Below are 114,043 nucleotides of genomic sequence, written 5' to 3'. Positions count from 1 at the left end.
TGTAGCCATGTGCCCTCAGTGCCTGCGCGGCAGCCTGGGTCAGCACCATCAGCACCGAAGCGACCAGCGTCATGGCGATGAATTGCCTGGCAAGCGGGGAGGAGGGTGCATGGGCGCCCAGCAGGTTGGCAAAGAAGCCCAGGCAGTACCACTGCAGTGCTGACACGCAGGCCGAGAGCAGCCCGGCGAGGACCAGCATGTGCGTGGCCAGGGCAGGCACCGCGGCGCGTGAACCCTGGCCGACCCTGCGTGAAATCAGCGTACCTGCCGCGACGACGACGCCCGCGACCAGGCTTGAATTGAAGAAGGCCAGCGTTTTGGCAATGCCGACGGCGGCAACCAGGGTTTCGTCATGCAGCATCGCGACGTAGCTGAGCGTCAGGATGTCGGTGAGAAAAAGGGCGAGCAGGCTGAGCCCGCTGGTGAATGCCATCACCCGGACGTGATGGTCCAGGGACCCCTGGGTGAAGGTGGCTGCAGGCTTGATCATCGGTGTACCGCGGTGGTCTTTGCGTGGGCGCGGTGCCGAGAGGGCGTGGGCGCAGCGTAGTTTAAATGAAAACAGCGGCGGGTTCATGGCCGCACAGCGGCTCGTGCCAGAGGTAATTCGGCCGCTATCGCCTTGCCATCCATCCACCCGCCGAGATGCGCGTGTGAACTTTGCCGGTGCCCAGGCTTCCTCTGCTAGAGCGGCCGATTTATCGGGCCGAAATCGGCTGACCACGCAAAGGGCTTGGAGAAATCATGAAACCACAAGACAAAGTGCCATCGAACACGGGTGAACAAGAGCGTGACAACGATGCGCATCGGCCGGACGGTTCGGCCGGCACGTCGCACGACTCCACTGCGCAGAAAACCGCACGCGGCAAGGGGCCGCATTCGTCTGAACATGCGAGCACCGCAGATGACCCGGGGTTCGACCCGGATTCGCCCGACCTGGACGACCCGCAGGTCGACCCACAGGGGCCGGCCAAGGCGCCTAGGGATTGAAAAGCCTTCATGAGAAGGTAATGCAGTTCACTTAAGAGTGCCGGGGCCGCGCTACGGCCCTTTCCGACCGGTCCGGCGCCCCGGCTGCTGTGTAGGAGCTGGCTTGCCTGCGATCGGCTGCTGTAGGAGCTGGCTTGCCTGCGATCGGCTGCTGTAGGAGCTGGCTTGCCTGCGATCGGCTGCGCAGCAGTCGTAAAATCGGTATCTGCGCAGTGCCAGACAGAATGCGGATACAGCATTTACGACTGCTGCGCAGCCGATCGCAGGCAAGCCAGCTCCTACACAGCAGCCGGGGCGCCGGACCGGTCGCGATGGGCCGCAAAGCGGCCCCAATACAGGCGATGCACAACTCGGAAGAACAGCATCATCATGAAAGGTGGCTGTAGCCCTGAGGTGACGAGTCACTCCATCGCCTCGGCCACCCCTTGATCTTCACCCAGGAACCCACCGCTCTGGTGCTGCCACAGCCTGGCATAGGTGCCGTTCCTGGCGAGCAATTCGCTATGCGTCCCTTGCTCGACGATGCGCCCCTCATCCATGACGATTAGCCGGTCCATCGCTGCGATCGTCGACAGCCGGTGGGCGATGGCGATCACGGTCTTGCCTTGCATCATTTCATTCAGGCTTTCCTGAATGGCGACTTCGACCTCAGAGTCCAGCGCGCTGGTGGCTTCGTCCAGCAGCAGGATGGGGGCGTTCTTGAGCATCACCCGGGCAATGGCAATGCGTTGCCGTTGGCCCCCGGACAGCTTGATGCCGCGTTCACCCACCAGGGTGTCATAGCCGCTGTGGCCTTGGCGGTCGCTGAGCTGGTTGATGAACCCGTCGGCCTGGGCATTGGCCGCAGCGCGGTGGATTTGCGCCTCGGTGGCATCCGGGCGGCCGTAGGCGATGTTGTCGCGGATGGAGCGGTGCAGCAGCGAGGTGTCTTGGGTGACCATGCCGATGGCGCTGCGCAGGCTGTCCTGGGTGACGTTGGCGATGTTCTGGCCATCGATGCGAATTTCGCCGCTGTCGACATCGTAAAAGCGCAGCAGCAAGTTGATCAGCGTCGATTTACCAGCACCCGAACGGCCCACCAGGCCGACCTTTTCGCCGGCACGGATGTTCAGGGTCAGGCCATCGAGCACCTGGCGTTCGCCGTTGTAGTTGAAGCTGACATTGTCGAAGGCCACTGCGCCGCCGCGGGTTTCCAGCACGCCGGCGTTCGGTGCATCCTGCACCTTGGGGCCACGGGTCAGGGTGTCCATGCCGTCCTGCAGGGTGCCGATGTTTTCGAACAGCGACGTCATCTGCCACATGATCCAGTGCGACATGCCGTTGATACGCAGGGCCATGGCGGTGATCGCCGCCACCGCACCGGTACCGACTTCGCCCTGATGCCACAGCCACAGGGCATAGCCGCCTGCGCCCATGATCAAGCCGACCACCAGCGCCTGGTTGACGATCTCGAACTGGCTCACCAAACGCATCTGGCGAAAGCCGGTCTGCTTGAAATCCTCCATGGCCGCGCGGGCGAAATGTGCTTCGCGCTTGGAGTGGGAGAACAGCTTGACCGTGGTGATGTTGGTGTAGGCGTCCGAAACCCGGCCGGTCATCGACGAGCGCGCATGGGCCTGCTCCTGGCCGACCTTGCCCAGGCGCGGCACGAAGTACAGCATGGCCAGCCCGAACAAGGCGACCCAGGCAATGAATGGCAGCATCAGCTTCAGGTCGAAACCGCCAGCCAGGGCGATGATCGCAATGAAATACACGCCAATGCCCGGTGCGATCTCGATGACGGTGAACAGCACCTCGCGTACCGCCAGCGCGGTTTGCATCACCTTGGTGGTGACCCGGCCGGAAAATTCGTCAGAAAAGAACGACAGGCTTTGCCGCAGCATCAGGCGGTGGAAGTCCCAGCGCAGGCGCAGCGGCAGGTTGATCGCCAGTACCTGGTGCTGGACCATCGTGCGCAGTGCCACCAGCCCGATGCTGGTCAGCAGCACGATGCCGATGCCCCACAACACCCGGCTTTCCTGGCCATCGGCAGCGCCGCCGGCTTGCCAGGCAGAGAGCAGGTCGACCACCTGGCCCAGGAACGAAAACAGCCAGGCTTCGTAGATCGACACGCCGGCGCTGAGCAGCGCAAGCGCCAGGATGTAGCCGCGGGCGCCCCGGGTGCAGGCCCACAGGAAGCGCAGCAGGCCGACGGGGGGTGGGGGCGCCTCATCGGGCGGGAAAGGGTCGAGCCGTTGTTCAAAGGCGCGAAGCATGCTGGTCTCCGAATGCAAGGGTGAGGTCGGCCCAGCTGGCCGACCGTACTGATTCACCTGGGGTTAGGCCACGGCAGGAGGATAGCCGTTCCATCCCGCGTCAGGTGAGCATTCAAAGCGCCAAGCCTGCAGCCACGGCTCAAACCAGATAATCACTCACTAGCTTGACCCAGCAATCCGCCCCCAGACCAATCAGGTCGTCATTGAAATCATAATGAGGGTTGTGCACCGAGCACCCATGAAACTCACCCTCGCCGTTACCCAGCATGAAATAGCACCCCGGCACCTCGGCCAGCATCCAGGCAAAATCTTCCGTGCCCATGACCTTCGGGCCGCGGCTGTGCAGGTGCCCGGCCGCGAACAATGGCGCCAGGCTTTGGCGCACCTGCTCTGTCTCTGCGCGATGGTTGATCAGGGCAGGGGCCAGTTGGGTGATGCTCAAGGCGATGCTCACACCGAACGCTTGCTCATGGCCGCTGACGATCTCGGCCAGCCGCTGGTTGATCTTCTGTTGGGTCTGCGGGGTGTCGGTGCGCACGCTGATCAGCATGCTGGCTTCATCCGGGATGATGTTGTACACGCTGCCGGCCTGCAGCATGCCGATGCTGACCACGGCGTATTCTTCAGGGCCAAGGTTGCGCGATTTGATGGTCTGGATGGCATTTATCAGGCTGGCCACCACCGGCAGCGGGTCCACCGCCAGTTCCGGCATGGCGCCATGGCCACCCTTGCCGGTGATGTGCAGCTGCACCCGTTCGGAGGAGGCCATGGTGGGCCCGGCTTGCACCACCGCAGTGCCCACGGGCGCGCCAGGCATGTTGTGCAAGGCAAAGATCGCATCGCACGGGAAGCGCTGGAACAGGCCGTCGTCGATCATCGCCTTGGCCCCGCACAGGCCTTCTTCGTCCGGTTGGAAGATCAGGTTCAGGGTGCCGTTGAACGCGCACGTCGCCAAGCGAGACGCCGCTGCAAGCAAGATCGCCGTGTGGCCATCGTGGCCGCAGGCATGCATGCGGCCGGGTATCTGGCTGGCATGGGCGAAGGCGTTTTTTTCTTGCATGGGCAGTGCGTCCATGTCGGCGCGCAGGCCGATACGACGCGCGCCGTGGCCCTTCTGCAACACGCCGACCAGGCCATTGCCGCCCACCCCGCGGTGCACCTGATAGCCCCATTGCTGCAGCTTGGCAGCCACCAGTTCAGCGGTGTTCGGGGTGTCGCCGCCAAGCTCCGGTGCCGCATGAATCTGGCGGCGCAGGGCCCTGAACGCAAGCAGTTCGGTGTCGCTCAAGGCATTGTGGTGTTGTCGAGTGTCCATGGTTCAGGCCCTTCCAGTGTTTTCAGGGAACAGTTTCAGGCAGACCAGGCTGATCGCCCCGCCGGCCAGCAGGTAAAAGGCGGGTGCCAGTGGGTCGTCGAGTGCCGACGTCAGCCAGGTGGCGATCAGCGGCGAGAAGCCTCCGAACAGGGTGACGCCGAAGCTGTAGCTGACCGACGTACCCAGCGCGCGCTGTGGCTTGGCGAACCCCTCCATGATCATGGCGAAGAACGCCCCCGAGCCCACACACCCTGGCAGTACCAGCAGCGCCACGATGAGCATGGCGGCGTACAGGTCTGTGGTCTGCGACAGCAGCCAGAATGCTGGCCATGCACTGATGACAGGCAACGCAACGGTCCACACCAGCAGTTTTTTGCGCAGGCGATGGCGGTCGGCGTAGCGCCCGGCAATCGGGCTGATGACCGCCAGGCACGCGGCTGCGACACAGGCGATGGCCATCGCGCTGCGCTGTGGGTAGTGCAGCGTGGTGATCAGGTACGAGGGCATGTAGAAGATGAACAGGTACATGCCGATGGTGGCGCTGGCCATCAACCCGGTGGCCAGCAGGGTGTTGCGCAGGTCGATCACAGTGCGCCAGTCAGGCTTGGCAAGGGCAGGGCCAGGCTTGCGCGGGGCTGGCTGTTCGAGGGTTTCGGGCATGCAGCGGCGGATGTACAAGCCCACCGGGCCGATCAGCAGGCCGATCAGAAACGGCACGCGCCAGCCCCAATCCTCGAGGTCCGGGGTGCTCAGTATGCTGCTCAGCAACAGGCCGATGCCAGCCCCTACCAGGGCCGCGTAGCCCTGGCTGGCGGCTTGCCAGCTGACGCTCGCGCAGCGGCTGCGTGGGGTGGTGGATTCCATCAGCAGTACCGATGCCGTGCCGATTTCACCGCCGGCGGAAAACCCTTGGGTGAGGCGCCCGATCACCAGCATCACGGTGCCGTAGACGCCGGCTTGCTGGTAGGTGGGTGCAAAGGCGATCAGCGCAGTGCCCAGGGTCATGAGCAGGATGGTCAGGGTCAGGGCCGCCTTGCGGCCTTTTCGATCGGCCAGCCGGCCTATCACCATGGCCCCCACCGGGCGCATCAGGAAGCCCACGCCGAACGCGGTCAGCGACATCAACAACGAGGCGACCGGCGATTGCGCCGGGAAGAAGTTCTTCGCGATCACCACGGCAAAAAAGCTGTAGATGGTGAAATCGTACATCTCGAGGGCGTTGCCTAACGCGCACGCCACGGTGGCGCGCCGGGAGCCGACGGCAGGTTGCTCGACGGCTATCGCGTCGTTCGCCAGTCGGGTGTCCGAGTGCAGGGTAGTCATGGGCTCTCTCCGAGTCATTCGTGTTGTGAACGAACTATCGGGTAACCCGGGCCGTGAATCACTTGCGCTTTTTGCAAGCACATTACCGTTGGTTAATAAGGTCCCCGTTTGCAGGCCGCTAGCGCACCAAGCGCGTGCGCCAACGGTGCATCTGCTTGGTCAATGCACACATTGCTGGCCCTTGGTGGACGGCAAGTTGGGCAACACACCGTGCGCGGGCGCTTGTTTGCGTCGCATTTCGCAGGCGCCTGATGTGTTTTTCCCCGATTCACGAGCAGCCAATTAACAAAAAGGCATAGCCCTATCAAATTGGCGATTTCCGGGCGTTTTTATTTTCGTGGAGGCTGCGAACCCGTACCCACTTCCACGGAGAGTCTGCAATGGGGGCGTTCGCTGCGCGTACTGGATCACTGGCCGCCATGCTCGTCGGCCTCGGGCTGCCGCTGGCAAGCGAGGCCGAGGGGTTCCCCGCGATTGGGCGGGTGGCATCGGGCTTTGGTTACTACAACGTGGACAAGGGTTACGACGACACATTCAAGCTGTATGGCACGCTCGATGCCTTCGTGAACTACCAGGATTCTGGCCATTACTCGGGCTACAAGCTTGCCGGTGGCGGTGCCTGGACCAACAAGCTGGGGCTGTACATGCGCAAGGCACTCGGCGCGGACACGGTGCTCGAAGTGGACGTGGAGGAGGGCTTCAACGTCAACGGCCAAGCGTTTTCGCAGCACTGGAAACAGATCGGCGGGTTGCGCCTGGCAGTGGTCGCACTGCGTTCGCGCGACTACGGCAAGCTGGAGTTCGGCAAGACCTACGGCATGGGGACGCCCACTTACGCCGACCCGTTCCTGGCCACCTACGGTTCGCCCTACACCTACCTGACGAGCCCACCCGCGGGCAATGGCGCGTTTTACCTGGACATGCGGCCCAAACATACCCTGGCCTACACCACCCCCAAGTTTGCAGGTTTCAGCCTGGGCAGCGCGGTTAGCTTCGGCTTCAACGACACCGCCAGCTCAGGCAAGACGGTGCGTGGCAAGGGTGTGAGCGTGCAATACGGCAATGCCCGGTGGATTCTGCTGGGGTCGTTCAATGATTACCTCAGCGACCCTTGGGGCGCTGACAATCGCCAGACCCACAACTACTTCAAGAGCGCTTCGGTGTTCCATGACTTCGGCCCGGTGGCGGGCAGCCTGACCTGGCAGCGCCAGGACGTGGGCAACCGCGCCACCCCCAGCATGCAAGCATGGACCGTGGGCTTGAGTGCGCCGGTGGGCAAAGCCGATGTTGCACGGCTGGCGCTGGTCAAGCGCGATATCGAGTTCGGCGACAAGGACGCCTACGGGATGATGCTCGGCTATGACCACTTTCTGCGCCCGCAGTGGGCGATCTACGGGCGGCTGGCACTGATCGCCAACCGCCCCGGCTCCGCAATCAGCTATGCCGGCATCCCGCTCGAACAGGTGGGCGACGACCCGCAGAACGTCGCCATCGGCATGTATTACCACTTCTAGCGCTGCAGCCGGGTTCGCAGGCTGTGGAACAGTTCTTTGGCCGGCGAGGTCAGTGCGTGCCGATCGACACAGACCAGGTAGATGGGGTATTCGGGGATGATTTCCTCGACGGCGACCCGGGTCAGCTTCGCAGCCTGCCCTGCAGTGAGGGTATTGGCTGCGGCGAAATCACTGAGGGTCATGAACGCATTGGCGCTCTCCATCAAGCCCAATGCCAGCAGCAAGGATGAGCATTCGATGACGTTCTGCGGTGGGTTGACATCATTGACCTCGAACATTTGATAGAACTGCGAGGAGCGGTCGGCCACCGCATCCAGGCTGATCCAGTTGGCGTACTGCAACTGGCGCAACGAGCGTGAATGGCGCAGCGGGTGGGTGGGGCTGCAGAACACATTGCCCTCGATACGCTGCACGGCCTCCCAGTCCAGGTTCAGCCGTTGGGTGTTCTGTTGTGACGTCAGGGCAAAGTCCAGCGAGCCATCGCGCAGCCGTTGCACGATCTGGCTTGGGCGCTGCTCGGTGAGCTTCAGTTGCACGCGCGGGTTTTTCGCCTGGAAATCACTGACGCACTGCCCAAAGCCTGGCAGCACCGCCGTCAGCGAGGTGACGCCGACGGCCACTTCACCGACAGCGGTGTCATGGATGTTGTCGGCCTCGATTTGCAGGCGGCGCATGCTTTCGACCGCCATCTGCGCGTGGCGCAGGATGCGCCGGCCTTCATCGGTCAGCGACATGCCCTTGTAAGTGCGCTGCATCAGCGTCAGCCCCAGTTCACGCTCAAGCTCCTTGATCGAGCGGCTCAGCGCCGGTTGAGTGACATGCAGCCGCTGCGACGCTTCATTGATGCTGCCACATTGATCGACCGCTACCAGCGCTTTGATTTGATGAAATTTCACGCGACCCGACTCGTTATTGTTGGTTGACCAGGGCCTGCAAGATACCCGCCAGCGAGCGGGCTGTGCCATACGTGCTAAATCAGGATGTAGTCACTGCGTTGCACGATACCCTGATGGTCACCTTCGACCAGTTGCACGTAGCGCCCGGCCACGAGGTCGATCGGCAGGCAATCGTCGACATCCAGCACCGCGTCGGTATGCGGTTTCAACCAGCCCGCGGCCATTCGCTGCTTGCCCAGTTGTTTGGCAGCGGCCTTGTCGGTGGCAGCCACCAGCAGGTAGCGGTGGGCCTCGCCGAAGACCTGGCGCTCGTACCCACCCAGGTTCAGGAAGAACAAACGCATGGCCCCGGGTTGCGGCGCGGCCTGGGTGAATTCGATGCGGTAACCGTCCACCCCATGCACCTCCAGCCAGGAGTCGATGTGCAGCCCGCTCGTGCTGCCGAACCAGGCGTTGCGCAATTGCGCATAGGTGTGTTCCAGCGCGTCGGCCTGGGCGAATACCACATCGTGGACCTCGATACTGGCGCGGGGGTGGCGCCCGCCAAGCATGACAACGTAGAGCATGGGTAATCCTTGGGTTGGGTGGGTGGGGGCTACCGGGAGCCTGGCTTGGTTCTCGCGGTGATGCATAAACCGAGCGCCGCGCGGGCGGCGCTCGATCTCATAGGCGCTGAACATACCGTGGCGAGCCCCTGTGTGAAAGTTACGAAATGCCTGAACTAAGTATTTGCCCCCAGCGATTCTTTCCACCAAGGCCCGTCACCAGAATGGCCGCCTTTGAATCAGCTACAACGCATGCAAGGAAAGGGAAGTGTCATGGGAATGACCAGGCGGAAGTTTTTGATTGGTGGCGGCGTGGTGGCTGCTGCAGGGGCCGCGGGGGTACTGACACCGTTGCTGACGCGCGAGGGCAGGCTGATACCGGGCAAACCCAGGTTTGGTTTTGTGCAAGGCACCGAAGGCGCGCTGCCCAAGCAGGCAGACGTTGTCGTTGTCGGTGCTGGTATCCTGGGGCTGATGACAGCGATCAACTTGGTCGAGCGTGGCCTCTCGGTCGTTGTCGTTGAAAAAGGTGAAATTGCCGGCGAACAGTCTTGCAGGTTCTATGGCCAGGTCATGACCTACAAGATGCCGGATGCGACTTTCCAGTTGCACCATCTTGCCAAGCAACGGTGGCGCGAAATGAACGCCAGAGTGGGTGTCGATACCAGTTACCGCACGCAAGGGCGGGTGGAAGTGCCCTTTGACGAAGAGGACCTGGAAGGCGTCAGAAAGTGGATCGATCTGAAAACCCGTGAAGTGGGTGCGGATGTTCCCTTCAAGACGCGCATCATCCAGGGCAGTGAACTTCAGCAGCGTCTGCGCGGCGCTTCATCCAGCTGGAGCGTTGCCGGCTTCGAGGAAGACTCCGGCAGCCTGGATGCCGAGCGCGCCTCCTATGTAATGGCCGACTACGCCAAGAAGATGGGCGTGCGGATCTACACCCACTGCGCCGCAAGAGGCCTGGAAACTCAGGCAGGCGCGATCTCCGATGTGGTGACCGAGAAAGGCGCCATCCGCACGGCGCGTGTGGTCGTGGCCGGCGGTGCGTGGTCCAGGTTGTTCATGCAGAACCTGGGCGTGGATGTGCCTACCTTGCCCGCTTACCAGTCCCAGCAGATCATCAGCGCGGCGCCCCATGCACCGGGCGGCAACGTTGCGCTGCCGGGCAACATCTACTTCCGCGAACAGGCCGACGGCACCTACGCCACCTCGCCACGTGTGGTGGTTGCCCCGGTGGTCAAAGAGTCCTTGATGTATGGCTACAAGTACCTGCCGCTGTTGGCGATTCCCGACTTCCCGGTGCACATCGCGCTGAACAGGCAACTGATCGACTCGTTCATGCAGCCCACACACTGGAAGCTGGATGAAGTCTCGCCCTTCGAGAAAAACCGGCTGATGACGGCGGCCCCGGATATTCCGGAGCTGGATGCCTCCCTGGCAAAACTCAAGGTCGAGTTCCCTGCCTTCGGCGAGGCCAAGTTGCTCGACCAATGGAGCGGTGCCATGGCTATCGCCCCCGATGAGAACCCGATCATTTCGCGGGTCGACGAGTACCCGGGCCTGGTCCTCAATACCGCTACAGGTTGGGGCATGACAGAAAGCCCGGTGTCGTCCGAACTGACGGCAGACCTGCTGCTGGGCAGTGCGCCGGTGCTGGACCCGAAGCCTTTCAGCCTGTATCGCTTCTAAGCCCACTTAACAATGGAATGACCCTGTGCACGCCTCGAAGATGCGTGCACACACCCTAGGCAGTTTTCAGGAGAAACGTATGAAAGTCGCAGTTGAGACCGTCGCCGCATTGGCCCTGACCCTGGCTGGCGCCGGTGCCGTCCACGCACAGGACGTCGTGCGCCACGGTGCAGGCAGCTTCCCGATTTCCTCGGCGGTGGAAGTGCCCGCAGGTAAAACGATGGTCTACCTCAGCGGTTCGGTGCCGTCGGCCATTCACCCTGATGCACCCAAGGATTCGCTGGAATCCTTTGGCGATACCAAGGCCCAAACCATCAATGTGCTTGAAAACATCCAGCAACAGCTGAAGGGCCTTGGCCTGGGGCTCAAGGATGTGGTGAAGATGCAAGTCTTCCTGGTCGGCGGCCCGGAGAACGGCGGCAAGATGGACTTCGACGGCTTCATGGCGGGCTATACGCAGTTCTTCGGGCCTGCCGCCAAGCAGCCGATCCTGCCTGCGCGTTCCGCGTTCCAGATCGCCGGCCTGGCGCACCCAGCCTGGCGAGTCGAGATCGAAGTGACCGCCGTGCGTCCCTGAGTGGGCGTCGCTGTTGGGTGCTGACAGCTTGCCGGGCTAGGCCCCGACAAGGATGTCCTCGAAAAACGCCCCGACCGGTTCTGTGGGGTGGCACAGCTGAACCTCCAGCACCCAGACCATTTCGCTCGGTACGATCTCCAGTTCGGCCAGTTTTTCCTGGCCGAACAGGGCGTGCGGAAAGTCGGTGACGCGATGCCCCGCCAGGTTGCGCTCAAGCTGCCAGCCTTTACCCAAGGCGCTGCGCTCGGCCACATCGTACAGCTGACGGCCGGTCAACCCGGTGCACCAGGCTTGGCGCGTTTCCTCGAACACTTCGTGCAGCGCCTTGACACAGGCGTGATGCAGGGGGTGCTCGCCGAAGACGAAGGTATCGCCGTAATCGCCTTCATAGCCATCCCATACCGGGCCGAGGTCGACCACCGCGATATCGCTGGCGCGCAGCCTGCGCTGCGGGTCGATGCCTTGGCGCGGTGTGCGCACGGTGTCGTCACCGAAGCGGATGTAGGTCGGGTGCCAGGTGTGCGACGCCCCCATTGCCTTTAACGTCTTATCGGCCATCTTCAGGGCCTGGGCGGTGGTCATGCCGACTTTCAACTGGCTGGCGATTGCGGCCAGGGCCCGTACCGTCTGTTCGCGGGCTGCGAGCATGCCGTCCAGTGAATAGCGCGGGCCGACTTTTTCCAGCACGGGGTCGAAGGCGTTAGCCACCGCAGTGGCCGGCGCCACTGCGCCGCTGGGCACGAAGGCCTCGGCGACAAAACGATGCGCCGGCACACCGGCTGCCAGGCACTGTTCGCGAGCCTGGCTGATCATCGCAGCATTACCGCAGGCATAGACCTGGCTGGCGGCCCAGTCGTGGGAATGGGCCAGTGCTTGCTGCTGTACGCGGGCGTGCGCCGACAATACCCGGTGCCAGCGAAAGCGCGGGTCGCGCAGGCTGGCCTGGTCAAGAAACTCTCTGTCGTAGAGGTCGCTCAGCGATGCGCCGCCCCAATACAGGGTGACCTCGGCCTGGCGCGCCAAGGCCGTCAGCAGCAACGGCTTGATGCCGGCATAGCCGGTGCCGGTGGCGAACAGCACCACGGGGCGCTGATCGTCGTGCTGCCAGGTGCAGGCACCCACCGGCCCTTCAAGCATCAGCGCATCGCCCGCTTGCAGCGCCGGCAGGATGCCTTCGGAAAACAGCCCACCGCTGACCGTGCGAATGTGAAATACCAGCCGCCCCTGGTCCTGCGCGGGCAGGTTGGCGATGGAGAAACAGCGGCTGTCGCCATTGCCGAGGCGCAACCTCACGTATTGGCCGGGCCGTACATCGACGGGCTGCGCGGGTTGCAGCACCAGTTCGACGATATCCGTACTTAGGTCGCGTTTGCTCGCCACCGTGGCCTTGATTTCAAGCGTCGGTGTATCCACTGACCAGCCGGGGATCGCCAGGCGCATGTCACTGCAGGCATGGCTCTGGCACAGCAGCATCTCGTTGCTGGCAAGCGGGTAGGAGGGCGCCGGAGTATCGCCTGAGCACTGCTTGGCGCGGTATTCGCCCGAAACCACTGTGACCTTGCACGAGCCGCAGGCGCCGCGGCGGCACGAGAAGGGCACCGACAGGCCGCTGGCGAGCATGGCGTCGAGCAGCAGTTCATCGGCGGCTTCGAACGACTTGTCTGAGGGCGACAACTGGATGACGTGGCGATTGGGCATACACACCTCGGGCTGAAATCGGGGCAGGAGAGGTGAGATTGTTGCGATAGACTAGGACCATAAGAACCTCCAGTTCTGGATAATTCACATGGTCCAGCTTCGCAAGTGGCGGCCGCTGCTCAAACTCGATGGGGCACAGCCGCAGGCTTCCTACAGAAAGATCGTCGAAGGCCTGGTGAGCGCCATCACCGAAGGGCGCCTGCGCCCCGGCACGATGCTGCCCGGCACGCGGGAAATGGCCCAGTTGCTCAACGTCAACCGCAAGACAGTGATACTCGCCTACGAAGAGGCCGTCACCAAAGGCTGGCTGGAGAGCGTGCAGCGCCGGGGCACATTCGTCAGCCATCAGCTTGCGACCGGGGCGGTGCCGGCCCGTGGTGCGCCGCCGGCGTTTGCCTTGCCGCTGCGCGAGGCGCCGGCCGTGGCCTATTTCACGCAGGGCGAACAGGCCACCGCGCTGCAGCACCAGCCGGGTGCGCTGTTTTTCGACAACGGTGCCTGTGACCATCGCCTGCTGCCACAGGCCGTGCTTCATCGCTACTACCGCAAGGCCTTGCGCCAGAGTTTTACCACCAACACCGTGCGCCACGGCTGCGAGAGCAGCAGCCAGTACCTGCGCAGCGCGCTGGCGGACATGTTGCGCCATAACCGCAGCCTCAACGTTGGGGCCGAGCACATATGCCTCACCCAAGGGGTGCAGATGTCGCTGTACCTGGCCGCCAGCGCGTTGCTCAAGCCCGGTGATGTGGTGCTGGTGGAGCGCCTGAGCTATCCGCCGGCGTGGGAGATTTTCCGCAAGCTCGGCGCGCGGCTGGTGACCGTCGAGCTGGACGAGGAGGGCTGCCGGGTCGACCAGATCGATGCACTGTGCCAGCTGCACGACGTGCGCATGATGTACCTCACCCCCCACCACCAGTTCCCGACCACGGTCAGCCTGCATGCTGCACGCAGGCAGCAGTTGCTGGAGCTGGCGCGGCTGCACGACTTTTGCGTGATCGAGGAAGACTACGACCATGAATATCACTTTGCCGGCCGGCCGTATCTGCCCCTGGCCAGTGACCGGTTGCAGCGCCATGTGATCTACATCGGTTCGCTGTCCAAGTCGCTGGGCAGTACCTTCCGCTGCAGCTTCATCGTTGCGCCGCCGAACGTGATCGAGGTGCTGGAGCGTACCGCGGTGCTGACCCTGGGGCAGGGCGATGCGGTGATGCAGCGGATGCTCGCGGACCTGATCAATGACGGCGAGCTGAAAAAGCACCTGCGCCGTGTGTCTGGCGAGTATCGTCGCCGTCGGCAAACCCTGCTGAGCTGCCTGCACGAGGCCTTTGGCGATCAGATATCGGTGCAGGAGCCGGAAGGCGGGCTGGCGCTGTGGGTGGAGTTTGCCGCGTCTATCGACGTCGAGCAGTTGGCCGCCAACGCACTGGCGCTTGGCCTGGTGGTGCGGGGCGGCCGGCAGTTCTCACCTGATGGGCACCCGGAGAATGCCTTGCGCCTGGGCTTCGCCTCGCTGGATACCGGCGAAATTCGCCATGCCATCCAGCGCCTGGCCCAGGCGGCCACAGGCCTGTCAGCCGGGTTGGGCTGCCAGGCTGTTACTGACGTTACGCCCCAGCACCAGCACGGTGACAAAGCCGCAGCCCACCAGGGCGGTGGCCAGGCTCAACAGCACCGGGCTGCCCAGCTGGTCGACGATCTGCCCGCCGAAGAACGAGCCTAAGGCAATGATCACCTGGAACATGGCGACGAATAGCGGCATACCGCGCTCGACGTCCTTGGGCGCCACCACGAACATCCAGATGCTGGCGCACGCCGGGAAGGCACCGAAGGCAAAGCCCCACAGCGCGATCAACATCACAGCGCCGGTCATGCCCGTGGCGAAGTAGGGGAACAGGGCAGTGCTGGTGGCGATCAGCAGTGCCACCAGCAACAGGGTGTGACGCACACTTTTGTTGGCGGCAAAACCGGCGAACACATTACCCATGACCCCGGCCACGCCATAAAGCAGCAGCAGCGAGCTGATGGTCGGCCCATCAAAGCCGGCGTTCTGTTTGAAGAAGGGGGCGACGTAGGTATACGCGGCAAAGTGCGCCAGGCCGATCAGCAACACGGCGATCAAGCCAACCCGGGCTTGCGGGTTGATGAACAGCGCCGGCAGGTCACTGATGCGAATGGCCTTGTCGGGGTTGAGCCGCGGCAGCAGCAGAACCTGCGCCAGCAATACCGGTACGCCCAGCAGCGCGGTAGCCAGGAAGGTCATACGCCAGCCCATCAGGCCACTCAACCAGGTGCCCACAGGCACGCCCAGCACGGTGGCCAGGGTCACCCCAACCATGATGATCGAGGTAGCCTGCGCAACGCCCACACCTTTGGGCGCCAGGCGGCCGCTGAGGGCGATCGCAGTAGCCCAGAAGCCGCCGATGCTGATGCCCAGCAGCACGCGCCCGAACAGCAGCAGGTTGAAATCGCTGGCGTAGGCCACCACCGCGTTGGCGATGATCATGATCAGCGTCAGGCTGATCAGCAGGTAGCGACGGTCCAGGGCGCCGATGCCCACCGACAGCAACGGGGCGGCGAGGGCCGCCATGATGCCGGGCAGGGTGACCATCAGGCCAGCGTGGCCGGCGCTGATGCCCAGGTCGCTGGCGACATCGTTGAGCACGCCCACCGGGAGAAACTCACTGGTCACCAGGGCGAAGGCGCCCACCGCGACCGAAAGAATCGCCAGCCACTGCTGCTTGACGCTTTGTTGATTGTGTTCGGGTGGGCCGTCATGGGCCTGGTTGGGGGTTGGCATGGGGTTGGGTTCCAAGGGGAAGGCGCCTGCGGTAGGCGGGGGAAGGGGGAAAATTGAAGGGGATTATACGAGGAGGGTTTGGTGGGCAAACAAGCAGGACGCTTGATAGTAATCATCAGCGGGATCGATGAGACGTGCTGGGTAGAGCCTTGGCCAGGGATCGGCTGGGCGTTTTCACCGTGATCGAGACCGAGATCGAGCGCTGCCCGCGCGGCGCATCGCGGGGCGCTTGCCTTGGGATCTTCAGCGCCTTTGAGATCGAGCGCCGCCCGCGCGGCGCATCGCGGGCAAGCCCGCTCCTACATTTGTTGCAACGCGCCGTTCCAGCCAGGCCATGGTTGTTCGCCTTGGCGCATGGCTGAAGACAGGTGAGGCGCCGGCAGCGCCAGCCGAAAAATCGCGTCATGCCAACAAGGCTGGCAACTATGGCCTCACAGGCCATGGCACGTTGCAACAAATGTAGGAGCGGGCTTGCCCGCGATGCGCCGCGCGGGCGGCGCTCGGTCTCAAAGGCGCTTAAGATCCCAAGGCAAGCGCTTGGCGAAGCGCCGCGCGGGCGGCGCTCGATCGCAAAGGCGCTGAAGATGCCGTGGCAAACCCAGTACCCTTGATTCAAGCAGCCCGCTGCTCGCCCTTGAGCAGTTTTTTCTGAGCTTCCATGGCGACGCCCAGCTCTTCCAACTGATCTTTACCGAGAAGCTTCTTCGCAGTAGGGAAGAGCTCGCCTTCCTCTTCCTCGATGTGATGCTCAAGCAGCTCTTTCATGACTTTCACTCGACCGGCGAATTCGAGGGTGCCGGTTTCGGTATGCAGCAGGTCAGGGAGCACCAGCGAGTCGACCGTGCGGTGTTCTTCCTTGGCCTCGTAATACATCTTGGCTTCCTCTTTACCCCCGGCTTGCTTGATCGCCGGGTAGAGAATGTCCTCCTCCAAAGCCGTATGGACCTGCAGTTCCTGCTCGATGCGGTGCAGCAGTTCAGCGCGTTTTTTTACGGCACGTTCGGTGGTCGAGGAAAGTTCTTCTAGCAGTTTCTTGACCAGCTTATGGTCTTGAATCAGCAGATCGATCGCGTTCATGGAGACACCTCTTCACGGTGGATACATTCTGGCTTCCCAGGCGCTGTACGAAGTATTGGGTGTAGGAGCTGGCTTGCCGGCGATCGGCTGCGAAGCAGTCGTAAATTCTGTATCCGCGTCCTGTCTGGCAGTGCGCGGATATCGGTTTTGCGACTGCTTCGCAGCCGATCGCCGGCAAGCCAGCTCCTACAGGGTTTCGTACAAAGCTTATGAAGTGGAGTGGGCGGCAACGTTAGGGTTCAACGAGCGTGATGATTGGTCTACGGCCAGCGTTCGCCGGCCAAGCACCTGGCTAAGAACCGCCATCAGAGAATGGGTTTGCCACCCGTGACGCCGTAGCGTGACCCCGAGATGTAGCTGGCCTCATCAGAACCCAACAATACATAAATCGGTGCGACCTCCACCGGTTGCCCTGGCCGCCCCATCGGGTAGCTCGAACCGAAGTTCCTGACGGCATCATCGGGCATGGTGGCAGGTATCAGCGGTGTCCAGATCGGGCCTGGGGCCACGCTGTTGACCCTGATGCCTTGCTTGCCCAGCAGCTGGGCGAGGCCGGCGGTGAAATTGGCAATGGCGCCTTTGGTGGCGGCGTACGCCAACAGGCTGGGTGACGGGTCGTCGGAGTTGACCGAGCTGGTGTTGATGATCGACCCGCCTTTGGGCATCGACGGCAAAGCGCGCTGGCAGATCCGGAAAATAGCGGTGATGTTGGTATCGAAGGTCTTCACCCATTCATCATCGTCAATTTCGTCCAGGCCCTCATGAGCCATCTGGAACGCGGCGTTGTTGACCAGAATATCGATACGACCGAACTGCGCCACAGTCTTGTCGACGATGTCGTAGCAGTGCTGCTTTTGCGCCAGGTCACCCGGTAGCAGCAGGCACTGCCGGCCAGCAGCTTCCACCCAACGCGCCGTTTCCTGCGCATCTTCGTGCTCATTCAGGTAGGAAATCGCAACGTCGGCGCCCTCTCGGGCGTAGGCAATGGCCACCGCGCGCCCGATGCCGCTGTCGGCGCCGGTGATCAGGGCGATTTTGCCTTCGAGCCGATTGTTGCCGCTATAGGTCTGCTCACCGCAGTCTGGATACGGCTCCATCTTGCGTTGCGAGCCTGGAACGCTTTGCGGTTGAGAGGGGAATGGGGGAGAGGGGTAGTCGCTCATGGGGGCAGCTCCTGCAGTTGAGAACGCTCATTACCGTTCGAACGGTGCAAGAGGCCGGTGTTGGGGTGAGTTCAGGGTTCGCGCGACGGGCGGTCGGTCTTGGATTTCCATTGAATTCTCAAGCGTGGGATAGCTCTACCGCTCACGCGTCTCGCGCTTCGCGTGCAAGGCTCGACCCTCAAACTGGAGCATAGAAGTGCCTAGAATCATCACGCCTACCACCCCCGAACATGAGATCGATCAGCAGAATGCAAGGATGTTCGGTACCCCAAAGGAGCGGCTGGATTTCTATCGACGCGAAATCCAGTACGAAACCACCATCCTGGCCAATCGCACCGATGCTTACCTGGCGGCTCAATCATTTCTGGTTATCGCGTTCGTCTCGTCGATGAGCAACCTGAACGACGGCTGGGGCGAGATGTTCACGTTGATAGTGCCGGCGTTCCTCGCACTGCTCGGTGTGCTCAGTTCGCTGAACGCCTGGCCAGGTATTCGCGCGGCCTTTCGGATCATCGAGCACTGGCAGCTCAAGCAAAGCCACTTGCTGCGCAGTGAGCCGATGATGGGCTTGGCGTATGACGAATCGCCTTTGTTTTGTGAAGCGGAAACCTCTCAGGCTGGGCACCGCAAATCGCTGCTGTTTTCCCTGCGCACGCCCTGGATCTTTCTCGGCTTCTGGGTCTTGCTGGGCACCTATTCGGTTTACATACAGCTGGCGTGACCCGCGCCCTCCAGGCGCGCCGAAGCACCTCCGGAGGGCGCGGTGCAGGCCGCTGAAATCAGCCTGCCAGCGCTTTGATCAACTGCTCGTTGAAGGCCGGAATATCGTCTGGTTGGCGGCTGGTGATCAGGTTGCCGTCCACCACCACCTGCTCATCCACCCACTGGCCACCCGCATTGCGTATGTCGTCCTGCAACGTCTTGTAGCTGGTCATCCGCTTGCCCTTGACCAGACCACTGGACACCAGCAGCCAGGCACCGTGGCAGATGACGGCCAACGGCTTGTCGGCCGCAGCATGGCTTTTCACCAGCTTTTGCGCGCCAGGGATGATGCGGATCGTATCGGAGTTCTGCACGCCGCCAGGCAGTACCAAGGCGTCGTAAAGGTCGAGGTCGGCGCTGTCGAACGTTGCATCCACGTCGAACGCGTCGGCGGGTTTGTCATGGTTCCAGCCGCGTACCTTGCCATCCTTCTCGCCCAGGATATCGACCACTGCGCCGCTGTTTTCCAGCGCTTCACGCGGGCCGGTCAGTTCCACCTGCTCGAAGCCATCAGTTACCAGAAAAGCCACGCGCTTGCCGTTAAGTTGTGCACTCATCAGTTATCTCCTCGTACTGTAAGCCCTCAGATAGGGCCGGGCACCGGCAGGCAAAGTTCCTGCGCGATGCTCAGCGGTTCACATCAGCGGCGCCTGCGTTGCGAGCGGGTGATGACCAGCCCCGCAATGATGCCGAGGACTGCCGCGCCCACCAGTAACGGTGTATGGCCTTTGCGGTTTCGCCAGCCGCCGTCCACGCTGCGCCGGCCACTGGGTGGTTCGAAAAGGTTGCCCGAGGAAACCCCTGCAACAGGACTGTGGTGCAAGCCCCAGCGTGTCAGCCATCCCGATATCAGCGGGAGTGCTGGCACCAGGAAGCTGGCCAGGTGGGCGAGGCGCGCGGTTGCGCCGACCGTAGTGTGTGCACGAGGGGAGATGGCGCATGCCACCATGGCCTTGGCCACCATCTCCGGATCGTATACTGGCCCGGGCGGGGTGAGCGCGTGGCCGGTGTAGTTGCCGCCATCCCTGAAGCCCGGCGTGTCCATGACCGCTGGGTAGATGTCGCAGACATGGATGTCGGGGAACTCCGTCAGCTCCCCGCGCAATGCGTCGGTCAGGCCTCGCAGGCCGAATTTGCTTGCCGAGTACGCCGCGGCATAGGGCTGGGCAACCCAGCTGCCCAGTGACAGCGTGTTGATCAGCGTGCCGCTGCGCTGCGCCTTGAAGTAGGGCAGGGCCACATGGGCGCCACGCAGGTAACCGATCAGGTCGGTTTGAATGACCTGTTCATGGGCCTCCAGTGGCGTGTCTTCGAAATTGCCGACCGCGCCGACGCCGGCGTTGTTGACCCAGATATCGATCCGACCATGGCCAAATTCGGCAGCCTGCGCGGCCAGCGCTTGCACCTGGTCGCTGCGGCTGACGTCGGTGGTGATTGCCACGGCGTCCGTGCCGCAATCGGTGCACTCATCCAACACGTCGAACAACGCTTCTTCATCGCGTGCAGCCAGCACCAGGCGCGCACCTTTGCAGGCAAAGGCATGTGCGGCGGCACGGCCTATGCCACTTGAAGCGCCGGTGATGACCACCACTTTGCCCCGCAGCGGGCCCTTTATCGGTGCTGGGCGTGGCGGTTCGGCTGGCTGTGGCGCTTGCTCGACAGCGTCCGCCGCAGGCGCGAGGAGGGCGCTGGGGTCCAGCCTCGAAAGCTCAAGGGCGGTGCCGTCCACCAGCATCAACCTCAGCCCCTCGAGGGTGCCTGCCACCCGGTCCGGGAACACCGGCTCACCTTGCGCATCCAGGCTGTCATAAATGAACGTCGTACCTTCGAGCCAGCCGACCGCCGTCAGCAGTTCGGGCCCGAGGTAATATTTGCCGTCCAGGAAGAAACCGGGAAATTGATGGGCGCGCTCGATGTTCTCCACGCGGTATCGTTCGCCTGGTTTCATGCCTGTCGCTTGATCGATCATGGTCAAACTCCTTTGGATGCATGCCGGGAACTGCTAGCCCCCTGTGCTTACCCGTGATTGGAGCCCAGGGTTCCGGACGCAGCCCCGGGAACCAGGATGACCTTGCGGCAGTTGTCCTGTTTCTGGTCGAACATCTTGTAGCCCATGGCCGCTTCTTCCAGGGCAAGGCGGTGGGTAACGATCATTTCGGGTTGCAGCCGGCCGGCCTCGATATGCTCGAGCAGCTCTGGCAGGTATTTCTGTACGTGGGTCTGGCCCATTTTGAAGGTGAGGCCTTTGTCGAACGCGTCGCCGAACATGAAGGCGTGGACGAAGCCGGCGTACACCCCCGGAACACTGACAACACCGCCCCGGCGCACAGCCGCAATGCTCTGGCGCAAGGCCTTGCCACTGCTGCCCTCGATCTTCAGCGCCGTCAAGACCGTTTCGGCAGTGCTGCCTTTGGCCTCGAAACCCACGGCATCGATGACCGCATCGACGCCACGCCTGCCTGGCGTGTGGCGGATGATGCTGTCGGCAGGGTCGTCATCCTGTTCGAAATTGATCGGGATCACACCGTAGGCGTCCTGGGCGTAGGCCAGGCGGTAGTCCTTGTCATCGACCATGAAGATGGTTTCGGCCCCAAGCATTTGCGCGCACGCGGCACTCAGCAGGCCCACTGGCCCGGCGCCATAAATGGCCACGGATGAACCCTGGCCGATTTCGGCGTTGAGAACTGCCTGCCAGGCGGTCGGCAGGATGTCGGAGAGAAACAGCACCTTGTCATCGGCCAGAGCGGTGGGCACCTTGAACGGGCCGACATTGGCTTTGGGTACCCGAACGTAATCGGCTTGCCCACCAGGGATGCCGCCATACAAGTGGCTATACCCGAACAACGCAGCGCCTGGCGGAATGCCTTTCTTGTTGATGAGCGACCCGCGACCGGTGTTGGTGGTTTCGCAGGCGGCAAACAGGTCGTGCTGGCAGAAGAAACAACTGCCGCAGGCAATGACGAAAGGGATCACCACACGGTCGCCGACCTGCAAACCGGTAACGTCACTGCCCGTGTCCTCGACGATGCCCATGAACTCATGGCCAAAAATATCGCCCGCCTCGGTCTGTGGAATCTTGCCCCGGTAAAGGTGCAGATCCGAGCCGCAAATGGCGGTCGCGGTCACCCTCAGAATGATGTCGTCCGGCGCTTGGATGATGGGGTCTGGGACGGTATCGACCCGGACATCGTTTGCGCCGTGGTAGGTCAATGCTCTCATCGAATCAGCTCCTGCAGCCGTGTGTTTGCATTTGCATTATAGGTATGCAGGGGAATCCATGAGGGACGGCAAAGTTCAGACGAGAAGCTCGATGGTAATTACAAAGAAAATGAACTTCGAATTACTCCGGCCATTCCTACAGGACTAATGCTAAAGAACTGTCTCCTGGGGGTGGCCATGCTGAAGCGCTTTGTGGTGGTTCCTGCTGTCCCTGCTGCAAAAGAATATCTTCCCAGGCGCTTAGGCTTTGCGTGTGCAGTGGAGGCGGGGTTCGATCTTTACGATACCCAGGAGAAAACACGCCTGATTCTTCGGCTGCCTACGCGTGCCGAAGCTGACTGTGAATGTATGAGTCGCAATAATGATGTTGCCGGGAATTCATGAGATCGCCTGGCAGCGCTTCGATGAGCTTACGTGGGTAAACCGTCTATCAACGCTGAATGCTGGTACGGCTGAAACTCACACAGAATGACGTTCCCCTTTCGTTCGTGGAACTGACGACCACATCGCCGCCATGGGCCTTGGCGATTTCCCGAACGATGAAAAGGCCGAGCCCTACGCTTCTCAGGTCAGTGTCCAACTCGCTCACTCGTGTCATCGGCTCAAACAGGTTACCCAGCGAAGATTCGGGTATGGCTGGACCCTCGTTATGAACCGTTAGCAAGGCCATCTCTCCCTCTAGGGAGGAAGTGACCGTTATGGGCTGGCCAAGGTCCCCATAGGCCACACTGTTGGCTACTAGATTCCCAACGAGCTGATGCATCCTGTCAGCGTCGACCTCTGCCAGCCCTGCGCCCACCTGTTCATGGACCAGCCTTGCCTGGGGGAAGGCGACACGCAGCTCGTTTACGCTTCGCTCAATGACCTGGTGCAGGTCAACTGCCCTCGGTGTGATGCCGATGCCACGCCCTACCCTGGCCAATGCGAGGTCCAGAAGGTCTGCGATCATCCGTTGAGCGCGCTCGGAGGACTGACGGATGTGGCCGAGCAATTCTGTATCTCGCGATGAGCGTTCGCCTCGTGCCAGCAGGTCTGTCGCCATCTTGATCGCGGTGAGCGGATTCTTCAGGTCATGGCTTGCGATTGCGACCATTTGCTCCGCAAAAAACGCCCGCTGTTGGGATTTTTCATAGGCGAGGTCGAGCTCCACTTTTGCCTGCTGTAAGGCGGCCTCGGCGCTTGTCTTCTCCCATAACAACTGTTCGGCCCGTTGGCGAGCCTCCACAATCTCGCGTTCATACTTGTCCCGATCAGTCATCCCGAACAGCGCCAGTTCGTAATAAACGCCATCGGCATGCTCGCGCCTCACGCCATTGAGCAGCAGCGTGACTATCTGCTCACTGGCGTTTTTGAGGTCAAGTTTCACCTCCGCAACGGAGCCCTGCATGCGCATGAGGGGCGCCCAGTGGGTCTGATGGAAGATTTTACCGCCCATTGTCAGGAGGTCCTGAAACCGAAGCTGGCCAAGCGCTTCCTGGCTGATGCCCATCCAGATGCTGAAAATGCGATTGCTGCGCAGGATGGTGCCGTCTTCGTCGGTGACGACCAGGCCGCAGGGGGCACCGTCGAAAAGGTCTTCGAACGCGGGAAGTAGCGGCTGATCAATCGACATCTGCGCCTACCCACGGCTGAAGGAAGGCGTCCATTGCTTTGGCACACGCGCCTGGAGCGCTCATGTGCGGGCAATGCCCCACGTTATCTACGAGGTGAAAAACACTATTGGGTAAAGTCGCATGCATGTAATGGCCCACGCCCACCGGCGCGATCAGGTCATCGGAAGATTGCAGGATAAGCGTCGGGGTAGCCAACCCGGCGATGTCTTCGCGGTTATCGGACAGGAAGGTCACGCGTGCAAATTGCTTCGCGATCTGCGGATCTGTGCGGCAAAAGCTATTGGTAAGTTCATCACCCAGGGCCGGCTGCCCGGGTGAGCCCATGATGGTAGGGGCCATCGCGCTCGACCAGCCCAAGTAGTTGCTGTCCAACGTGTGAAGGAGCGAGTGAATGTCTTCGAGCTTGAACCCGCCCACATACCCATCGGAATCGATATAGCACGGCGAGGGCCCAACCATGACATGAGCGGCTATGCGATTCGGGGAAAGGCGGTCGGCCAGTGCGGCGATCATTGCACTCACCGAGTGGCCGACAACGATCACCGGGCCGCTTGCAAACTCATCGATGACGTCGTTCAGGTCGCGGGCGTAACCGGCCAGTGAACCGTATTTTTCGCTTTCATAGGCAGCCAGGTCAGATCTGCCTGCGCCGACCAAGTCATACAACACCACACGGAAGCGGTTGGTGAAGTGCTGGAACAGGTAATGCCACATGGTCTGATCGCAGCCGAAGCCGTGGGAAAAGACCAGCGTCGAAGTGCCTGCGCCATGGACGGTGACGTTGTTCCTGCGTTGAATGTCCATGCATCACTTCTCCGTTCAGCCGAGCGGGTTTGGCTTTAGGGAAGAATAGTGCCGTTGAGGGGATCCAAGGGCAAGGTCTGGCATGCCCCCGGTGCTCGCCACGGTATATTCAGCGCCAGTTAGATCGCGCGCCGGCCGCGCGGCGCATCGCTAAGCGCCTGCCTTGGGATCTTCAGCGCCTTTGAGATCGAGCGCCGCCCGCGCGGCGCATCGCGAAGCGCTTGCCTTGAGATCTTCAGCGCCCATGAGATCGAGCGCCGCCCGCGCGGCGCATCGCGGGCAAGCCCGCTCCTACATTTGTTGCAACGCGCCGTTCCAGTCAGGCCATGGTTGTTCGCCTTGGCGCATGGCTGAAGACAAGTGAGGCGCCAGCAGCGCCAGCCGAAAAAGCTCGTCGAGCCACCAAGGCTAACAACCATGGCCTATCAGGCCATGGCACGTTGCAACAAATGTGGGAGCGGGCTTGCCCGCGATGCGCCGCGCGGGCGGCGCTCGGTTTATGCATCACCGCAAAATCGGCAATTGGGGGCGGAATCTAGTGCAGGCCCTAACATTTCTGCGAGTACCCATTACGAAGGGTTGAACTTAATCTTTAGTGAGTCCCAACCAACAGGAAACTCAAGAGATGAATAATAGAATGCCCCTAACCCCTGCAGTAGATTCGCCAAGCAATGAAACAAGCAATGTGTGTCTTAAAAAAGCTTATGGCCTATCGATGCCGGGAGATATCTTTACTTACAAGGCAGCCGCAACTCTTACTGGCCCTATCGTCCGTAAACATTGGAGCGCCTCGCCCGACGGAACTTTGTTTGATCTGATGATTACAGTGAAGAAGGGTTGGATGTTGGGCCTCCCTACTGGCTATGTCTATACGCTGGCTGAGATGGCTGAGTATATTCAAGTGGGTGACGATTACTATGTGCGTTTGGAAGACGGATCTAAGGTCAAGCACATTGTGACCGAGAAACGATGGGAACAGACTCCCCAGGGATACATGCCGTCATTTTCTCACGCCGTCAACCCCCCTCTTGAAGCTCTCGATTACCTTGAGTTTCTAGACGCTTAACGTCAAGCGTGGCTGGATTCCTTTATGAGGCAATCCAGCCACGCAATAAACTCAAACCCCGCTGAACAGTTATGCGGATCGATTACAAATTCTTGGCACCCCGCCATCTAACTCGCCATGACCCTCCAACGCCTGACCCAGGCTGATCGGCTGCAACCACCCAATCTCCCGACAGACCTATGCAATGGTCGGAACTGCGCTTCAATCCGTCAGTCAGGTTTAGTAGCCCGTAAACCTTGAGGTGACCATGACAACGTACAACATTCACTACCGCTTGGCCGAAGAACCGAAAAGCTACCAGCTGACATTGGAGCAGCACCCACTCAGTCGTCACGAGGCCGCCATGCACCTGATCGTGTTGCACTTTGGTGACAGTGAAAACGGCCTCGTTCTCCCTGCGGCCGACTCATCGCCGAGCGAGATCATGGCTCAAGCCGATTTGCTGGGATTGTCCGAGATAGAGGTTTGCACGGAACCCTCAGAATGATTCATCTTGGTTGCGCGGGCTGGAGCGTGCCACGCCTTCATGCCGGGCACTTTCCCCAGCAAGGGACCCAACTGCAGCGCTACGCGACCCGATTGAACGCAGTCGAAATCAACTCTTCGTTCTATCGCGCTCATCAGCCAAAAACTTATACCCGTTGGGCTGCGTCAGCCCCTGAGCATTTTCGGTTCTCTGTCAAGTTGCCCAAAGCCATCACGCATGAAAAGCGCCTGGTTGGCTGTACCGGCTTGCTTGAGCAATTTCTTCAAGAATGCGGGCATCTGGGCGATCGCCTCGGTTGCCTGTTGGTGCAATTGCCGCCGTCACTGGCATTTGACGTCGACGTTGCCGATCGATTTTTCACCCGCCTGCGTAAACACTATGATGGATGGCTGGCAGTAGAACCACGGCATCCTACCTGGGCGACAGCGCAGTCATTGCTCGTGGACTTGCAAGTGGCTCAAGTGGCGGCCAGCCCTTCGCGGTTCGGCGTGGATGCTCAACCGGGGGGCTGGCAGGGGCTGGTTTACTGGCGCTTGCATGGGGAGCCGCAGATCTATCGCAGCGCCTACGCGCGCGATTACCTGCAGCGCCTGGCTGCTCGGTTGCAGCAGCGCGAGGACGCACAACAACCTGCCTGGTGCATATTCGACAACACCGCAAGCGGTGCGGCCTTGGGCGACGCCCTGGCTACCGATGCCTGGTTGCACGGGCGCGCCGCTGTCTATCCCGCTTGAACTATGAGCGATGACCGGCTCGTCGGGTCGCCCGTCACTTCTTGCCTGGCAGCACCGAGCTGAGTACCTGCTTGGCGGTCTGCACGATGACACCCGCCTGATCCGGGTCGCCCTTGAGCAAGGTGCCGGCAAATTTCTTCGCCTGCTCCAGCTTGATATGAGGTGGCAAAGGCGGCACGTTGGGGTCGGTCTTGAATTCGATCAGTACCGGCCGGTCGGCGCTCAGGGCTCGTTCCCAGGCTGCTGCAACGTCTTCTTCACGGTCTACGTAAATGCCCTGCAGGCCGATGGAGATGGCAAACAGGTGATAGGGGACGTCAGGGATCGTCTGGGATGCCTCGAATTTGGGGTCGCCCTCCATCACACGCTGCTCCCAGGTCACCTGATTGAGGTCCTCGTTGTTGAACACCGCGCAGATCCACCGCGGGTTTTCCCATTGCTGCCAGTACTTGGCCACGGTGATCAGTTCGGCCAGGTTACTCATCTGCATCGCGCCGTCGCCCACCAAGGCGATCACCGGGCGCTGCGGATGGGCGAACTTGGCGGCGATGGCGTACGGCACGGCGGCGCCCATGCAGGCCAGGCCGCCGGACAACGAGCACTGCATGCCCTGGCGAATGTGCAGGTCGCGGGCATACCAGTTGGCGCAGGACCCGGAGTCGCTGGTCACCAGGGCGTTGTCGGGCAGGCGAGGGGACAGCTCGTACACCACGCGCTGCGGGTTGATCGGGTCAGCTTTGACCATGGCGCGTTTGGCCAGGGTCTTGTCCCAGCGTGCCCGCCATCCTTCGACCTTCTTGCGCCAGCGCCGGTCGGTTTTGGGCTCGAGCAGTGGCAGCAATGCGCGCAAGGTCTCCCCGGCATCCCCTACCAGGTTTACCTCCATCGGGTACCGCAGGCTGAGCATGTCCGGCTGCAAGTCGATCTGCACGCCGCGCGCCTGGCCTTCCTTGGGCATGAACTCGGCGTAGGGGAACCCTGAGCCGATCATCAGCAGGGTGTCGCACTCCGCCATCAACTGGTAGCTCGGTTCGGTGCCGAGCAAACCGATGGCGCCGGTCACCCATGGCAGGTCATCGGGCAGGGCGGCTTTGCCGAGTAGCGCCTTGGCCACACCTGCGCCCAGTGTTTCGGCAATTTCGATGACCTGCTCGGTGGCCTGCAAGGCACCTGCACCCACCAGAATGGCCACTTTGCGCCCGGCGTTGAGCACATCGGCGGCGCGTTGCAGGTCGCGCTCGTAGGGCACCACCTTGGGCTTGCTGTAGCCAATGCCGGAATGCACGGTGCCGTGCTCGCGGGCCGGTTCCTGGTAGGGCAGGTCCTGCAGGTCATTGGGCAGGATCACCGCCGTCACCCGTCGCTCGCCGACGGCAGTGCGCACGGCCCGGTCAAGCAAGTGTCGGACCTGCGAGGGGGTGGAGGCCTGTTGCACGAAGGCACCGGCCACATCCTTGAACATAGACAGCAGGTCCAGTTCCTGCTGATAGTGGCCGCCCAACGCCGCCCGGGCTTGTTGGCCGACGATGGCCAGCACTGGCATGTGGTCCATGCGGGCATCATACAAACCGGTAAGCAGGTGCGAGGCCCCAGGCCCGGAGGTGGCGATGCACACACCCAGTTCCCCGGTGAACTTGGCGTGGGCGCAGGCCATGAATGCTGCCATTTCCTCGTGGCGGGCCTGGATGAATTCGATCTTGCCGTTGGCCCGGGCCAGTGCGCCAAAAACACCGTTGATGCCGTCGCCGGGGTAGCCAAAGATGCGCCGCACCCCCCATTGATACAAGCGTTCAACCAGAAAGTCGCCTACCGTGCCTGTCATTGCCTGCTCCCGTTCATTGATCGATAGGGGTCTGGACTTGGCGCGGTTTGCGAAAGTTTCAACGGATACGCTTGCTCCGGCGCATCAGCCGCCGGCCCAAGCAGTACCGTGGTGCGAGCGAATTGACTAGCCGGCCAGTGAGACAACCAAGTCAAACGCTGTAATGGGGACGTATGCCAAGGCGATAAGTGCATAGCGCTCGCGGGACTTGGCGACAAACGCGCAGAGCGCAAGGGCAATCATGATCGCGTCCAATACGCCCCATAGCGCTATCGGAGATGCCTTGAAAAAGCTCACGTTTACGACAAGGCCGAGGAACAGATAAGCGGAAAGGAACAACAGCGCATAACGGCCATCCTGTTCAAAGTAGACCTGAAGGCCATTCTGCTCATCCTCACTGCGACTGGGGAGCAACAGCGCCGAAGAGACAAAAAGCGACAGCGCCAACAGCACGAGCAGGAGAAACTCCAGGAATGTGAACGTCACTTTTATCGCCGGCAGTGCGTTTACAGCCCACCAGAAGTCGAGCTGCGTCGTGAACAGGATCCCCGCCCAGGCTAGCGGCACCCAGTCGGGCTTTGCTACGCGGCGGATGCGGAATACCGTCAATACGCCCAGCAGCAGCCGAGTGACCGAGAGCCCCAGTATCATCGAGAGTATCGTGGCAACGATCGGAAAGTTGCTCATGGGAGGCCCAGGCGTTGGATATGCTGGTTTTAGCACACCTTCCGCCAGCAGGCCTGTTACACCGCGCCCTTTTCTCCAGCAGTTTGCCTTTCAGCTCCTGTTGCGTGTTGCCGGTGGCGTTGCCCACGGCCTGCTTTACTTCGGCCACAGCCTCGTTAGCCATGCCTTCACAGGTATTCGTCGTGCTGGAAAAGACGGGCCGTATCGGCCTCCGTGGCATCGGCTGTTCTTGGGGTGGCTAGTACAGCGTGCGCCGAAAAAGCGTAGAAGTCTTGTTCGGCGTCAAAACCGTGGCGAGATGCGGTCGCCGTTGGTCACCCCGTTTGATAGTTGCCAATTGCCGGGCTGATAGGCCAACGCCACTACTGGGTTTTCCAATACTTCTGCATTTCCAGAAACAGAAACGAGGCCGTCCAGGTGATCATCACCAGACCTGTCAGCGCCTGCAGGCCTGTGAGGTATTTGAGGTCACCACTGGGCGCGATATCGCCAAATCCGATGGTGGTGTAGGTGGTGAATGAGAAGTACACGCAGTCCATGAATGTGCCGTCGAAGTTGCCGCTCAGCGTGCCCCAGCCTGTGGCATTGGCCATCAGGTAGTAAGCCAGGGCAAAGCACCAGACTTCCAGTGCGTGGGCCACCAAAGCGCCGAACACCCCAATGACGATGCGAAACCGGCTCCACAGCTTGAGCCGCGGTAGCCAGTCGTTCAGGCGCAGCAGGCATTCGTAATGGATCACCACCACCAGCATCACGACCAGTGCGTTGATCAGCGTGACGGTAAACATCGACGGCTCCCCTGAGGCCCTGATAGAAGTTTGGCCGATAAATGCCAGCGTGTCGGTTTTTGGCTTGAACAGCACTGGGCCTTCAGATTCCCTTCAGATTGACCACTGATACTCACCCCATCACGCCCAAGCGGGGGGAGTTTCATGACCCAGTTTCAGTGGAGCAGCCTGCTCCCATTGGCTATCGGCAGCCACGTTGACCATCACGCCCACTTGTCGCTGCATCTGCACAAGGACCCTGGGCGCGATGAACTTGAGCACTTCATTCATCAGTGTTTTGCCAGCGTGCATCACGCCGATGTGCACCACTACCTGCCAGAACTGCTGGCGCTGCACGACAGCCATGGCCGACTGATTGCTGCCGCAGGCATGCGCCCTGCCAGCAGCGGGCCGCTGTTTCTCGAGCATTATCTGGACGAGCCGCTGGAAGCTGCAGTATCACGCGTAGCGGGGTGCACCCTGGAGCGTGAGTGCATGGTCGAAGTCGGCAACCTGGCCTCGCTGAGTGCCGGGAGCGCGCGGATCATGATCATAGCGGTCACCTGGTTGCTGGCCACACGTGGCCTGAAGTGGGTGGCGTTCACCGGCGCGGCCACACTGATCAACAGTTTCCAGCGGCTGGGGTTGGTGCCATCGGTACTGGCGTGCGCCGACCCGGCCCGGCTGAATGGGCAGGTGGACCAATGGGGCACCTACTACGCGCAACATCCGCAAGTCTTTGCCGGCCACATCGGTCATGGCTTCGATGCCTTGAGCAAGGCTGGGGTGTTCCAGCGCCTGGGGTTGCCAACGGCCTTTCAGGAGACGGGCCATGCCGCATGAACTGGAGCGCTTCCATCAGCTTCTGACCAGGTTTGCCCGCGATCACGCGGACGCGATTGCCGTGCAAGGGGCGACCGAACGCTTCACCTTCAGGCAGCTGCTGGCCGAAGTGGGCCTGCGCACCCACAGCTTGCGTAGCCGCTCGCCAGGCCCGCTGGTACTGGCTTTGGATAATGGCCCGCAGGTGCTGTTCTGGGACTTGGCGGCGCTGTTTGCCGAGCGTCCTTGTGTGATCGTGCCGTCGTTCTTCAGTACTGCCCAGTTCAGCCATTGCATCAAGCAGAGCGGTGCCAGGCATGTACTGTGCGACCCGCAATGGCACGGGACTCTCGCCGAACTCGGGTTTGCCCAGCAAAACGGCTTCTGGGCTCGCAACGCAGAGCCCGCTGCGGCGTTGCCTGCCGGTACCGCCAAGATCACCTACACCTCCGGCAGCACCGGCAAGCCCAAGGGCGTGTGCCTGTCTGCCGAAGCCCTGTTGCGTGTCGCCCGGGAACTGGAAGTGGCCAGCCGGCCCAGTGCACCTCAGCGTTACATTGCGGTGCTGCCGTTTGGTGTGCTGTTGGAGAACCTTGGCGTGTACGCCGCATTGATGGCCGGGGCGAGTGTGCTGCTGTATTCCCAGGCGCAACTGGGCATGGGCGGTGCCAGCCAAGTCGATTTCCAGCGCTTGCTGGGGGCCATCGCCCTGAGCGGCGCGCAGAGCCTGATTCTGGTGCCACAGCTGTTGCTGGGGCTGATTACGGCTATCGAGCGCGGGCTGATGCGGGTGGGGGCGCTGCGGTTCGTTGCAGTCGGTGGTGCGCGGGTGGCGCCCAGCCTGCTGGCCCGTGCCGAAGCTATCGGCCTGCCGGTATTCGAGGGCTATGGATTGTCCGAGTGCGCGTCGGTGGTGGCCTTGAACCGGCCTGGCGCAACCCGTCGAGGCAGTGTCGGCAAACCGCTGCCCCATGTGCAGGTGCGTATCGCCGAAGACGGCGAGGTGCTGGTGGCGGGCTCGGTGTTGCTCGGCTACCTGGAAGAGCCCGCGGTGTGCGATAGCTGGTGGGCCACGGGCGACCTCGGGCATTTTGACGAGGCGGGCTACCTGTACCTCGATGGTCGCAAGAAGCACCAGTTCATCACCAGCTTCGGGCGTAACGTCAACCCGGAATGGGTGGAGGCCGAACTGACCCAGAGCGGGGTAATCGCCCAGGCGTTCGTCCAGGGCGAAGCCCTGCCAAAGAACCTGGCGTTGCTTTGGCCGTTGGACCCAACCACTTCAGACACCCTTATCGACCAGGCGGTGCAGCAGTGCAATGCCGTACTGCCGGATTACGCCAGGGTACATGCCTGGCGGCGGCTGCCGTGCCCATTGTCCAGTACCGACAACACATTGACCGCCAATGGTCGCCCACGACGTGAGGCCATCCTGCGTCGTTACCACGCCTTGTTATCCGCCATCCCGCTGTGAGGCCTGCCATGTCCTTTTTCGATACCCTGCAAATACACACCACTCAGGAGCGTCAAGCCCTGTTCGCCGTGCCGGTCATACGCGATGCATTGGCGGGGCACGTCAGCCTCGACAGCTATGTGGCCTTCCTGACCCAGGCCTACCACCATGTCCGCCACACCGTGCCGCTGATGATGGCGTGCGGTGCGCGCCTGCCCTCGCGCCTGGAATGGCTGCGCGGCGCTGTGTGCGAGTACATCGAGGAGGAGTACGGCCACGAGCAGTGGGTCCTCAATGACATCACCGCCTGCGGTGGCGACTGGGAAGCGGTACGGGACGGCCGGCCGGCGCTGCCGATCGAGCTGATGGTCGCCTACCTCTACGACTTGATCGCCCGAGGCAACCCTGTCGGGCTGTTTGGCATGGTCAATGTGCTCGAAGGCACCAGCATTGCCCTGGCCACCCAGGCCGCCGGCATGATCCAGCGCACACTGGCGTTGCCGGATAAAGCCTTCAGCTATCTCAGCTCCCACGGCGCGCTGGACCAGGAGCATATGGTCACCTACAGGCAACTGATGGACCGCCTTGAGGATGCTGACGACCAGCGGGCTGTGATCAATGCGGCCAAAGTGGTTTATCGCCTTTATACCGACATGTTCCAGGGGCTGCCGCATGCGGGCTTGCAAGAGGTGCGTCATGCGCTTGCCTGAGTGTGCAGTGATACTCACCGGCGCCAGCGGGGGTATCGGCCTGGAACTGGCCGAACAGCTGTGTGCAGCTGGTGCCCGGGTGCTGGCAGTGAGCCGGCAGATGGGCAAGCTCGCCGACCTGATGAACCGTTACCCGGGCAGGCTGCTCTGGCAGTCGGCCGACTTGCGCCAACACGAGGGGCGTGAGCAGGTGCTTGCCCGTGCCCGGGAGATGGGTGGGGTCAACGTGCTGATCAACGCCGCGGGCGTGAACCGTTTTGCCCTGTTCGACCAGATCGACGCGCAGGCGCTGGACGAACTGCTGGACATCAACCTCAAGGCCGCCCTGCAACTGACCCGTGTCTGCCTGCCGCTGCTGCGCGCACAACCCCGTGCGATGGTAGTCAACGTCGGCTCCACCTACGGCTCGATCGGTTACCCCGGCTATGCCACCTACTGCGCCAGCAAATTTGCCCTGCGTGGCTTCTCGCAGGCGCTGCGGCGCGAGCTGGCCGATACCTCGGTGAGTGTCATGTACGCAGCCCCCCGGGCGACCCGCACCGCTATGAACAGCACCGCCGCCACAGCGCTCAACCAGGCGCTGAAGGTTGGCATGGACGACCCGGCCGATGTGGCCCGCGCTGTGCTCAAGGCCGTGCAATCAGAGCGCAACGAGCTCTACCTGGGCTGGCCGGAAAAGCTCTTCGTGCGCATCAACGGCATGCTGCCCGGGGTGGTTGACCGTGCCTTGCGCAAGCAACTGCCGGTGATCCGCCGTTACATCACTAGCCATTCCAAGGAGTCGAGCAAATGAAACGTCTTTTCATCGCTGGCCTGCTGGCATTTGCACCGCTCACCTGGGCGCTGGACCAGGCCGGCAGCCAACAATTGGCTAACGTGCAGCAGCGCTGGGCGCAGATTCAGTACCAGACCCCCAAGGACAAGCGGGCCGATGCGTTCGAGAAACTGGCCGCCGACGCCGCCACGCTGGTTCATCAGCACCCGGGCTCGGCCGAACCCTTGATCTGGGATGGCATCGTCAACAGCAGCTGGGCGGGTGCCATCGGCGGCTTGGGGGCGCTGGGCAAGGTCAAGTCGGCGAAGGCCAGCCTGGAAGCAGCGATGAAACTGGACCCCAATGCCCTGCAGGGCTCGGCTTACACCAGCCTGGGCACTTTGTATGACCAGGTGCCTGGCTGGCCCATCGGCTTCGGCGACAGCGGCAAGGCCGATACATTGTTGCGCAAGGCGCTGCAAATCAACCCCGATGGTATCGACAGCAATTACTTCTGGGCCGACCACCTCTACCGGCAAAAACGCTACGCTGAAGCCACCGCCGCCCTGGACAAAGCGCGCAAGGCGCCTCCACGACCAGGCCGCGAGTTGGCCGACCAAGGCCGGCGTGGCGACATCGATGCTTTACTCAAGGCCATCAAGGACAAACAGGACTGAACATGCGGCTGCTGCTGGTTGAGGATGATACCGCGCTGGGCGAGGGGATCTGTGACGGCTTGCGCCAGGAGGGCTACACCCTCGACTGGTTGCGTGATGGCCTGAGCGGGCTGCACGCGCTGCAACACGAAGTATTCGACCTGGTGATCCTTGACCTCGGGCTGCCGCGGTTGGGTGGTATCGAGTTGCTGCGACAGGTGAGGGCAGTGGGCAACAGCCTGCCGGTACTGATCCTCACCGCGCGCGATGCTACCGAAGACCGTATCGCTGGCCTGGATGCCGGTGCCGACGATTACCTGGTCAAGCCCTTCGACCTCAACGAGCTCAAGGCCCGGCTGCGCGCCTTGCTCAGGCGCAGCGCGGGGCGGGCCAAAGTGCTCATCGAACACGCAGGTGTAAGCCTTGACCCTGCCACTCAGCAGGTGCACTACAACGGTGTGCCCGTGATACTGACGCCCAAGGAGTACCGACTGCTGCACGAACTGCTGGCGCAACCGGGCAAGGTATTCACCCGTGAGCGGCTGACCCAATTGCTGTATGGCTGGGACGAGGAGCCGGAGAGCAACACGCTGGAAGTGAACATCTATCAACTGCGCAAGAAGCTGTTCAACGGCTTGATCCGCACGGTACGCGGGATCGGCTATCTGGTCGAGGGCAAGGCATGAGCTCGCTGCGCCAGCGCACGCTGTGGCGGGTGATACTGCTGATGCTGCTCGGCACCGGCTTGTTGGCGCTGTACAACTATCGCGATAGCCGGCACGAGATCAATGAAGTCTACGATGCCCACATGGCTCAGAATGCCCGGCTGTTGCAAGGGGTGATGAACCTGCCCGTGCAGGAAAGCAACCGCGAAAGCCTTTACCGGGCGTTCAACGAGGCGCTGGGCAAGGCCGGGCGCCATCGTGTGGGCCACCCCTATGAAAGCAAACTGGCATTCCAGGTGTGGGGTGATGGAGCACGGCTGCTGGTGCACACTGCCAGTGCGCCGACACTCGACCCACCACCCACCGCACCTGGCTTTTACGATTTTGTCAGCGGTGACGAACAATGGCGCGGCTTTGTTCTACCGGTGCCGGAAAAACAGTGGGTGATCTGGGTGGGTGAGCGCGACGATGTGCGTTACGACCTGATCGACCGCATCGTACGCCATACCCTGTTGCCGTTTCTGCTCGGCAGCCTGGGCTTGGCGCTGCTGGTCTGGGCGGCGATTGGCTGGGGGTTGCGGCCGTTGCAGAACATGGCCGATGTGATTCGTGCCCGCCATGCCGACTCCCTCGAGCCCCTGCAACTGGTGCCGTTGCCGAACGAACTCGAGCCCATGCAGGCTGCCATCAACCGCCTACTGGCGCAGATCGAGGACCTGCTGCGGCGTGAGCATCGGTTCATTGCCGACGCGGCCCATGAGATGCGTACCCCGCTGGCGATCCTGCGCCTGCATGCGCAAAACGCACAGGCCGCCGGTACCGATGCCGAGCGCCAGAAAGCCCTGGGCTTTCTGATAGGCGGCGTGGACCGGTTGACCCGGGTGGTCAACCAGTTGCTGACCCTTGCTCGCGTCGAGCCGCGCCTCGGCCAGCGCGCCACCACCCTTGTCGACCTTGGCGCGGTGGTCACCGATGTGCTGGCGGAGCTCACACCCTGGATACTGGATCGCGGCCTCGAACCTTCGCTGGAGATCGGCGAGGGTGACACTGGCCTGATGATCGATGCCGGAGCGCTGGGCATCGCCTTGCAGAACCTGGTTTCCAATGCGGTGGAGCATTCACCGCCTGGCGGGCGCATCACGGTATCACTCAGGCGGCTGGTCAATCGCTTTGAACTGGTTGTCGAAGATGAGGGGCCGGGTATAGACCAGGCAAATCTCGTGCGGGTATTCGAGCGCTTCTACAGCCGCAATAGCCCCAATGGGGCAGGGCTAGGTTTATCCATCGTGGCCACTATCGTCGAGCGGCTGGGTGGGCAGGTGCGCCTGGAAAACAGGGCCACGGGTGGGCTGGCCGCCGTCGTGGCGCTGCCTTTACAGTGAGCTACCGGTACTCTCCCAAAGCCCTCTAAGAGGTGCTGCTCAGCAGCCAGAATAGCGCCTTGGCCGGTTATCGAGACCAACGCCATGATGGCTCGGACAGCTGCTCGAAGAAGAAGTCTGAGAGCGCCTTGATTTTCACAGGGCGGGTACGCGCCGAGGGCGTAACGAAATAGAGACCACCACGCATCATGCTCCACTCGGGCAACAATGCGATCAGTCGGCCATCGGCCAGGTATTCGCTAGCGATAAACTCCGGAAGCTCGGCAATGGCCAGCCCCTCGAGCAAAGCCGGCAATAAGGCATCTGAGTTGGTGACACGAAGTGGGCCGGTCGGCACCACATCTTCTTCGGTACCGTCCACGTGGGTGAATCGCCACACCTGGCTGCGCGCGCGGTACGCATAGCTCAAGCAGGGTCGTGCGGCTAATTCACGTGGATGGCTCGGGTATCCGTGTGCGCTTAGATAGGCAGGTGAAGCCACAAGGTATTGGGTTACGGCACAGAGTCGACGCGCGACTAGAGACGAGTCAGGCAGCACGGCAATGCGCAGAGCCGCATCAAAGCCCTCGGCGATCAGGTCGACGGACGCATCGGATAGGTGCAGGTCTATCGACAGTTCTGGGTACATGCGCATCAGTTGAGGAATCAGTGGTGCTACCCAGCGCAAACCGAACGACATCGGTACCGCGAGTCTTACCTGGCCTCGAGGCTGCACCGACAGTTCCTGGGCCTCACTTTCAACCTCCTCGGCCTGCCGGTAAATGTCGCCGGCCCTGGCGGCCATGCTCGCGCCAAACTCTGTAAGCGCCAACTGGCGTGAGGTGCGGTTGAACAAGCGTCCACCCAGGCGCTCCTCAAGGCGCGCAACCGCTCGAGATACCGTGGGCACAGAAACCCCCATAACCCGAGATGCCGCAGCGAACGATCCCTCTTCAGCCACCTTGGCAAACATGGCCAACCCTTCGAAATCCGGAAGTTTGCTCATTTCATTTCTGCAACGATAGATTTCAGGCAATTCTATTTTGAAAAAGATGTACCGTCGATAAGCTTCTCCCACACCGCAGCAACTTACCTAACGTAACGGGAGAAACACCATGACTGGCAAGCTCGAAGGCAAAATCGCATTGGTCACCGGCGGCACTACTGGCATTGGCCTCGCCACTGCCAAACGCTTCGCTGAAGAAGGCGCTCACGTCTACATCACTGGTCGCCGCCAGATCGAACTCGACGCAGCAGTGGCCGCTGTCGGGAACGCTACCGGCGTGCAAGTAGACTCCACCAAGCTCGACCAACTGGACGCGCTCTACCGTCAGATTGGCTCCGCGCATGGCCGCATTGATGTGCTCTTCGCTAACGCCGGCGGTGGTTCGATGCTGCCCCTGGGCGAAATCACCGAGCAGCACTTCGATGACACCTTCGACCGCAACGTCAAAGGCGTGCTGTTCACCGTGCAAAAAGCCCTGCCCATGCTGGCCCCTAAAGCCTCGGTGATCCTTACCGGCTCCACTGCGGCTAGCTCCGGCACTGCGGCGTTCAGTGTTTACGCCGCTTCCAAAGCAGCCGTACGCGCTTTCGCTCGCAACTGGCTTCTGGACTTGAAAGACCGTCAGGTTCGAATCAATACCATCAGCCCAGGTGCAACACGTACCCCAGGCCTGGTCGACCTCGCTGGGCCAGATGCTGCACAGCAACAAGGTTTGCTCGACTACCTGGCTTCGCTGATTCCAATGGGGCGTGTCGGTGAAGCGGAAGAAATCGCCAGTGCCGCGCTGTTCCTGGCATCGGATGACGCCAGCTTCGTCAATGGTATCGAATTGTTCGTTGACGGCGGCCAAGCTCAGGTTTGATGGCCGAAAGCGGGCGGCTGCCTTGGTCGTCCGCATACCTACGTAGGAGTACATCCATGCCTATTTTAAAACCAACGGTCTTGGCCTTGTAGATAGCTGATCCTGGGCAAAGGCCATGGTTATGGGTCTTAGGTTTGGGCTCAAGCCCATCGTACATGGGCTTTCACGGCGTATGCAGACATGCGGTTATAGGCTATCCGGGTCCCCAAAGAACATTTGGCCATTCTTACAAATCAAATGGTTATGAATGGGGAATTGGTTTTGCGATTTCGTGGATGGCAGGCATGAGCTTTCTCACGGATATACAGATTGAATGGTAAGGAATAATCCTTACATGGTCAGTCTTGGTTTTCTGCTGATCAGGCACAAGTAGGGTTAAGGCTCAGAAATTTATCAGAATGAGTTTCACCGCTTCCCGGGACACGATGCTCGACGGTGGCGTCGTTAGACAGAAACACGGTGACCAGCGTGCCCACCAGGAACACAAGGTCGAACAGCCGTTGCCCTGAGCCCCGAGCGTGCCGGACCGCATAGCGGGCCGCGACGGCCCAGATGATCGGTGCATTTTCGCTGACAGGCATGGGGTGTTCAGTGTCCAGCAGGCTTGGGCTTAGGCGTAGACGAGGGCGACGGCGAAGCGCCTGGAGTGTTTCCGGAAGCGCTACCAGCACCAGTATGAAGGCGGCCCCGGCAATGGCCGCCAGGGTCAGGAATGCCGTATCGTAGCCAGCGTTCTGGACTACCAGCCCGGCAATCCCAGGGCTCAACGCAGCACCCACCCCGAATACCGTCGTCAGCGCGCCGAGGCTGACATTGAATCGTCCGGTACCTTCGGTCAAGTCCTTGACCACGATCGGGAACAACGCACCGAAAATGCCCGCGCCGATGCCGTCGAGCAGTTGCACACCCACCAGCCAGAACGGGTTGTCGGAAACCATGTAAAGCACACCTCGCAGCGGCAGGATGAGAAAGCCGGCCAGCAGGAACGGCTTGCGTCCCCGATACTCGGCCTTGGCCCCTACCAGCAACGCCATCGGCACCATCACCCGTTCCGGCTGGCTCGTACTGACCTCTGGCCCCCAAATTTCAGGCGTCTGACGCGGGCTCAGAGGGGCCAAGCGGATAAAATCGTAGCGCTGCGATTAATAATCCAGTAGGCTCTCTGGAAAAATCGTAGCGCTACGATTTTGCTTCGTAGCGCTGGTTGATCAACCCTCAGGAGGTCGCCATGTCCACTGCTGTCACGCCCCCCACCTTCACCCCTCTGCTGAAACGCCAATCTGCACCGCTCGGTACCTGGCTCATGTCCGCATCGCCCAGCACGGCAGAAGCGCTGGGTTACGCAGGTTTCGACTGGCTGCTCGTGGACATGGAGCACGTACCGATCGAGTTCCGCGACCTCTGGCACATTCTGCAGGCCATCCAATGCACCGGTGCGCAGCCGATCGTGCGAGTGGCCGCCAATGATCCGGTGCTGCTCAAGCGCGCACTGGACCTGGGGTCGACCAATGTGATGGTGCCGTTCGTGGAGAATGCCGAGCAGGCCAGAGCAGCCGTCAGCGCGGTCAAGTATCCACCGATGGGCACCCGCGGCTTCGCAGCCGTGCACCGCGCCAGCCGCTACGGCACCTGGAAGGGCTATGGCCAGCAGGCCAATGATTCGGTGTGCTGCATCCTGCAGATCGAGACCGCCACCGCGTTGGCCAACCTCGAGGAAATCGCAGCCGTGCCGGGTGTCGATGCGCTGTTCCTCGGCCCAGGTGACCTGTCCAGTGTCTGTGGTCATATCGGCAACCCGGCGCACCCTGATATCCAGGCCATGATCAGCGACGCGATCGTGCGCTGCAAAGCCATCGGCATGCCCATCGGCATCGTCGGCGGCACGCCGGAGCTGGTCGGCAGCTACCTGGAGCAGGGCTACGCCTTCGCCGCCGTGGCCTCGGATATGGCGATGATGATGAGCAAGGCCAATGAACTGCTGGTGGCCCTGAAAGGCCGCCAGGCGCCCGAAGCGGTAGCGACAGCCTACTGACCGCTACCGTTGCACCCAGCGCAGGCTACCTCCGTGTTGCGGTAGCCGATTGAGCATCCCTACAAGAACAACAAACCGGCGCCATCGCGCGCCGGAAGGACTCTCGATGAATCAGGCACCCATTTCCGGCCACGTCGCGGCCAGCACCGCGGCAACAGCGACGCCTTCACGCACGCGCTACTGGATCATTCTCATCCTGTTCCTCGTGTCGACGCTGAACTACGGCGACCGCGGCATCCTGTCGATCACCGGCTCCGCCATCCAGGGGGAGTTCGCGCTCAGCCCGGTGCAGATGGGCTGGATATTCTCGGCGTTCGCCTGGGCCTATGTGCTGGGCCAGTTACCCGGTGGCTGGCTGCTGGACCGCTACGGTTCCAAGCGCACCTATGCCGTCAGCATTTTCTGCTGGTCGCTGCTGACGTTGGTCCAGGCGTTCAACGGCGGCTCGAACGTCAGCCTGGTGGTGACGGCATTCTTTGCCCTGCGCTTTCTGGTGGGCCTGGCCGAAGCGCCTGCGGCACCGGGCAACAGCCGGATGGTCGCCTCATGGTTCCCGGCCAGTGAGCGGGGCACGGCTTCGTCGATCTTCAACTCCGGCCAGTATTTCGCGATCGTGCTGTTCGCGCCGATCAGCGGCTGGCTGATCCACGCCTATGGCTGGCGTTCGGTGTACCTGATGATGGGCGTGCTGGGATTCATCATGGCCTGGGTCTGGGTACGCAAGGTGCATTCGCCCCTGGAACACCCGCGTATCAATCAGGCCGAGCTGGACTACCTGCGTGAAGGCGGTGCGGTGGTCGACATGGATGCCCACCTCGGCAAGCAGCGCAAAGCCGACGGCGCCCTGAAACTGCCTGCGATCCTCAAGGGGTTGCTGACCAGCCGGATGATGGTGGGGATCTACATCGGCCACTACTGCTTCTCCACCATTACCTATTTCTTCACCACCTGGTTCCCGATCTACCTGGTGCAGGAGCGCGGCATGTCGATCCTGCAGGCCGGCTTCCTGGCCTCGATCCCGGCGATCTGCGGTTTCATCGGCAACCTGCTTGGCGGCCTCTGTTCCGACGGCATCATGCGCAAGACCGGCTCATTGAGCCTGGCGCGCAAGGTGCCGATCATCGTCGGGCTGCTGGCCTCCACCAGCATGATCATCTGCAACTACGTGTCCTTGCCCTGGATGGTCATTGCGATCATGGCGTTCGCCTTCTTCGGCAAAGGTTTCGCCTCACTGGGCTGGGCGGTCATGGCCGACGCCGCGCCACGGCAGGCCGGAGGGGTGACGGCCGGGCTGTTCAACACCTTCGGCAACATCGGTGGCATCACCACCCCCATCATCATTGGCTTCATCGTGCAGGCCACCGGTTCGTTCAACATGGCACTGGTGTTCGTTGCGGCCAATGCGCTGCTGGCGATGTTCAGTTACCTGGTGGTGGTCGGCCCGCTGCGTCGCCTTGAACTGACCGCAGCTATATCTGGCAAGAGAGAGAATCGTGATGTCTGATGCAAGACCGTGGGTGCTGACCGTTGGCCCCCTGCTGCCTGCCTTGCAGTCACAGCTTGAGCAGCACTATCGGCTACTGGATCTGTGGCGCTGCGATTCGCCTGCCGCGCTGCTGGCCGAGCAGGGCGCACACGTGCAGGCGGTGGTGACCACGGGAGTGCACGGTGCCAGCGCGAACCTGATCGAGCAGTTACCGGCCTTGCGCGCCATCGTCTGCTTCGGTGTGGGTACCGACGCCGTCGACCTGAAAGCAGCCAGCGCCCGAGGTATCCAGGTCAGTAACACACCGGATGTGCTCAACGATTGCGTGGCCGACGCCGCCATGGCCCTGCTGCTGGCCGTCGCCCGGCAAGTGGTGGTGGCTGACCGCTTCGTCAGGGCCGGGCGCTGGGGTGCAGAGCGCTTTGGTCTGACCACCGCGCTGGGCGGCAAGAGGTGCGGCATCCTTGGCATGGGGCCGATCGGCCAGGCCATTGCCCGGCGTGCCAGCGCCTTTGGCATGCAGGTGAGCTATTCGAGCCGTAGGCCAAAGCCGCAGCTGGCATACGCCTACCACGAGTCGTTGCTGGCACTGGCCGAGCGCAGTGATTTCCTGGTGCTGGCTGTGCCCGGTGGCACTGCCACCGACGGGCTGGTCAACCAGCAGGTGCTGGAGGCACTGGGCGCCAATGGGATGCTGGTTAACGTGGCGCGGGGCTCGGTAGTGGATCAGGCTGCGCTGATCGAGGCGCTGAGCAACGGCCGGATTGCCGGGGCGGCACTGGACGTGTTTGCGGATGAGCCGTACGTGCCTGCCGCCTTGCGTGAACTGGATACGGTTGTGCTGTCGCCGCATGTGGCCAGTGGCACCCAGGAAACACGTCAGGCCATGGCCGACAGGGTGCTTGCCAACCTGGCAGCGCTGTTTGCCAGCGGCCGGGTGCTGCACCCGGTGCGTGAGGGCGCGCAGTGATGGAGCTGTGGCAGCATTTTGGTTTCATGTTGTGTGTCGTCGTCGCCACCTTTGCCCAAAACGCCACCGGCTTTGCTTTCGGCCTGTTGTTGCTGGGGCTGACGGGCATGTTAGGCCTGGCGCCCATGGAAACCGTGGCGAATGTAAGCTCGATTCTTACACTGGCCAACGCGCTGGTCATGGTGCGCAAGTGGCCGGAGCTGCCGCGCCGCCTCGTACTGCTGGTGCTGGCCTGCAGCCTGGTGGGCGTCGTGGGAGGCGTGCAGTTGCTGTCATTGCTGGGTACGCATGAGCGAGACCTGCTGGAGATCATCCTCGGCATCACCATCATCGTCTGCAGCTTCATGCTGGTGCTGCAGTCCCAAGGTCGCCAGCAGATGTCGGGGCGGGTTGGTTTCGCCTTTTTTGCCAGTGTTTCCGGGGTGATGGGCGGGCTGTTTTCCAGCGCCGGGCCGCCGTTGGTCTACCAGCTCTATCGCCAGCCACTGGCCGTGCAGGTCATCCGCGACACGCTGATCGTGGTGTTCGCGGTCAATGCCTTGATGCGCCTGAGCGTGGTGGTGGCGACACACCGGTTCGAGCTGCAGGCGGGCTACCTCGCGCTGGAGGCATTGCCGATCGTGTTCCTGCTGACCTGGTGGATGCGCCGCCACCCGTTGGCTATTTCACCGCGGGTGCTGCGCCTGGCGGTGTTCGGCCTGTTGCTGCTGGCAGGCGCGAGCCTGATCGGCAAGGTGCTGGTGGCCGCTTAGCCTGACCGGTGGTACTGCGTGCGCCTGTTACTGGCGCACACTGCTCTCGCGCACGACCAACTCGAAGCCCAGGTCAACGACCTGGGGTTGATCGGGGAGGGTGCCCGCTTCAATCCAGGTCAACAGCTGGCTGGCCACGGTCCGCCCGATCTCGGCAGGGTAGGGGCGTACGGTGGTCAGGCGCGGCGCGCTGAGCTTGCTCAGTGGCAGGTCGCCAAAGCCGGCGATCGCCAGTTGTTCCGGCACGGCAATGCCGCGGCGCTGGGCTTCGAACAGTGCCGCGATGGCCAGCACATCGTTCGAGCAGCACAGCCCTTGTGGCCCGTCGCCGTGGCGGGCGATTTCATCGAACACTTCGCTGAGCTCGGCCTGCGAGGTGTTCTGTTCCAGCGCGATCACTTGCGCGGTCTGCCCCTTGTCGGCCAGCCACGCACTGAACCCTGCGGCACGCTGACGGGCGCGGTGGTCGAGGTGCATGCGCGTGCCGACATAGACGAAACGCTCCAACCCCTGGGCATACAAGTGCTCGGCCAGGGCCGCGCCGACGGCCTCGTGGTAGAAGCCGACTTGCAGGTGGAACGGGTCGTTGCCCAGCTCCCACATCTGTGCCACCGGAATGCCGGTGGCTTCGAGCAGCGGGCGGGCGGCAGTGTGGTCACTGCCGGTGACGACCAGGGCCGACGGCGACCAGGACAAGTGGGCGCGCAGCAGTTCCAGCTCACGTTCCGGGTCGTAGTCGCTGTTGCCGATCAGCAGCTGGTAGCCACGGCTCTCGAACACTTCCTGCATGGCGCTGAGGGTTTCCGAGAAGAACGCGTTGACCATCGAGGGCACGATTACGGCGACTGTCCGGCTGTGGTTGCCTGCCAGTGCGCCGGCCAGACGGTTGATGGTGTAGCCGGTGTCGGCGATGGCCTGGCGGATTCGCTCTGCACGTTTGCTGGAGACCGCTTCGGGGTCACGCAGAAACAGCGAAACCGTGCTGGGGGAGACCTTGGCCTGTTCAGCAACCACACCCATGGTCACCCGGTTGGCTCGGGGGCGGCGTGCTTCGCCGATGCTGATTTCGCTGTCTGATCTGTCGCTCATCGCCACCTCATTTTTCGAAGGCAAAAGCATGCGAGCGCGGCGATGCCAAGTCAATCGCAAAAGCGCCTCGTTGGCCCACAGGTGTTCGTTTTCGAAAATCAGTGTGTCATTTCGAATAAAATCGTAGCGCTACGATTTTGCCTGCGATAAGCTCATCGGGTAATTTTGCAGCGCTGCGATTTTGCCGTTGCAACGCTGCCCAACCCGCGTTGGAGAACAAATATAAAAATGAGCACTTCCCTTTTTACCTTCCTGAGCATGCTGTTTTTCACTGTGCTGGTTGCAGTGATCTCCTATCGGTTCACCCGCCAGGCGAAGGACGTCGGCGCCCATGGCTACTTCATGGCGAGCGGCGGCCTCAATGGCTGGTTCATTGCCGGCTCGATGATGCTGACCAACCTGTCGATCGACCAACTGGTCGGCCTCAATGGTGACTCTTACGCCCACAACCTAAGTTCCATGGCCTGGGAAGCGACTGCTGCCGTTTCGACGATCGCCCTGGCCCTGTTCTTCCTCCCACGCTACCTGCGCGGCGGCTTTTCGACCCTGCCGGAGTTCATCGAGAAGCGTTACGACCGCACCACTCGCCGGGTGGTCAGCGCGCTGATGGTTGCCACCTACACCTTGGTGCTCAACCCGGCCTCGCTGTACCTGGGGGCGATCACCTTCAACCAGATTTTCGACCTGCAGGGCATTCTCGGCTGGTCCTACCCGGCCACCATCAGCCTGCTGATCGTCGCCACCGGGGTGATCGGCGCCGCCTATGCGGTGCTGGGCGGGCTGCGGGCGGTGGCGGTGTCAGACACCATCAACGGCATCGGCTTGCTGGTGGTGGTGATACTGATTCCGATCATCGGCCTTTGGACGCTGGGGCAGGGTGACGTGTTGTCCGGTGCTCAGACCCTGTTGCACGACAACCCACAGAAGCTCAACGCCATTGGCGGCAGTGAAGACAAGGTGCCGTTCGGCGCGGTGTTCACCGGGATGATCTTCGCCAACCTGTTCTACTGGTGCACCAACCAGGCCATCGTGCAGAAGAGCATGGCCGCCCGAAACCTGGCCGAGGGCCAGAAGGGCGTGCTGCTGTCGGGTTGCCTGAAGCTGCTGGTGCCGCTGGCCATGCTGATGCCTGGGGTGATCGCCTGGCACCTGTTCCGCGACCAGCCACTGGCCAACTCGGACCTGGCCTATCCGGCACTGGTCGCGGCGCTGATGCCCTGGTGGATGAAAGGGTTCTTCGTGGCGGTGATCTTCGGCACCGTGATGAGCCATTTCAACGCGATCATCAATGGCACGGCCACGCTGCTGACCTATGACTTCTACAAGTCGATCCGGCCCATGGCCTCGGACGAGGCGCTGGTGCGCTTCGGCAAACGCGTCAGTGTGATTGCGGCACTGGTGTCGCTGGTGGTGGCACCGATGCTGATGTACACCCCGGAAGGCATCTATGCGGTACTGCGCCGCTTCACCGGCTTCTTCAACATGCCGATCATTGCCATCATGCTGTTCGGTTTCTTCAGCGCCCGTGGCGGTGCGACACCGGCGAAACTGGTGCTTGGCCTGCATGCGGTGTGCTACGCGGTGCTGGTGCTGGGGCTGAAGATCGACACACGCCTGGGCATCAGCTTCATCCATGTCATGGGCATCATGTTCGCCATCGAGATGGCCTTGCTGGTGCTGCTGCGCAAGCACTTCGACCGCGCTACCCCGTATGTCTCGCCGACCCCGGCGCGCACCGTGGACCTTACCCCATGGCGACATGCCGGCAGCTTCAGTGTGGTGCTGTTCGCAGCCCTGGTTTCCATCTACCTGACCTTCTCACCGCTGGGGGTCGCCCGTGTCGGCGGACCTTCCGGCCTCTACCTGCCGCTGCTGGCGCTGACCTGGCTGCTGGCCTTTGCTGGCGTCGCCCTGTGCCGCCGCCGTTTTCGACACCTGACTGTCACCCATGCCCTGCCTGACTATGAGACCAACCCACGATGAATAGCGTATCCACCCCCCAGAACGTGAACCTGCACCAGGCAGGTGAGCAGATCCGCCTGGAAGTGGACGGGCGCCTGCTGTGGTGCCACAGCCCGCTGCAGCCTGCGGTGTTTGCCGGTTACGGCGAGGCCGATATTGAAATGCAGCGCGGCAATTTCCGCATCCGTGACTACGTGCAGGAGCGGGTTGCCCTGCGCCACGCCCGGCTCGATGCGCAGGCGGGGCTGATCGAGCTGCGCGCTTGGGCCGAGGGGCCGCTGCTGCTGACCCTGCGCCTGGACTGCCAGGGCGAGCGGGTGCGCCTGCTCATGCAGGCGCCGCAGCCAGGTTGCAACCGCCTGTGGCTGCGTCTGCCGGCCGAAGCGGATGAGCAGGTCTGGGGCTGCGGCGAGCAGATGTCCTATCTGAACCTGCGCGGGCGCAACTTCCCGCTGTGGACTTCCGAGCCGGGCGTAGGCCGGGACAAATCGACCTGGCTGACCTTGCAGGCCGACAACGAAGCCAATGCTGGTGGTGACTACTACCACACCAATTACCCGCAACCGACATTCATGTCCTCGCGCCGCTATTGCGCGCACCTGGTCACCTGCGCCTACGCCGATTTCGACTTCCGCCAGGGCGATTTCCACGAGCTGCAGGTGTGGGCGATACCGGAGGCGCTGGAATTCTTCGTCGGCGACAGCTACATCGATCTGGTCGGTGCTTTGAGCCGCTATTTCGGCCGCCAGCCACGGCTGCCGGAGTGGGTGCTCGACGGGGCGATCCTCGGCCTGAAGAACGGCCGAGAGCATGCGGAACAGCACCTGAAGACCGCGCTCGAAGAGGGTGCGAAAGTCAGCGCACTGTGGTGCGAAGACTGGGAAGGGTTGCGCATCACCTCGTTCGGCAAGCGCCTGTTCTGGGACTGGCAGTGGAACGCCGAGCGCTACCCGGACCACCAGGCCTGGGTCGGCAGCCTGCATGAGCGCGGGCTGCGTTTCCTCGGCTACGTGAACCCTTACCTGTGCAATGACGGCCCACTGTTTGCCGAAGCCCAGGCAGCTGGCTACCTGGCCACCACTGCCGAGGGCGCTACCTACCTGGTCGACTTCGGCGAGTTCCTCTGTGGGGTGGTCGATTTCACCCTGCCGGCGGCGGCGCAGTGGTTCGAAACCCGGATCATCGGTCAGGAAATGCTCGACAAGGGGCTGTCAGGCTGGATGGCGGACTTTGGCGAGTACCTGCCGATCGATGTCAAGCTGGCCGGCGGTGCCGACCCCATGCTCGAACACAATGCCTGGCCGGTGCGCTGGGCCGAGGTCAATGCCCGCGCCATTGCCGCGGCTGGGCGCACGGGGGATGCGCTGTTCTTCATGCGCGCCGGGTACAGCGGGGTGCAGGCGCACTGCCCGTTGCTCTGGGCGGGTGACCAGTCGGTCGATTTCAGCCGCCACGATGGTCTGCAGACAGTGATCTGTGGCGCATTGTCTTCAGGCCTGCTGGGCAATGCCTATCACCACAGTGATATCGGTGGCTACACCAGCCTTTATGGCAACTGCCGTACCGCCGAGCTGTTCCAGCGCTGGGCGGAAATGGCGGCGTTCACCCCGGTGATGCGCACGCACGAAGGCAACCGCCCGGACCAGAACCTGCAGTTCTGGCAAGACCCGGCCACCCTGGCGCACTTTGCCCGCATGACTCGGCTGTTCGCCGGCATGAAACCCTATGTCGAAAGCCTGATGGATGAAGCCCAGGCCAGCGGCCTGCCATTGCAGCGGCCACTGTTCCTGCATCACGAACAGGACACCGGCTGCTATGGCGTCCAGGACCAGTACCTGTATGGGCGCGATCTGCTGGTGGCCCCCGTGCATGCCGAGGGCAAGACGCACTGGAGCGTCTACCTGCCGGCTGGCGAGACCTGGCAGCACTGGTGGAGCAGCGAGCGCTTCGAGGGCGGCCAGCGTGTCGAGGTGGCGGCGCCACTGGGGCAACCGCCGGTGTTCAGCCGGGTGGGCAGCCGCTGGCAAGCCTTGTTCGAGAGCCTGACCGTGCTCTGATCCGGCACGGCTACCTGGATTTGTCCCAATGCGCGCCTGCCTTGGCAGGCGCGTCGGCCGACTGCGGCCATGAAAGAGCGCTGCTGACATGAATAACAAGAATCAACGTGTCCTTGGCTTCACCCTGCTGGCCAGCGTCTGCGCGCTGCCCAGTCATGCCGAGCCGATCGTGTGGAAGGCCGGCAACCTCAGCATCAACCCCTACGGTATTCTCGATCTGAACGTGCAGACGGGCTCGTTCAGCAAGACCGCCCCCGACCACACCATGGTCTCGGACGGCAACCTGCAGGCCTCGCGCTTCGGGGTAAAGCTTGACTATGCCCTGGGCGACAGCGGTTACGCCCTGCAGGCGTTTGGCGAGCGCGGGCTGGTACTGCGCAGGATCTGGAAGGGCGGGCAGGTCTCTACCAACCGTGGCTATGGCGTGGGCGTGAGTGGCCCGTTCGGCTCGGTGGCCATGGGTAGCCTGTACATGCCAATCTACTGGGTGTTCCTGGATTCGGACGTGGCCTTGTACGGGTTGTCGAACATGGCGGCGATCATGAGCCTGGAGCACACCGCGGTATTGGGCAAAAGCGGCACCGGCGGTTTCTACGACACCACGGTGCGTTACCGCTCGCCTGAAGTGAACGGGTTTTCCACCGAGCTGGGTTACTCCTACGGCAATTCCAGCATCGAAAACGGCCCCAACCAGAATCGCACCAGTGGCTTCAACGTGCGCTATCGCAATGGCTTCACCAAGCTGGGTTATGGCTTCAACCGCCATGAGTCGGCCCCCACCGAAACCAGCAGCGAGCTGTATACCCAGACGACCCACGTGGTGTCGGGCAACTACCAGTGGGGCGGTGTGATCTGGGGCGCCAACTACATGTATACCAAGCGTGATACCGACGCACGCTGGTTCGCCTCGGCGAAGATGGTCAATGCCAGGATCGTCCTCGACGAGCACAATGACCTGACCTTCGGCGTTTCTCAGCGTATCGGCGCAGCCGGCGCCCGGGCCTGGGCGGCTCATGCCGGCTACATCTACTCGTTCAACCCTAATACCCAGCTGTATACCTATGTGTCCCACATCAACAACAACAGCCACTCCACCCAGGGTTTCTCGCTGCTCAGCGAAGATTACCCGAGCGTGGCGGCCGGCTATGACCCTTGGGCAGGCACCTTGGGTATTCGCTGGAGCTTCTGAGTCTTGATACCGATGAATCACACCGTGCACCCGCTGCTGAAACTCACCTGCGGTGCCTTGAGTGCCGGGGTGTTGCCAAGCCTTGGCGGCGCGCTGGGTTACCTGCGCCTGGGCCGCTTCGAGCTGTTGCGCCCTTGGGACGGCAGCGACAGCGTTCGGCGCAGCGCCTGCTATCCGCTGGTGCCGTACTCCAACCGGATCGCCCACGGGCGCTTTAGCGCCAACGGCCAGGCGCAGCAACTGCGCGGCAACTTCGGCGACCATCCGCACCCGCTGCACGGCCTTGGCTGGCAGCGGGCATGGCAGGTCGATGCCCACTCGCCGCAAAGCTGCAGGCTGAGCTTGCGTCACACTGCCTGCGGCATCGATGCCGAGGATTGGCCGTGGGATTTCGTTGCCTGGCAGAGCCTCGTCCTGAGCGAGGAGGGGCTGCACCTGCACCTGGGGCTCACCAACCTGGGTGAGCAGCCGATGCCGGCAGGGCTTGGCTGGCACCCGTACTTCGAGCGCCAGGGTGAGCTGCAGCTGGGCTTTAGCGCCGCGCAGGTCTGGCAGGCCGGGCCGGATGGCCTGCCGCTCAAGCGTACGGCGCTGCCCGAGGCCTGGGACTTCAGCCAGCCCCGCGCGGCAGGTGCAGTGGGCCTGGATAACTGCTTCGAGGGCTGGGATGCTCGCGCCAACCTTTATTGGCCCGACGCTCAGGTCGGCCTGCGCCTGCAGGCCGGCCCAGGGCTTGGGCACCTGGTGGTGTTCACGCCGCCAGCGCCAGCGGACTTCATCGCGGTCGAGCCGGTCAGCCACTTGAACAATGCCATCAACTTCCCTGAGCCCACGGCGCACGGCCTGGTCTGGCTGGCGCCGGGGGCGTCGATCGAACGTGAGTTGCGCTTGCTGCCTGCCAGCGGCAACCTGGAGAACCCTGCATGAATGAATCGTTGAACTGTGTGGTCCGGCAACCGTCGGAGCTGGGCGAGTGCCCGGTCTGGTCGGTCCGTGAACAGGTCCTGTACTGGGCCGATATCCTGGCCGGGCGGCTGCATCGCCTTGACCCTCGCGATGGCAGCGTGAGCACACTGCAATTGCCCGAGGAACTCGGCTGTTTCGGCCTGCGCGAGCAAGGCGGCTTCATTGTCGCGCTGCGCAGTGGCATCTACCTGCTCGATGCCCAGGGGCAGCTGGGCGAGCGCCTGGCCGAGAACCCGACGGGCGCCGAGTACAGCCGTTTCAACGATGGCCGCGTCGACCCCTGGGGGCGCTTCTGGGCCGGCACGTTGTGGCAGCCGCGTGACCGTAATGGCGGGCAACTGCTGCGGGTCGATGCCGAGCATCGCGCCCAGGTCATGGCGGGCGATGTGATGGTTTCCAACGGCCTGGCCTTCAGCCCGGACCGCGCGTGGGCCTACCACAGCGACACGCCGAACCATGTGCTTTACCGCTACCCACTGGATGAGGATGGCCAGCCCGGCCCACGGCAACTGCTGCGCGAGTTTGCGCGGGGCAGCGGCGGGCGTCCTGATGGCGCGGCTTTTGACAGCGCCGGTTGTTACTGGAGCGCGCAGTTCGACGGCGGCCGGGTGTTGCGCCTGAGCCCTGACGGGCAGGTGCTGGACGAAATCCAGCTGCCGACGCGTTGGCCGACGATGGTCGCCTTCGGCGGTGAGGACCTGCGCACGCTGTACATCACCAGTTCCCGCGAAAACCGCAGTGCCGAAGAACTCGCCGACTGGCCGTTGTCCGGCTGTGTGTTCGCCACCCGGGTCAATGTGCCCGGCTGCGCGGAACCGCTGTTCGCAGGCTGAACCTTTCCCACGCATTCACGAGCTTCCTATCATGAACCGTCATACCGATACGCAATATCCAAGCCTCGCCGACAAGGTGGTCCTCATCAGCGGAGGTGCTTCAGGCATTGGCCGCGCCTTTGTCGAAGCCTTCGTCGCTCAGGGCAGCCGCGTGGCCTTTCTCGATCTCGATGCCGAAGCGGGGCAAGGGCTGGCGCAGGCGCTGGGGGCCAACTCGCTGTTCCTGCCTTGCGATGTACGCGACATCGAGCGGTTGCAGGCCTGCGTGGCAGAAGTGGAGCGTACCTGGGGCGCCGTCGATGTGCTGATCAACAACGCCGCCCGCGATGACCGTCACGCCTTGGCCGATATCAGCGTCGAGTACTGGGACGAGCGCATGCAGACCAACCTGCGCCACGCCTTCTTCGCGGCCCAGGCGGTTGTGCCCGGCATGGCGCGTCGCGGCAGTGGGGCAATCATCAACATGGGGTCGATCTCCTGGATGCGCGGGCGCCCCGGGATGGTCTGCTACACCACCGCCAAAGCGGCGCTGAACGGCATGACCCGCACCCTGGCACGTGAACTGGGCGGGCAGGGCATCCGGGTCAACAGCCTGGTACCGGGCGCCATCCGCACCGAGCGCCAGGATGCCATGTGGGCCGCCGACCCCGCCGGCCTGGAGGCGGCCAGCCAGGCCTTCATCGACCAGCAGATGCTCAAGTTCCGCCTGGATGCCAGCGACTGCGCGCGCCTGGCGCTGTTCCTGGCCAGCGACGACAGCCGTGGCTGCACCGGCCAGAACTTCGTTGTCGATGCAGGGTTGTCGATTCAGTAATCCACCCTGATTGGCGTCAGGGCACTTCTTCAGGGAAAAAAATCGTAGCGCTACGAAATCGATCTGAGTATGCTCCTGAAAGAGAATTTCGCAGCGCTACGATTTTTCGTCGCGCCCTTGTTCAAAGGCTTAGCTCATGTCCGAAAAACACAAGAAAATCGAAGAACTGCGCAGCCAGCGGTGGTTTGCTCCAGACACCATCCGTGCGTTCGCCCACCGTCAGCGTCTGCAGCAGATCGGCCTGCGCCGTGAAGAGTTCATGGGCAAGCCGGTGATTGCCATCCTCAATACCTGGAGCGAGATGTCGCCCTGCCATTCGCACCTGCGTGAACGTGCCGAAGCGGTCAAGCGCGGTGTCTGGGCAGCGGGCGGCTTTCCGGTGGAGTTGCCGGTGCAGTCGGTGGGCGAGGTGATGGTCAAGCCGACCACCATGCTCTATCGCAACCTGCTGGCGATGGAGGCCGAAGAGTTGCTGCGCTCGTTGCCGATCGACGGCGCCGTGCTGCTGGGTGGCTGCGACAAGTCCACCCCGGGTTTGCTGATGGGGGCACTGAGCATGGACCTGCCGGTGATCTACTGCCCGGCCGGGCCGATGTCTAACGGCCAATGGCGCGGCGTCAAGACCGGCGCTGGCACCCACACCAAGAAGTACTGGGATGAACGCCGCCTGGGGCTGATCGACACGGTCGCCTGGGAAGAGCTCGAAGGCGCCATGACCCGCTCGATCGGCACCTGCAACACCGTCGGTACGGCCTCGACCATGACCAGCATCGCCGACGCAATGGGCTTTACCTTGCCCGGTGCATCGAGCATTCCCGCCGCTGACGGTGCGCACCCGCGGATGGCCTCGCAGTGTGGTTCGGTCATCGTCGACCTGGTGTGGCGCGACCGCCGTCCCTCGACCTGGTTGACCGACAAGCATGTCGCCAACGGCGTGGCGGTTTACATGGCCATGGGCGGCTCGACCAACGCGGCGATCCACCTGATCGCCATTGCCCGGCGCGCCGGCATCGACCTGACCCTCGACCAGCTGGCAGCGGCGGCCGCGAAGATCCCGGTGCTGCTCAACCTGTTCCCGTCCGGCACGGCGCTGATGGAGGACTACCATTTCGCCGGCGGCCTGCGCGCACTGATGCGCAAGATCGAACCGCACCTGCACCTGGAATGCGAAGGTGCCACCGGCCAGAGCTGGGACAGCCTGCTGGCCGATGCACCGTGCTACGACGATGACATCATTCGCCCCCTCGACAACCCGGTGGTCAGCCTCGAGCAAGGCGCGACCCTGGCGCTGCTGCGCGGCAACCTGTGCCCCGATGGCGCGGTCATGAAGTCCTCCGCGGCCGACCCGCGCCTGCGCCGCCACAGCGGCCCGGCACTGGTCTTCGATGACCATGAAACCCTCAGCCGGATGATCGACGACCCGGCCCTGGAGGTCACTGCGGACACCGTGCTGATCCTGCGTAACGCCGGTCCCGTAGGCGCGCCGGGCATGCCCGAGTGGGGCAACCTGCCGATCCCCAAACGCCTGCTGGAGGCCGGGGTGCGTGACCTGCTGCGTATCTCCGACTCGCGCATGAGCGGCACCCACTATGGCAGTTGCGTCCTGCACGTGGCGCCCGAAGCCGCCGTTGGCGGGCCGCTGGCACTGGTGCGCACAGGCGACATCATCGACCTGGACGTCGCCGCCGGCACGCTGAACATGCGCGTCAGTGACGACGAGCTGGCCCGCCGCCGCGCTGGGCATGTGCCGCAGCACAAGACCTACGGTCGCTCCTTCGCTGCGCTCTACCAGCAGCACGTGACCCAGGCCAATGAAGGCTGCGACTTCGATTTCCTGCAGGCCGGCGAAGCCGTGCCCGAGCCACCCATCCACTGAACCTGCCCAGGACAACTGACCGATGCTCGAACTCAAAGACCCTTCTTTGCTCAAACAACAGGCGTTCATCGACGGCCTCTGGGTGAGTGCCGATTCCGGCGAAACCTTCGCTGTCACCAACCCTGCCACCGGCGAAGAACTGGCGCGCATTCCGCAAATGGGCGCCGCCGAAGCCGAACGCGCGGTGCTGGCTGCGCACCGTGCCTTCAAACCGTGGAAGCGCAAGACCGCCAAGGAGCGCGCCGAGCTGCTGCAGCGCTGGTACGCGCTCATGCTCGAAAATCAGGAGGATCTCGCCCGCCTGCTGACCGCCGAACAAGGCAAGCCACTGGCCGAAGCCCGTGGCGAATTGGGCAACGGCATGTCCTTCGTGCAGTGGTTTGCCGAGGAAGCCAAGCGCGTCTACGGCGACACCATCCCGCAGCCCTCGGCAGACAAACGCATCATCGTCACCAAGGAGCCGATCGGCGTTACGGCGGCCATCACGCCGTGGAACTTCCCCCACGCGATGATTACCCGCAAGGTGGCCCCGGCCCTGGCCGCCGGTTGCCCGATGGTGCTGCGCCCGGCCAGCCAGACACCACTGTCGGCCCTGGCCCTGGCGGCCCTGGCCGAACGCGCCGGTATCCCCGCTGGCGTGTTCAGTGTGGTCACCGGCAGCGCGACCCAGATCGGCAGCGTGCTGACCGGCCACCCGCTGGTGCGCAAGTTCAGCTTCACCGGCTCCACGCCGGTGGGCAAGCTGCTGATCGGGCAATGCGCCGAGACCGTGAAGAAGGTGTCCATGGAGCTGGGCGGCAACGCGCCGTTCATTGTCTTCGATGACGCCGACCTCGACCTGGCCGTGGAAGGCGCGATGCTGTCGAAGTTCCGCAATGCCGGGCAGACCTGCGTCTGCGCCAACCGTATCTATGTGCAGGACGGTATTTACGAACGGTTTGCCGAGAAGCTCGCCACTGCTGCCTCGGGCCTGCGCCTGGGTAATGGTGTAGAGGCCGGTGTGACGCAAGGCCCGATGATCGATGAGCACGCCGTGCGCAAGGTCGAAGAGCACATCAGTGATGCCCTTGAGAAAGGCGCACGGCTGATCGCAGGTGGCCAACGCCACGCGCTGGGTGGCAGCTTCTTCGAGCCGACCGTGCTCACTGAAGTTACCGCACAGATGAAAGTGGCCCACGAGGAAACGTTCGGGCCACTGGCGCCACTGTTCCGCTTCTCCAGCGAGGACGAGGTGGTCGAGCTGGCCAACGCCACGGAGTTCGGCCTGGCCAGCTATTTCTACAGCCGCGATATCGGCCGCGTGCTGCGCGTCAGCGAAGACCTCGAATACGGCATGGTCGGCGTCAACACTGCGGCAATCGCCAACGAGATGGCGCCGTTTGGAGGCGTCAAGCAATCGGGCCTTGGCCGCGAAGGTTCGCGCTACGGCATCGAAGACTATCTGGAAATCAAGTACGTGTGCCTCGGCGGCGTCGACCGCTAAAGCCTGTCACAGGGGGCAGGCGCTGCCCCTGTGCCTGAGCACCCATAAGAACAACAAGCCCCGCATGGAGTAGCCCCATGTCCGATACCCCCAATGCGCGCCGCCGCTTCCTGCAAGGCGGCCTGGCGCTAATCCCGCTGGTGACGCTAGCCAGCCACGGCGTTCCGACCGCTTTCGGCGATACACCTCGTCAGCCAGCCACCCCGCAACTGCCGCCGGACGACTATCGACCACGGTTCTTCACCGACGTTGAATGGGCGTTCGTGCAGGCGGCCTGTGAACGACTGATCCCCACCGATGAACTTGGGCCAGGCGCCATCGCCTGTGGCATCCCCGGGTTCATCGATCGTCAGATGGACACGCCCTACGGCCACGGCGCGTTGTTCTACAGCCAAGGTCCGTTCATTACCGATCAGCTGCCGGAGCTCGGCTATCAAGGCCGCCTTGCGCCCCGGGACATTCTGCGGCTGGGCATTGCCGGCTGCGATCAGTGGTGCCGGCAAACCCACGGCCAACCTTTTGCCGGGCTCGACAGCCTGATGCAGGCGCAGGTGTTGCACCTGCTGGAAGAGGGTAAGGTGCCGCTGGAAGCGTTGCCCAGTTCGCAGTTCTTCAATCAGCTGCTGCGCAACACCCGCGAAGGTTACTTCGCCGACCCTGTCTACGGCGGCAATCGTGATATGGCGGGGTGGAAGATGATCGGTTTCCCCGGTGCCCGTGCCGACTTCATGGACTGGATCGACCACCCCGGCGAGCGCTATCCGCTGGGGCCGGTGTCGATCTGTGGGCAAAGGGGGTAGACATGGCGATCAAACATCCCCCGGTGGACGTGGTGCTGGTCGGCCTGGGCTGGACTGGCTCGATCATGGGCATGGAAATGACCGACGCGGGCCTGCAGGTACTGGCCCTTGAGCGCGGCGAGATGCAGGACACGCCCACCACGGCGAACTACCCCAACGTCATCGACGAACTGGCATACACCGTGCGCGGCAAGCTTTACCAGGACCTGGCCCGCGAGACGGTCACGTTCCGGCACAACATCAGCGGTGTCGCGGTACCGTACCGCCAGCATGGATCGATCCTGCTCGGCACCGGTGTCGGTGGCTCGGGCTTTCACTGGAACGGCCTGACCTGGCGCGCCCAGGCGAGTGACCTGCGCTTGCGCAGCCATTACGAAGAGCGTTATGGCAAGCACTTCATCCCCCAGGGCATGACGATCCAGGACTTCGGCGTCAGCTACGAAGAGCTCGAGCCGTACTTTGCCCGTTTCGAAGCGGTTGCAGGGATCGCTGGCAAGGCCGGTAACCTCAACGGCACCGTGGTCAAGGGTGGCAACCGTTTTGAAGCACCACGCAGCAGCGAGTTTCCACTGCCAGCGCTGAAAGATGTGTATGGCGCGCAGTTGTTCGCCAAGGCCGCACGCGAACTGGGCTACGAGCCGTTCCCGATTCCTGCCGCCAATGCCTCCGAGCCGTACACCAACCCCTACGGTGTGCGCATGGGGCCGTGCAACTTCTGCGGGTTCTGCGAGAACTACGGGTGCTACATGTATTCCAAAGGCTCGCCGCAGACCACGATCCTGCCGGTGCTGCTCAAACGTCCGAATTTCAAGGTCAAAACCCAGGCGCAGGTGATCAAGGTCAACCTCGACAGCAGCGGCAAACTGGCCACTGGGGTGACCTACATCGATGCCCAGGGCCGCGAGGTCGAGCAACCCGCGCAACTGGTGATCCTCACGGCCTTCCAGCTGCACAACGTGCGCCTGTTGCTGCTGTCGGGGATCGGCAAGCCCTATGACCCGGTCAGCGGGGATGGGGTGGTGGGCAAGAACTATGCGTACCAGATGAATGGCGGTGTCAGCGTGATGCTGCCCAAGGGCACGCAACTCAATCCGTTCATTGGCGCCGGTGCCGGTGGCCAGGCCATCGACGACTTCAACGGTGACAACTTCGACCACGCGCCGCTGGGCTTCCTTGGCGGGGCGAACATTCGTCACAACCGCACCGGTGGGCGCCCCATCGGCCAGGCGACCACACCCAAGGCTGCGCCCAAGTGGGGCAAGGGCTGGAAAGCCGCGACCCAGGACAGTTATCAACGCCTGATGAGCATCAACGCTCAAGGTTCGGTCATGGCCTATCGCGACAGCTACCTGAGCCTGGACCCGACCTACCGCGATGCCTACGGCCAGCCGCTGCTGCGCATCACCTTCGACTGGCACGACAACGAGTTCAAGATGACCCAGTACACCGTGGACAAGGCGCAGCGTATCGCCGAGGTGCTCGGTGGCAGCGTCGAGAACAATGCCAAGAAGCCCGGCAGTCATTACGACACCCGGGTCTATCAGAGTACCCACACCACGGGTGGCGCGATAATGGGCAGCGACCCCGCCTCCAGTGTCGTCAACCGATTCCTGCAATGCTGGGACGTACATAACGTGTTCGTCACGGGCGCTTCGGCATTCCCGCAGAACTTCGGCTATAACCCGACCGGTCTGGTGGGGGCCTTGACCTATTGGGCCGCGCACCACATCCGTGAGCACTACCTGCCCAACCCCGGGCCGATGGTGCAAGCATGAGGTACGCAAATATGAAATACCTCATCTCATTGCTGGCCTATGCGGGTTTGTTGGCTACAGCTGCGCACGCTGGCGAAGACCCCTTGGTTGCCAAGGGGCGTTATCTGGCACGAGCGGGGGACTGCGTCGCTTGCCACACTGCCAAGGATGGCAAGCCGTTTGCCGGCGGCCTGCCGATGGCAACGCCGATTGGCGTGGTGTACTCCACCAACATCACACCGGACCGTCAAACCGGTATCGGGACATACCGTTTCGAGGACTTTGACAAGGCTGTTCGCCATGGCGTCGCCAAGGCCGGTTACAGCCTTTATCCGGCGATGCCTTATCCGTCGTATGCGCGGGTGTCCGATGAAGACATGCAGGCGCTGTACGCGTACTTCATGCACGGTGTCACGCCGGTGACCCAAGCTACTCAGGCCCCGAACATTCCCTGGCCGCTATCGATGCGTTGGCCACTGCATGTGTGGCGCAACCTGTTCGCACCAAGCGTCGACACGGCTGCTGCTGACACGCCGACGCAAGACCCTGTGCTTGCGCGGGGCGCGTACTTGGTAGAAGGGCTCGGCCATTGCGGCGCCTGCCATACGCCGCGTGCGTTCACCCTGCAGGAAAAAGCCCTCGGCGCAAGCGAAGGCGAGACATTTCTCGCAGGTGGTGACGCGCAGGAAGGGTGGGTCGGAAAAAACCTCAGGGGGGATCATCGACACGGCCTGGGAAGCTGGAGCGAGGCTGAGCTGGTCGACTTTTTCAAGACCGGGCGAACGGACAAAGCGGCAGTCTTCGGCAGTATGAGTGAAGTGGTGGTGCACAGCCTGCAGTATCTGACCGATGAAGACCGGTTGTCGATCGCCCGATACCTCAAGCAGTTGCCAGCGCTCGACCCGGACGATCGCCCTCACGTTGCGGACCCTGCCACCTATCAGGCACTGCATGACGGCCTGACGCCGACCCTGGGCGCAAGGCTCTACGCCGATAACTGCATGGCTTGCCACCGCAGTGACGGCAAGGGCTACGCGCAGGTCTTTCCTGCATTGGCCGCTAACCCTGTGCTGAATGTCGACGATCCGCAATCGTTGATTCGCCTGGTGCTTGAAGGCGGGACATTGCCTTCGACCCACGCCGCAGCGACGTCGTTCAGCATGCCGCCGCTGGGGTGGCGCCTGAGTGACAATGAGGTGGCCCAGGTGTTGAACTTTGTCCGAGGTGCCTGGGGCAACTCCGGAGTGCCGATCACTGCAAGCTCCGTTGCTCGAATACGCGACGCGTTGTCAGCTGACGCATTGCGAGTACCTGGAATGCAGAAATAGAGTGCGGTTTCAGATGCCCTGAGAGTTCAAATGGAGCTGATCAATCTGCCACGCTTGAGCGGCGCATTTCACCGTCTACTCATCGCAATATCCCCAGCGGATTGGCATTTTGCAGCGCCGGGGGCAGTAACTCGTCCGGGTAATTCTGGAAGCAGACCGGACGTAGGAAGCGCTCGATCGCCAGGGTACCGACGGAGCTAATAACTAAACAAGCTCGCAGAATACTTTGCTTTTTTCGCTACTGGATAGATGGAGAAAGGCACAACACCAATTATTAGACCTCAACCCGCTGTTCCACGGCGACGACTCGGTGTTTTCGCCGGTGGTTCAGGGGTGGTGACTGCGCGCAGTCTCCCAACAGCAAATCCAGTTCAAGTATCGCGCCAGGCGATACCTGCCAGCGCGAAATACGCATTCTTGCCCTGGCGCATTCGCGTATAAGCGTGCTCATGCGCTATCGACGTCTTGATCTAAACCTGCTGGTCGCCCTGGATGTGCTGCTCGAAGAGTGCAGCGTCAGCCGTGCTGCGCAGCGCCTCAACCTTGGCCAGTCAGCGACCAGCGCTGCACTGGGCCGTTTACGCGAGCACTTTCAGGACCCGCTGTTGCTGCCGGTAGGGCGAGGCCTCGAGCCGAGTGCCCTGGCGCGTCAACTGGCGCCTAAGGTGCGCGAGGTGCTGAGCCTGGCGGGCGAAGTGGTGGAGATGTCGGCGGCATTCGACCCCGCCCGGTGTGTCGCTGGTGGTACGTGACCTGCCGCTGCCGCTGCCGCGTGACGGCGATGTGGTGGCCGAGGCGCTGGACTATCGCCGCAGCGACCTGGTGATCGTACCGCAGCCGCGCGTCAACCCGCGCTACCCCCACGCCTCGCTGCTCCAGGATGAGCTGTGTTGCATCGTCTGCGCAGACAATCCCGGCTACCAACAGGGCCTGAGCCTGGCCGATTACTGTGCGGCCGGGCACGTGGTGCGCGAATTCAGCCATGGCCAGAACCTTTCGTTGGATACCCAGCACCTGCGCGAGATGGGTATCGAACGGCGACTCGATGTGGCATTACAGAGCTTTGGCCTGATGGCTGAATTCGTCGTTGGCACGCCGCGTATTGCCACGCTGTTTCGCCGCCAGGCCGAGGCGCTGGCGCGACGTTACCCCGTGCGCGTGCTGGCGTCGCCCATTGTCTTTCCGGTGGCCTCGCAAGTCCTGCAGTGGCAGCCGCAGCAAGCCTCTGCCCCCGCCCTGGCCTGGCTTCGCCGGGTGCTGACGGAGCAGGCCGCGGTGCTGGATCAGGGCTGATGGTCACCGGTATCTGCGAGCAGCCCGTGGCTTTCGATGGCCAGCAGGGCGCAGCGCTCGTCGTTGTCCGAGGTGTCGCCACTGGCGCCGATCGCGCCCAGGACATGGCCCTCGGTATCCTGTTTGGGGTTGTAGCCCGTGCGTTGCAGGCGCACCGGCTCGCCGGCCTTGTACACGGCCAGCAGGCGACTGCGATCCTGGAGGATGCGAATGTCGTCCAGGGGCGAGCCGTCCAGTATCAGTAGGTCGGCCTGTTTGCCCGGTTCAAGCGTGCCGAGGGTCTCGCCCTTGGGCATCAGCCGTGCGCCGACGTTGGTGGCGGCGTACAGCGCCTCGGCCGGGGTGAAGTCCAGGCGTCGTATGCTTCGCAGAGGATCGAGGTCAGCACCAGCGATATGCCCCTGGTGTCGAAATTCTCTGGAAATGGATGGACCTCCATGGTCAATGGAAGCGCAGAAATGACTAGCTATACAACCTGCCCGACGACGCCTACAGACTGTCAGGGTCGCCAAAGAACATCTGAATCCGCGACCGCAACCACCGCTCCGCCGGGTCATTGTCCTGCGCACCGCGCCAGGCCATGTGCAGTTCGAAACTGCGCACCTCCATCGGCAGGTCCTCAGCCCTGAGCCCGCCCGCAGCGGTCAACACATCGGCGGTGTAGTCCGGCACGGTGGCCACGATGTCGGTGCCGCCGAGCAGGCTGCCCAGGCCGTTGAACTGCGGGACTGCCAGCACCACATGGCGCTTGCGGCCGATTTCTTCCAGCGCTTCATCGATGAAACCCGACAGGTCGCCAGCGAACGACACCAGGGCGTGTGGGCGTGCACAGAAGTCGTCGAGGGTGATGCTGCCAGGCACGCTGTCGGCGCGCAGCAGTTTTGGCTTGCTGCGGCGCAGCACCTTGCGCTTGGCGTTGGCAGGCAGCTCGCTGGTGTAGCTCACGCCCACCGAAATTTCGCCTGAAGCCAACAGCGTTGGCATCAACAGGTAATTGACCCGGCGCACCACCAGCACGATGCCGGGCGCTTCGGCGCGGATGCGCTTGAGCAATTGCGGCAGCAGGGCGAATTCGGCGTCGTCCGACAGGCCGATGCGGAACACCGCGCTGCTGGTGGCCGGGTCGAATTCGGCGGCGCGGCTGACGGCGGTGGAGATCGAGTCCAGCGCCGGCGACAGCAGGGCGAAGATTTCATGCGCGCGGGCCGACGGTTCCATGCTGCGGCCGGTGCGCACGAACAGCGGGTCATCGAACAGGTTGCGCAGGCGCGACAGGGCCGCGCTGATGGCCGGCTGGCCGAGGAACAGCTTCTCGGCGGCGCGGGTCACGCTACGCTCATGCATGAGGGTTTCGAACACGATCAGCAGGTTGAGGTCTACACGACGCAGGTCGTTTCGATTCATCGGTGCGCTTCGCCTAAAGTGGGGCAGGGGTGAATCTTAAGGCCAAAGGCTGTTACCCTGCACCGATTTATGGGGGCCAATGCACAGGAATGTGAGGTGCCCAATCGATGACAGGCATGTCGACTATTAATAGCCACTGATGGTCTAACGGCAAAAGCCCGGATAAAGTCCGTGGTAATACGAGATTCACAAAGGCGAGGTATGCGATGTCCCGCATGATCCGGTTCCATAAGTTCGGCGCTGCCGATGTGCTCCGCTGTGAGGAGCAGGCCGAACCGTCCCCGGCTGTCGGCGAGGTGCAGATTCGCGTCGAGGCAATCGGCGTGAGTTGGTACGACGTGCTCTGGCGGCAGAACCTGGCACCTTCCCAGGCCCGCCTGCCGGCGGGCATCGGCCACGAGATGGCTGGCGTGGTGACGGCGGTCGGCGAAGGCGTCGATGACATCGCAGTGGGTGACCGTGTTGCCAGTTTCCCGGCCACCAGCGCCAACGAACATCCGGTTTATGGCGATGTGATCGTCCTGCCGCGCACGGCCATCACCCGTTACCCGGACATTCTTTCGCCGATCGAAGCCAGTGTGCATTACACGCCGCTGCTGATCGCCTACTTTGCCTATGTGGACCTGGCCCGGGCCAAGGCCGGGCAGACCGCGCTGGTGACCGATGCCAGCCATTGTGCCGGGCCTGCTTTCGTGCAGTTGGGCAAGGCCCTTGGCCTCAAGGTGTTTGCCGCGACCAAGGAGCCGGAGCAGCGCGAGTACCTGCTGGGCCTGGGTGCTGACAAGGTGATCGTCACCGAAGAGCAGGACCTGCTCCTGCAGGTTGGCAAATATACCGACGGCCGCGGCGTGGACATGGTTCTCGATGGCATGGGCGGCCCGCAGATGTCGCTGCTCGGTGACGTGCTCGCGCCGCGTGGCAGCTTGGTGCTGTATGGCCTGCAAGGGGGCAACCAGACGCCGTTCCCGGCTTGTGCGGCGTTCCAGAAGAACATCCAGTTCTATGTGCATTGCATCGGCAACTTCACCGGCAAGCCCGAGCTGGGCATCAGCCAGGACCAGGTGGCCTTGCAGCGTGCCTTGCGCGATATCAACCAGTTCACTGCCGATCAGTTGCTGACACCGCAGATCATCAAGGTGTACCCGTTCGATCAGGTGGTAGCAGCCCACCGATATATGGATGAGTGCCCCTGTGGTGGCAGGGTGGTGCTGGACATGCAGCCGAACTGAAGCACGTTTGCAGCGAAATGACCCGGGCCTGGCTCGGGTTTTTTTATGGCTTTGATCAGGGGCGCCTAACATGAATTTACATGTGAGCTTGCCTAATTAATGCCAATCGTGCAGGTGCGTTTACATGCCTTGAAAAATCTTATGATTTGAATGGAAGTGGTGATAAGTGCACAGTAGTTTTCACTTTGGCTGAATGGTTTTTTTACCGGCATCTGTATCTTCTAATCGTTTGTCAACGCTTGATAATGGCGCAATGATACTTGACGCAAGGAGCGTGGAATGAAGGTGGGAACCCGCGGTGGGCGACGGTTTGGTGCGGCAGCGAACATGCGGCAGGGATCTTTGCGCTCAATGGCTTGGCGACAGTAGTTTGTCACTTCAATGTTTCCGAAATGTTTGTAGGAAATTTCTTCAAACGTGCTTCGTCTTATCGCTTTTAATGCAAGTGTGCACGAGGTGCGGCGGATGAATGAAGTTGTGAGGTGATACGTGAGCAATATTCACGACCAGGCGATGCACTATATCCACCAACAGGTGCTGGAACGCTTGTTGAACCATATGTCCCAGGCCCAGCGTGCCTCGCTGCAATTGTTGATTCAGCGGTTACTGGTGGCTGCAGGTGGGCCGGAATATATCGGCACCTTCAGGTTGCTGGTGCTGCAGGGCAGCGATCGCCGCAGCGCCCACCTGCTGGCAATCTTGCGCGCCGCACAATTGAGTATCGCCCTGCGTGCGCCGGTCACCTTCCAGCTGCGGGTGGTGGTGGTGTGCCTGCCTGCAGCCAGCGGCGCGCTGCTGGAACACCATGAACGCAGCTTCAATGCCTTGTTCATGCATGACGATCCGAGGGTGCAGCTGCAGATGGTCGACGCCGACGAGGTGGTGGCTTTCAGCCGTCGGCCGTCGGCAGCGGCCAAGCCCTGGATGTTGGCCCGCGATGCCTTGCTGCTCTTCGGTCACCTCGTGGATGGGCGCCCGGAAGCGCTGCTGGGTAGCCGTATGCACCTTGAGCTTGCCGCTACCCTGCGCCAGGTGCTCGAGGGGGAGCCGATTGTTGATGCGTGGGTCACCCCCATCCCTCTGCCCCAGCGGCGGCGTTACCTGGCCTGGGCCAGAAGGGCGCTGCGCCTGGCAGGGGGTGGAGGGGCGGCAAGCCTGCACCTGTGCATGGCGACCCTCGCTGCACACATGAGCCAGTTGCATGATACGGCCGGCATGCCGCTTCTGGAACCCGGCACGCTGGGTGGCGATCAGGTGGCCGCGCTGCCCACGCGGCTTATCGCCATCGACGACCTGCTGCCCCAGCTGTTGGGCGAAGGTGAACTGGATGCGATGATGCAATGCCGCTTCGAACCGGCAGAGGAGGCCACGCCACTGGCGGCCTTTCTCGACCCGCTGGCCCTGGCGCAGTTGCATGACCTGCGGTCGCGCTGCCGGGTGCCTGCAAGCGGCAGGCAAGCGCTGCACCTCGTCGGCCCGCAGCCAATGCTGCAGGCCAGCTTGAGCAAGGGCTACGGTGTCGAACAAACGCAACTTCTGTGCATGTTGTACAGCCCGATCGCAGACCACGGGCGCGGGCTTGAGCACTTTCTGCAATCTCGCCACGCCGACATGCTGGTGGCATTGCCCTACCTGCACCGCGCCTTGCAAGGTAAACCTTGCCCCGATGCGGTCAAGGATTGGCTGGTCAATACCAGCGGCTTGTCGCTTGCCCAGTTACGAGCGGTCTATGACGGGCGCTTGCACCGCAGCGCGCGGCGCTTGCTGGCCAGCCTGGCACGGCGCGATGTGCACCTGGCGCTACTGGGCCGCCCGCAGGGGGCGGCGCGACCGGCGGCGGGGCGTGATTCTGATGAGGCGTGAGTTCGCCTATCAGACGGTGTATCGCTACCTCGAAACGTTGATCGATGAAACCACAAGGGGAGGGCAGCGGCGTTTGCCTTCGCTGCGCGCCTTGTCAAGGCGTTTGCGTGTTTCACTGGCCACCGTGCAGGCTGCGTATGGCTTGCTGGAGCATGAAGGGCGCGTGCTGTCAGTGCCCAAGTCCGGTTACTTCGTGCAGGCCGACGGCAAGGCCGGCGCACCCCTCACGCCGCCATCGCACGCCGCCGCGCCAGCGCACCCCACGATGGAGCGCCTGCTGTTCGCGCACGAGCGAAGGCTGGCGCGGCAGGGGGCCAGGGCGTCGCCTGTGGCGCAAGGCGTGGGTGAGATTCGCCTGCGCCATGTGTTGGCAGAACGCTACACCCGATCATCCCGGCAATCGTGGCACGCCGAGGATGTGCACCTGGGCCCTGATCTGCAGGCGTTGCTGGAAACACTGCTGGCAGGTTTGGCGCTGCAGGGCAGCACGGTACTGGTCGCATCCCCTTGCTGCTGGCGCGTGTTGAGGGTTTTGCAGCGTGTTGGCATGCAGGTACTGGAAGTGCCTCTGGACAACCATGGCGGCCCTGATTTGCGCCGACTGGCGTGCCTGCTCGGGCGTGAGTCGGTGCGCATGATGATCATGCCATCCTGCCTGAGCATGCCCACGGGGCGGCTGATGTCCCCGCAGGATCAGCGGGAGATTGCCCATTTGCTGGCCCGTCACCCTGTGTGGCTGCTGGAGAATGACCTGGACAGCGAGCACTGTTTCGCAGCACCCCCGGGCTGCCGTTTGCGCGACTGGGTCGACCCTCGCTGTTTGCTGGTCCTGGGCTCGTTGGAAGCGCTGGTCGGCGCCGAGGCGCCTTATGCTTATGTACTGAGCAGGCATTGCGCCCTGGCCGAGGTCTTTGCCCTGCGTGCCTTCCAGCTCCCACCCGTGCGGCAGCAGGCGTTGGCGCAGATGCTCGGCAAGGGCGAGGTTGACGAACAATTGGGCCGGCGGCGCGTGGAACTGCGTTTACGCATGGAGCAGGTCTGCCAACACCTGGAGGCTTGCCTGGGCGGGCAGGTGGCCTATGAAATGCCAGACGGCGGGCACGTCCTGTGGCTGCAACTGCTGCAGCCCATGCCGTCGGATCGGGTGGTGGCCGGGTTGTCGGGCCCGGCATTGCACGTACTGGCGGGGGCGCAGTTCAGCGTGCAGGGCCGTTATCAGCACTACCTTGCCCTGGCCTGGACGGCTGGCCCGCCAGAAGCGCTACGCGAAGCCATCTTCAGGTTGAGCCAGGCGCTGGAGCTGCGCTGCGGGCGGCAGGTCGCAAGCGAAGCATGATCGCCCCGCCTGGCGTCTCACGTATCATGGCGGCATTGTTAATCCCTGTTCAGGAGCCTAACCCATGAGCCAGCCGCACTTGCGCCACCCCGTTCCAAAGGATGCCGAACGCTGTTACGCGATCGAGATCGGTGCCTACGAGGGCGATGAAGCCGCGACCCTCGAAAAGATCCAGACCCGTATCACCGAATACCCGCAGGGCTTTCTCATCCTTGAGGTCGACGGCAAGGTCGTGGGTTTCATCAACAGCGGTTGCGCCCACGATGTGGTGATGTCGGATGAAGCATTCAAGGAATTGGTGGGGCATGACCCGGCTGCCGCCAATGTAGTGATCATGTCGGTGGTGGTGGACCCGGCCTATCAGGGCAAAGGCTACGCGACCGTGCTGATGAACGCCTTCATCCAGCACATGAAAGCGCTGGGCAAGCAAAGCATCCACCTGATGTGCAAGGAGCAGCATGTCGAGCTTTACCGCAAGATGGGCTACCAGTATGTGAAGCCATCGCCATCGGACCACGGCGGCATGGCCTGGCATGAAATGATCATGTCGCTCTGAGTGCTCGCAGTGCCATCCGTCGCCAGGTTGCCGACCTGACCCACGGCGCTTGCCAGGGTGGGTTATCTGTATGTATAAACAGTGCTCGCCCTCGTAGCCTGACCCTGCCCTGTGATCGCCCACTCTGTCGATGACCCGCTGTATTACCTGCATAACTTCCGCCAGGTGCTGCTGTGGGTTGAACAACGCTATGCCGATTTGCTCGACCCGCACGAGCTGGCCTTCATGCAGGCATTTGCCGGGCTGGACGCGCCGGCCCAGGCCCTGATGGTGCGCATGGTGATGCGCAAGGGCGAGCTGTTTCGCAGTGACCGCCTCGAGTACACCGAAATCGGCGATACCTGCAGCGCCTTGCAATCGTTGGAGGCGTTGGGCTGGGTACGCGAACCCGAGCAGTTAAGCCTGGAGCAGCTGTTTGCCCTGCTGCGCAAGGACGAGCTCGCCAGCGGTTTCGCCGGGCTGCTGAGCCGCCCACGCGCCGCCAAAAGCGACCTGCTCTCGCAACTTCAAGCTTTGGCGCCGGCGCCCAGGCCATTGTCCGAATGGTTTGCGCAGGCCCCGGTGCGCATCGTGCAATGGTGCCTGCAGCCTCTGTGCGACCGCATGCGCTTGCTGTTCTTCGGCAACTTGTACCAGGACTGGTCGGAGTTCGTCCTTGCCGACCTTGGCCTGTTGCGTTTCGAACAGGTGCCGTTCAGCCCCGGCTCGCGCGCCTTGCAGCAGCGCAGCGAAGTGGACCTGGCCTTGGCCTTGCACCAGTGCGCCGAGCGCCTGGAACAGGGGGAGCGGCCAGGGTCGATTGTCCAGGCGTTGGCGGGCTGGCACAGTGACAACCCGTGGCTGGCCCGGCGCCACGGCCGCTTGCTGTTTGCCCTCGGCCAGCAGTGCGAACGCCTGGGCGAGTGGGACCTGGCCCTTGCGGTGTATGCCCAGAGCAGCCACGCGCAAGCGCGTATTCGCCAGGTGCGTGTGCTGGAGCGCAGCGAGCGCTGGCAACAGGCCCACGCGCTGGCCGTGCAACTGGCCGAAGCACCGGCCAACCCCCTGGAGGTGCAAGCGCTGCAACGCGTGCTGCCACGCCTGGTGCGCAAACTTGGCGGGCCCGCCCAGCCACGCCGGCGCGCTAGGCCCGCGCCGGTGATCGAGCTGGAACTGCCGCGCGAGCACGCAGCGCTTGGTGTCGAAGAGGCGGTACGGCAACACCTGGCACAAGCCGGTGGTGAGGTCCATTACGTCGAGAACACGCTGTTCAACAGCTTGTTCGGCTTGTTGTGCTGGGACGCGATCTTCGCCCCGGTGCCCGGTGCCTTTTTCAACCCTTTCCAGGCCGCACCCCAGGATTTGCACGACTGTGACTTCCAGGCACGGCGCGCCGCTCAATTTGACGCGTGCCTGGGGCGGCTCGATGACGGTACCCATCACCAGGCCATTCTCGACCGTTACGCGGCCAAGCAAGGCCTGCAATCGCCGTTCGTGTTCTGGCCAATGCTCAGCGATGCCTTGCTCACGCAGGCATTGGCCTGCCTGCCGGCCGCGCACCTCAAACACTGCTTCCTGCGCTTGTTGCAGGACATCCGCAACAACCGCGCCGGTATGCCCGACCTGATCCAGTTCTGGCCGGAGCAGGGCCTTTACCGCATGGTCGAGGTCAAGGGGCCGGGCGACCGCTTGCAAGACAACCAATTGCGCTGGCTGGAATTCTGCGCCGAGCACGGCCTGCCGGTAGCGGTGTGCCATGTGCGCTGGAGCGAGGCAGCGTGAGTTACCGGGTAGCGGTGCGTGCCTTGTGTGAGTTCAGTGCCAAGGTCGGTGACCTGGACTTGCGCTTCACCCCGTCGCCCACCGCCCAGGAGGGTATCGAAGGGCATCGCCGGGTAGTGGCCCGGCGTGCTGCTGGTTACGAGGCTGAGGTTGCCCTCGAAGGTAGCTACCAGGGCCTTCAGGTACGTGGCCGCGCCGATGGCTATGACCCGGTTGCCAACCGCCTGGAAGAGATCAAGACCTACCGTGGCGACCTGGCCCGGCAGCCAGGTAACCACCGCCAACTGCACTGGGCTCAAGCCAAGGTCTACGCCTGGCTGATGTGCCAGGCGCGGCAGTTGCCGGCCATCGAGGTGGCGCTGGTGTACCTGCATGTCGACAACGATGGCCAGACGCTGATTAGCGAACACTACAGCGCCGCCACGCTGCAAACCTTCTTCGAAACCCAGTGCCAGCGTTTTCTGGCTTGGGCTCACGGCCAGGAGCAGCGGCTCACCGAGCGTAACCTGGGCCTGCAGGCGCTGGCGTTTCCTTACCCGCAGTTTCGCCAGGGCCAGCGGCAACTGGCCGAAACCCTGTACAAGGCAGTCAGCACCGGCCGCTGCCTGATGGCCCAGGCCAGTACCGGCATCGGCAAGACCCTCGGCACGCTGTTCCCGCTGCTCAAGGCCATGGTGCCGCAACAGCTCGACAAGCTGTTCTTCCTGACCGCCAAGACGCCTGGGCGGGCACTGGCGCTGGACGCCCTGCAGCAGGTCAGCGACGGCTCGCCGCAACCTGCGTTGCGAACCCTGGAGCTGATCGCCCGCGACAAGGCCTGTGAACACCCGGACAAAGCTTGCCATGGCGAATCCTGCCCGTTGGCTAAAGGCTTCTACGACCGTTTGCCCGCCGCGCGTGAAGCAGCTGCCCAGCTGCCGATGCTGGACCGCGCCCGCCTGCGCGAAGTTGCCCTGGCGCACCAGGTTTGCCCGTATTACCTGGGGCAGGAGATGGCCCGCTGGGTGGATGTGCTGGTAGCCGACTACAACTATTACTTCGACGCCCACGCCTTGCTGTTCAGCCTGAGCCAGGCCAACCAGTGGCGGGTGGCGGTGCTGGTGGACGAGGCGCACAACCTGGTGGAGCGCGGCCGCAGCATGTACAGCGCCAGCCTTGACCAGGGGCAACTGATGGCTTTGCGCCAGAGCAAGCCGCATGGCCTGGTCAGCGCGCTGGACCGGCTCAATCGGCAGTGGAATGCCCTGTACAAGGAGCAACGCGCGCCTTACCAGGCCACCGAGCAATTACCGGACGCCTTTCTGCGTGCGCTGCAGCAGTGCATCGGCCTGATTCAGGAACGCCTGAACGAAACGCCCACTGAAGTGGATGCGCAGGTGCTGCAGTTTTTCTTCCAGGCGCTGCAGTTCAGCCGTGTTGCCGAACTGTTCGATGAGCATTTCCTGTTCGATGTGAGCCTGCGCGAAGGCCCGCGCAAGCGGCGCCTGGCCAGCCTGTGCTTGCGTAATGTCACGCCTGCACGGCTGCTTGGCCCGCGCATGCAGGCGGCGCGCAGCGTGACACTGTTCTCGGCCACCCTCAGCCCCCGGCATTTCTACACCGACCTGCTGGGCATGCCGGCGGATACTGCCTGGCTTGAAGTGGCGGCGCCGTTTCGTGCCGAGCAGCTCGAAGTGCGCATCGCCAGCCAGGTCTCCACCCGTTACCGCGAGCGCCAGGCATCGCTGGCGCCGATCGTCGCGCTGATCGCCGAGCAGTACCAACGCCAGCCGGGCAACTACCTGGCGTTCTTCAGCAGTTTCGAATACCTGCAGCAGGTCTACGCGCTGTTGGCCGAGCGGCATCCGGCGATACCGACCTGGGCTCAAGCGCCAGGCATGGATGAAGCCGCGCGTGGGGCATTTCTTGCGCGTTTTGCCCCGGATGGGCAGGGCGTCGGCTTCGCTGTGCTCGGCGGCGCCTTTGGCGAGGGTGTCGACCTGCCCGGCACCCGCCTGATCGGTGCGTTTGTCGCCACCCTCGGGCTGCCTCAGGTCAACCCAGTGAACGAACAGTTCAAGCAACGCCTGGGGCGGCAGTTCGGCGCTGGTTTCGACTATGCCTACCTTTACCCAGGCGTGCGCAAGGTGATCCAGGCCGCAGGGCGCGTCATCCGCGGCGACCAGGACCGTGGGGTGCTGGTGTTGATCGATGAGCGCTTTGCCGAGGCGCGAGTGCAGCAAATGTTCCCCAGCTGGTGGCAGACGGCCAGCGAATAATCCCTGGCAAGCCCTTCGCATGGCATTGCAACTCCCAGTACACTGCGTGTTCAAACTCCAACATCCGTTGAACTCGAGGTTTTTGCATGACGCTCAGTCCTTTGGCAGGCAAGCCGGCTCCGGCCAGCGTGCTGGTCGATATTCCCCGCCTGCTCACCGCTTACTACACTGGCCGCCCCGACGCGTCCGTGGCGGCCCAGCGCGTGGCCTTCGGCACTTCAGGGCACCGGGGCAGCTCGTTCGACCTGAGCTTCAATGAAGATCACGTACTGGCGATCACCCAGGCCATCTGCCTGTATCGCCAGGAAAAGGGCATCGATGGCCCGTTGTTCATTGGCGCCGACACCCACGCGCTGTCGACGCCGGCCGCTGCCAGCGCGCTGGAAGTGCTGGCCGCCAATGGCGTGCAGGTGATGCTGTCCAAAGACGATGAGTACACCCCGACGCCGGCGGTGTCCCACGCGATCCTCTGCTACAACCGTGGCCGCACAGATGGCCTGGCCGACGGCATCGTCATCACCCCGTCGCACAATCCGCCGCAGAGCGGTGGCTTCAAGTACAACCCACCCAATGGCGGCCCGGCCGACAGCGACGTGACCAAGTGGGTCGAGGCCAAGGCCAACGAACTGCTCGCCGCAGGGCTTGCCGGCGTCAAGCGCATGGACCACACCCAGGCGCTGCAGGCACCGACGACCCATCGCCATGACTACGTGAGCAACTACGTTGCCGATCTGGAAAACGTCATCGACTTCGACGTCATCCGCAGCGCCAAGCTACGCCTGGGCGTCGACCCGTTGGGCGGGGCAGGGGTGCGCTACTGGTCGGCAATCGCCGAGCATTACAAGCTGGACCTGGAAGTGGTCAACACCGAGGTCGACCCGACCTTCCGCTTCATGACCGTCGACTGGGACGGCCAGATCCGCATGGACCCATCCTCGCCTTATGCCATGCAAGGCCTGATTGGCCTGCGCGAGCGTTTCGACGTGGCGTTCGCCTGCGACCCGGACCACGACCGGCATGGCATCGTCACCGCCGATGGCCTGCTGCAGCCGAACAACTACCTGGCCGTGGCCATCGATTACCTGTACCGCAACCGCCCGCAGTGGCGTAGCGACGCTGCCGTGGGCAAGACGGTGGTGTCCAGCGGCCTGATCGACCGGGTTACCAAGCGCCTGGGCCGTGAACTGTATGAAGTGCCGGTGGGCTTCAAGTACTTCGCTCAAGGCCTGTTCGACGGTTCGTTGGGTTTCGGGGGTGAAGAGAGTGCCGGTGCATCGTTCCTGCGCAAGGACGGTTCGGTTTGGGCGACCGACAAGGACGGCCTGATTCCGGCCCTGCTCGCTGCGGAGATGACTGCACGTACGGGGCGCAATCCGAGCCAGGCTTATGCCGACCTCACCGAGGCGCTGGGCAAACCATTCGCCACCCGTGTGGAAGCCAAGGCCGATCCGCGCCAGAAAGCCCTGCTGAGCAAATTGGCGCCGGAGCAGGTCAAGTCGACCGAGTTGGCGGGCGAGCCGATCGAGCAGATCCTCAGCCATGCACCGGGCAATGGCCAGGCCATCGGTGGCTTGAAAGTGATGACCGCCAACGGCTGGTTCGCCGCGCGACCTTCGGGGACCGAAGACATCTACAAAATCTACGCCGAGAGCTTTATCGATGAGGCGCATTTGCAGCGCCTGGTGGCAGAAGCGCAGGTGTTGGTGGATGCCGCAATTGCTTGATTGATCTGATGAAGGAGGGCTGCTTTGCAGCCCATCGCCGGCAAGCCGGCTCCTACAGGTTTAGCAGTGGCCCGCAGAGCGGTGCAATACCTGTGGGAGCCGGCTTGCCGGCGATGGGCCGCACAGCGGCCCCCGACACTCAAGCCACATCGACCAGCACGATCTCGCTGTTCTCGATAGCTGTTACACGTAACACTTGCTCATCCTCGATCGCTACGCCATCACGGCCCTTGGCGCGCAAGCCGTTGACTTCCACCAGCCCTTTGGCCGGCACCAGGTAACCCCGGCGCCCGGCATCGAAGCGGTATTCAGCCGTCTCACCTGCCTGCAAGGTAGCCGCCACCAGGCGCGCATCGGTGCGGATCTGCAAGCTCTGCTCATCACCGGCCCGGCCGCTGGCCAAGGTCACGAAGCCTTCGCCGCGCTCACCTTTGGGGAACGGCTGGGTACCCCACGACGGTGCATCGCCAACCCGCTCCGGCACAATCCAGATCTGGAAAATGCGCGTATCGACCTCTTCCAGGTTGTACTCGCTGTGCACGATGCCGCTGCCGGCACTCATCACCTGCACATCACCGGCCTCGGTACGGCCCTTGTTGCCCAGGCTGTCCTGGTGGGTAATGGCGCCCTCACGCACATAGGTGATGATTTCCATGTCGCGGTGCGGGTGTGGCGGGAAGCCACTGCCAGCCGCGATCAGGTCGTCGTTCCATACCCGCAGGTTGCCCCAGTGCATGCGCGCCGGGTCATGGTATTCGGCAAACGAGAAGTGGTGGTGCGCGTCGAGCCAGCCGTGGTTGGCGTGGCCGAGGCCTTCGAACGGTCGCAGTTGCAGCATGGTCGGGCTCCTTCAATCAGTGGAATGGCGCCATGATGCTGCAAAAAAAGATCGAAAATAAGCGTGAATATTGGCTAAATATAATCGAATTAGTAGATTGAATATAACAATGTAAAATGTGCGATTCATCGCCTAATCCACTGATCTGCAAGCATTCGCTGGCGATTTTTTGCCGATGCGGCGAACATGCAGGCTGATTCGATTTTCAACGGAGTGACCGTGGCCCACGAGCAACCCCAGGCCCCAGCCGAACTGACCCCGCCCGCCCAATTGCCCTGGCTGCGCCGCCTTGCCGCGCGGCTGTTGGGCCGTGGCCTCAGCCGCCTGCAGGCACAACACCGCGATTCGTGGTTCCTTGGCCACGCCACCGGCCAGCGCAGTGGCCATGCAGATGGGCTGCGTGATGGCCTGGAGCAGGGGCGGGTCGAAGGTTACGAGGCGGGGCGCCAGGTGCTGGTGATCCGTGATGCTCGCCCGGCCACCGCCGCGGTGCCTGGCCAGGACGATAATCTGTTCGACGACTGGCGCCTGCCGCTGTCTGCAGAGCTGAAAAAGCGCTTCAAGGCCGACGTCGCCCAGCGCCTGCCGGCCGAAGCCCAGCCCAGCGCGGCCCAGTGGAAGCTGATTTTTAGCGACACACCGTCCACCTGCGTGGTGGCCGGGGCCGGGGCGGGCAAATCCACCTCGCTGGTGCTGCGCATTCTGCTGTTGCGCCATTACCTGGGCTATGAGCTGGATGCGATGACCGTGGTGACCTTCACCCGTGAGTCACGCAAGGACTTCATCAAGCGCCTGGTGCAGGTGTTCGGGCTTTGGCAGCTCGACCTGCCGCCCGCCCGCGCACGCGAGCTCGTGCGCACCTTCCATTCGCGCATACTGCCGCTGGTGCGCAGCGTGCCGGGGTTCGGCCAGGTGCGCGCGTTCGAGACCCTGGGTAACGAAATGCCTGCGGGTAGCGAAGCGGAGGCCGAGAGCAACCCATTCGACTTGCGCCTGAACGACGCCCAGCGTCAGCAGCTCAACCTGTGCTATCGCGACCTGCTCGCCGAAAGCCCACGCTTTACCGAAATTGTCGCGCACCTGCGCCGTGATGCCCTGCAACTCAAACCGCTGGACCCGGACCACCCCGATGTGCAGAAGCGCGTGCAGGTGACGCAACTGGCCGCCCAGCGCGACGAAGAGCTGAGCGACGTGATCGAGGACCTGTGGTTCGCTGCCGGCGTGTGGCCAATCAAAGGCATCGAGCCGTGCCGCGAAACGGTCGAGATCCGCGGCAGCCGGTTCCACGTGCATGGCCGCCTGGAGGGGCTGGATGCCTGGGTGGTGCTGGGTTTCGACCCGTCTGAAAGCGCCCAATACCAGCGCCCTGGCGCCAAGCTGGCAGTGCGTGCGGAATGGGCGGTCAAGCGCACGTTGCTGCAGGCATTCTGCGACAAGCCGCTGATCTGGCTGGACAACTACGCCATGGCCCGGCGCCTGGCCGCTTCGCTGGCGGGCGATGCGGTGGCAGGGCCGGGCTTCGAGTACAAGGTCAAAGGCGAACTGGCCCCGGCGCCGTTGCTTGATGCCTTCGTAGGTGCGGCAAGCTTTATCGAGAACCTGGGCCTGGAGGTGAACAGCGCCGTGGCGGCCATGAGCTTCCCGTCCGGTGACAGCGATGCGCTGTTCTTCGAGGCCCTGGCGCTGTACTGGAAGGCCCTCGAGGCGCACCTGCTGAACCAGTCGCCACCGGTGATGAGCTACAACCGCATGTTCGCCCTGTTCGGTGAGAACAACCCGGAAAACCTGCAACTGCTGCCGGACCCGTTGCTCAGGCCGTTGGCACACCTGATGATCGATGAGTTCCAGGACGTCTCCCCGCAAATCGTCAGCTGGCTGCGCGCCAGCCTCGCCGAGATCCGCCGCCGTGGCCCGAGCATGCACACGGGCCGCAACGCCCAGCATTCCTCGCTGCTGTGCGTGGGTGACGACTGGCAGTCGATCTACGGCTGGCGTGGCAGTTCGCCCAAGTACTTCATGGAGTTCACCAAGGCGTTCCCGTCCCCGGCCAACACGCGGGTGATGCTGGTGGACAACTACCGGTGCCAACAACAGGTGATCGATGCGGCTGAGCACCTGGTAAAGGGCACCCCGGCCATTGCTGGCAAGAAGGCGCGTGCCAGCGGGCCTGCCGCCGATTTGCCTGGCGTGCCGGTCAGGGTCTTCGACCGAGACGAGGCCGCCCTGGGCGAGACGCTCATCGAGCATTACCAACGCGGCGAGTCGGTGATGTTGCTGTACCGCAAGGGCAGCGACAAAGCCCTGATGAACGACCACCTGCACACTGTGCTGCAGGCCGAAGCGGCGTTGCCTGCAGAGCAGCGCCGCCTGCGCCAGTTGACGTATCACAGCGCCAAGGGGCTGCAGGCCGATGCCGTGTTCATGCTCGGCGACTGTCAGTACCTCACCAGTTCACCGTACAAGAACCAGGTGTACCGGCTGGCCGGGCTGGGCCGCTCGGGCGACGCGCAACCGTTCGACACGGCGCAGAAGGAAGAGGTGCAGCGCCTGGCCTACGTCGCGGTGACGCGTGCGGTCAGGCACTGTTACTGGCATGTCGAGGCCACCCAGGGCGAGGCGCCGGGCGCTTCGCGGGCCTCCAGCCAGGTGGATGGCCGGCAGGTGTTCTTCGAGGACTTGCGCGGCCAGTGAGGGCGAATGTGACTTGGCTCAGCCTGGCTGCTTGAAGGTCGGTCTCGTGCACGTCTGGGTCGGTAGCGGGCCAGCAGCCACGGCGCATCTGCGAGAGGGTGAAGCACACCATGGGCCAAGGAGAATCACAATGCGCTCACCGTGCAGCCCCAAGGATCATTTGCTTGACCTCAACGGTATCGAAATAGCGGTACGCACCTGGGGGCCGGAAGACGGCATACCTGTGCTGGCCCTGCACGGCTGGCTGGACAATGCCGCGTCGTTCGAGCGGCTTGCCCCCTTGCTCGACGGCTGCTTCGTGGTCGCCCCTGACCTGGTCGGCCACGGCCGCTCCGACCACCGCCGCCACGACAGTGGCTACTACCTCTGGGAGCACGCCGAGGACATGCTGGCGGTCACCGACAGCCTCGGCCTGGCGCAATTCCATGTGCTGGCCCACGGCATGGGCAGCGGCATTGCTTCGTTGCTGGCAGCCATGACCAGCAGCATAGCCAGCATGATTTTTATCGACGGCATGGGCGCGCCGTTCACCGTCAGTGAAGGCAGCCGGGTAGAGCACCTGGCCCGCGCCTACCGGCTCAAGCGCATGCTCCAGCGCAGCCAGTTGCAGCGTTTCGGCGAGCCGGATGCTAGCCGCTTCGACAACCTCGAAACGGCCATGCAGCAACGGCGCCGCCGCCTGGATGGTGAATTGTCGGAGGAGGCCGCCCGTGTACTGGCCCAGCGTGACCTGCTGCAACTGGCTGACGGCTATTGCTGGCGCCACGACCCGCGCCTAGTGCTGCCAGAGCCCATGCCATTGACCGAGCGGGAAGCCTGTGACTTGCTCAGGGAAATCCGCTGCCCGCTGTACCTGATGTTCGGCCGGCAGGGCGCATTCACCGCAGGGGCGTTCGAACGGCGCGAGGCGTCATTGCCCGCCAATGCGCGGGTCTCCTGGCACCCAGGCGGGCACCATTTTCACTTGGAGGCACCGGACCGTGCGCTGGTCGATCAGATCCTGCGCGTGTTGGCGCGCCATGAGGGTGGGCTGCTGCAGCGGCTGGTCAACCAGTAACGGGTGATGGTCGGCCGGCCTGCCGATGCGCTATGGTGGGGCGCGACACCCCGCCCGCGCCACAAGGAGATCCGGCATGCGACCGTTCGCCATCAAGCACATCGACCACCTGGTGTTGCGGGTCAGCGACCTGCAACGCAGCGTGGCCTTCTAACGCGATTTGCTGGGTTGCACGGTGAGCAGGGTGCGCGACGACCTGGGGATGGTCCACCTGGCCAACGGTACTGCAATGATTGATCTGGTCACCCTCGATGGCCCGCTGGGCCGCCCAGGCGGCGCCGCGCCGGGGCCTGAAGGGCGCAATTTGCACCACTTCTGCCTGCGTATCGAGCCGTTCGATGAGCAGGCACTGGTGGCATATCTGCAAGCAAACGGCGTGGCCGTGGAGCCTGCCGAAAAGCGCTACGGCGCCGAGGGCGAGGGGCCGTCGCTGTATTGCTACGACCCTGATGGCAACCAGGTCGAGCTCAAAGGGCCAGTGCAGCCGGCCGTATGACCCGGCGCAAGTGAGACGCCAGCCGGCTGAGGTACGGCAGTTTCCGGGGTAATGGCATTCGCAGGTGCTGGCAAGTGGACATCCCGGCAAAGCCGATTATGCTTCAGATACCTTGCTGCGATCCGAGGCGGCCCGCCTCGTCGTGCTTCGCGCAACCAAAGCAAGCCCTAGGGCCTGGGTGCGACGGTGAAATGGGTGTGAGGTACTCCGGCCTGCGATAACCACAATCCGGAGGCAACCCATGGCGGTTCTCGACAGCGCATCCACGGGCAGTAGCGCGCCCCAACGGGGTATCACCAAGGAGGAGCGCAAGGTCATCTTCGCCTCCTCGCTGGGTACCGTGTTCGAATGGTACGACTTCTACCTTTACGGCTCACTGGCGGCGATCATCGCCAAGCACTTTTTCGCCGGCGTCAACGAAACCACCTCATTCATCTTTGCACTGCTGGCCTTTGCCGCGGGGTTTGCCGTGCGGCCGTTCGGCGCCATCGTGTTCGGCCGCCTTGGCGACATGATCGGGCGCAAGCACACATTCCTGATCACCATCGTGATCATGGGCCTGTCGACGGCGATAGTCGGGTTGCTGCCCAGTTATGCCACGATCGGCGTGGCGGCGCCGGTGATCCTGATCAGCCTGCGGCTGCTGCAAGGTTTGGCATTGGGCGGCGAGTATGGCGGTGCGGCCACCTATGTCGCCGAGCATGCCCCTAAGGGCCGGCGTGGCTTCTTCACTGCCTGGATTCAGACCACTGCGACCCTCGGGCTGTTCTTGTCGTTGCTGGTGATCCTGGCCTGCCGCACAGCGATGGGCACCGAGGCGTTCGAAGCCTGGGGCTGGCGCATCCCGTTCCTGCTGTCGATCCTGCTGCTGGCGATCTCGGTGTACATCCGCCTGCAGCTCAACGAGTCGCCGGTGTTCTTGAAGATGAAGGCCGAGGGCAAGGCGTCGAAAGCGCCGCTGACAGAGTCGTTTGCCCGCTGGGAGAACCTCAAGGTGGTGATCATGGCGCTGCTCGGCGGCACCGCCGGCCAGGCCGTGGTGTGGTACACCGGGCAATTCTATGCGTTGTTCTTCCTGTTGCAGACGCTGAAGATCGACCCGCAGACGGCCAACTTGCTGATTGCGGGGTCGTTGTTGATCGGCACGCCGTTCTTCATCTTCTTCGGCAGCCTGTCCGACCGCATCGGGCGCAAGAAGATCATCATGGCAGGCTGCATCATCGCCGCGCTGACCTACTTCCCGATCTTCAAGGCGCTGACCGAGTACGGCAACCCGGACGTGTTCGTCGCCCAGGAGCAGAACCCTGTGGTGGTGGTCGCCGACCCTGACCAGTGCGCGTTCCAGTTCGACCCGGTGGGCAAGGCCAAATTCACCAGCTCCTGCGACATCGCCAAGAGCCTGCTGGCCAAGCGTGCAATCCCTTACCAGAACGTGAAGGCCGAGCCCGGCAGTGTGGCGCAGATTCGCATTGGCGAACGGGTGATCCCAAGCTTCGATGGCAGCCGCCTGCCGGCGGCCGAGCTCAAGACCCAAGGCGACGCCTTTACCGCAACCTTGACCGGGGCCTTGAAAGAGGCCGGCTACCCCGAAAAGGCCGACCCTGCGAAAATCCACTACCCGATGGTGCTGTTGCTGCTGACCATCCTGGTGATCTACGTGACCATGGTCTACGGGCCGATTGCAGCCTGGCTGGTGGAGCTGTTCCCGGCGCGCATCCGCTATACCTCGATGTCGCTGCCGTACCACATCGGCAACGGCTGGTTCGGCGGCTTTCTGCCGACCGTGGCGTTTGCCATGGTGGCGGCCACCGGGGATATCTACTACGGGCTGTGGTACCCGATTGTAATCGCGGTGATGACGGCGGTGCTGGGCATCTTCTTCCTGCCGGAGACCAAGGACCGGGAAATTACTTGAGCCTCGTGTAGGGCTTTCGGGCCTCATCGCCGGCAAGCCGGCTCCCACAGGTACTCCACCAGCCTTCAAAGCAGTGGCGTACCTGTGGGAGCCGGCTTGCCGGCGATGGGGCCGGCATTGAAAAACACAGTCAGTCGAAATACCCACGCAAGCTGAAGGCGTAGCCGGTATCCACGTCCTTGGCTTCACCCCGGCTCCAGCGCTTGGTCAACACGAACTCGAACGCCGGCTCGTACAAACCGTCACGCACCACTGCGCCCCCCAGCACCTCGACGTCATACCAGCCGTTCTCCAGCTCGATGATCGGCCGCCCCGGCACCTGGTAGCGCGCCAGCAGGTCGCCGAGGGTCTTGTTGGTGAAATGCTGGAGGATGCGCCAGGTGTACACCATCACCGCACGGTGTTCGACCTGCAGCACATAGCCGTTACGCCGGTGCTTCAGGCGGCTGCCCGGCTCGAGCAGGGCCGGGGTGGCGCCATCGAGGGTGAAGATGATGTGGTAGGGCAGGTTGTCGACCCCGGCCAAAGGCAGCACGACACCCTCGCGCACCGCCTGGTCACCGCTGTCGTTATGGGTGAATTCGCTGGCCAGGTCGTCGGGCAGGCCATGTTCATGCTTGAAGCGGTCGAGCAACTGGATGTCGCCGACCAGCAAGTAATCGACCAGGTCGTTGAGCACTTCGCTGAATTCGTGGCGCATTGGTTTTCCTTGTTGTGGCGCACCGGGAACTGCAGCAAATGTAGCGAATGCAACGTTGGCCTGCCATGGCCTGGCGTCAATGCTTCTGGGCGATCTGAATCAGGTTGCCACAGGTGTCGTCGAACACCGCGACGGTTACCGGGCCCAGGTCGGTGGGTGGCTGGGTGAATTTGACGCCGGCCTTGCACAAGCGTGTGTATTCGGCCTGGATGTCGCGCACGCCGAAGGAGGTCGCCGGGATGCCATCCTGTCGAAGCGCTGCCTTGTAGGTTTTGGCCGCAGGGTGGCTATCGGGTTCCAGCACCAGCTGGACGCCGTTGGGTTCATGGGGGGAGGTCAGGGTGAGCCAGCGATGCTGGCCCAAGGGTATATCGTCCTTGGGCTCGAAACCGAGCACGTAATGGTAGAAAGCCAAGGCCTTGGCCTGGTCGTCGACGAGGATGCTGGTGACAACGATCTTCATAGGCGCACACCTTCCTGCGGCTGTTTAACTTCCAGTAAAGACGGTCTGGGCTGATTCTCCAGCCGGGTTAGCTGTCAGTCCCGGCCTCATCGCCAGCAAGCCGGCTCCTGCAGGTACCGCACCGCACGTGGATTCGGTGCCTTTGTGCAGGCGCGGGCTTGCCCGCGATGAGGCCAGTATTGCCGCTAGCAGATCAGAGCCAGCCCTTGATCTGCTGCGCCACAGCCTCGGTGGAAATCCCGTACCGGTCATGCAAGGTCGGCAGCGCCCCCGCATCGAGGAACGCATCAGGCAGCGCGATCTGGCGGAAGGTCGGCGTCACGCCATTGCGCAACAGCACGCCGGCCACCGCTTCACCCAAGCCACCAATGACCGAGTGGTTCTCCGCCGTCACCACCAGGCGCCCCGGTTTGCGCGCCTCGGCCAGTATCGTTGCTTCATCCAGCGGCTTGATCGTCGGCACATGCAGCACCGACACGTCCACGCCATCCTTGTGTAGCTGCTCGGCTGCCTCCAACGCGCGCATGGTCATCAGGCCACTGGCAATCACCAGCACGTCGCGCCCGCCCCGCACCACTTGTGCCTTGCCCAGCTTGAACTGGTAGTCGTACCGGTCCAGCACCAACGGCACATTGCCGCGCAGCAGGCGCATGTACACGGGGCCTTGGTGGGCAGCGATGGCCGGCACCGCCTGCTCGATTTCCAGCGCATCGCAAGGGTCGACGATCATCAGGTTGGGCATGGCGCGCATGATCGCCAGGTCATCGGTGGCCTGGTGGCTGGGGCCATAGCCGGTGGTCAGGCCGGGCAGGGCGCAGACGATCTTGACGTTGAGGTTCTCTTCGGCAATGGCCATGCAGATGAAGTCGTACGCCCGCCGTGACGCAAACACGGCGTAGGTGGTGGCGAAGGGGGTAAAGCCTTCGCGGGCCATGCCAGCGGCAGCGCTCATCAGCAATTGTTCGGCCATGCCCATCTGGTAGAAGCGGTCCGGGTGGGCCTTGGCGAAGATGTGCAAGTCGGTGTATTTGGACAGGTCGGCGCTCAAGCCGACGATGTCCTGGCGCTGCTCGGCCAGCGCTGCCAGGGCGTGGCCGAACGGCGCCGGCCGGGTTGGCTGGCCCTCGGCGGCAATCGAGGCGATCATCGCCGAAGTGGTCAGGCGTTTTTGCGGTGCGGTCTGGCTGTTCATGCGTGGCTCCCGGCGTCCAGTGCTTGCAGGGCGAGGTCCCATTCGTGTTCGTCGACACGGATGAAGTGGGTCTTGTCGCGGTTTTCGAGGAAGGGCACACCCTTGCCCATGCGCGTGTCGCAAATGATCACGCGCGGTTGCGCAGCGCTATGCGCCCGGGCTTGGTCGAAGGCCTTGACCAAGGCATCGAGGTCGTTGCCGTCGACCCGTTGCGCATACCAGCCGAACGCCTGCCAGCGCTCGACGATCGGCTCGAAGGCGAGAATCTCGCTGGAGTGGCCGTCGGCCTGCTGGTTGTTGACGTCGACGATGGCGATCAGGTTGTCGAGCTTTCGGTGGCTGGCGGACATCACCGCTTCCCAGGTCGAGCCTTCGTTCAGCTCACCGTCGGAAAGCAGGTTGTACACCCAGTTGCTCGAGCCTTTGCGCTTGAGCCCAAGGCATGCGCCAACGGCGATGCCAAGGCCATGGCCGAGCGAGCCGCCGGTGATTTCCATGCCGGGGGTGTAGGCCGCCATCCCGGACATCGGCAAGCGGCTGTCGTCGCTGCCGTAGGTTTCCAGTTCGTCTTCAGGGATGACACCGGCCTCGATCAGCGCCGCATACAGGGCAATGGCGTAATGTCCGATGGACAGGTAGAAGCGGTCGCGGTGCTCCCACTCGGGGTTGGCCGGGTCCATGCGCAGGGCATGAAAGTAGGCCACTGCCAGCAGGTCGGCAGCGCCGAGCGCCTGGCCGATGTAACCCTGGCCCTGGACCTGGCCCATGCGCAGGGCATGGCGACGAATGTTGTGGGCGCGCGCAGCCAGAGGCAGCGCACCCGGGGTAGCGGGTACGGCGTTCATGGTGAGACTCCTTGCAGAGGAAATTACACAGGTGGTTGCAGACGCGTTAGCGGTTGACCAGGCTGGCCGGAATGCGGAACACCAGCCCGGCGCCGAAGATCAGCACGGCGGTGATCAGGTACATGCCGATGGCGTTGCTGCCCAGGGTGCTGGTGACCCAGCCAATCAGGAAGGGCGAGCAGAACCCGGCCAGGTTGGCGAAGCTGTTGACTGCCGCGATACCTGCGGCTGCCGATACACCGCCCAACAGGGTGGTCGGCAACATCCAGAACAGCGACGAGGCAGACAGAATACCGGCGGCGGCCAGGCATAAACTGAGGATCGACAGGCTCAGGTGGCTGGCGAACAGTGCGGCCAGGGTCAGGCCCAGGGCCCCGGCAAGCATGGGGATCGCCAGGTGCCAGCGGCGTTCGCGGTGGCGGTCGCCGCTGCGGCCGGCCAGCAGCATGACGCCGATCGCACAGAGGTACGGCAGGCTGGTCAGCAGGCCGATGTGCAAGGGCTCGCTGACGCCCGCGTTGCGCACCAGCGACGGGAGCCAGAAAGTAATGGCGTACTGGCCCATGACCACACAGAAGTAGATGCCTGCCAGCAGCCACAGGCGCCGGTCGCGGATGAAATCACCCACCGAGCCGTGATGCACCTTGTGCTGCTCGTCTTCGGCCAGTTCCTTGCGCACCAGCGCCTTTTCTTCATCGTTGAGCCAGTGCGCCTGCTCGACCCCATCCTTCAGGTAGCTCAGCACCAGGATGCCCACCAGCACCGTGGGGATCGCCTCCAGCAGGAACATCCATTGCCAGCCGGCCCAGCCATGCACGCCGGCAAAGCGCTCCATGATCCAGCCAGACAGCGGCCCGCCGACCATGCCCGAGAGCGGAATGGCGATGAACCACAGGGCGGTCATCTTTGCCCGCCGATAGGAGGGGAACCAGTACGTCAGGTACAGCAGCAGGCCCGGTGCCAGGCCGGCCTCGGCGACCCCGAGGAAAAAGCGCAGGGTGTAGAACTGCCAGGCTGTCTCGACGAAGGCGAACAGCGCCGAGATGATGCCCCAGGTGATCATGATGCGGGCGATCCAGCGCCGCGCGCCGACCTTGTGCAGGATGATGTTGCTGGGCACCTCGCAGAGGAAGTAGCCAATGAAGAACATGCCCGCGCCCAGGCCGTAAACCGCCTCGGACAGCGCCAGGTCGTCCATCATTTGCAGTTTGGCGAAGCCGACGTTGACCCGGTCGAGGTAGGCACACAGGTAGCACAGCATGAGAAACGGCATCAGCCGCCAGGCGGTCTTGCGGTAGGCATGGCTGCGCGCGGCGGTCGCCGCATCGAGGACGAGTGTAGTCATGTCGATCTGATCTCTTGTTGTTATCGATTGCCCCGCCGTGGCGGGGCTCAGATGCGAAATATCATGCCGTGTCGCTTAGTGGATCAGCATGCCCCCATTCACGTCCAGGGTAATGCCGGTCAGGTAGCTGGACAGGTCGCTGGCCAGGAACAGCGCCGCGTTGGCCACGTCACCGGCTTCGCCCAGGCGGCCCAGCGGAATGCCTTCGATGATGGCGTGGCGGCGCTCGTCCTGCATCAGGCCGCCGGTAATGTCGGTGTGGATCAGCCCGGGCGTGATGGCGTTGACCCGCACGTTGTCCGGCCCCAGTTCACGCGCCATGGCCTTGCCCAGGCCAAGCACAGCGGCCTTGGCGGCGCTGTAGTGCGGGCCGCCGAAGATACCGCCGCCACGTTGCGCCGAGACCGACGACATGCAGATGATGCTACCCGAGCGCTGGGCGCGCATCGTCGGGATCACGGCCTGGGACATCAGCAGGGTGCCACGCAGGTTGACGTCGAGGATGCGGTCGTAGTCCTTGCCGGTGATTTCCAGGGTTTTCACGGGCTGGGTAATGCCCGCGTTGTTGACCAGCACATCGATGCGGCCGAAGTGGGCCAGCACCTCGGCCACCGCGTCGCGCACCTGCGCTTCGTCAGCCACGTTGGCGGCCAGGCCCAGGTGGCCCTCGCCGAGCAGTGCGGCGGCATCGCGCGCGGCATTCAGGTCGAGGTCGAGGATGGCCACCTTGGCGCCTTGGGCGGCAAAGGCCTGGGCAGTGGCGCGGCCGATACCGCGCGCAGAGGCGGCGCCGGTGACGATTGCAATCTTGCCTTCGAGTAGCATGGGCAGTGCTCCGGATGATTGTTGTTGTGAGCAGCGGTTCCAGGCAGAACCGATGAGCACAGCTTGGTACCCGCGCCAGCACTGGGCAACGCATTGCGGTTCAGCCTATGCTGAAAAAAATTCAGCACGGGGCGGTTGTCGGCCACGTAGGCTGGCAACGCCTCAGCCCAGTTCACCCAGGGAATTCGATGAATCACGACACGGGCAAGAAGCCCCTTCAGCTACCACCGCTGAAAGCAATTCAGGCCTTCGAGCAGGCGGCGCGGTTTGGCAACGTCGCTCGGGCCGCTGAACAACTGAACCTGACGCCTTCGGCGGTCAGTCACCAGATTGCCAACCTGGAGGCGTTGATTGGCCGCCCGCTTTTTCTGCGTACAGCCAAGGGCGTGACCCTGACGGCTGCGGGCGACCAGTACTTGCGGGAGGTGTCCGGCATTTTGCAGAGCCTGGCCACGGCCACTGAACGCGCCGGCAGTGCCGTTGGCTTCGATTGCCTGCGCCTGCATTCGGCGCCGAGCTTTGGCCTGCTCTGGCTGCTGCCGCGGCTGGAGCAGTTCCGCGCCAGCCACCCGGACATTCAGATCAACCTGTCCTGTTCCTACGAGGCGCTGCATTTCGGCCGCCACCAGATCGACGTGGACATCCGCCACGGTTACCCCAACTGGCCGAGCCTGGAAGTGCGCACCATCCGCCACGAGCGCACCACGGTATTGGCCTCACCGGCGCTGCTGGAGCGCCAGCCGATCCAGCAGCCCGCCGACCTGCTGGGGCAAAACCTGATTCTGTCCGAGTCGGCACTGGTGCAATGGCCGCAGTGGTTTGCCCAGCAGGGTGTGTCGCTGCCGCAGGCGCCATTCGCCTTGAGTTTCGACCGCTCGTACATGAGCCTGGAGGCGGCAAGCCACGGGTATGGTTTTGCCCTGGAAAGCTCGTTGCTGTCACAGGACTATGTGGCGCGTGGGCAGTTGGTGGCGGTGTTTGGCGCCGAGCAGGCCAGCCCGGTGAGCGCGCACCACCTGGTGTTTCCGCGAGGGCACGCAGAGTTGCCGCGGGTGCGGCGGTTTCTGGCGTGGATGCAGGGGCAATTGGGGCATGACTTCAGCTATTGAGGTGGCGGTGCGGAGTTCGCCGATGATTTTTTAGGGCCCTTGAGATCGAGCGCCGCCCGCGCGGCGCTTCGCGGGGCAAGCCCGCTCCCACATTTGTTGCAACGTGCCATTCCAGTCAGGCCATGGTTGTCCGCCTTGGCGCATGACTAAAGATAGGTGAGGCGGCAGCAGTGCCAGCCGAAAAACCTCGTCGAGCCACCAAGGCTGACAACTATGGCTTATCAGGCCATGGCACGTTGCAACAAATGTAGGAGCGGCTTTAGCCGCGATGCGCCGCGCGGGCGGCGCTCGATCTCAAGGGCGCTGAAGATCCCAAGGCAAGCGCTTCGCGAAGCGCCGCGGGCGGCGCTCGATCTGGAAAACACCGAACATTGTTCGCCATGCACTTCAATGCCCCCCGCTGCGTTATGCCAACCTCGAGCTATGGATGGCACAGGCTGCGCCGGCCCATCACGAAAAATATGCTCAAGCCATAGGCAAATCCTTCATCACCCAGCAGCCCACTGGGTCAAGCCACAGGGTAAAGTCACAGGAAATTTCAAGGCGCCCGCGAACGGCGTCAACGAGGTGCCTGTGGCTTCCTACACCCTGCGTCAACTCAAATACTTCGTTACCACCGTCGAGGCCGGCAGCGTGGCCGAGGCCTCGCGCCAGCTGTACATCGCTCAGCCGTCGATCTCCACGGCAATCAAGAGCCTGGAAGAAAGCTTCGGCGTACAACTGTTCATCCGCCACCACGCCCAGGGCGTCTCGCTGACCCCCAGCGGCAAGCGCTTCTATGCCAAGACCAAGGCGCTGCTGCAGATGACCCACGAGTTCGAGCAGAACGCCCTGGCCGATAACGACACCGTGGCCGGGCAAATCGACATTGGTTGTTTCGAGACCGTGGCGCCCTTGTACTTGCCACGCCTGATCGCCGGTTTCCGCGAGCGCTACCCTGGCGTGGACATCCGCCTGCGCGACGGCGAACAGCAGGAGCTGATCCAGGGCCTGACCGCGGGCGCCTTCGACCTGGCATTCCTCTACGATCACGACCTTGATGGCACCATCGAGACTGAACCGCTGATGCCGCCGCAGAAACCCTACGTGCTGCTGCCTGAAAAGCACCGTTTTGCCGGGCAGGCGCAGGTGTCGCTGCGTGACCTGTGCCCGGAGCCGATGATCCTGCTGGATGTGGCGCCGAGCCGTACCTACTTCGTCAGCCTGTTCAACGAGCTGGGCCTGACGCCGAACATTGTGTTCAGCTCGCCCTCGATCGAAATGGTGCGCGGGATGGTGGGCCAGGGTTTCGGGTTTTCACTGCTGGTGACCCGGCCACATTCGCCGTTCACCTACGACGGGCAGAAGCTGGTGACGCTGGACATCGCCGAGCCGGTGACGCTGTCGGGGTTGGCGGCCGCGCGTTTGAAGCGCGTGCAGCTGACCAAGCCGGCGCAGCTGTTTGTGGAATTCTGCCGGGAAGAACTGGGCAAGCTGTAAGAGCTTCGAGGGGCAAGCCCGCCCCCGCAAGGTATGTGCAGCGCTTGAACAGCTGCAACCCCTGTGGGAGCGGGCTTGCCCCGCGAATGGGGCGCAACGCGCCCCTAGCCATCTCAACGGATCATTCTTGATCCGGCACCACCGCAATCACATCGATTTCCATCAACCACTCAGCTTGGGCCAGCCCCGCCACCACCAGCCCGGTGGAGATAGGGAACACGCCCTTGAGCCACTTGCCCACCTCCTTGTACACCGGCTCACGGAAGCGCGGGTCGGTGATGTAGGTGGTGGTCTTGACGATGTGCGACAGGTCCGAGCCTGCTTCTTCAAGCAGTTGCTTGACGTTCTTCATCGCCTGCTCGGCCTGCGCCTGCGGGTTGCCCAGGCCAACCAGGCGCCCTTCGAAGTCAGTGCCAACCTGGCCGCGCACATAGATGGTGTTGCCGGCGCGCACGGCTTGGCACAGGTCGTTGTCCAGGGTCTGGTTGGGGTAGGTGACCTTGGTGTTGAACATGCGAATGCGGGTATGGGTAGGCATCAGTGGGCTCCGAGGGTGCTGACGTTGCTGATCGAGGTAGGTTGCTGCTCATCCGCTTCGCGCTGGTCGCGGTCGCGGTAGGCCATGTAGGTGCGTTGGGTGGCGATGTGGCCGGCGACGTGCTTGGCGTCGTGCCACACGCCCCAGATGAACGACGAGCCACGGCGCGACAGCCAGGGCAGGCCGAGGAAATACACGCCCGGCTCGCGGGCCACGCCACGCTGGTGCTGAGGCTTGCCGTTGGCATCGAAGGTATCGACCTGCAGCCAGCTGAAGTCCACGCCGTAACCGGTGGCCCAGATGATGCTGGTGACGCCGGCCTGGGCCAGGTCGAGTTCGCGCAGCGGGTTGCTGACACAGTCCGGGTCGGGCAGGCGCTTGCGCGCTTCGGGTTCTTCCGGCAGGTCCAGGCCGTTGCGTTCGATGTAGGCATCGGCGGCGTCGAGCAAGGCCAGGTAGTTTTCGTCGCCGCGGCGGATGTTGTCGGCCAGGTTGTCCTGGAAGCGCGCCACACCGTTTTCGAACGACTGGGTCAGGCCGACCAGGGTCATGCCTTGGTGGGCAAGGGCACGGAAGTCGACGGTGTGGCCTCCGCGGGCACCGCTGACGGCGATGGTCACATGCTCGCGGCCCGGCTTGGCGATTTCGGCATCCCACTCGCCCAATACACCCAACCACCAGCAGAAGTCCCGGTTGCGGTAGGCACGTGGCGGGCGATCGTGGGCGCCGACCGACAGGTACACCTGGCGCCCGGCGCGCATCAGCTCTTCGGCAATCTGCACGCCTGAGGAACCTGCACCCACAACCAGTACGGCACCTTCAGGCAGCTGTTCAGGGTTGAAGTAGGCGGCGGAGTGGATCTGGTGCAGCTGCTCGTCTTTCGGCGCGATGGCCGGGATGACCGGCCGCTGGAACGGGCCGGTGGCGGCGACCACGCGGTTGGCGCGGATCACGCCCTCGTTGGTTTCGATGGTGAAGCCTGGGCGGTCGGCATTGCGCACCACCTTCTTTACCTCGATGCCGGTGCGTACTGGCAGGTTGTACTTGCGTACGTACTGCTCGAAGTAGTCGGCAACCTGGTCCTTGCCAGCGAACGCGTCGGCGTCGAGGTTGAATTCAAGCCCCGGGAAGCGGTCGTGCCAGACCGGGCCGTTGGCGACCAGCGAGTCCCAGCGGCCAGTGCGCCAGGCTTCGGCGATGCGCTTGCGCTCCAGCACCAGGTGCGGCACGCCGAGTTTGCTCAAGTGTTCGCTCATGGCCACGCCGGCCTGGCCGGCGCCGACGACGAGGGTGTCGATTTCGATATTGTTCATTGTCATGTCCGAGCCCTTGTTCAGGCGGTTTTTGTCAGGTCGGTTTTGGAGGACCGCCGTTACCTGGGGCCAGACTAGGGACGCTGGGCAAATCACGAAAATAGTATTTAGCTTGCACTTGCCGATAAAACGGCGAAGGCCTTGATAGGTAAGGCTCGCAGCGATTATCTGGGCTCCTCTTCGAGTGTTTTTCAGGGGTGTTCGGCGCCTTAGTTTTTTCCTTATCAAGGCACAGGAAAATGTTGGTTTCGCGCACTGGAGGGTTCTGTTCACATGGCCTGCAATCGCACAGAACAACAGGAGCACACACATGACCTTTTCCATCATCGGTCGCTGCCAGGAAACCGGCCAGGTCGGTATCGCCATCAGTTCGTCGAGCATTGCCGTCGGTGCCCGTTGCCCTTGGGTACGTGCGGGTGTCGGCGCCGTGTCCACCCAGAACATCACCCTGCCGGCGCTAGGCCCGCAGATTCTCGATGCGCTGGAGCAGGGCCAGCTGCCCCCGGCCGCCGCGCTGGACCGGGTACTCAGCGCCAATGGCTGGAGCGAGTATCGCCAGGTCACGGTGATCGACAGCCACGGCCAGGTTGCACTGTTCACCGGTAAGGAAGCGCTGGGCGTGCACAACGCGGTGGCCGGTGAGCAATGCGCGGCGGCCGGTAACCTGCTGTCATCGGTGCAGGTGATCGAGGCCATGGTGCAGGCCTTCGAGCAGGCTGGCGGGCACTTGGCCGACCGCTTGCTGGCAGCCATGCACGCGGCAATGGCCGCCGGTGGCGAGGCAGGGCCGGTGCACTCGGCGGCGTTGAAGGTTGCCGGCGAGCTGACGTGGCCGCTGGTGGACCTGCGCGTCGATTGGGCTGAGCAGGACCCGATCGGCGCACTCGATGGCCTGTGGCAGGCGTACCGCCCGCAGATGCAGGACTACGTTACCCGCGCCCTCGACCCCACCACGGCGCCCAGCTATGGGGTGCCTGGCGATGAGTGAGTTCAGCAGCCGCGCCTTGCTGGCCCGGCTGATCGGCTTCGCCACGGTCAGCCGCGATTCCAACCTGCAGCTGATCGGCTTTATTCGCGATTACCTGGCTGCGCTCGGCGTAGAGAGCGAGCTGTTTCACAACCCTGAGGGCACCAAGGCTAACCTGTTTGCCACGATCGGCCCCAAGGATATCGGCGGCGTGGTGCTGTCCGGGCATACCGACGTGGTGCCGGTGGACGGCCAGGCCTGGACGGTTGATCCATTTGAACTGACTGAGCGCGATGGGCGGCTGTATGGCCGTGGCGCCGCCGACATGAAGGGGTTCATTGCCTCGGTGCTGGCTGCGGTGCCGGCGTTTCTGGCGCAGCCGCTGCGTATGCCCGTGCACCTTGCGTTCTCCTATGACGAAGAGGTTGGCTGCCTGGGCGTGCGCTCGATGCTTGCGGCGCTCGAACAGCGCCCGCACAAGCCGCGCATGTGCCTGATCGGCGAGCCTACCGAGCTCAAGCCGGTGCTCGGGCACAAGGGCAAACTGGCCATGCGCTGCCAGGTGCATGGCGCCGCATGCCATTCGGCCTATGCGCCTTACGGTGTCAATGCCATCGAGTATGCCGCGAGGCTGATCGGGAAACTGGGCGAGATCGGGGATGCGCTGGCATTGCCTGAGCAGCATGACGAGCGTTTCGACCCACCGTTTTCGACGATACAGACCGGTGTTATCAAAGGGGGCAGGGCATTGAACATCGTGCCCGAGGAATGTGCCTTTGACTTCGAGGTGCGAGCGTTGCCAGGCTTCGAGGCACAGACGGTGGCCGACCAGCTGCAGACCTATGCCGAAGCAGAGTTGCTGCCCCGCATGCGCAAGGTGAATGCGGCCAGTAGCATTCGCCTGGAACCGATCAGTGCGTATCCGGGCTTGGCGACGCCAGCCGACAGCGAGGCGGCGCGGTTGGTCGCCAAGCTCTGTGGGTCGCAGGCTTATGGCACGGTGGCCTTTGGTACGGAAGGCGGGCTGTTCGATCAGGCGGGTATCCCGACCGTGGTGTGTGGCCCGGGCAGCATGGAGCAGGGGCACAAGCCGGATGAGTTTGTCAGCGTGGAGCAGTTGCAGGGCTGTGATGCAATGCTGCTGAGGCTGGTGGATTACCTCCAGCAGGGCTGACGGCAGTGGCTGCTTTGCGGGGCGAGCCCGTTCCCACAGATTGGACTGTTGCTCCTGGAACCTGTGGGAGCGGGCTTGCCCCGCGAATGGGCCGCAAAGCGGCCCCGAAGCCTCAGAAAGTCGCCTTGACCTGCAGGCCGACCACCAGCGCGTTATCGATGTCCTTACCGGAGAAGGCACCTGGCTCGATGATGTACTGCACATCCGGGCGCAGGTTCAGCCATGGAGTAGCCTGGTAGCCATAGCTCAGTTCGATCAACTGCTCGGCACTGTCGATGTTCGGGAACTGCTGCCCGGCATTGAACGCGGCGTCTTCCAATACGTCCCGGCTGCGCGGGTTGGGCACGGCGCGGCCATAGCCCAGCGACAGGGTGTCACGCGGGCGACCTTCGAACGGCTTGTACAACACGACGCCGGTGCCATACCACTTGGTGAACGGCGAGGCTGCTTCGCTCGATGCCGAGTACTGGCCAAAGGCATGCAAGCTGCGGCCTGGCGAGCTGGCATCGTTCCACACCGCCTGGTCGATCAGCAGGTAATGGCCGCCACGGCCGGACACTTCCTTGTCGCTACCGATGCGTTTGACGTCGGAGCTGTCGTAGTAGTAGCCCAGCTTGTACTCACCCGGCAGTTCACCCTGCAGCTTGTACACCAGCTCAACCGGTACCACCGTGCCGGTGGTGTGCTTGGGGCCCAGGTGCCAGGCGCGGCTGGAGTTGCCGTTGCTTTCCGGGTCGACGTTGAACGCCGCCACGCGCAGTTGCCAGGACGGTGACAGGTCGTACTTCACGCGCACACCGAGGTGGGCGTTGGGGTAGTTGGTCCAGCCGCTGCCACCGGACATGTTCAGCGGGTGGCCGCAGAAGCCGGCGTTCATGAAGTTGCACAGGATGCCGCTGTCCAGGCCGCCGAGGTCGTTGCCCATGGCCATGTAGCCGAGCTTGACGTTGAGCGCCGGGGTAAAGAGGGTGCGCTCGTAGCTCAGTTCGGTCAGGCGGGTGTACAGGCCACCGTAGTTTTCCTGGATCGGCAGGCGGTTGCCTACCAGGTCTTCGGAGGCGCTGTTGCCGCGGCGGTCGTTGATGGTCAGCTGGACCTTGCCGCCGTTGTCCAGGCCATACAGTTTCGACAGGTCGAACTGCACGCCGAACTTGAGGTTCTGCGAATAGCGCGCCGAACGGTGCAGGCCACCGTGGGCGTTGTAGGCGGTTTCACCGCTGTAGTCGCCGGTGATCTTGACACCGTCTTCCTCGAGCTGGTGACGCAAGCCACCCCAGTCACCGGTCATGGTGCTGCGGGTCATGAGGTCACCGTCGGCCAGGGCAGTGGTGCTGGCCAAGGCCAGAAGCAGGGGAGAAGTGATACGAATAACGGATGGCATTGCTGGGTCTCGGTTGAACTTTCAGGGCCTCATCGCCGGCAAGCCGGCCCCCACAAGGGTTTGCATCGACCCTGTGGGAGCCGGCTTGGCGGCGATGAAAGCGACGCGGTTTACGGCAGAGCGTAAGAAATCACATAGTCGCCACGGTCAGTCGACTGACGGGCGCCGCCCGCAGTGATTACCACGTACTGCTTGCCAGTCTTCGGCGAGACATAGGTCATCGGGCCGCCCTGGCTGCCCACCGGCAGGCGAGCCTTCCAGATTTCGTTACCGTTGCTGCTGTCGTAGGCGCGCAGGTAGAAGTCCTGGGTGCCGGCGATGAACACCAGGCCGCCTTGGGTGGACAGGGTGCCGCCCAGGGTTGGCAGGCCAATCTTGATCGGCAGGTGCATGCGGATGCCGAGCGGGCCGGTATCTTCAACAGTGCCGACCGGTACCTGCCAGGCCACCTGGCGGGTCTTCATGTCGATGGCGGTGAGGGTACCGAACGGCGGTGCCTGGCACGGGATGCCGGCGATCGACAGGAAGCGGTTCTTGTTCACCGCATACGGGGTGCCCTTGAGCGGTACAGCGCCCATGCCGGTGTTCAGCGCTTCGCCACCGGAAGCGGCCTGGCCCTTGTTCTGCGACGGGATCATCTGGATCCACAGGCCCAGGCGCATGTCATTGACGAAGATGAAACCATGCACCGGGTCGGTGGAGAGGCTGCCCCAGTTCATGCCACCCAGCGAACCCGGGAAGCTCAGCGATATGTCGGTGCCCGGTGCGGTGTACAGGCCGTCATAGCGCATCTTCTTGAAGTCGATACGGCACAGCAGCTGGTCGTAAGGCGTGGCGCCCCACATGTCCGATTCGGTCAGGGTCTGCGCGCCGATCTGCGGCATGCCCACCGATTTAGGCTGGGTTGGGGAGTACGGTTCGTTCGGGATGTCGCTTGGCTTGACCGGTACTTCGTCGACCTGGGTCAGCGGCTTGCCGGTGGCGCGGTCGAGCACGTAGATCTGCCCGGCCTTGGTGCCGATCACGACTGCAGGGACCGACTTGCCGTCGTCCTTGGTGAAGTCGATCAGGCTTGGCTGCATCGGCAGGTCGAAGTCCCACAGGTCGTTGTGCACAGTCTGGAACACCCACTTCTCGTTGCCAGTGGTCGCGTCCAAGGCCAGCACCGAAGCGCCGTAAGTGTGGTCCAGCTTGTTGCGCTCGACACCGTAGATGTCGGTGGACGACGAGCCCATCGGCAGGAACACGGTGTTCATCGCCGGGTCGTAGGACATCGGCGCCCAGCTGTTCGGGGTGCTGCGCACATAGGTGCTGCCATCAGCCGGGGCGTTGCGGTCTTCCGGGTTGCCCGGGTCGAAAGCCCAGCGCATGGCCCCGGTGATCACGTCGAAGCCACGGATCACGCCGCCTGGCATGTCGGTCTGGACGTTGTCGGCGACACGCCCGCCAACCACCACGGTGGTACCGGCCATCAGTGGCGCGGAGGACAGCTGGTAGAAGGAGTCTGGCACATCACCGAGGCCTTCCATCAGGTTGACCTGGCCATTGTTGCCGAAGCCCTGGCAGAACTCACCAGTGTCGGCATCAACCGCGATCAGGCGGCCGTCGATGGTGTTGGTCAGCAGGCGACGCTGGCAGTTGGCACCGGCCGCTACGCTGCCGACGGTGATCGGCGAACTGTTCGGCTGGGTTGGCTGGGCGATCGGCGCGGTGGCGTCGAAGTACGCCATGCCGCGGCAACGCTGCCAGACTTTGGACTGGGCGTTGATCTCGTTCTTCCACAGCTCTTTGCCGGTGTCGGCGTCGAGCGCGATCAGGTTGTTGTGCGGGGTGCAGATGAACACCTTGTTACCGACCTGCAGCGGGGTCAGCTGGTCTTCGGCACCGTTGCCGTCGCTGATGGCTACGTCGCCGGTGTGGTAGGTCCACGCCACCTTGAGCTTGTCGACGTTGTCGCGGTTGATCTGGTCCAGCGCGGCGAAGCGGCTGCCACCTTCGGTATTACCGTAGTGGGCCCAGTCCTTCTGCTCCTTGCCGGCTTCTACCGGGGTCATGCCCGGGCCTTTGCCGGTGGGCGCGACGCTTGGGTGGGCAACGAACATGTTGCCGGCGGCGATCACCAGCACCACGGCCAGCACGCCGGCGATGCCGTAGGCACCACGGCCGGTGCTGCCGCCATTGGCGCGGACCAGCAGCGGGTAGACCAGTGCCACGACCATGCCGATTGCGCCGAACATGAACAGGCGCGAGAACAGCGGCCAGAACACCAGCCCGGCGTCGATCACTGCCCAAAGTGCAGTACCGACCAGGAAAGCGGCGTACAGCCAGGCACCAGCTTTTTTGCGCCGGGCGATGAGCACCCCAGCGATGGCCATGGCCAAGCCGCCGATCAGGAAGTACCAGGAACCGCCCAGGCCAGCCAGCTTGATGCCGCCAGCAGCCAGGAGAAGGCCGAGCAGGGCGACGATAACGCCCAAGCCGACCAGAATGATTTTTGTGGCGCCGGAGGCGCGCGGTGTTTCGTTCATGCCAGGGATCTCAGCAGGTGGAATGGGCGCAGTTTAAGCCCTTAGCAAGCTAATTAACAAGTTAGTACATAATATTGTGAGGCTGATTGTCGCAGGGTTGAACTCGCGCGGTTGTCGCGAAAAGTGTAGATCACGCGGTTATGTTTGCACTAAACCACGTGTTTGATCGTGGTTGTTCAAGGTGGATCATACTTTTGTCTTAGTCATGAAGGCCTGCAGTAAAGCAGGCCCTTTTCTACTCAGAAGCGATAATTGCCGGTCAGGATTGCCGCCCGGCTCGCGCCGTACTCGATGGCCGATGAGCGTGCAGCGCCGCCCCTCTGCTGACGCACCCGCTCAACATAAGCCTTGTCGAATACGTTGTTGACGTTCAGCTGAAGGTCCAGTTGCCGGCTCACTCGATAACCGAGCATGGCATTGTGAAGCCAGTAGGCATCGAGCTTGGCGGTGGTGCTGGAGGTCACGTTGCGCTTGCTGACATGCCGGGCGCCGTAGCCGAGGGTCCAGGCATCGGCGACCTGGTAGGTGGTCCAGAGGTTCATCGAGCGGGGCGGTGTATTGCCCAGGGCTTGGCCTTTGCTGCCGAAGCTCTTCCCCTCGGCGACGGCTTCGAGGGTTTCACTGTCCAGGTAGGTATAGTTGGCAAACACCGTCCAGCGTTCGCTCAAGTGGCCCGTGAGCCCCAGCTCCACGCCTTGAACGCGTTGTTTGCCGGACAACTCGGTGGAGCCGTCCGCCAAGGCTTCGCGGGCGTTGCTCTTGATGATTTGAAATACCGCTGCATCCAGTTCCAGCCGCTGGTCAAGCAACTCCCACTTGCTGCCCAGCTCCCAGGTCTGATTCCTTTCCGGGGCAAGGCCTGCGGTTGCCACGGTTAGATCGCGCCCGTTACCGGCCAATGCTTCAGCCGACGGGTTGAAAGAATTGCCCCAGGCGAGGTATACGCGGCCATGCTCCGTTGGCGAGTAGACCAACCCCGCACGGCTGCTCAGGGTGTTGTCCTCGGTGTTGAGCGCCGAGTTGCGAACGTTGGCCGAGGAGTACCCTTTGGCGCTGCCGGTGAAGCGGTCGTGGCGCAGGCCAAGGTGCAAGCTCCAGGCGTCATTCAGCGCCACGGTGTCGAACAGGTAGAGTGCCTGGTCGCTCAACGCGGTTTTGCTGTATCCCATGACAGCCTTTTGCTGTGGCCCGCTCCAATAACCGGGCGGATCGCCCAGCGCATAACCCTCGCCTGGGTAAAGTTCTTTGCCTAGGCCGTGATGGTAGGTGTTCAAGTCCAGTGTCTCGCGGGACAACTCAACGCCAACTACCCAGTCATGCCCCATGCCCAGCAACTGATTGTGGCCAAGCAGGCTGGTCTGGCTGATCCACACGTAGGTGCTGGCGTCGCGGCCATACCCCTGTGGCCCAGCCGGGCGGTAACGCCCAGGCGGTAAACCTTCGGCGTTGACATGGGAGGCGGACACCACCGTGTCGCGCTTGAGCTGCCCATGGCGGGCCAGCTGCTGCAGCTGCAATTGCTCGTTGAAGTCGTGCTCCAGCTTGAGCGTGAACTGGTTCTGCTCGATGTGTTCCTTGTCGAGGTTTTTCCAGCCGAAGTAGGCCTTGCGGTCGACACCTGCCAGGCGCTTGCCATCCAGGGCTGGCACACCGTAGTCGGGCAGGTTGTCATCTACCTGATGCAAGGCGCTCAGGGTCAGCCAGGTGGCGTCGCTCAGGCCTAGCTGAAGCGCGGGCGCGATGCCCCAGCGCTGCTGGTCGATGCTGGGGCGGCCAGGCACCTCGTTGCGGTGCGCCATCAGGTTGATGCGCACTGCACTGCCTTGGCCGATGTTGCCCAGTGGCTGGTTGCTGTCCAGGGTCAGGCGTTGATAGTGGGCGCTGCCCACGCTGCCACCCAGGTGGGTAAAGGGCTGGTACTGCGGCTGCTTGCTGATGAGGTTGATGCTGCCGCCGGTAGTGCCGGCACCGCCAAACACCGAATTGGGGCCTTTGATGACCTCGACCTGCTCGGTGTTGAACATGTCGGAACGTGTGGTCTGGGCACTGTCGCGCAGGCCATCGACCTGGATGTTGTTGTTGGCCGAGAAGCCACGGATGTTGATGCTGTCGCCCGAGCCGCCACCGCCTTCACCGGCATTGAAGGTGATGCCAGACACATTCGACAGCACCTGGCGCAAGCTGAGCGCCTGTTGCTGAGCAAGCACGGGGGCAGGCACCACGGTGATGGTCTGCGGTGTGTCGAGCAGCGGTGCAACCTGCTTGACCGACGCTGAGCGCTCGGTGCGCGGGCTGACGGCGGCGGGCGCTGTGACATCGGTGTCTTGCAGTTCGATGGCCGGTTGCGCGGCGAGCGCGGTGCCGCAGAAGGAGGCGGCACCCAGGCCGAAGGCGGAGCTGCGCAAGGCGTTGCAGATCGTGCGGTCGGTAGCGATGTGATGCATGGGGGAGTCCAGCGTTGGGGTTTAAGCCGGGCTGTGAGTGGTGTTTCACAGGCGAGCGGGGGCACTGCGCCATGGCCGGGAGCCGCGCAGGCGTTAAAAAGGGTTGTTTGGAGGGGTCAGGTCAGCTGGCTGGCCAGGGCGCTGCGCTGCTGTAGAACACGGCGAGCCAGACAGTGTGGGTGCCGGGGGCGGTCCACTCGACGCGATGGCGGCAATGGGCGGGGATGTCGAGGCAATCACCCGGCGCCAGCAGCCGGGTGTGCGCTTCATGTTCCAGGCGCAGCCCGGCACCGCCGCTCAGCAGTACGATCCATTCGCCTTCGGGCTGGTCGTACCAGAAGCCTGGCGGGCTGCACTGGCCGCTGGAAACGATGCGTTCGATGCGCAGCCCAGGGCGTTGCAGCAGGTCATCGACCCACTCGGGCGCGGCAGGGTCGCAGGGGGGAAGGGGGGTCAGCACGTTGGCGGGTTGCATAGGAATACTCACTCTATGGGAGGTAATTCACTATGGACCGTATTGAAAGGCGGCGCGCTTCTTGACCGCCCATCCAGGATGTAGGACTTTTCTGAGACTTCAAGCAAAAGGAATCATATGGACAAGCTGCTGGCGATGAAGATGTTCACCGCGACCGTCGACGCCCAAGGCTTTTCCGCCGCAGCGCGCACGCTTGGGGTGGCCACTTCGTCGGTGACCCGCCTGGTCGATGCACTGGAGTCGGCGCTCGGTACCACATTGCTCAACCGCTCCACGCGCCAGGTCACCCTGACTGAGGCCGGCGCCCGATATTACGCCCGGGCACGGGACATCTTCGCAGCGTTGGAAGAGGCCGACGCCAGTGTCGCCGACCGTGGCAATGAGCCTGTCGGTGTACTGCGCCTGTGCCTGCCGGTGGAGTTCGGCCGGCGCGTGATAGCGCCGCACCTCGGGCCGTTTCTGGCGCGCCATCCTGCGCTGGAGCTGGACATCGACATGAGCGACCGTCTCGACGACCTGCTGGACGGCCGCTACGACCTGTCGATTCGCCTCGGCGACCCTTCGCCGAACGACGAACTGGTGTGCCGGCAGCTCGGCCGCTTCGAGCGTTGGTTGGTGGCCAGCCCTGAATACCTGGCTGGGCGCGAAGCGTTGCAGCACCCCGGGCAATTGCTGGAGCACGCCTGCCTGCGCTTTCGCTACGGGCAGAAGGCGCGGCCCTGGTGGTTGCAGCGCGGCGACCAGGCCCTGGAACTGGACGTGAGCGGCCCGCTGCGCAGTGCCAACGCCGACCTGCTGCGTGAAGCAGCATTGGCGGGCAGCGGCATCGCGCTGCTGGCCGACTGGCTGGTCCGCGAGGACGTGCTTGCTGGCCGCTTGCAGCGGCTGTTCAGCGATTGGCGGATCAGCCCTGGGGCCGCCAACGACAGCATCAATGCCTTGTACTTACCCAACCATCGCGGGTCACGGCGCGTTCAGGCCTTCATCACGTTCTGCGAAGGCCTGATAGCGCCTTGAGCTGCTGGCGTTGCGCCGGGCGCAAAGGCTCGTTGCGCCGCGCCTGGATTCCCTTGCCAGCACGGCCCCGCTAATGTGCCCGGCATATTCCACCCCAATGCCGAGGAATCTCGCATGAACCCCTCTCTTGCCGCCACCCAGGCCACAGCGCCGGGCCTGAGCCGCGCCCTGGTTACGCTGCTGGCGTTCTGCTGCGGCGCGATCGTCGCCAATATCTACTATGCCCAACCTATCGTCGGGCTGATTGCCCCGGACCTTGGCTTGTCCAGCGAGCGGGCCAGCCTGATCGTCTCACTGACCCAATTGGGCTATGCACTGGGCCTGTTGTTGCTGGTGCCGTTGGCCGACCTGGTTGAAAACCGCCGCTTGATGATCGTCACCGCAGTACTTGCTTGCGTGAGCCTGCTGTTGGCAGGCACGAGCGGCCAGGGTCAGGGGCAGTTGTTTCTCGGCTACGCCTTGCTGATCGGCTTCAGTTCGGTGGCGGTGCAGATGCTTATCCCGCTGGCTGCGCACCTGGCGCCGGAGCAACAGCGCGGCCGGGTGGTGGGCAACATCATGGGTGGCCTGCTGCTGGGCATCCTGCTGGCGCGGCCGCTGTCGAGCCTGGTGGCTGACCATTTCGGCTGGCGCACGGTGTTCATCGGTGCGGCGGGCCTGATGCTGGCGATCATCCTGCTGTTGGCGTTGACCCTGCCGCGGCGAGTTCCCGACCACAAGGCCAGCTATGCCCAGCTGATGGTGTCGTTGATCGCCCTGTTGCGCCAGCACGCTGTGCTGCGCCAGCGCTCACTGTACCAGGCGTTGATGTTCGCGGCCTTCAGCCTCTACTGGACGGCAGTACCACTGGCCCTGGCGTCGGAGCACGGCCTGTCGCAAAGCCAGATCGCGTTGTTTGCCCTTGTGGGCGCGGTCGGCGCCGTCGCAGCGCCGATGGCGGGCCGCCTGGCCGATGCCGGGCATGCCCGCGCCGCTTCACTGTTGGCCCTGATCCTGGCGCCCGCGGCGCTGCTGCTGGGGTTGACCACCCCGGGGTATAGCGTGGTCGGCCTGGGACTCACCGGCGTATTGTTGGATTTTGCCGTGCAGATGAACATGGTGATCGGCCAGCGCGAGGTCTATGCGCTGGACCCAGCCAGCCGCGGGCGGCTCAATGCCCTGTACATGACCAGCATCTTCCTCGGCGGGGCAGTGGGCTCGGCAGTGGCCAGTGCGCTGTTTACCTATTATGGCTGGCAGGGCGTGGCAGTGCTGGGCGCCGCCTTGCCTGGCCTGGCGCTGCTGGTGTTCCTGCTGGCTTCGCGGCGCAAACCCTAGCGCCCGAGCGGCAATGCCACGCCAATCAACGCAAACAAGCCCCCGCAGCACCGATTGAAACCTCTACCGCCCTTGGCCAGCCAAGGCTTGATACGGAACGCCAACCGCGCCAGCAGGTATTCGACCACGAATTCCACGCTGGCGAAGGTCGCTGCCATGATCACGAACTGCACGAACAACCCCCGCTGCGGGTCGATGAACTGTGGCAGGAACGCCCCATAAAACAACAGCACCTTGGGGTTGGCCATGGCCGACAGTAACCCTTGGCGGAACATCCCGGCATTGCTCAGCCGTGCAACCCGCGTATTCACGTCCAGCTGCAGCGCCGGGCTGCGCCACAGCTGGATGCCCAGCCACAGCAGATACGCGCCGCCCACCCACTTCAGCACGGTCAGTACAGACGCCGATGCCTGCAGCAGGGCAGTGAGGCCGAACATGGCCAAAGCGATCAATGCGCTGAAGCCGAACACCCCGCCAATGATGGTGAACAAGGTGCGACGCGCGCCATACAGCGCGCCGTGGGTCAGGGCCAGCAGGCTGTTCGGGCCGGGGGTCAGTGATAGGCCGATGCTCGCCAGCAGGTAGAGAAGCCAGGTGTCCAGAGCCATGTCAGTGCCTTGCTGTAGTCAGTGATCAAGGGCGCAGTTTAAGCGACCACACCGAACAAGCAGGGTATTATCCGGACATCTGATGGTTGTTTCTGGACATTCTTGCATGCCCCCCGATATTCGCCTGTTGATCCTGCCATTGCCGGACTTCGCCTTGCTGCCGTTCGGTGCGTTTCTTGACAAGCTGCGCTTCAGTGCCGACGACGAAGACTACAGCCGCCAACGCTATTGCAGCTGGACACTGGCCGGGCTCACCCGCGAGCCCGTGGTGTCGAGCAGCGGCGCGGTGATGCAGGTGGAAGCGATTGCCGAGCAGCTCGCGTTGGCCGACTACGACTACCTGGTGCTGTTCGGCAGCCGCAATGCCGCGGCCACTGCCGGCCTCGCGCCACGCTATAAAAGCCTGCTCAAGCGCGCCGCCAAGGCGGGCGTCAAGCTCGTGGCCATCGACAACGCGGCTTTTCTGCTGGCGGCCTGTGGCTTGCTGGACGGCTACAAAGTGGTTGTGCATTGGCGGCATGAAGCTGAGTTTCGCGCCTCATTTCCCCAGCTGCAGTTGCTGCACGAGCAGCTGTACTGCATCGACGGTGCACGTATTACCTGTGCCGGCGGTACCGCGGCCATCGACCTCGCGGTAGCCCTGCTGGCGGCCGCCTGCGGGCGGGCGCGCGCGCTCAAAGGCCTGGCCGACATGCTGGTGGATGAGTCCCGCGATAGCCGCCACGCCTTGCGATCACTGGACGCCGAGGCGGCGCATGGGCGCCAGGTACAACGTGCATTGGCGTTGATGCGCCATCATTTAGGGGAGCGTTTGACTATCGAACAACTGGCCGCGGAACTGGCGATCAGCCGACGGCAACTGGACCGGCAGTTCCAGGCCAGCCACGGCATGAGCGCCAAGGCCTGGTGGTTGGAAATGCGCCTGCAGCAGGCCCGTTGGCGCCTGCTCAATTCCAGCCACAGCCTTGCGCAAATCGCCGACGAGGTGGGGTTGGGCGATGCAAGCTACCTGGGCCGGTGCGTGCGCCGGCGGTTTGGCTGCACGGCGCTGGCGCTACGGCGTGATGGTCACTGCGGGGTACCGAACAACCCCGTCCAGTAGATGCCCGCATCGCTCTTCGGGTCCACCGCATAAGCAGCACCGACCTCACGGAAGTCCGGGTTCATCAACGTGGCGCAATGCCCGGGGCTGGCCAGCCAGCCATCGACCACTTTCTGCGCGGTGTCGCGCCCGGCGGCGATATTCTCGCCAATCTGTTGGTACAGGTAGCCCGCCAGCTCCGCACGGTCGCCCGGCGTGCGCCCGTCGCGGTCGATGTGGTCGAAGAAGTTCTGGTTGGCCATGGCCCGCGTATGGTTGGCCGCGACCCCCGCCAGGGCAGTGCTCCAGCTAAGCGCAGGGGCTGCGGCGAACGGCTGGCCACCGCATTGGCGCGGGGCCTTGCGTGCAACGTTGATCGCCTGCATCAGCTTCTGCCCCTCGGCCTGCCAGTCGCCGAGGCGCCCGCTAAGCAGGGGGCGCGCCAGCACCACGCGCCAGTCGCGGCCCTCCTGGCTGACGCCAATGTCGACGAATTGCGGGTCGAGCACCACCTGGCAGAAGCTTTCTTCGATGGCGTGCATGGCGGCGCGGGCATCGCGCGGGCCGGACAGGCTGATGGCCTGCACGTTGACCATCGGGTAGGCGGCACGGGTCATGGCCTGCTGCAGGTCGCGGGTGCCTTCTGGCGACAGCGCCAGGCGGGTATCGCTGTTGAGCGGTGGCAGCTCCAGCGATGCTTCGCCGCCGCAAGGCTGAGCCTGGCTGCGGTAGGCATTGATCGAATCGATCAGTTGCGCCTCTTCGCCGGTGGCCGCCAGGCTTGAAGTCGAAACGACCAGGCCCAGCGACAAGGCGGCAACGGATGACAGGACGCGCATGTGGATCTCCCTGTGACTGGCAGCGTCTTGGTATGCGCTGCTCATCCTACACAAGCCCAAGGCTTTTGGCCCGGTGTCGTGCAAAGCAATGAAAACGCCAGCAAAGGCTTGAAGGTGGCAAAAGAGGGAGTAGACCACTGTGGGCCTGAAAAGTGCGACGGTTTGGTAATCATTCGTAACTGTGCCGAGAAAGCAGTGGTCGCCAGGCTCAGGGCGACCACTGCCTGGTGAACGGCTCGGGTCAGCGCGCCAGTGCCTGGTTCGGCTTGTAGAAGAGGAAGTGTCGAGTCTCGGCGGTCCTGCGGTAGGCCTTGGCCCAGTCCGGGCGCACTCTGCGGTCATGGAAATACAGTGCGCCACCGGTGCTGTCCTTGAGCTGCTGGTTGAGCGCCTTGCGCGCAATCTCTTTGGCGATGTCATAGCGCGGCTTTTCCTCGACTTGGTCGGAGCGCCCGTCACACCACCAGGAAAACTGGCAGGACTTGCTCTCCACACCCTGCTTGACCACACCGCAGATCGAGTCGGGGAAGCCGTCCTTGCCCAATCGGTTGAGCACCACGCTGGCCACTGCGCTCATGTCCTTTTCATCGGCGCCTTTGGCTTCCCAGTAGATGGTGCGTGCCAGGCAAGTGATGCTGTCGTCCATCGGTGCCTGGCCTGCCGGGTCGACCGCCTTGACCTCGACGGGCGTGAGCGTTTCGGCCTTTTTCGGTGGTGGCGCGTCCTCGACCACTTTTTTTTCCAGCACCTCTGCCTTGTCTTCGGCCACTGCGGCCTTGGCAGTGTCGGCGGCATGTGTAGGGCCTGCGAGCAGGGCCGAGGTCAAGCCGATCACCATCCACGAAAGGCGCATGGTCGAGGTTCCGAACTGTGGGTTGCTTGACAGTCTAGCCAAGCGTATTCAATTCAGCGAAAGCATTAACACCAAGGGCAAGGTGACGGCGGCGGCCACCGTCTGCAGGGCGATGATGGTCGCCATCAACGGTGCGTTGCCGCCCATTTGCCGTGCCATCACATAGGACGACGAAGCCGTCGGCAGCGCCTGGAACAGCACCGCCACTACCGCCGCCTGACCGCCCAGGCCAAGCAGGCGGCACAGGCCCCAGGTGGTCAAGGGCATGATCAGGAATTTGAACATCGAGGCGGCCAGCAGCGGCCGCACCTGCCGGCCGATGCTGGCGCCACCCAGCGCGGCGCCGACGCACAGCAGGCCAAGGGGCAGGGCAGCCTGGCCCAATGCTTTGACCGTCGGCCCGATACCTGCCGGCAAGCCCAGGCCAGTGACGCGCAGCAGCAACCCACCGGCACAGCCGACGATCAGCGGGTTGGCGAAGATCGCCCGCAGCACCGTGGCCGGGGAGCTATGGCGTGCACTGAAACGAGCGAACACCAGCACACACAGCAGGTTCACCAACGGCACGATGGCGGCATTGGCCACCGCCGCCAGTGCAATGCCGGCACTGCCGTAGATACCCGCAGCCAACGTGGCGCCGATGTAATTGTTGAAACGCACGCCGCCTTGGAACACCGACGTGAAGTCCGCACCGTCGTGGTTCACCGCGCCCTGATAGAGCACCAGCAGCGCAGCGCCGAGCACGGTCGAGAGCATCAGCACGCCGACCATGCCCAGCACCGGCACGCCATCGAGGTTGGCGGTGGCCAGGCCGTGGAGAAACAGCGAGGGCAGCAGCACGTAGTAGCTCAGGCGCTCCGCGCCCGGCCAGAAATTCTCCCCGAGAAAACCACGCACGCGCAGCAGGGTACCCAGGGCGATCAACAGAACGATGGGCAGCAAGGTGGTCAGCAGCAACTGGAGCATGGGTGACGGTCCGTGGTCGGGTACCGGCACAGCGTAGCTTGGCTGACTGATTGGTAAAAACGCTGATTTCTGCAGTGACTGTTGAGAAAAACTGCAGGATTATCGCAGCCCGATCAAGCTTCCAGTGCGGTCTTCAACACTGCACTCAGATGCCGTCGCTGGCTTTTCTCATGCTCCAGCAACACCACCCGCCGTTTCAGCTGCGGTTCGCCAAACGGCAGGCAGGTGGCCGCCGGCAAGCGCTGCAGGTCTTCGTCCGACATGGGGATGATCGCAACCCCCAGGCCCATCACCGCCATGTGCGCCAGCGCTTCCTGGCTGTCGAGCTCCATCTGTTCGCTGACCTGCAGGTGCTGGCGGCGCAGTTCCTGTTCGATCTGCCGGCCAGCCCAGGCGCGCTTGTCGAAGCGCAGAAACGGCTGGCTGGCCAACAGCTGCGGCAGGCTCTGGCCAGCGAGCTCGGGGCTGGCAATGGCCCAGAAGCGGTCCTCGAACAAGGGGGTGAAGTCCAGGCTCTGCGGGTAGGGGCTGACTGGCTCGGTGGTGATGGCAGCATCCAGGTCGCCGTCCTCTATGCGCCGCGCCAGTTCCGCCGACATGCCCGACGCCACGCTGATGTGCAGGTCAGGGTGATGTGCCTTGATCCACACCAGCGCTTTGGGCAGGCGCCGGGCCAATACCGTATGGATCGCGCCCAGGCGCAGCCGGCCGCGCAGGCTTGGGCCGCTGGCCAGGGCATCGGCCAGTTCGTCGTAGGCCGCCAGGATGGTTTCGGCCCGCGCGACGGCCAGCTGCCCAGCCTCGGTCAGCACCACCTGCCGGCGGCTGCGGTCGAACAATGCCACCTGCAGCTCATCCTCCAGCGTCTTGATGTGCAAACTCACCGCCGAGGGCGTGAGGCTGAGCAGGTCGGCGGCACGCGCGAAGGTGCCATGGCGAGCGATGGTCACGAGGGTACGCAAGGCTTTGAGGGACACGCGGACAGGCTCCGGAAGGAAGTATTTCATTCTGTGGCCGGATGGAATGCCTGGCAACCTGCGCAGTCCCACCTGTTATGTGGGTACGACACCCGCGCATCCCAAGCCATGGAGACACGACATGAAAGCAGTGCTATTCACCGCGTTACTGGCCACCGCCGGCCTCGCTCAGGCCGCGCAGACGGTTGAGCTCAAGCTGGCTGGGCCCGATGGCCCCGGCAAAGTGATCGGCACCATCAGCATCGAACAGAACAAATATGGCACCGTGCTCACGCCGGACCTCAAGGACCTGCCGCCAGGTGTGCATGGCTTTCACCTGCACCAGAACCCCTCGTGTGCACCGGCCGACGAGAACGGCAAGCCCGTGCCGGCAGGCGCAGCGGGCGGCCATTGGGACCCGGACAAGACCAATGCGCACAAGGGCCCTTACGACGACAGCGGCCACCGCGGTGACCTGCCAGCGCTGTATGTCGGCGCTGACGGCAAGGCCACTTACCCGGTATTGGCGCCACGCCTGAAGGCGGCTGATTTCAAAGGGCATGCGCTGATGGTGCATGCCGGGGGTGATAACCACAGCGATCACCCCGAGAAACTCGGTGGCGGTGGTGCACGGTTTGCCTGCGGGGTCATTGAGTAACAACAGCGCCGGTGGGCTGGCTGCACATCCCGCGGCCAGCCCACCGTTTACACCTGGCCAGCGCGCTACGCACTTTCACGGCCTATCAGCTCACATTCCAGCAAGTTCAGGCGTTGCACCTCACCCTCATGCGCCACGGCCCCCAGGTGCTGCAGTACCCGCAACGCAGCCAACTCGCCGATCTGCCGCGATGGCGGGCGCAAGGTGGTCAGGCTCGGCAACAGCATTTCGGCAAACGCATAGTCACCAAACCCCACGATTGCCATGTCCTCGGGCAGCCGCAGCCCGGCGCGCTGGCCGGCGAGGAGGGCACCTGCAGCCAGGTTGTCGTTGGCGAAGATGATCGCCTGCGGCCGTGGGCTGCGCCGAATCAATGCCTCCATGGCCTGCTTGCCCGCTTCGAACGGAGCGGTATTGGCAGACGGCACAAACACCCATGGCTCTAGCCCGGCTGCCTTGAGCGTTTCGATGTAACCGTCGCGCCGCTCCAGGGCACTCAGGTCGCCCGCAGCGCTGTTCTGCACGAAGGCGATCCGTCGGTGGCCCTTGTCCAGCAGGTAACGGCAGGCCTGCACACCCACCTGGTGATGCAAAAAACCAACCTGCAAAGGCGACCGCTGCGGGCTGTAGTCCCAGATCTCCACCACCGGCACGTCGGCGTCCGCCAGCATTTTTTCGGTGCCCGGGCTGTGAAAACGGCTGGTGACAACCAGCGCAGCAGGCGACCACCCCAGAAACGCACGCACGGCGCTTTCTTCCTGCGCCTCATCGAAGTAACTGGAAGCCAGGAGCAGCTGATAGCCGTGCTGGCTGAGGGTGTCGCTGAAGGCCTGGATGGTTTGGGCGAAGATCGGTCCGGAGATGTTCGGGATCACCATGCCGACGATTCGCCCGCGGGCCGACGCCAGGCCGCCAGCCACCAGGTTGGGTACATAACCCAATGCTTGCACGGCGGCCTCGATGCGTTCGCGCAGGGGCGTTGACACCTGCTCGGGCTGGTTGAAGTAGCGCGAAACGCTGATGGCCGAAACCTCGGCCGCGCGCGCCACTTCGGCGAGGGTGACGCGGCCGGCGCCACGGCGTTTGCGGGGTGAATCCTTGGCTTGGCTCACAGGCGGATTCCTGGATGAAATGCCGCGATGTTAGCGCTAACGTGCACGCCGCTGGCAAATAGCTTAATGGCATATAAATCTGCTTTTTTAGTATTTGACCTGCTAAGCAGCGGTCCTGATACTTGCTCATGTTAGCGCTAACAAGCGCTGCTGTTGGCAAGCGCCTGCCACTCGCACGAGCGAGACCAGACAACCACAGCAACATCCGTGTCGGCCCGTGCCTGGGCCTGGTCTGGTCTCGATTGGCAGAGTGAGCATCATGCATATAAGCCGTAGCGCCTTCCCCTTTACCCAACGCCACCCTTTGGCTGCCGCCGTGCTGCTGGCCGCCGTCGGCCAATGGGCCCAGGCCGCCGAGACGGTCGAGCAAGCCCCACAGGCCACTTCGCTGGGCGCGGTGACCGTCACCGCCACCCGCCGTGAATCGACCCTGCAGGAAGTGCCGGTGGCGGTGTCGGTGGTCGATGGCGAACAGCTTGAGCGTGACAACCGCAACAACGTTGCCAGCATCGTCCAGCAAGTACCCACCCTCAACTACCGTGCCGGTGCTTCGAACAAGGACACATCGCTGTTCATCCGTGGCGTGGGCACCATCTCCACGTCCCCAGGCGTGGAGCCTACCGTGGCCACGGTGGTGGATGGCGTGGTGTTTGGCCGCCCTGGCCAGTCCACCCTCGACCTGCTCGACCTTGAGCGCATCGAAGTGCTGCGCGGCCCGCAGGGCACGCTGTTCGGCAAGAATGCCTCGGCCGGTGTGTTAAACGTGGTGAGTAAAGCCATCCCCGAGCACACCCAGGGCTACGTTGACTATTCACACTTCGGCGGGGGTGACGAAAACCGCCTGCGCTTTGGCATTGGCGGGCGCCTGACCGAGCAGCTCAAGGGCTCGTTGAGCACCTTGTGGGGCGACTACGACGGCAACGTCGAGAACGTCGCCAATGGCCATGACGTCAACGGCTACGGGCGCAAGGGTGTGCGCGGCAAACTGGAGTTCGAGCCCAGCGAAGCCCTGCGCCTGACCCTGATCGCCGACTACATGAAGGGTGAAGACACCTTGCCCAGCGGCGTGGTCACCCGCGCCAGTACCGGCTTCACCAACCAGCTTCGCCCGGTAACGCCAAGCGCCCACAACCGCGACATCAACAGCGACTTCAAAACCCATGTCGAAGACGAGAACCAGGGCCTGTCGGCCCAGCTCGACTGGCAATTGGGCGATTACACCCTGACGTCGATCAGCGCCTGGCGCGGCTGGGACAACACCCAGTACCAGGACGGCGATCGCCGTGCCTTGCTGCCCGTGACCGCCTCCCACGACAAGGGCACGGTTGATTACGACCAGTACAGCCAAGAGTTTCGCCTGACCTCGCCCAAGGGGCAGTTCAACGAATACGTGCTGGGCGCCTTCTACATGCATGGCACGTCCAACGAAACCTACCAGCGCCTGTCGGTCAATGATGCCGTGGCCAACCGCGGGCGGGCGGATTATTCCACCACCAACGACAGCGTCGCCCTGTTCGGCGAAAACACCTTCAACTTCACCGACGACTTGCGTGCCATCTTCGGCCTGCGCTGGACCCACGACGACCTCGACTATGACCACCGTCGCGTCTCCACATCGGCCACTGCCGTGACCGGCATCCAGCCATCCACGTCCAGCTCCGGCTCGGTGGACGAGGACGGCTGGAGCGGCCGCACCGGCCTGCAGTACGACTTCAACGACAACCTGACCGGCTACGTGACCTATTCGCGCGGCTACAAAGGCCCGGCCTACAACGTGTTCTTCAACATGCAGCCGCGCGACACCGATTCGCTCAAGCCTGAAACTTCCGACGCTTATGAAATCGGCCTCAAGGGCACCGCGCTGGACAACCGCCTGATGGCCAACCTCGCGGTGTTCCACACCGACTACGACGACTACCAGGCCAACTTCTTCGACACCGTCGCCAACCAGGTGGTCACCCGCCTGGTCAACGCCGGCAAGGTCAAGACCCAGGGCGTGGAGCTCGACGCCAGCTTCCAGGCCACCCGCCAGCTCAAGCTGTCGGCGGCGATGGCCTACACCAAGGCCCGGGTCGACCACTTCAACTGCCCGGTTGGCGCGGCGGCCAACTGCAACATTGATGGCGGCCACCTGCCGTTCACCCCGGACTGGAAAACCTACGTGCGGGCCGACTACACCATCCCGCTGGACAACGGCCTGGATATCGAGCTGTCCAGCGACTACAGCTGGCAGGACGAGGTGCAGTTCAGCCTCGATCAGAACCCCGACACCGTGCAGGGCGCCTACGGCATCTGGAACGCCAGCATTGCCCTGGCCGACTACAACGACGGCTGGCGCGTGGCGCTGTTGGGCAAGAACCTCGGTGACAAGTCGTACGCGCAAATGCTGGCCAGTGGCGGGGATTACATCTACCGCTCGGTGCCACGCGACGACGGGCGCTATTTCGGCGTGCAGCTTCGCAAGGATTTCTAAGCGCGTTTTTACCGGTGGGAGCCGGCTTGCCGGCGACGGGCCGCACAGCGGCCCCTGCAAGGAGATCGACATGAATCGTCAAATGAGCCTCGGCGCCTTCCTCATGGCCACCGGGCACCACCTGGCGGCCTGGCGCCACCCGGATGTGCCGGCCGACCCGATGGACTTCGCCAGCTACCGGCGCGCCGCGCAAGTCGCCGAGGCGGCCTGTTTCGATGCGCTGTTCGTTGCCGACAGCGTCGCCGCGCCGACCGATGCCCTGGCCAGCCACAGCGCCCGCTCGGTGTACTTCGAGCCCCTGACCCTGCTGTCGGCACTGAGCGCGGTGACCGAACGCATCGGCCTGATCGCCACGGCCACCACCAGCTATAACGAGCCCTACCACGTGGCGCGCAAGTACGCTTCGCTGGACCATCTTTCCGGCGGGCGTGCCGGCTGGAACCTGGTCACCTCCGATGCCGCCGCCGAGGCCGGTAACTTCGGCCGCGATGCGCATATACCGCACGCCGAGCGCTATGCCCGGGCCCGCGAGTTCCAGCAGGTGGTGCAGGGCTTGTGGGACAGCTGGGCGGATGACGCTTTTGTGCGCGACAAGGCCAGCGGCCAGTTCCATCGCCCGGACGCGGTACGCACCCTGGACCACGCGGGGGAGCACTTTCGCGTCAAGGGGCCGCTCAACGTTGCCCGTTCACCGCAGGGGCGGCCGGTGCTGGTGCAGGCAGGCTCATCCGAGGCCGGTCGCGAACTGGCCGCCGAAAGCGCCGAAGTGGTATTCACCGCCCAACCCAGCCTGGCCCGCGCCCAGGCCTTCTACAGCGACCTCAAGGGCCGCCTGGCCCGGCATGGGCGTGGCGAAGATTCGCTGAAAATCATGCCCGGCGTGTTTGTCGTGGTGGGGCGCAGTGCTGCCCAAGCGCAGGACAAGTTCCAGCAGTTCCAGGACTTGGTCGATCCCCGTGTCGGCGTCGCTTTGCTTGGGCGCATGCTGGGCAACTTCGACCTGTCCGGCTACCCGCTGGACGGGCCATTGCCCGAGCTGCCGCCGACCCAGGACGGCCAGCGCAGTCGTCAGCAACTGCTGACCGAACTGGCCGGCAATGAACAACTGACCTTGGCTGAACTGGGCCGGCGCATTGCCGGCGGGCGAGGGCATTACAGCCTGGTCGGCACGCCATCGCACATCGCCGACCAACTCCAGGCCTGGTTCGAAGGCCGGGCCGCCGATGGTTTCAACGTGCTGGTGCCGCACCTGCCACAGGGCCTGGAGGACTTCGCCAGCCAAGTAGTCCCCGAACTGCAGCGCCGTGGCCTGTTCCGCCGCCAGTACCAGGGCCGCACCCTGCGCGAGCACCTGGGGCTGGCGCGCCCCGTCAACCCCAACTTTGCCGAGCGAGGCCAACCATGAGCTACATCGCACACCCCGAGCGCTATGCGCGCATGCCTTACCGCCGTGTCGGCCGCAGCGGCCTGGTGCTGCCGGCCCTGTCCCTGGGCCTGTGGCACAACTTCGGCGATGCCACACCCATCGACAACCAGCGCGCCTTGCTGCGCACTGCGTTCGATGCCGGTATCAACCACTTCGACCTGGCCAACAACTATGGCCCACCCTACGGCAGCGCCGAGACCAACTTCGGCCGCCTGCTGCGCGAAGACCTGCGCAGCTACCGCGACGAGCTGATCATCTCCAGCAAGGCGGGCTGGGACATGTGGCCGGGGCCGTACGGGCAGGGCGGCAGTTCGCGCAAATACCTGGTCTCCAGCCTCGACCAGAGCCTGCAGCGCCTGGGCCTGGACTATGTCGACATTTTCTACTCGCACCGCTTCGACGCCGACACGCCGCTTGAAGAGACCGCCATCGCCCTGGCCGATATCGTCCGCCAGGGCAAGGCGCTGTACATCGGCATCTCGTCCTACTCGGCCGGCAAGACCCGCGAGATCGCCGCGCTGCTGGCCGAGCTGAACGTACCGCTGCTGATTCACCAGCCTTCGTACAACCTGTTCAACCGCTGGATCGAGCATGACCTGCTGGACACCACGGCTGAGGTAGGCGCCGGCGTGATCGTGTTCACCGCCCTGGCCCAGGGGTTGCTCAGCGACAAGTACCTCAACGGCATCCCCGCCGATGCGCGGGTGAACCGGGCAGGCGGTGGCTCGTTACTGCCCCAGCACCTGTCCGAGGCCAACATCGCCCGTGCCCGCGCCCTGAACGAAATCGCCCAGCGCCGCGGCCAGAGCCTTGCCCAGTTGGCCCTGGCCTGGACCCTGCGCGATCCACGGGTAAGCTCGGCACTGATCGGCGCCAGCCGGCCCGAGCAGATCATCGAGAACGTCGCCGCACTCGACAACCTGGCGTTCAGCGCCGAGGAGCTGGCCGAGATCGACCAGTACGCCGTGGAAGGTGGGATCAACCTCTGGGAAAAACCCTCGACCGACTGGAAGGAGTGATCAATGCGCCTTGTACGTTTCGCCCTGGTTGCACTGCTGGCCCTGGCCGGCCCGGTGCACGCGGCCGACCCTGCGACCTTGCGCATCGGCTACCAGAAGGGCTCGATCAGCCTGGTGCTGGCCAAGCAGCACCGCCTGCTGGAGCAGCGCTTTGCCAACACGCAGGTCGAGTGGATTGAGTTTCCGGCCGGCCCGCAGATGCTCGAAGCCTTGAACATCGGCAGCCTGGACATAGGCTCCACTGGCGACATCCCGCCGATTTTCGCCCAGGCTGCCGGCGCCGACCTGTTGTATATCGGCGCCGAACCACCGAAGCCGAAAGCCGAGGTGATCCTCGTGCCCAAGGGCAGCCCGGTCAACTCCGTTGCCGAACTCAAGGGCAAGCGCATAGCCCTGCAGAAGGGCTCCAGCGCGCACAACCTGCTGTTGCGCAGCCTGGCCAAGGCCGGCCTGAGCATCCGTGACGTGCAACCGGTGTACCTGGCGCCAGCGGATGCGCGTGCTGCGTTCGAGCGTGGCAGCGTGGACGCCTGGGCGATCTGGGACCCGTTCTATTCGGCTATCGACCTGGAAGGCAAGGCCCGCTTGCTGGCTGATGGCGAAGGGCTGGGCTTGATCGGGCCGTTCATGCTGGGTGCGCGCGGGTATGTCGAGGCCCACGGTGAGTTCGTCAAGCAGGTGCTCGACGAGATCACCCGCGCCGAAGCGCTGACACGCAGCGACGAAGCCGGCAGCATTCAGCTGTTGGCGCAGTTCATGGGCCTGCCGGAAGCGGTGGTGCGGCGCAGCTTCAGCCATCGGCCCGCATCGCCGGTGATTGCGGTGAGTGACGAGATCGTGGCGGCGCAGCAGCGTACCGCCGCGTTGTTTTTCGAGAACCGGTTGTTGCCCAAGCGGGTGGATATTGCCGGTGCGGTCTGGCAGGGGAATTGAGGTAGCCAATACCGGCCCTATCGCCGGCAAGCCGGCTCCCACAGAATGGACTGCCCCCAAGAAGTTGGACACCAATCCAACCCTTGGGGGATCTATGGGTAAGTAC

The 114,043-nt window shown here is 63.2% G+C and carries 95 protein-coding genes and 7 pseudogenes (1 of these 102 cut by a window edge); 58 read left to right on the top strand and 44 right to left on the bottom strand.

All coding sequences use genetic code 11. The annotated features are described in order from the left end of the window. Positions 1 to 490, bottom strand: partial view of an MATE family efflux transporter gene (locus ACFY68_RS09695; RefSeq protein ID WP_387526125.1) — the beginning only. The gene continues 857 nt to the left of window position 1, outside the view; only the first 490 of its 1,347 coding nucleotides appear in the window; its start codon is at positions 488 to 490; its stop codon lies off the left edge, out of view. 377 nt (positions 491 to 867) lie between these two features. On the opposite strand from ACFY68_RS09695, the pseudogene ACFY68_RS09690 reads away from it, so the two are divergent. Next, positions 868 to 990: pseudogene (locus tag ACFY68_RS09690) on the top strand (DUF6021 family protein); the annotation flags it as partial. 401 nt (positions 991 to 1,391) lie between these two features. Here ACFY68_RS09690 and ACFY68_RS09685 read toward each other — a convergent pair. The 3 genes from ACFY68_RS09685 to ACFY68_RS09675 form a co-directional block, all read right to left on the bottom strand. Continuing rightward, positions 1,392 to 3,245 (bottom strand): ABC transporter ATP-binding protein, encoded by a 1,854-nt coding sequence (locus ACFY68_RS09685; protein WP_387526122.1) that lies wholly within the window; start codon positions 3,243 to 3,245, stop codon positions 1,392 to 1,394. 139 nt (positions 3,246 to 3,384) lie between these two features. Continuing rightward, positions 3,385 to 4,560: a M20 aminoacylase family protein gene (locus ACFY68_RS09680; RefSeq protein WP_387526119.1), complete on the bottom strand. Its 1,176-nt coding sequence runs from the start codon at positions 4,558 to 4,560 to the stop codon at positions 3,385 to 3,387. Positions 4,561 to 4,563: 3 nt separating this feature from the next. Next, complete coding sequence (locus tag ACFY68_RS09675) at positions 4,564 to 5,883, bottom strand: MFS transporter (protein WP_387526116.1); 1,320 nt, start codon at positions 5,881 to 5,883, stop codon at positions 4,564 to 4,566. A 380-nt stretch (positions 5,884 to 6,263) separates the two neighbouring features. On the opposite strand from ACFY68_RS09675, the gene ACFY68_RS09670 reads away from it, so the two are divergent. Beyond that, on the top strand, positions 6,264 to 7,397 hold the full coding sequence (locus ACFY68_RS09670) for a porin (protein ID WP_387526114.1): 1,134 nt from the start codon (positions 6,264 to 6,266) through the stop codon (positions 7,395 to 7,397). Here the strand turns inward: ACFY68_RS09670 and ACFY68_RS09665 are convergent. Next, entirely contained in the window at positions 7,394 to 8,293 is a 900-nt protein-coding gene (locus tag ACFY68_RS09665) for a LysR family transcriptional regulator (protein WP_387526111.1), read from the bottom strand. The two genes, ACFY68_RS09670 and ACFY68_RS09665, sit on opposite strands and share 4 nt — an antisense overlap. 74 nt (positions 8,294 to 8,367) lie before the next feature. Continuing rightward, positions 8,368 to 8,859 (bottom strand): DUF1543 domain-containing protein, encoded by a 492-nt coding sequence (locus ACFY68_RS09660; protein WP_387526108.1) that lies wholly within the window; start codon positions 8,857 to 8,859, stop codon positions 8,368 to 8,370. A gap of 252 nt (positions 8,860 to 9,111) precedes the next feature. On the opposite strand from ACFY68_RS09660, the gene ACFY68_RS09655 reads away from it, so the two are divergent. Both ACFY68_RS09655 and ACFY68_RS09650 read left to right on the top strand, forming a co-directional pair. Then, on the top strand, positions 9,112 to 10,527 hold the full coding sequence (locus ACFY68_RS09655) for an NAD(P)/FAD-dependent oxidoreductase (protein WP_387526105.1): 1,416 nt from the start codon (positions 9,112 to 9,114) through the stop codon (positions 10,525 to 10,527). A gap of 79 nt (positions 10,528 to 10,606) precedes the next feature. Next, complete coding sequence (locus tag ACFY68_RS09650) at positions 10,607 to 11,104, top strand: RidA family protein (protein ID WP_387526102.1); 498 nt, start codon at positions 10,607 to 10,609, stop codon at positions 11,102 to 11,104. 36 nt (positions 11,105 to 11,140) lie between these two features. Here ACFY68_RS09650 and ACFY68_RS09645 read toward each other — a convergent pair whose 3' ends face one another. Further along, a complete protein-coding gene (locus ACFY68_RS09645; protein WP_387526099.1) occupies positions 11,141 to 12,802 on the bottom strand; it encodes a M24 family metallopeptidase in 1,662 nt (553 codons plus the stop codon). 88 nt (positions 12,803 to 12,890) lie between these two features. Here ACFY68_RS09645 and ACFY68_RS09640 point away from each other — a divergent pair. Then, positions 12,891 to 14,372 (top strand): annotated as a pseudogene (locus ACFY68_RS09640) (PLP-dependent aminotransferase family protein); the annotation flags it as partial. On the opposite strand, the gene ACFY68_RS09635 reads toward ACFY68_RS09640, so the two are convergent. From ACFY68_RS09635 to ACFY68_RS09625, 3 genes are all read right to left on the bottom strand, one after another. Further along, positions 14,373 to 15,599 (bottom strand): MFS transporter, encoded by a 1,227-nt coding sequence (locus tag ACFY68_RS09635; protein WP_387526096.1) that lies wholly within the window; start codon positions 15,597 to 15,599, stop codon positions 14,373 to 14,375. Between the two features lie 612 nt (positions 15,600 to 16,211). Continuing rightward, entirely contained in the window at positions 16,212 to 16,676 is a 465-nt protein-coding gene (locus ACFY68_RS09630; protein ID WP_387526093.1) for a hemerythrin domain-containing protein, read from the bottom strand. A gap of 305 nt (positions 16,677 to 16,981) precedes the next feature. Next, positions 16,982 to 17,839 carry an SDR family oxidoreductase gene (locus ACFY68_RS09625; RefSeq protein WP_387526090.1) on the bottom strand — a complete coding sequence of 286 codons (858 nt, stop codon included), beginning with the start codon at positions 17,837 to 17,839 and terminating at the stop codon, positions 16,982 to 16,984. A gap of 196 nt (positions 17,840 to 18,035) precedes the next feature. Here ACFY68_RS09625 and ACFY68_RS09620 point away from each other — a divergent pair, with 196 nt between their 5' ends. Further along, positions 18,036 to 18,560 carry a hypothetical protein gene (locus ACFY68_RS09620; protein WP_346616020.1) on the top strand — a complete coding sequence of 175 codons (525 nt, stop codon included), beginning with the start codon at positions 18,036 to 18,038 and terminating at the stop codon, positions 18,558 to 18,560. A 58-nt stretch (positions 18,561 to 18,618) separates the two neighbouring features. On the opposite strand, the gene ACFY68_RS09615 is transcribed toward ACFY68_RS09620, so the two are convergent. The 3 genes from ACFY68_RS09615 to ACFY68_RS09605 all read right to left on the bottom strand — a co-directional run bounded on the left by ACFY68_RS09615 (position 18,619) and on the right by ACFY68_RS09605 (position 21,820). Continuing rightward, positions 18,619 to 19,158 carry a type 1 glutamine amidotransferase domain-containing protein gene (locus ACFY68_RS09615; RefSeq protein WP_387526087.1) on the bottom strand — a complete coding sequence of 180 codons (540 nt, stop codon included), beginning with the start codon at positions 19,156 to 19,158 and terminating at the stop codon, positions 18,619 to 18,621. Between the two features lie 83 nt (positions 19,159 to 19,241). Then, complete coding sequence (locus ACFY68_RS09610) at positions 19,242 to 20,570, bottom strand: SDR family oxidoreductase (RefSeq protein ID WP_387526084.1); 1,329 nt, start codon at positions 20,568 to 20,570, stop codon at positions 19,242 to 19,244. A 47-nt stretch (positions 20,571 to 20,617) separates the two neighbouring features. Then, positions 20,618 to 21,820, bottom strand: a complete 1,203-nt coding sequence (locus tag ACFY68_RS09605) for a zinc-dependent alcohol dehydrogenase (RefSeq protein ID WP_387526081.1) — start codon at positions 21,818 to 21,820, stop codon at positions 20,618 to 20,620. Between the two features lie 177 nt (positions 21,821 to 21,997). Between ACFY68_RS09605 and ACFY68_RS09600 the strand changes: the two genes are divergently transcribed. After that, a complete protein-coding gene (locus ACFY68_RS09600) occupies positions 21,998 to 22,204 on the top strand; it encodes a hypothetical protein (protein ID WP_387526078.1) in 207 nt (68 codons plus the stop codon). A gap of 46 nt (positions 22,205 to 22,250) precedes the next feature. Here the strand turns inward: ACFY68_RS09600 and ACFY68_RS09595 are convergent, their stop codons facing one another. Next, positions 22,251 to 23,432 (bottom strand): ATP-binding protein, encoded by a 1,182-nt coding sequence (locus ACFY68_RS09595; protein WP_387526075.1) that lies wholly within the window; start codon positions 23,430 to 23,432, stop codon positions 22,251 to 22,253. Further along, the gene (locus tag ACFY68_RS09590; protein ID WP_387526072.1) at positions 23,422 to 24,237 is read right to left on the bottom strand and encodes an alpha/beta fold hydrolase; all 816 of its coding nucleotides are present in this window, start codon (positions 24,235 to 24,237) and stop codon (positions 23,422 to 23,424) included. The genes ACFY68_RS09595 and ACFY68_RS09590 overlap by 11 nt, the downstream gene beginning before the upstream one ends. A gap of 625 nt (positions 24,238 to 24,862) precedes the next feature. On the opposite strand from ACFY68_RS09590, the gene ACFY68_RS09585 reads away from it, so the two are divergent. The 3 genes from ACFY68_RS09585 to ACFY68_RS09575 all read left to right on the top strand — a co-directional run bounded on the left by ACFY68_RS09585 (position 24,863) and on the right by ACFY68_RS09575 (position 26,524). Continuing rightward, positions 24,863 to 25,303 (top strand): hypothetical protein, encoded by a 441-nt coding sequence (locus ACFY68_RS09585; protein ID WP_387526069.1) that lies wholly within the window; start codon positions 24,863 to 24,865, stop codon positions 25,301 to 25,303. Positions 25,304 to 25,550: 247 nt separating this feature from the next. Next, positions 25,551 to 25,790, top strand: coding sequence for a hypothetical protein (locus ACFY68_RS09580; protein WP_387526066.1), 240 nt, complete (start codon positions 25,551 to 25,553; stop codon positions 25,788 to 25,790). Beyond that, positions 25,787 to 26,524 carry a DUF72 domain-containing protein gene (locus ACFY68_RS09575; RefSeq protein ID WP_387526493.1) on the top strand — a complete coding sequence of 246 codons (738 nt, stop codon included), beginning with the start codon at positions 25,787 to 25,789 and terminating at the stop codon, positions 26,522 to 26,524. Before ACFY68_RS09580 ends, ACFY68_RS09575 begins: the two co-directional genes overlap by 4 nt. Before the next feature lie 34 nt (positions 26,525 to 26,558). Here the strand turns inward: ACFY68_RS09575 and ACFY68_RS09570 are convergent, their stop codons facing one another. From ACFY68_RS09570 to ACFY68_RS09560, 3 genes are all read right to left on the bottom strand, one after another. Then, positions 26,559 to 28,346: a thiamine pyrophosphate-requiring protein gene (locus tag ACFY68_RS09570; protein WP_387526063.1), complete on the bottom strand. Its 1,788-nt coding sequence runs from the start codon at positions 28,344 to 28,346 to the stop codon at positions 26,559 to 26,561. 126 nt (positions 28,347 to 28,472) lie between these two features. Beyond that, positions 28,473 to 29,033: a hypothetical protein gene (locus ACFY68_RS09565; RefSeq protein ID WP_387526060.1), complete on the bottom strand. Its 561-nt coding sequence runs from the start codon at positions 29,031 to 29,033 to the stop codon at positions 28,473 to 28,475. Positions 29,034 to 29,395: 362 nt separating this feature from the next. Next, positions 29,396 to 29,821, bottom strand: coding sequence for a potassium channel family protein (locus ACFY68_RS09560; RefSeq protein ID WP_387526057.1), 426 nt, complete (start codon positions 29,819 to 29,821; stop codon positions 29,396 to 29,398). Positions 29,822 to 29,965: 144 nt separating this feature from the next. Between ACFY68_RS09560 and ACFY68_RS09555 the strand changes: the two genes are divergently transcribed. The 7 genes from ACFY68_RS09555 to ACFY68_RS09525 are packed head-to-tail and all read left to right on the top strand — an operon-like array spanning position 29,966 to position 36,242. Beyond that, entirely contained in the window at positions 29,966 to 30,643 is a 678-nt protein-coding gene (locus ACFY68_RS09555; protein WP_387526054.1) for a thermostable hemolysin, read from the top strand. Further along, a complete protein-coding gene (locus ACFY68_RS09550; RefSeq protein ID WP_387526051.1) occupies positions 30,633 to 32,096 on the top strand; it encodes an AMP-binding protein in 1,464 nt (487 codons plus the stop codon). Before ACFY68_RS09555 ends, ACFY68_RS09550 begins: the two co-directional genes overlap by 11 nt. Before the next feature lie 8 nt (positions 32,097 to 32,104). Further along, the gene (locus ACFY68_RS09545) at positions 32,105 to 32,785 is read left to right on the top strand and encodes a TenA family transcriptional regulator (protein ID WP_387526049.1); all 681 of its coding nucleotides are present in this window, start codon (positions 32,105 to 32,107) and stop codon (positions 32,783 to 32,785) included. Continuing rightward, positions 32,772 to 33,578, top strand: a complete 807-nt coding sequence (locus tag ACFY68_RS09540; protein ID WP_387526046.1) for an SDR family oxidoreductase — start codon at positions 32,772 to 32,774, stop codon at positions 33,576 to 33,578. Before ACFY68_RS09545 ends, ACFY68_RS09540 begins: the two co-directional genes overlap by 14 nt. Continuing rightward, positions 33,575 to 34,216 carry a hypothetical protein gene (locus ACFY68_RS09535; protein WP_387526043.1) on the top strand — a complete coding sequence of 214 codons (642 nt, stop codon included), beginning with the start codon at positions 33,575 to 33,577 and terminating at the stop codon, positions 34,214 to 34,216. The genes ACFY68_RS09540 and ACFY68_RS09535 overlap by 4 nt, the downstream gene beginning before the upstream one ends. Positions 34,217 to 34,218: 2 nt before the next feature. Further along, on the top strand, positions 34,219 to 34,881 hold the full coding sequence (locus ACFY68_RS09530) for a response regulator (protein ID WP_387526040.1): 663 nt from the start codon (positions 34,219 to 34,221) through the stop codon (positions 34,879 to 34,881). Further along, positions 34,878 to 36,242, top strand: coding sequence for an ATP-binding protein (locus ACFY68_RS09525; RefSeq protein ID WP_387526037.1), 1,365 nt, complete (start codon positions 34,878 to 34,880; stop codon positions 36,240 to 36,242). Before ACFY68_RS09530 ends, ACFY68_RS09525 begins: the two co-directional genes overlap by 4 nt. 67 nt (positions 36,243 to 36,309) lie before the next feature. Here ACFY68_RS09525 and ACFY68_RS09520 read toward each other — a convergent pair whose 3' ends face one another. Next, positions 36,310 to 37,227 carry a LysR family transcriptional regulator gene (locus ACFY68_RS09520; RefSeq protein ID WP_387526034.1) on the bottom strand — a complete coding sequence of 306 codons (918 nt, stop codon included), beginning with the start codon at positions 37,225 to 37,227 and terminating at the stop codon, positions 36,310 to 36,312. 109 nt (positions 37,228 to 37,336) lie between these two features. On the opposite strand from ACFY68_RS09520, the gene ACFY68_RS09515 reads away from it, so the two are divergent. Continuing rightward, positions 37,337 to 38,089, top strand: coding sequence for an SDR family NAD(P)-dependent oxidoreductase (locus ACFY68_RS09515; protein WP_387526031.1), 753 nt, complete (start codon positions 37,337 to 37,339; stop codon positions 38,087 to 38,089). Positions 38,090 to 38,448: 359 nt separating this feature from the next. On the opposite strand, the pseudogene ACFY68_RS09510 reads toward ACFY68_RS09515, so the two are convergent. Next, positions 38,449 to 39,135, bottom strand: a pseudogene (locus ACFY68_RS09510) (MFS transporter); the annotation flags it as partial. 218 nt (positions 39,136 to 39,353) lie between these two features. On the opposite strand from ACFY68_RS09510, the gene ACFY68_RS09505 reads away from it, so the two are divergent. The 4 genes from ACFY68_RS09505 to ACFY68_RS09490 all read left to right on the top strand — a co-directional run bounded on the left by ACFY68_RS09505 (position 39,354) and on the right by ACFY68_RS09490 (position 43,329). Beyond that, positions 39,354 to 40,121 (top strand): 2-dehydro-3,6-dideoxy-6-sulfogluconate aldolase, encoded by a 768-nt coding sequence (locus tag ACFY68_RS09505; RefSeq protein WP_387526490.1) that lies wholly within the window; start codon positions 39,354 to 39,356, stop codon positions 40,119 to 40,121. 106 nt (positions 40,122 to 40,227) lie between these two features. Next, positions 40,228 to 41,625: an MFS transporter gene (locus tag ACFY68_RS09500; RefSeq protein WP_387526028.1), complete on the top strand. Its 1,398-nt coding sequence runs from the start codon at positions 40,228 to 40,230 to the stop codon at positions 41,623 to 41,625. Further along, a complete protein-coding gene (locus ACFY68_RS09495) occupies positions 41,618 to 42,577 on the top strand; it encodes a 2-hydroxyacid dehydrogenase (RefSeq protein WP_387526025.1) in 960 nt (319 codons plus the stop codon). Before ACFY68_RS09500 ends, ACFY68_RS09495 begins: the two co-directional genes overlap by 8 nt. Next, the gene (locus ACFY68_RS09490) at positions 42,577 to 43,329 is read left to right on the top strand and encodes a TSUP family transporter (protein WP_115274568.1); all 753 of its coding nucleotides are present in this window, start codon (positions 42,577 to 42,579) and stop codon (positions 43,327 to 43,329) included. The genes ACFY68_RS09495 and ACFY68_RS09490 overlap by 1 nt, the downstream gene beginning before the upstream one ends. A 27-nt stretch (positions 43,330 to 43,356) precedes the next feature. Here ACFY68_RS09490 and ACFY68_RS09485 read toward each other — a convergent pair whose 3' ends face one another. Continuing rightward, on the bottom strand, positions 43,357 to 44,418 hold the full coding sequence (locus ACFY68_RS09485; protein ID WP_052326101.1) for a LacI family DNA-binding transcriptional regulator: 1,062 nt from the start codon (positions 44,416 to 44,418) through the stop codon (positions 43,357 to 43,359). Positions 44,419 to 44,646: 228 nt separating this feature from the next. Between ACFY68_RS09485 and ACFY68_RS09480 the strand changes: the two genes are divergently transcribed. The 11 genes from ACFY68_RS09480 (at position 44,647) to ACFY68_RS09430 (ending at position 59,480) form a co-directional block, all read left to right on the top strand. After that, a complete protein-coding gene (locus tag ACFY68_RS09480; RefSeq protein WP_016486300.1) occupies positions 44,647 to 46,401 on the top strand; it encodes a solute:sodium symporter family transporter in 1,755 nt (584 codons plus the stop codon). Beyond that, complete coding sequence (locus ACFY68_RS09475; RefSeq protein ID WP_387526020.1) at positions 46,398 to 48,437, top strand: alpha-glucosidase; 2,040 nt, start codon at positions 46,398 to 46,400, stop codon at positions 48,435 to 48,437. The genes ACFY68_RS09480 and ACFY68_RS09475 overlap by 4 nt, the downstream gene beginning before the upstream one ends. A gap of 88 nt (positions 48,438 to 48,525) precedes the next feature. Beyond that, positions 48,526 to 49,626: a porin gene (locus tag ACFY68_RS09470; protein ID WP_387526017.1), complete on the top strand. Its 1,101-nt coding sequence runs from the start codon at positions 48,526 to 48,528 to the stop codon at positions 49,624 to 49,626. Between the two features lie 12 nt (positions 49,627 to 49,638). After that, complete coding sequence (locus ACFY68_RS09465) at positions 49,639 to 50,553, top strand: aldose 1-epimerase (RefSeq protein ID WP_387526487.1); 915 nt, start codon at positions 49,639 to 49,641, stop codon at positions 50,551 to 50,553. Next, positions 50,550 to 51,425, top strand: coding sequence for a 6-deoxy-6-sulfogluconolactonase (locus ACFY68_RS09460; RefSeq protein ID WP_387526014.1), 876 nt, complete (start codon positions 50,550 to 50,552; stop codon positions 51,423 to 51,425). Before ACFY68_RS09465 ends, ACFY68_RS09460 begins: the two co-directional genes overlap by 4 nt. Before the next feature lie 31 nt (positions 51,426 to 51,456). Then, complete coding sequence (locus tag ACFY68_RS09455; RefSeq protein WP_387526011.1) at positions 51,457 to 52,239, top strand: sulfoquinovose 1-dehydrogenase; 783 nt, start codon at positions 51,457 to 51,459, stop codon at positions 52,237 to 52,239. Positions 52,240 to 52,375: 136 nt separating this feature from the next. Next, positions 52,376 to 54,115, top strand: a complete 1,740-nt coding sequence (locus ACFY68_RS09450) for a 6-deoxy-6-sulfo-D-gluconate dehydratase (RefSeq protein ID WP_070086332.1) — start codon at positions 52,376 to 52,378, stop codon at positions 54,113 to 54,115. A gap of 22 nt (positions 54,116 to 54,137) precedes the next feature. Further along, the gene (locus ACFY68_RS09445) at positions 54,138 to 55,598 is read left to right on the top strand and encodes a 3-sulfolactaldehyde dehydrogenase (protein WP_387526007.1); all 1,461 of its coding nucleotides are present in this window, start codon (positions 54,138 to 54,140) and stop codon (positions 55,596 to 55,598) included. A 77-nt stretch (positions 55,599 to 55,675) separates the two neighbouring features. Then, complete coding sequence (locus ACFY68_RS09440) at positions 55,676 to 56,398, top strand: gluconate 2-dehydrogenase subunit 3 family protein (RefSeq protein ID WP_387526004.1); 723 nt, start codon at positions 55,676 to 55,678, stop codon at positions 56,396 to 56,398. Positions 56,399 to 56,400: 2 nt separating this feature from the next. Beyond that, positions 56,401 to 58,173, top strand: coding sequence for a GMC family oxidoreductase (locus tag ACFY68_RS09435; protein ID WP_061202347.1), 1,773 nt, complete (start codon positions 56,401 to 56,403; stop codon positions 58,171 to 58,173). 11 nt (positions 58,174 to 58,184) lie between these two features. Next, entirely contained in the window at positions 58,185 to 59,480 is a 1,296-nt protein-coding gene (locus ACFY68_RS09430) for a cytochrome c (protein WP_387526001.1), read from the top strand. 79 nt (positions 59,481 to 59,559) lie between these two features. Here the strand turns inward: ACFY68_RS09430 and ACFY68_RS09425 are convergent. Continuing rightward, a pseudogene (locus tag ACFY68_RS09425) lies at positions 59,560 to 59,679 on the bottom strand (hypothetical protein); the annotation flags it as partial. A 250-nt stretch (positions 59,680 to 59,929) separates the two neighbouring features. Here ACFY68_RS09425 and ACFY68_RS09420 point away from each other — a divergent pair. After that, positions 59,930 to 60,232 (top strand): LysR family transcriptional regulator, encoded by a 303-nt coding sequence (locus ACFY68_RS09420; protein WP_387525998.1) that lies wholly within the window; start codon positions 59,930 to 59,932, stop codon positions 60,230 to 60,232. Continuing rightward, positions 60,222 to 60,773 (top strand): LysR substrate-binding domain-containing protein, encoded by a 552-nt coding sequence (locus tag ACFY68_RS09415; protein ID WP_387525995.1) that lies wholly within the window; start codon positions 60,222 to 60,224, stop codon positions 60,771 to 60,773. Before ACFY68_RS09420 ends, ACFY68_RS09415 begins: the two co-directional genes overlap by 11 nt. On the opposite strand, the pseudogene ACFY68_RS09410 reads toward ACFY68_RS09415, so the two are convergent. The 3 genes and pseudogenes from ACFY68_RS09410 to ACFY68_RS09400 form a co-directional block, all read right to left on the bottom strand. Then, positions 60,764 to 60,895, bottom strand: a pseudogene (locus tag ACFY68_RS09410) (heme-binding protein); the annotation flags it as partial. The gene ACFY68_RS09415 and the pseudogene ACFY68_RS09410 overlap by 10 nt on opposite strands. Further along, a pseudogene (locus ACFY68_RS09405) lies at positions 60,893 to 61,135 on the bottom strand (amidohydrolase family protein); the annotation flags it as partial. The pseudogenes ACFY68_RS09410 and ACFY68_RS09405, both read right to left, overlap by 3 nt. 127 nt (positions 61,136 to 61,262) lie before the next feature. Continuing rightward, a complete protein-coding gene (locus ACFY68_RS09400) occupies positions 61,263 to 62,177 on the bottom strand; it encodes a LysR family transcriptional regulator (protein ID WP_387525992.1) in 915 nt (304 codons plus the stop codon). A 206-nt stretch (positions 62,178 to 62,383) separates the two neighbouring features. Between ACFY68_RS09400 and ACFY68_RS09395 the strand changes: the two genes are divergently transcribed. The 7 genes from ACFY68_RS09395 to pgm all read left to right on the top strand — a co-directional run bounded on the left by ACFY68_RS09395 (position 62,384) and on the right by pgm (position 72,904). Then, entirely contained in the window at positions 62,384 to 63,406 is a 1,023-nt protein-coding gene (locus ACFY68_RS09395; protein ID WP_346616005.1) for a zinc-dependent alcohol dehydrogenase family protein, read from the top strand. A gap of 489 nt (positions 63,407 to 63,895) precedes the next feature. Continuing rightward, complete coding sequence (locus ACFY68_RS09390) at positions 63,896 to 65,269, top strand: hypothetical protein (protein ID WP_387525989.1); 1,374 nt, start codon at positions 63,896 to 63,898, stop codon at positions 65,267 to 65,269. Continuing rightward, entirely contained in the window at positions 65,259 to 66,605 is a 1,347-nt protein-coding gene (locus tag ACFY68_RS09385) for an aminotransferase class I/II-fold pyridoxal phosphate-dependent enzyme (protein WP_387525986.1), read from the top strand. Before ACFY68_RS09390 ends, ACFY68_RS09385 begins: the two co-directional genes overlap by 11 nt. 64 nt (positions 66,606 to 66,669) lie before the next feature. Beyond that, positions 66,670 to 67,161 (top strand): GNAT family N-acetyltransferase, encoded by a 492-nt coding sequence (locus ACFY68_RS09380; protein WP_387525983.1) that lies wholly within the window; start codon positions 66,670 to 66,672, stop codon positions 67,159 to 67,161. A 111-nt stretch (positions 67,162 to 67,272) separates the two neighbouring features. Next, positions 67,273 to 68,922, top strand: coding sequence for a VRR-NUC domain-containing protein (locus tag ACFY68_RS09375; protein WP_387525980.1), 1,650 nt, complete (start codon positions 67,273 to 67,275; stop codon positions 68,920 to 68,922). Further along, positions 68,919 to 71,180: an ATP-dependent DNA helicase gene (locus tag ACFY68_RS09370; protein ID WP_387525977.1), complete on the top strand. Its 2,262-nt coding sequence runs from the start codon at positions 68,919 to 68,921 to the stop codon at positions 71,178 to 71,180. Before ACFY68_RS09375 ends, ACFY68_RS09370 begins: the two co-directional genes overlap by 4 nt. An 86-nt stretch (positions 71,181 to 71,266) precedes the next feature. Beyond that, a complete protein-coding gene (pgm, locus tag ACFY68_RS09365) occupies positions 71,267 to 72,904 on the top strand; it encodes a phosphoglucomutase (alpha-D-glucose-1,6-bisphosphate-dependent) (protein WP_387525974.1) in 1,638 nt (545 codons plus the stop codon). A 139-nt stretch (positions 72,905 to 73,043) separates the two neighbouring features. Here the strand turns inward: pgm and ACFY68_RS09360 are convergent, their stop codons facing one another. Next, the gene (locus ACFY68_RS09360) at positions 73,044 to 73,742 is read right to left on the bottom strand and encodes a pirin family protein (protein ID WP_387525971.1); all 699 of its coding nucleotides are present in this window, start codon (positions 73,740 to 73,742) and stop codon (positions 73,044 to 73,046) included. 186 nt (positions 73,743 to 73,928) lie between these two features. Between ACFY68_RS09360 and ACFY68_RS09355 the strand changes: the two genes are divergently transcribed. The 4 genes and pseudogenes from ACFY68_RS09355 to ACFY68_RS09340 all read left to right on the top strand — a co-directional run bounded on the left by ACFY68_RS09355 (position 73,929) and on the right by ACFY68_RS09340 (position 79,901). Continuing rightward, the gene (locus tag ACFY68_RS09355) at positions 73,929 to 76,433 is read left to right on the top strand and encodes a UvrD-helicase domain-containing protein (protein WP_387525968.1); all 2,505 of its coding nucleotides are present in this window, start codon (positions 73,929 to 73,931) and stop codon (positions 76,431 to 76,433) included. A 130-nt stretch (positions 76,434 to 76,563) separates the two neighbouring features. Next, positions 76,564 to 77,490, top strand: a complete 927-nt coding sequence (locus ACFY68_RS09350; protein WP_387525965.1) for an alpha/beta fold hydrolase — start codon at positions 76,564 to 76,566, stop codon at positions 77,488 to 77,490. Between the two features lie 76 nt (positions 77,491 to 77,566). Further along, positions 77,567 to 77,986, top strand: a pseudogene (locus tag ACFY68_RS09345) (VOC family protein). 241 nt (positions 77,987 to 78,227) lie between these two features. Then, positions 78,228 to 79,901, top strand: coding sequence for an MFS transporter (locus ACFY68_RS09340; RefSeq protein WP_346615994.1), 1,674 nt, complete (start codon positions 78,228 to 78,230; stop codon positions 79,899 to 79,901). A gap of 130 nt (positions 79,902 to 80,031) precedes the next feature. Here ACFY68_RS09340 and ACFY68_RS09335 read toward each other — a convergent pair whose 3' ends face one another. The 6 genes from ACFY68_RS09335 to ACFY68_RS09310 all read right to left on the bottom strand — a co-directional run bounded on the left by ACFY68_RS09335 (position 80,032) and on the right by ACFY68_RS09310 (position 85,271). Beyond that, on the bottom strand, positions 80,032 to 80,601 hold the full coding sequence (locus ACFY68_RS09335) for a hypothetical protein (RefSeq protein ID WP_387525961.1): 570 nt from the start codon (positions 80,599 to 80,601) through the stop codon (positions 80,032 to 80,034). A gap of 76 nt (positions 80,602 to 80,677) precedes the next feature. After that, positions 80,678 to 81,064: a VOC family protein gene (locus ACFY68_RS09330; RefSeq protein WP_346615992.1), complete on the bottom strand. Its 387-nt coding sequence runs from the start codon at positions 81,062 to 81,064 to the stop codon at positions 80,678 to 80,680. A 193-nt stretch (positions 81,065 to 81,257) separates the two neighbouring features. After that, a complete protein-coding gene (locus ACFY68_RS09325) occupies positions 81,258 to 82,256 on the bottom strand; it encodes a transketolase family protein (protein ID WP_387525958.1) in 999 nt (332 codons plus the stop codon). After that, complete coding sequence (locus ACFY68_RS09320) at positions 82,253 to 83,101, bottom strand: transketolase (RefSeq protein WP_387525955.1); 849 nt, start codon at positions 83,099 to 83,101, stop codon at positions 82,253 to 82,255. The genes ACFY68_RS09325 and ACFY68_RS09320 overlap by 4 nt, the downstream gene beginning before the upstream one ends. Positions 83,102 to 83,147: 46 nt before the next feature. After that, complete coding sequence (locus tag ACFY68_RS09315) at positions 83,148 to 84,446, bottom strand: MFS transporter (RefSeq protein WP_387525952.1); 1,299 nt, start codon at positions 84,444 to 84,446, stop codon at positions 83,148 to 83,150. 75 nt (positions 84,447 to 84,521) lie between these two features. Continuing rightward, positions 84,522 to 85,271: an SDR family NAD(P)-dependent oxidoreductase gene (locus ACFY68_RS09310; protein ID WP_346615988.1), complete on the bottom strand. Its 750-nt coding sequence runs from the start codon at positions 85,269 to 85,271 to the stop codon at positions 84,522 to 84,524. Between the two features lie 188 nt (positions 85,272 to 85,459). Between ACFY68_RS09310 and ACFY68_RS09305 the strand changes: the two genes are divergently transcribed. Both ACFY68_RS09305 and ACFY68_RS09300 read left to right on the top strand, forming a co-directional pair. After that, entirely contained in the window at positions 85,460 to 86,380 is a 921-nt protein-coding gene (locus ACFY68_RS09305; RefSeq protein WP_346615987.1) for a LysR substrate-binding domain-containing protein, read from the top strand. Between the two features lie 573 nt (positions 86,381 to 86,953). Next, on the top strand, positions 86,954 to 87,859 hold the full coding sequence (locus tag ACFY68_RS09300; RefSeq protein ID WP_346615825.1) for a LysR family transcriptional regulator: 906 nt from the start codon (positions 86,954 to 86,956) through the stop codon (positions 87,857 to 87,859). Between the two features lie 121 nt (positions 87,860 to 87,980). Here ACFY68_RS09300 and ACFY68_RS09295 read toward each other — a convergent pair whose 3' ends face one another. After that, on the bottom strand, positions 87,981 to 88,397 hold the full coding sequence (locus tag ACFY68_RS09295; protein WP_387525947.1) for a RidA family protein: 417 nt from the start codon (positions 88,395 to 88,397) through the stop codon (positions 87,981 to 87,983). Next, positions 88,397 to 89,716, bottom strand: coding sequence for a flavin-containing monooxygenase (locus tag ACFY68_RS09290; protein WP_387525944.1), 1,320 nt, complete (start codon positions 89,714 to 89,716; stop codon positions 88,397 to 88,399). Before ACFY68_RS09290 ends, ACFY68_RS09295 begins: the two co-directional genes overlap by 1 nt. Before the next feature lie 304 nt (positions 89,717 to 90,020). On the opposite strand from ACFY68_RS09290, the gene ACFY68_RS09285 reads away from it, so the two are divergent. Both ACFY68_RS09285 and argE read left to right on the top strand, forming a co-directional pair. Further along, positions 90,021 to 90,698 (top strand): DUF1028 domain-containing protein, encoded by a 678-nt coding sequence (locus ACFY68_RS09285; RefSeq protein WP_387525941.1) that lies wholly within the window; start codon positions 90,021 to 90,023, stop codon positions 90,696 to 90,698. Next, positions 90,691 to 91,851, top strand: coding sequence for an acetylornithine deacetylase (gene argE, locus ACFY68_RS09280; protein WP_387525938.1), 1,161 nt, complete (start codon positions 90,691 to 90,693; stop codon positions 91,849 to 91,851). Before ACFY68_RS09285 ends, argE begins: the two co-directional genes overlap by 8 nt. Positions 91,852 to 91,963: 112 nt before the next feature. On the opposite strand, the gene ACFY68_RS09275 is transcribed toward argE, so the two are convergent. The 4 genes from ACFY68_RS09275 to ACFY68_RS09260 all read right to left on the bottom strand — a co-directional run bounded on the left by ACFY68_RS09275 (position 91,964) and on the right by ACFY68_RS09260 (position 98,679). Next, positions 91,964 to 93,232, bottom strand: a complete 1,269-nt coding sequence (locus ACFY68_RS09275) for a carbohydrate porin (RefSeq protein ID WP_387525935.1) — start codon at positions 93,230 to 93,232, stop codon at positions 91,964 to 91,966. 110 nt (positions 93,233 to 93,342) lie between these two features. Continuing rightward, positions 93,343 to 95,760: a glucose/quinate/shikimate family membrane-bound PQQ-dependent dehydrogenase gene (locus ACFY68_RS09270; protein ID WP_387525932.1), complete on the bottom strand. Its 2,418-nt coding sequence runs from the start codon at positions 95,758 to 95,760 to the stop codon at positions 93,343 to 93,345. Positions 95,761 to 95,999: 239 nt separating this feature from the next. Further along, complete coding sequence (locus ACFY68_RS09265) at positions 96,000 to 98,204, bottom strand: TonB-dependent receptor (RefSeq protein WP_387525929.1); 2,205 nt, start codon at positions 98,202 to 98,204, stop codon at positions 96,000 to 96,002. 121 nt (positions 98,205 to 98,325) lie between these two features. After that, positions 98,326 to 98,679: a cupin gene (locus tag ACFY68_RS09260; RefSeq protein ID WP_387525926.1), complete on the bottom strand. Its 354-nt coding sequence runs from the start codon at positions 98,677 to 98,679 to the stop codon at positions 98,326 to 98,328. Between the two features lie 117 nt (positions 98,680 to 98,796). Between ACFY68_RS09260 and ACFY68_RS09255 the strand changes: the two genes are divergently transcribed. Together ACFY68_RS09255 and ACFY68_RS09250 are read left to right on the top strand one after the other, a co-directional pair. Continuing rightward, complete coding sequence (locus ACFY68_RS09255) at positions 98,797 to 99,696, top strand: LysR family transcriptional regulator (RefSeq protein WP_387525923.1); 900 nt, start codon at positions 98,797 to 98,799, stop codon at positions 99,694 to 99,696. Between the two features lie 114 nt (positions 99,697 to 99,810). Then, positions 99,811 to 101,013 carry an MFS transporter gene (locus tag ACFY68_RS09250; RefSeq protein WP_387525920.1) on the top strand — a complete coding sequence of 401 codons (1,203 nt, stop codon included), beginning with the start codon at positions 99,811 to 99,813 and terminating at the stop codon, positions 101,011 to 101,013. On the opposite strand, the gene ACFY68_RS09245 is transcribed toward ACFY68_RS09250, so the two are convergent. Further along, on the bottom strand, positions 101,010 to 101,621 hold the full coding sequence (locus tag ACFY68_RS09245; RefSeq protein WP_387525917.1) for a LysE family translocator: 612 nt from the start codon (positions 101,619 to 101,621) through the stop codon (positions 101,010 to 101,012). The two genes, ACFY68_RS09250 and ACFY68_RS09245, sit on opposite strands and share 4 nt — an antisense overlap. Before the next feature lie 106 nt (positions 101,622 to 101,727). On the opposite strand from ACFY68_RS09245, the gene ACFY68_RS09240 reads away from it, so the two are divergent. Further along, positions 101,728 to 102,723: a GlxA family transcriptional regulator gene (locus ACFY68_RS09240; RefSeq protein ID WP_387525914.1), complete on the top strand. Its 996-nt coding sequence runs from the start codon at positions 101,728 to 101,730 to the stop codon at positions 102,721 to 102,723. On the opposite strand, the gene ACFY68_RS09235 is transcribed toward ACFY68_RS09240, so the two are convergent. From ACFY68_RS09235 to ACFY68_RS09220, 4 genes are all read right to left on the bottom strand, one after another. Then, positions 102,690 to 103,541, bottom strand: coding sequence for a CAP domain-containing protein (locus ACFY68_RS09235; protein WP_346615838.1), 852 nt, complete (start codon positions 103,539 to 103,541; stop codon positions 102,690 to 102,692). The two genes, ACFY68_RS09240 and ACFY68_RS09235, sit on opposite strands and share 34 nt — an antisense overlap. Positions 103,542 to 103,782: 241 nt before the next feature. Next, positions 103,783 to 104,394 carry a cell wall hydrolase gene (locus tag ACFY68_RS09230; RefSeq protein ID WP_387525910.1) on the bottom strand — a complete coding sequence of 204 codons (612 nt, stop codon included), beginning with the start codon at positions 104,392 to 104,394 and terminating at the stop codon, positions 103,783 to 103,785. 48 nt (positions 104,395 to 104,442) lie between these two features. Beyond that, on the bottom strand, positions 104,443 to 105,360 hold the full coding sequence (locus tag ACFY68_RS09225; protein WP_387525907.1) for an AEC family transporter: 918 nt from the start codon (positions 105,358 to 105,360) through the stop codon (positions 104,443 to 104,445). A 113-nt stretch (positions 105,361 to 105,473) separates the two neighbouring features. After that, positions 105,474 to 106,337 carry a LysR family transcriptional regulator gene (locus ACFY68_RS09220; protein WP_387525904.1) on the bottom strand — a complete coding sequence of 288 codons (864 nt, stop codon included), beginning with the start codon at positions 106,335 to 106,337 and terminating at the stop codon, positions 105,474 to 105,476. Between the two features lie 121 nt (positions 106,338 to 106,458). Here ACFY68_RS09220 and sodC point away from each other — a divergent pair, with 121 nt between their 5' ends. Continuing rightward, positions 106,459 to 106,974 carry a superoxide dismutase [Cu-Zn] SodC gene (sodC, locus tag ACFY68_RS09215; protein WP_387525901.1) on the top strand — a complete coding sequence of 172 codons (516 nt, stop codon included), beginning with the start codon at positions 106,459 to 106,461 and terminating at the stop codon, positions 106,972 to 106,974. 65 nt (positions 106,975 to 107,039) lie between these two features. Here the strand turns inward: sodC and ACFY68_RS09210 are convergent, their stop codons facing one another. After that, on the bottom strand, positions 107,040 to 108,086 hold the full coding sequence (locus ACFY68_RS09210) for a LacI family DNA-binding transcriptional regulator (RefSeq protein ID WP_387525898.1): 1,047 nt from the start codon (positions 108,084 to 108,086) through the stop codon (positions 107,040 to 107,042). Between the two features lie 259 nt (positions 108,087 to 108,345). Here ACFY68_RS09210 and ACFY68_RS09205 point away from each other — a divergent pair, with 259 nt between their 5' ends. From ACFY68_RS09205 to ACFY68_RS09190, 4 genes are all read left to right on the top strand, one after another. Next, entirely contained in the window at positions 108,346 to 110,559 is a 2,214-nt protein-coding gene (locus tag ACFY68_RS09205) for a TonB-dependent receptor (protein ID WP_387525895.1), read from the top strand. 70 nt (positions 110,560 to 110,629) lie between these two features. Next, positions 110,630 to 111,964 carry an LLM class flavin-dependent oxidoreductase gene (locus ACFY68_RS09200; RefSeq protein ID WP_387525892.1) on the top strand — a complete coding sequence of 445 codons (1,335 nt, stop codon included), beginning with the start codon at positions 110,630 to 110,632 and terminating at the stop codon, positions 111,962 to 111,964. Further along, a complete protein-coding gene (gene mgrA / locus ACFY68_RS09195) occupies positions 111,961 to 113,004 on the top strand; it encodes an L-glyceraldehyde 3-phosphate reductase (protein WP_387525889.1) in 1,044 nt (347 codons plus the stop codon). Before ACFY68_RS09200 ends, mgrA begins: the two co-directional genes overlap by 4 nt. Before the next feature lie 3 nt (positions 113,005 to 113,007). Continuing rightward, positions 113,008 to 113,937: a sulfonate ABC transporter substrate-binding protein gene (locus tag ACFY68_RS09190; RefSeq protein WP_387525886.1), complete on the top strand. Its 930-nt coding sequence runs from the start codon at positions 113,008 to 113,010 to the stop codon at positions 113,935 to 113,937. Positions 113,938 to 114,043 lie beyond the last annotated feature (106 nt).

Source organism: Pseudomonas sp. NPDC012596, from assembly GCF_042902325.1.
Lineage (GTDB): Bacteria > Pseudomonadota > Gammaproteobacteria > Pseudomonadales > Pseudomonadaceae > Aquipseudomonas.
This window is presented reverse-complemented; position numbering and strand designations above follow the sequence as displayed.

Bases quoted from the DNA above. Each gene is read 5' to 3' on its own strand.
- ACFY68_RS09635 (WP_387526096.1), bottom strand. From the start codon at position 15,599: ATGCCAACCCCCAACCAGGCCCATGACGGCCCACCCGAACACAATCAA.
- ACFY68_RS09355 (WP_387525968.1), top strand. From the start codon at position 73,929: ATGCAGGCTGATTCGATTTTCAACGGAGTGACCGTGGCCCACGAGCAA.
- ACFY68_RS09465 (WP_387526487.1), top strand. From the start codon at position 49,639: ATGAATCACACCGTGCACCCGCTGCTGAAACTCACCTGCGGTGCCTTG.
- ACFY68_RS09240 (WP_387525914.1), top strand. From the start codon at position 101,728: ATGCCCCCCGATATTCGCCTGTTGATCCTGCCATTGCCGGACTTCGCC.
- ACFY68_RS09470 (WP_387526017.1), top strand. From the start codon at position 48,526: ATGAATAACAAGAATCAACGTGTCCTTGGCTTCACCCTGCTGGCCAGC.
- ACFY68_RS09610 (WP_387526084.1), bottom strand. From the start codon at position 20,570: ATGATCGATCAAGCGACAGGCATGAAACCAGGCGAACGATACCGCGTG.
- ACFY68_RS09530 (WP_387526040.1), top strand. From the start codon at position 34,219: ATGCGGCTGCTGCTGGTTGAGGATGATACCGCGCTGGGCGAGGGGATC.
- ACFY68_RS09270 (WP_387525932.1), bottom strand. From the start codon at position 95,760: ATGAACGAAACACCGCGCGCCTCCGGCGCCACAAAAATCATTCTGGTC.
- ACFY68_RS09245 (WP_387525917.1), bottom strand. From the start codon at position 101,621: ATGGCTCTGGACACCTGGCTTCTCTACCTGCTGGCGAGCATCGGCCTA.
- ACFY68_RS09660 (WP_387526108.1), bottom strand. From the start codon at position 8,859: ATGCTCTACGTTGTCATGCTTGGCGGGCGCCACCCCCGCGCCAGTATC.
- ACFY68_RS09455 (WP_387526011.1), top strand. From the start codon at position 51,457: ATGAACCGTCATACCGATACGCAATATCCAAGCCTCGCCGACAAGGTG.
- ACFY68_RS09305 (WP_346615987.1), top strand. From the start codon at position 85,460: ATGAATCACGACACGGGCAAGAAGCCCCTTCAGCTACCACCGCTGAAA.
- ACFY68_RS09600 (WP_387526078.1), top strand. From the start codon at position 21,998: ATGCTGAAGCGCTTTGTGGTGGTTCCTGCTGTCCCTGCTGCAAAAGAA.
- ACFY68_RS09205 (WP_387525895.1), top strand. From the start codon at position 108,346: ATGCATATAAGCCGTAGCGCCTTCCCCTTTACCCAACGCCACCCTTTG.
- ACFY68_RS09250 (WP_387525920.1), top strand. From the start codon at position 99,811: ATGAACCCCTCTCTTGCCGCCACCCAGGCCACAGCGCCGGGCCTGAGC.
- ACFY68_RS09430 (WP_387526001.1), top strand. From the start codon at position 58,185: ATGAAATACCTCATCTCATTGCTGGCCTATGCGGGTTTGTTGGCTACA.
- ACFY68_RS09545 (WP_387526049.1), top strand. From the start codon at position 32,105: ATGTCCTTTTTCGATACCCTGCAAATACACACCACTCAGGAGCGTCAA.
- ACFY68_RS09230 (WP_387525910.1), bottom strand. From the start codon at position 104,394: ATGCGCCTTTCGTGGATGGTGATCGGCTTGACCTCGGCCCTGCTCGCA.
- ACFY68_RS09650 (WP_387526102.1), top strand. From the start codon at position 10,607: ATGAAAGTCGCAGTTGAGACCGTCGCCGCATTGGCCCTGACCCTGGCT.
- ACFY68_RS09340 (WP_346615994.1), top strand. From the start codon at position 78,228: ATGGCGGTTCTCGACAGCGCATCCACGGGCAGTAGCGCGCCCCAACGG.
- ACFY68_RS09380 (WP_387525983.1), top strand. From the start codon at position 66,670: ATGAGCCAGCCGCACTTGCGCCACCCCGTTCCAAAGGATGCCGAACGC.
- argE (WP_387525938.1), top strand. From the start codon at position 90,691: ATGAGTGAGTTCAGCAGCCGCGCCTTGCTGGCCCGGCTGATCGGCTTC.
- ACFY68_RS09450 (WP_070086332.1), top strand. From the start codon at position 52,376: ATGTCCGAAAAACACAAGAAAATCGAAGAACTGCGCAGCCAGCGGTGG.
- ACFY68_RS09540 (WP_387526046.1), top strand. From the start codon at position 32,772: ATGCGCTTGCCTGAGTGTGCAGTGATACTCACCGGCGCCAGCGGGGGT.
- ACFY68_RS09265 (WP_387525929.1), bottom strand. From the start codon at position 98,204: ATGCATCACATCGCTACCGACCGCACGATCTGCAACGCCTTGCGCAGC.
- ACFY68_RS09445 (WP_387526007.1), top strand. From the start codon at position 54,138: ATGCTCGAACTCAAAGACCCTTCTTTGCTCAAACAACAGGCGTTCATC.
- ACFY68_RS09350 (WP_387525965.1), top strand. From the start codon at position 76,564: ATGCGCTCACCGTGCAGCCCCAAGGATCATTTGCTTGACCTCAACGGT.
- ACFY68_RS09560 (WP_387526057.1), bottom strand. From the start codon at position 29,821: ATGTTTACCGTCACGCTGATCAACGCACTGGTCGTGATGCTGGTGGTG.
- ACFY68_RS09580 (WP_387526066.1), top strand. From the start codon at position 25,551: ATGACAACGTACAACATTCACTACCGCTTGGCCGAAGAACCGAAAAGC.
- ACFY68_RS09225 (WP_387525907.1), bottom strand. From the start codon at position 105,360: ATGCTCCAGTTGCTGCTGACCACCTTGCTGCCCATCGTTCTGTTGATC.
- pgm (WP_387525974.1), top strand. From the start codon at position 71,267: ATGACGCTCAGTCCTTTGGCAGGCAAGCCGGCTCCGGCCAGCGTGCTG.
- ACFY68_RS09435 (WP_061202347.1), top strand. From the start codon at position 56,401: ATGGCGATCAAACATCCCCCGGTGGACGTGGTGCTGGTCGGCCTGGGC.
- ACFY68_RS09675 (WP_387526116.1), bottom strand. From the start codon at position 5,883: ATGACTACCCTGCACTCGGACACCCGACTGGCGAACGACGCGATAGCC.
- ACFY68_RS09440 (WP_387526004.1), top strand. From the start codon at position 55,676: ATGTCCGATACCCCCAATGCGCGCCGCCGCTTCCTGCAAGGCGGCCTG.
- ACFY68_RS09585 (WP_387526069.1), top strand. From the start codon at position 24,863: ATGAATAATAGAATGCCCCTAACCCCTGCAGTAGATTCGCCAAGCAAT.
- ACFY68_RS09325 (WP_387525958.1), bottom strand. From the start codon at position 82,256: ATGAACAGCCAGACCGCACCGCAAAAACGCCTGACCACTTCGGCGATG.
- ACFY68_RS09645 (WP_387526099.1), bottom strand. From the start codon at position 12,802: ATGCCCAATCGCCACGTCATCCAGTTGTCGCCCTCAGACAAGTCGTTC.
- ACFY68_RS09555 (WP_387526054.1), top strand. From the start codon at position 29,966: ATGACCCAGTTTCAGTGGAGCAGCCTGCTCCCATTGGCTATCGGCAGC.
- ACFY68_RS09320 (WP_387525955.1), bottom strand. From the start codon at position 83,101: ATGAACGCCGTACCCGCTACCCCGGGTGCGCTGCCTCTGGCTGCGCGC.
- ACFY68_RS09630 (WP_387526093.1), bottom strand. From the start codon at position 16,676: ATGAACGCGATCGATCTGCTGATTCAAGACCATAAGCTGGTCAAGAAA.
- ACFY68_RS09315 (WP_387525952.1), bottom strand. From the start codon at position 84,446: ATGACTACACTCGTCCTCGATGCGGCGACCGCCGCGCGCAGCCATGCC.
- ACFY68_RS09670 (WP_387526114.1), top strand. From the start codon at position 6,264: ATGGGGGCGTTCGCTGCGCGTACTGGATCACTGGCCGCCATGCTCGTC.
- ACFY68_RS09200 (WP_387525892.1), top strand. From the start codon at position 110,630: ATGAATCGTCAAATGAGCCTCGGCGCCTTCCTCATGGCCACCGGGCAC.
- ACFY68_RS09290 (WP_387525944.1), bottom strand. From the start codon at position 89,716: ATGACAATGAACAATATCGAAATCGACACCCTCGTCGTCGGCGCCGGC.
- ACFY68_RS09360 (WP_387525971.1), bottom strand. From the start codon at position 73,742: ATGCTGCAACTGCGACCGTTCGAAGGCCTCGGCCACGCCAACCACGGC.
- ACFY68_RS09535 (WP_387526043.1), top strand. From the start codon at position 33,575: ATGAAACGTCTTTTCATCGCTGGCCTGCTGGCATTTGCACCGCTCACC.
- ACFY68_RS09485 (WP_052326101.1), bottom strand. From the start codon at position 44,418: ATGAGCGACAGATCAGACAGCGAAATCAGCATCGGCGAAGCACGCCGC.
- mgrA (WP_387525889.1), top strand. From the start codon at position 111,961: ATGAGCTACATCGCACACCCCGAGCGCTATGCGCGCATGCCTTACCGC.
- ACFY68_RS09625 (WP_387526090.1), bottom strand. From the start codon at position 17,839: ATGAGCGACTACCCCTCTCCCCCATTCCCCTCTCAACCGCAAAGCGTT.
- ACFY68_RS09590 (WP_387526072.1), bottom strand. From the start codon at position 24,237: ATGGACATTCAACGCAGGAACAACGTCACCGTCCATGGCGCAGGCACT.
- ACFY68_RS09395 (WP_346616005.1), top strand. From the start codon at position 62,384: ATGTCCCGCATGATCCGGTTCCATAAGTTCGGCGCTGCCGATGTGCTC.
- ACFY68_RS09235 (WP_346615838.1), bottom strand. From the start codon at position 103,541: ATGCGCGTCCTGTCATCCGTTGCCGCCTTGTCGCTGGGCCTGGTCGTT.
- ACFY68_RS09500 (WP_387526028.1), top strand. From the start codon at position 40,228: ATGAATCAGGCACCCATTTCCGGCCACGTCGCGGCCAGCACCGCGGCA.
- ACFY68_RS09595 (WP_387526075.1), bottom strand. From the start codon at position 23,432: ATGTCGATTGATCAGCCGCTACTTCCCGCGTTCGAAGACCTTTTCGAC.
- ACFY68_RS09680 (WP_387526119.1), bottom strand. From the start codon at position 4,560: ATGGACACTCGACAACACCACAATGCCTTGAGCGACACCGAACTGCTT.
- ACFY68_RS09520 (WP_387526034.1), bottom strand. From the start codon at position 37,227: ATGAGCAAACTTCCGGATTTCGAAGGGTTGGCCATGTTTGCCAAGGTG.
- ACFY68_RS09515 (WP_387526031.1), top strand. From the start codon at position 37,337: ATGACTGGCAAGCTCGAAGGCAAAATCGCATTGGTCACCGGCGGCACT.
- ACFY68_RS09655 (WP_387526105.1), top strand. From the start codon at position 9,112: ATGGGAATGACCAGGCGGAAGTTTTTGATTGGTGGCGGCGTGGTGGCT.
- ACFY68_RS09275 (WP_387525935.1), bottom strand. From the start codon at position 93,232: ATGCCATCCGTTATTCGTATCACTTCTCCCCTGCTTCTGGCCTTGGCC.
- ACFY68_RS09550 (WP_387526051.1), top strand. From the start codon at position 30,633: ATGCCGCATGAACTGGAGCGCTTCCATCAGCTTCTGACCAGGTTTGCC.
- ACFY68_RS09615 (WP_387526087.1), bottom strand. From the start codon at position 19,158: ATGAGTGCACAACTTAACGGCAAGCGCGTGGCTTTTCTGGTAACTGAT.
- ACFY68_RS09335 (WP_387525961.1), bottom strand. From the start codon at position 80,601: ATGCGCCACGAATTCAGCGAAGTGCTCAACGACCTGGTCGATTACTTG.
- ACFY68_RS09385 (WP_387525986.1), top strand. From the start codon at position 65,259: ATGAGGCGTGAGTTCGCCTATCAGACGGTGTATCGCTACCTCGAAACG.
- ACFY68_RS09330 (WP_346615992.1), bottom strand. From the start codon at position 81,064: ATGAAGATCGTTGTCACCAGCATCCTCGTCGACGACCAGGCCAAGGCC.
- ACFY68_RS09260 (WP_387525926.1), bottom strand. From the start codon at position 98,679: ATGCAACCCGCCAACGTGCTGACCCCCCTTCCCCCCTGCGACCCTGCC.
- ACFY68_RS09255 (WP_387525923.1), top strand. From the start codon at position 98,797: ATGGACAAGCTGCTGGCGATGAAGATGTTCACCGCGACCGTCGACGCC.
- ACFY68_RS09565 (WP_387526060.1), bottom strand. From the start codon at position 29,033: ATGAGCAACTTTCCGATCGTTGCCACGATACTCTCGATGATACTGGGG.
- ACFY68_RS09570 (WP_387526063.1), bottom strand. From the start codon at position 28,346: ATGACAGGCACGGTAGGCGACTTTCTGGTTGAACGCTTGTATCAATGG.
- ACFY68_RS09525 (WP_387526037.1), top strand. From the start codon at position 34,878: ATGAGCTCGCTGCGCCAGCGCACGCTGTGGCGGGTGATACTGCTGATG.
- ACFY68_RS09295 (WP_387525947.1), bottom strand. From the start codon at position 88,397: ATGCCTACCCATACCCGCATTCGCATGTTCAACACCAAGGTCACCTAC.
- sodC (WP_387525901.1), top strand. From the start codon at position 106,459: ATGAAAGCAGTGCTATTCACCGCGTTACTGGCCACCGCCGGCCTCGCT.
- ACFY68_RS09480 (WP_016486300.1), top strand. From the start codon at position 44,647: ATGAGCACTTCCCTTTTTACCTTCCTGAGCATGCTGTTTTTCACTGTG.
- ACFY68_RS09490 (WP_115274568.1), top strand. From the start codon at position 42,577: ATGGAGCTGTGGCAGCATTTTGGTTTCATGTTGTGTGTCGTCGTCGCC.
- ACFY68_RS09285 (WP_387525941.1), top strand. From the start codon at position 90,021: ATGACCTTTTCCATCATCGGTCGCTGCCAGGAAACCGGCCAGGTCGGT.
- ACFY68_RS09685 (WP_387526122.1), bottom strand. From the start codon at position 3,245: ATGCTTCGCGCCTTTGAACAACGGCTCGACCCTTTCCCGCCCGATGAG.
- ACFY68_RS09310 (WP_346615988.1), bottom strand. From the start codon at position 85,271: ATGCTACTCGAAGGCAAGATTGCAATCGTCACCGGCGCCGCCTCTGCG.
- ACFY68_RS09495 (WP_387526025.1), top strand. From the start codon at position 41,618: ATGTCTGATGCAAGACCGTGGGTGCTGACCGTTGGCCCCCTGCTGCCT.
- ACFY68_RS09460 (WP_387526014.1), top strand. From the start codon at position 50,550: ATGAATGAATCGTTGAACTGTGTGGTCCGGCAACCGTCGGAGCTGGGC.
- ACFY68_RS09420 (WP_387525998.1), top strand. From the start codon at position 59,930: ATGCGCTATCGACGTCTTGATCTAAACCTGCTGGTCGCCCTGGATGTG.
- ACFY68_RS09475 (WP_387526020.1), top strand. From the start codon at position 46,398: ATGAATAGCGTATCCACCCCCCAGAACGTGAACCTGCACCAGGCAGGT.
- ACFY68_RS09605 (WP_387526081.1), bottom strand. From the start codon at position 21,820: ATGAGAGCATTGACCTACCACGGCGCAAACGATGTCCGGGTCGATACC.
- ACFY68_RS09575 (WP_387526493.1), top strand. From the start codon at position 25,787: ATGATTCATCTTGGTTGCGCGGGCTGGAGCGTGCCACGCCTTCATGCC.
- ACFY68_RS09400 (WP_387525992.1), bottom strand. From the start codon at position 62,177: ATGAATCGAAACGACCTGCGTCGTGTAGACCTCAACCTGCTGATCGTG.
- ACFY68_RS09190 (WP_387525886.1), top strand. From the start codon at position 113,008: ATGCGCCTTGTACGTTTCGCCCTGGTTGCACTGCTGGCCCTGGCCGGC.